The sequence below is a fragment of the Labrenzia sp. ATLA3 genome (assembly GCF_057180185.1).
Genome location: NZ_JBXUKV010000001.1, coordinates 858,027 through 973,369 on the forward strand (window position 1 = coordinate 858,027; position 115,343 = coordinate 973,369).

A 115,343-nucleotide genomic window follows, 5' to 3' on the forward strand; every position below is an offset into this window, starting at 1 on the left:
CACAGCCAAGATGACCATGGTCTTGTCGAGTTCGGCGCCGATCAGGATAGTGTTGCCAGTCAGGTATTCGACGTAATTGCGGGTCACACGCATGTGGTCCATGTCGGAGAACACCGCATAGAAGACCAGCCCCAGCCAACCGGTCACCGCTACAAGGCCCGTGGTCAACACGAAGCGAGGATCGAACCGCAAGGCTCTCAATCCGATAAAGATGAAGACATACATCAAGGTGGGCGTCTTGAGGTAGAACGTCGGGTGCTGGCCATATTGAATATGGAAGGAAAAGATCAGTCCCACCAGAAGCGCCATATCGACGATGATCGATACCAGCAGATACCAGCGCGGTAATTCAAACCTGTAGGACAGCATGAGCCGCAGGACGGTGAACAGGAAATAGGCTGCAAGCGCAATCGGCACGAAGTTGAAGCCAGCGGACCCCTCGGCCCTCGGGGCGATGGCATACAGAACTGAAAAGAACAGCACCAGGCCCAGTTGAACCCAACCGATCAGACGCTCGGAAGACGCTTCACGCGCCTGGATCTCGGACCGTACCCGATCAGGGATACCGGTGTCGGGCGGTCCCCCGCGCAGGACATAACGCAGTGTCTTTGAAATGGAGGTCATATTGCCGCTGATAAGACGTTATTCGTGCGCGGAGTTTCCCCCGGCGGCAAGAAATGCGCAAGCGACCCCGCGGGAAAGTGAGTGGACGTGAGCGCGCCCTGTTACCTGCCCTGCAGTCGTAATTGCTCGATGCTTCGCACAAGGTCGACCTGGCGGCGGACACCGGTCTTGGACAGGGCCGACTTGATCTGGTTGCGAACTGTGAAAACGCTGATCCGTCGCTCCTCGGCGATTTCGGCAGGTGTCCGGCCGTCGGCGAGCTTCAGGACGGTTGCCGCTTCCGCGGGGCTGAGACCGAGTTTCTTCTCAAGATGAGCCTGGAACGTTTCGATGCCAATTTCCGGCCTGACCGCCAGCAGAACCGCAGAGACGGATTTGTTCATGAATGCACCGAAGGGTGAGCTGTCCAAGTCGGCGAGCTGCAAGCCAACCGACCGGCACAACCAACTTCCACCGTTGCCATCCTTTGACTGCCAATTCCGGAACACGTTGAACTCGCCCATGGACTGAAGCTTGACGAAAGCGGCAAACTGTCCCTGATCCTCCGGCGTGCGGAATTGAAGCCGCCGGTCCCAGCCGCTCCCCAAAAAGGATCCCGATGCCAGAAGTTTCTGGGCTTCGGCGCATGCGTAATGGATCTGCATGGCGGTATCGACAACGAAAATTGCTGTCCCCGATCCCAGACGATGCTGTTCTGCGGCCCATTTTTCAAAGGTTAGGCCAGAGATTGTCCGGTTGATTTCGAGTGACTGGCGGATAACCGGGGCAAGATGGCCACATAACTGCAGCCAATCTTCTTCGTATTTGTCGCGGTCCTTCGAACGCATGTTGCCGCCGATCAGAAACATGCGGTCACCGTCCAAAGCCAGCATCGCGCCCCCTCCAGCAACGATATCTTCAAGCGGCAACAGAAGATCGGCGTAGAACTGGGTCTTCCTGAGGGTTTCCGGCGGACACAACTGCTGTGTCGTGATCACGTCTCCCACCCTGCACTCGGCAAACCTGGCGGCAAACGGGTTCTTGTCCGCGTAGTGCTCTTCGTAAAGCGTTAGAATGTGAGGGTCATATCCGGATGTAAAAGTAAGCGGCGTGGCTTTGGTCAGGTCGTCATACCCTATCAATTGCGTGCACACGCGCGTGCCAATGCTGTGGCTCAGCGCGTCGAGAAGCACCTGCCATCGCTCCGGATCCAGTGCCGCCGATACCGCAAGGTTCGACAGCCGTCGCAATTCTTCCGCACTAACAGCCAACTCAACCCCCGGAGCTCCTGCTGTATCACGCCAGCAAATGAAGTCGGCCCGGTCCTGTCACTCTCACAGCGCGCTTAGGGCCACCCCAAGCTGCTGATACGCGTCCCAGTCCCGGCCGCTGCGGTTCCGGGCATATTCAGAATCCGCAGGCAACACTTTAACCTCGATCAAAACCCGAATTTTCTAGCAACGATTTCCGATACTGAAGCTTGCCGCATTTTTATCGCAACAAAACACCACAGCTTTCCCCAGATGCAGAAAACTCACATTTATAGTCCAAATGGACCATGCAAGTAATGCCTACAACCTGTAAACAACTAGTGATCGTATCCGGCAGACACGCGTAACGATATTTCAAGTTACAAAGGTATGTTTTCCGGCTGCAACAAAGGGATTCCCACATCCCTGCGACCGGCGATCGATCTATTTTTTAGCCTTAGTGTTTTTTGGGCGGCTATTTGAGCCGCCCATTTTTTATTATCCGGCAAGCCTCGGCCCGACGGCTACCGCTCAAGGCTTCAGGATCATGCCTTCGCTGGCGACAAGCGTTCCGGGATAGGCATTTTGCGCAGCAAGGCCGATTTCATCGAGCTCATCATCAGATCTGCGTGGATCATGATGGAAGAGGACTGGTGTCTTGACGTTGCCGGCCTTCGCCAGTTCAACGGCTTTCTGCCAGGTGGAGTGCCCCCACCCCTTGAAGGTGGTGTATTCGTCGTCGGTGAACATGGCGTCGTAGATCATCACGTCCGAGTTTCGGACAAAATCCGGGAGAGCAGCATCAATTTCCGGATCGCCATGTTCATGATCCGTGATGATGCAAATCGATTTGCCGTGAAAATCAAAGCGATAACCGCAGGCACCACCGGGGTGGTTGAGGCGGGTGGTGCGGATGACGAGCTCGTCCGTACGCGGAAGCTGGTCCCCTGCGGTAAAGGATTTGAACTCAACCGCCTTCAGGGTCTTGGCTGCAACCGGAAAGATCGGCGGTGACATGATGCGGCTGACAATTTCAACGAGGTTGGTGTCGTCCTGAAAATGCCCGGCCCAGGCGGTGACGTTGAAACTGGGATCGTAGGCCGGCTTGAAAAAGGGAAGACCGCAGATGTGGTCGAGATGAGTATGAGTGAACAGAAGGTCGAAGGTGCGTGTCTTGCAGCTGCAGATTTCCATACCCAGGTTTCGGGCGCCGGAACCGCAGTCGACAAGAACCAGCGCTTCGCCTGCCCGGATCTCAAAACAAGACGTTTCGCCGCCATAGCGGAGTGTGCTCGCCCCCGGGGTCGGGGTGGACCCTCTGACGCCCCAGCAACGAAGCGAAAATTCCTCAGCCACGTGTTACTCCCTAACCGCCGGCAGCGCCTCGACGGGCGTCGGCAAGATCCCGGGTCGTCCGTTCAAGCCGCAGCGCCAGTGTCCGCATCACCTCCAGCGAAATATCCGGAAATTCTTTCAATAGTTTCAAAAAATCATCTTTCGAAACAGTCAGAACATCCATGTCGTTGGCGGCAACCAGTGTCGCGGTTCTTGGTACGTCGCACAGAATAGCGATTTCGCCAACAATTGAATTCTCCGAAACCTGAGCCACTTTTTTTTCGCCTTCAGGCGTTTCAACCAGAACATCGGCAGCGCCGGACAGGATGATGAAGGCACAATCGCCTTCTTCCCCCTGAGAGCACAGACGCTCACCGGAGGGATACTCCGTCCGGTCGCTGATAAAAGCCAGAAGCCGCAACTTGGTCTCGTCGATCCCGCGGAACAACGGCACTTTGCGGAGCGCCTCGACTTCGGTTTCAAGTGTCATCTTCTTCTCCCGCGCCCAATTTTGTTCCGTTCCGTCCTGACTGATTCGTCCGGCCGGTTCCTGCAGAAAGGTTGCCCACCTATTGTCACACCCACCGTCTTATCCTTATTCAGAGAGCCGTCCTTGATCCAGAATGAAGCGCTGATCGAATTCTGCGGCTATGTCAGCGTCGGACGTACCGAACAGGAAGGTTTTTCCGGACAGGATTTGCCTCAAGCCTTTACGAAGCGTCCTGTCCTCTTCCGTCACACCGGTGGCGATATCGTCCAATATGGTGATTTTCGCGTTTTTCAGAAGACCGCGCACCAGAGCGATCTTGCGCCGCTGGCCTGCGGACAGACGGGAACCGGACACGCCGACGTGGTAACCGAAGCCCGCATAAATGATCGCGCGCCGCAAACCGGTCTCCTCGACAATGGTTCGTATGACATCGTCGATCCGCCGCCGGGCATCCCTGCGGTCGACACGCGCGCGGCCGAACAGAAGGTTATCCTCAATGGTCAATGGCGGCAGATAAACGTCCGGTTCGAAAGCGACGAAGTTGTCGCTGTTCTTGACCACCTCGTCCAGGAACGTTTGACGGGCGCTGATGATGTCGCGTTTCAACTCATCCGACATCACACCCAGACGATGCCGGGCCGGGACAAGCTTGAAAGCCAGTCCTGTCAGACGGGAACGGTCGGCGTCGGTCAGGCCTGGACGCGGCTGATCGGACTTGGCAATCCGCACGATGCGCTCGAAATCGGGGATCTCGTCCAGCGTGATGAAGGAATAGGCCCCCAACAGGCCGCTGTCGCCGGAAACGTTGGAAAACAGTTCCAGCATGGTTTCGGCAATCTTGAGACCGATCTGCTGGAGCTTCTTGTCGAAACCGGTGTCGGCCAGGAAGGTCTTGACCTGTTCAAGATCCGGCACCTGATCCATCGTGATTTCCGGATCGGCCGGCACCGCAAAGAACAGGTTGTCCGCAAGGCTGGCGCTGGCATTGAAACGGTCCCGGTGCCACAACTCGACCAGACCGCCGAGGTCCGGTTCATCGGCGATGCGCTCGGCAAGTGCCTTGCGCACGTTCAGGATCTTGTCGGCGAAATCGTCGTCCATGGACGGGTCGAACCGGGACTGCAGACCGAGCCGATAGATGTCCTTGTCGATCTTGACCGTTTCCAGCAGTTCAAGAGCCTTGGTGTCGAGTTCGTCTTCATTGCCGACACCGGCGGCTTCAAAATCATCCCATTCGGCGGCAAGATCGTAGGTGGGATTGCGCGTTTCCTTGGCTTCGGAGAGCCGCCGATTGTAGTTCTTCAAGCTCTCCCCTTCCCGCTGAGGCGGGACGAGCGGACGGTGGCGCAAACCGTAGTATAGATTGTCACGAATGGTGCCTGTCCAGACATGCACCGCCCCGCCGACATAGGCGATCTGGCGCCCAAGCGTGGAATCGGTCAGCTTGTCGAGATCGTGGTTTCCGATGCAGACCTTGCCGGAGACGGGTGCAACAAGCCCGGCGGCAAGCTGCAGCACTTCCGATCTGCCGGACCCGTCCGGCCCGACAATCGCACAGGCACTTCCCGCAGGCACCGTCATCGATATGTCGACGACCTCCTGGCCGGCAGCACCACCGGCGAAATTGACGCTCTCCAGCTTGACGTCGCCGCTCAGGTCCACCGTGTCGTCCGAGGTCAACCGCTCCTGGTCGTAGATATCCAACGGGTCGAAGTTCTCGACGACCGTCTGGTATTTGACGCTGACATCCGCTGTCATCTGATAGAAGGAGAGCAGTTCTTTCCAGGGCCCTGCAAGATCCTTGTAGGCAGCGATCACCGCCAGCAGCGCACCGATGCTGAGATTGCCTTCAATAACCAGATAGCCGCCGATCAGGTAGAAGAAGAACGGCGTGAGCTGGTTCATGAAGTTGTTCAGAAACTTGATCAGGAATTTCCGGTTGAAGATGTCATACCGGATCTTGAAGTTCTCATAGAGCCGGTCGGAAATATCCGCCGAATGCCAGGCGGCCGCGTCGTTGGCGTGGATTTCGGCAACACCTGTGATGCTTTCGCCCACCTTGTCGGCGATGACACGGATGTTGCGCACCCGCTGCCTAGACAGCAGCACCACCTTGCGCTGCAGAAGCGGGATCACATACCCCTGGATGGGATAGGAGCTGATGGCTGCAAGACCCAGAAGCGGGTCCTGCATGAAGATAAACCCGATCTGCACGACCAGCATACCGCCCTGATAGGCAGGCAGCGCGAAGGCTTCACCGATATAGCCGCCAACATCCTCCACTTCCGATGTGATCATCGGAATGATTTCGCCTGAACTGACTTTCCTGAAATGCGGCAGGCGGAAGCGCAGCACCCGCTGGAACAGCTCGAAGCGCAGGCGCCGCAGCATGCGTTCTCCAAGGCGGCCCTTGTAGACGTTGAGGTAGAACTTCAGCCCGTTCGAAACGACGACCAAAGACAGGAACGAAAAACACAGGAGAATAAGATAGGGGACCTGATCGAAATCGATTCCCAGAATCGTCCTGGGGAAATTGTCGCCCTGGACCGCATCGTTGACGATCAGTTTTGGCAGTTCGAGAAGGATATAGACCACCGGATACGTGAGTACGGTGACCATGAGAATGAAGATTTGCTGTCTGGAGCTATATTTCCAAATAAAACCGAAAAGGCTCTTTTCCATAAGCTCATCCAAACAGACAAGGATCAAATATGTGCAAGCAGATCATATTTGGTATATTAGCGATCCGAGTTAGTTGCGCCAGCCGGGATTAACATTTGACACAACTGCATAAGAAGGGTCCGCAGACCGTTCCTTGTCAAAAGTCCCCTGTCAAGAGATAACCGACGTGACAAGGGCCAATCGATTGAGACATAAGCGGTTTAGGCCAGCATTACAAATTTAGGGGCAGTATGAGTTCCAAGACGCCGAAGATCCTGATTTACAGCCACGATTCCTTCGGGTTGGGCCATCTGAGACGCTGCCGGGCAATTGCGCAATCCCTTGTCGGCGACTTCGATACCTTGTCCGTACTGATCCTGTCGGGTTCCCCGATCATAGGCAGTTTCGAGTTTCGATCCCGTGTCGATTTCGTGCGGATTCCGGGCGTGATCAAGCTGCGCAACGGCGAGTACACCCCGCTGTCGCTGCACATCAACATCGACCAGACTCTGGCGATCAGATCCTCGATTATCGAACATACTGCCAAGGTGTTCGATCCGGACATCTTCATCGTCGACAAGGAGCCCCTCGGGCTGCGCGGCGAAGTGCTGCGCACGCTGGAGGCCCTGAAGGATACCGACACGCGACTGGTTCTTGGTCTGCGCGATGTCATGGACGACCCGCAGGTGCTTAAGGAAGAATGGGACCGCAAGAACGTCTATCCGGCCCTGCGCGATCTTTACGACGAGATCTGGATCTACGGACCGGAAGACATCTGCGATCCGCTGGAAGGCATCGACCTGCCGCAATCCGTCCGCGACAAGCTGCGCTACACCGGTTACCTGCGCCGGGAGCTGCCCAAATCGGCGCTCGACAATCCGGCCCCTGCCCCGTTCGATGAAGAACCGTATATCCTCGTGACGCCAGGTGGCGGTGGCGATGGCGTTGAAATGGTCGATTGGGTGATGCGCGCCTATGAAGCCCGGCAGCGCCCGCTGTTCCCGGCCCTCATCGTGCTTGGTCCCTTCATGCCCGCTGCGGCCGCGACCCAGTTCAGCGAAAGGGCGGAGCATCTGCGCGATGTCGAGATCATTCGCTTCACGCCGCAGATCGAACCCTATCTTGCCAAGGCCACGGCGATTGTCGGCATGGGCGGCTACAACACCTTCTGCGAGATCCTGTCCTTCGACAAACCGACGCTCATGGTGCCCCGCGTCATTCCACGCCGGGAGCAGGCAATCCGGGCGGAGCGTGCGGAACAGAGCGGGCTTTTGAAGGTGCTGCCGATCGACCAGTACCCAGATCCGGACCTGATGGCTGCGGCCTTGTCCGAACTGCCTAGCATGGCATCTCCTTCGGCTGCGGGCGTCGACAATCTGCTTGGCGGTCTGGATGTCATATCCAGCCGGGTCGGCGAAATCTTCGAAGAACAGCAGGCCACCAGCAGGAAGCTGGTCAACTTCTGACCGCCCCGTCACCCGCAAACCGAATTCTTTCAAGGGCCGACCGATGTCCCGTATCGCCGTTGTGGTCAAAGGCTATCCCCGCCTGTCCGAAACCTTTATTGCCCAGGAAATGCTTGGTCTGGAGCGGCGGGGAATCGAAATTCTGATTGTCGCCCTGCGCAGGCCTTACGATCCTTATATCCACGACCTGCACCGGCAGATCAGCGCGGAAGTCATGTATCTGCCGGAATATGTGAAAGACGACCCGGCACGTGTTGCCCGTGCCAAACGCTGGGCGGAGAAACAGCCGACTTTCAAGGACGCCAAGGCTCTGTTCGATGCCGATTTCGCGCATCAGCCAAACGCAGACCGACAGCGCCGTTGGGCGCAGGGATGCGTCTTCGCTCATGAATTGCCGGAAGACGTGACCTGGATCTACACCCACTATCTGCATACGCCCTGCTCCGCCTCGCGCTATGCGGCGCATCTTTCAGGGCGGAAATGGTCCTTCTCGGCGCACGCCAAGGACATCTGGACCAGCCCGGACTGGGACCTGAAGACCAAGATCAACGATGCGGCCTGGGGCGTCACCTGTACGGCGGTCAACGCCGAACATCTGAAAGGCCTCGCCGACGAGCCGGACAAGATCGAACTGCTCTATCACGGGCTCGACTTCTCCGGTTTTCCCGAGCCGAAGGCAAAAGGAGCGGCGCGTGACGGCAGCGCGGAGCCCGTGCGCCTGGTTTCCGTCGGTCGCGCCGTCGAGAAGAAGGGCTATGACGACCTTCTGGACGCGCTTGCACAGCTTCCCGCGTCTCTCAACTGGCAGTTCACGCATATTGGCGGCGGTGAGCTTTCCGACATCCTGAAGGCAAAGGCTGATGAGTTGAACCTGTCGGACAGGATCATCTGGCGGGGAGCCCAGCCACGCGAAGAGGTGATTGCGACCTGCCGCGAGGCGGACCTCTTCGTGCTACCGTCCAAGCTTGCCAGATCCGGTGACAGGGATGGCCTGCCCAACGTCTTGATGGAAGCACAGTCCATGGGGATTTGCTGCCTCTCCACCAGGGTTTCTGCAATACCTGAATTGATCCTGGATGGCGAAACCGGTGTGCTGGTTGATCCGGGCGCGCCAGAGGCTCTGGCAGCAGCAATGCAGGACCTGATGACCGCGCCTGAAACACGTCACCGTCTTGGGCTTGCCGCGGCCAAGCGGGTCAGAACGACCTTCTCGACAGACCCGGGTCTTGATCGGCTCGCAGACAAATTCCGCAAGGTCCTTTAGGCCCTACGCTTAGGAAAATCATGAAAATCGCTTTCACTGCCCCGATGAAACCGCTGGATCATCCAGTCCCGTCCGGCGACCGGACCATGGGACGATTGATCGTGAAGGCACTGGAAAGTCTCGGGCATGAGGTGACGATTGCCAGCCGGTTCCGGTCGTGGCGCAAGGACGGCAGCGACAGTATCCAGTCGGAAGTGCGCGAGCAGGCGCTCGCCGAGGCAGAGCGGATAGGCGCCGACTGGGAGCAGTCGGGCTACCGGCCCGATCTTTTCCTGACCTATCATCTTTACCACAAGGCGCCCGACTGGATCGGCCCTGCTCTTGCTGACCGGTTCGACCTTCCCTACGCCATCGTGGAAGCCAGCCGCGCGCCGAAACGGCAACAGGGCGACTGGGCGTCCGGCTTTGCCGCCGCCGATGCGGCCTTGCAGCGCGCCGACGCCGTCGCCGCGCTCCACCATGCGGATGCCGAATGCCTTGCAGAGGTCGTCCCTCATCGCTGTCTTTCGGTGATGCTGCCGTTTCTGGATGCCGACCCCTTTCTGGCCGCCGCGGCCTACGCCAAGCCTCTGGCAGCACCTCCGCTCAACCTGCTGGCTGTCGGCATGATGCGCGAGGGCGACAAGCAGCGCTCCTACGAAGTGCTTGCCGCGGCGCTGGCCGAGCTTTGGGATCTGCCCTGGCAACTGACACTGATTGGCGACGGCCCGGTGCGCGATCAGGTGCTGGGGCTTTTTCCAGCCGAGCGGATCACCTGGCTCGGCGCTCTGTCCAGCGAGGACCTTCCTGCCCAATACGCCCGGCACGACCTCCTCGTCTGGCCGGCGATCCGAGAAGCTTTCGGCCTCGTTCTGCTGGAAGCGCAAGCAGCAGGCGTCGGGGTCATTGCCGGTGACACCTTCGGTGTTCCCGATATTGTCCGCGACGGGGAAACAGGATTGCTGTCGCCTGAGGGGGACGCACATGCCCTCGCCGCCAACCTGCGCCGTGCGATGCAGGAGCCGGCGCTTGTGGACAGGCTGGGCTTGGCCGCGCGCCATCACATCCAGCATTTTCACACCCTTCCGGCAGGCGCTGCCCGGCTGGAAGCCCTTGCGGAAAAGGCCGTGCGGAACCACCTGAGCCGCCGGGAGACGAAAGACGCATGAGCTTCAAGGCCCTCATTCATGTTCAGCATCTGCTCGGGACAGGCCACGTCGTGCGGGCGGCCGCCATCGGCAAGGCGCTGGCCGCCGAAGGCTTGGAGGTTACCCTTGCAAGCGGCAACGCCATACCGCCGACACTCGACACCGGGCCGCTGGAGGTCGTCGAGCTCCCAGCCTGCAAAAGCCCGGATGCCAGCTTCAAGCGCCTTGTGACTTTGGATAATGAAGATATTGACGAGGCTTGGAAAATCGCGCGCGTTAAAGCATCGATTCAAGTTCTCGATGCCGACGACTACGACCTGCTTTTGACCGAGACCTACCCTTTCGGCCGCCGCCAGCTCGACTTCGAGCTGACCCCGCTGATGGAAGCGGCAACGTCCCGCACAAGGGCGCCGCTGATTGCCACGTCCATCCGGGATATTCTGGTGCGCAAGAAGCAGCTCTGGAAGGAGCGCTGGATGGCGGACCAGGCGCTGAAATACTACGACCGGATCCTGATCCATTCCGATCCCGACTTCATCCGCCTTGCCGACAGTTTCCCCTTTGCCGAGGAGGTCGACCATCTGGTTCGCTACACCGGGTATGTGGGCGGCGAGCCCCGGCCTGCCGCTGAAGGCACCGATGGCGAGGACGAGGTGGTCATTTCTTGTGGCGGCGGCGCCGTTGCCGAAAGCCTGCTGTCGGCAGCCCTGGAAGCAAGGCCACTGTCCAGGCGAGCCGAAGACACGCAGTGGCGGGTGCTGATCGGTCACGATATTTCCGACGATGCCTTTGCCATCTACCGGCAAAGCGCCGTCGACGGCGTGATCGTGGAGCGGGCCCGGCGAGACTTCCCGGACCTCCTGAAACGCGCGCGGCTTTCCGTCAGCCAGGCGGGTTACAACACGGTGCTCGACATTCTGCAGGCCGGGGTTCCAGCCGTTTTCGTGCCCTTTGCCCAGATCAACGAAACCGAACAGACGCAACGCGCGGAAGCGCTGGCCGGCCATGGCCGGGCCATTGTCACGCCGGAGGCAGACCTTACGCCGGAGCGGCTTGCTGGCGCCATTGACGATGCCCTTGCCCTTTCCCGCAGCAAGCACACAGTCCGCCTCGGCGGCGCCGAGGAAAGCGCCCGCGTCCTGCTTCAAGACCTGAAGGACCGGATGACATGACCACTGATGCGAAGCGCTTCCGGCAAGAGCTGACCGATCATCTCGACTGGTTCGCCGAACGCGGCCGCAAGGTGCGCTTCTGGTGGCGGGATGACGATGCCGTCGAGCCGACGCCTGCCCTTGAGCGTATGCTGTCGCTCGCCGACAGCCACAACGTCGATCTGGCATTCGCCGTCATTCCGAAGATGGCCACCAGAGCCCTTGCAGAGCGGCTTGCCGGGGAGCCTCATGCGCTGGTCTTGCAGCATGGCTGGCAGCACAAGAATTTCCAACGGAAGGATCTCGGCGAAAAGGCCGCGGAGCTTGGCTCCCGGCGGGACCCGGACGAACTGATGGCCGAGCTCAAGTCAGGCCATGACCGCCTTCAGGAGCTCTTCGGCGAGAAGTTCGTCAAGGCCATGGTGCCGCCCTGGAACCGGATCGACCCGGAAATCTCGCGCCGTCTGCCTGGCCTCGGCCTGCCGGGCCTTTCAACCTTCACCTGGCACAATTTCCCGCGGGCGCATCAGCTCCAGTCGCACATCGACATCCTGAAATGGAAAAAGCAGGTGCGCTTCATCGGCTGGGAAAGCGCGCGCCTTCGTTTCGACCTGCAGCTGACCCGCCGGCGCAACACCGGCACCGAGCCGGTTGGCCTCCTCACGCACCATCTGGTGCATGACGATGGCTGCTTCGAGTTTCTGGACGTTTTCCTGGAGATTGCCGCCCATCATGAAGGTGCGGAATGGCCGGAGGTGAAGAGCCTTTTCGGCGAGAATGGCTCCTGGCCGTTCGGATGAGGCTTGGAGCGTGTCGCCTAAAGCGCGCTCCTGAACGAGGGGCAATCAAGTCATGAGAGACACGCTTTATATTCTCACTCCCGGCTTCGAAGATCCCGCCTATCCCGGCAAGACCTTCTACTGCTGGCATTGCGCGCTGATGGAAGGCGTGCTTGCCTCCTTTCCGGAGCTTGCAGAACGTCTCGATGTTCGCCGCATTGCCTGGCCGAAACCGCGCAGGGAAGTTGCAGATTTGCTGGGGGAAGACAATCAGTCTTTGCCGGTGCTGGTGCTCGCCGAAGGCGGTTTCATCAATGACAAGGATGCGATCCTCGACGCCCTCACCGAGCGGCATGGCTTTCCGCATCCTCACCCCTGACAGGCAGAGACAAGACCTGGCGTTCGTCCTCGTCTATTCCGCCGCTTCCAGCCGCTCCGGCTTCAACACGGCAGAATATTGCTTGCGCAACAGCGCGAGTTTCGGGTCGATATAGGTCTTGCAGAATGGACGCTCCGGACCCTTGGCGTAATAGTTCCGGAACTGCTCATCCGACGGTTTGAACTGGGCAAGCGTCATCACACTGGTGACAAGCGGTTCGTCGAATTCGTGCTGCAGGCCGCGCAGAATGCGCCCGACCTTTACGCCTGTCCCTGCGTCATAGACATAGACCGCGCTGCGGTACTTGCCGCGCATCTTGTGACGCGACATGCTGGAGTGGGTGCGCAGATGGATCTCGATCAGGACCTCCAGCGGCAGCGCGACCGGATCGAAGGTGACAACCACCGCTTCTGACCAGGCGTCTTCAGGCGGATCGGAGCGGATAAAGCCCTGGTCCACGTTCGAAATGCCCGCAATTGCCTGAAAGACGGCCTCGGTGCACCAATGGCATCCACCGCCCAGCCCGATTTTCACCCCGGCCTCCAATGTCATGATCGATGCTCCCAGTGTGACGTCAGGCGTTTCATTTGCAAAACGGCTTGGCGAAGATTCCCCCAGAGGAGATCGTATGCCGTCAATTGACAGAAGACGCACAACAGAAAATTGTGAGGCATGATCAATCGCGCGGCCCTACATCTAACCATGGTGCACATCGTCGTTCCCGCAGGGGACGCGAAGGGATCGCCGTTGGCTGAAAAAGCCTAGCCGGATCACATCGCAACCCTGCTTCGAGGAGCAGGGTTTGCCAGATGCCTGCTCTCTCGATCACATCCAAGAGAGCAACATGAACATATCAGACATTCCTGCGGAGTTTGCTCCGGTTTCCATGGCCAGAAGCTGGCCTGAAGGCCTGGTCATTCGCGCCGAAAGACCGGAAGACGTGGACGGACTGACCGTTCTGCAAGGTCTGCCGAAGTTCCGGCAGGGCACATTGCGCCTGCCCTACCCAAGGCGCAAGGACGTCGAGGCCCGTGTGAGCCAGTCCTCACCGGACAAGGTGTCCCTGGTCGGTTACCTGGGCGAAAAACTGGTCGCCGCCGCCGGCTTTAACCGATTTACCGGCAGGCGCGGACATGCTGCCAGTCTGGGGATGGGGGTGCACGACGATTATTCCGGACGCGGGATCGGACAGGCGATGCTGGGCGAACTGATCGAGATTGCCGATAACTGGATGAACATCCACCGGCTGGAACTGACCGTCTTTGCGGACAACGACGCTGCTGTCCGGCTCTATCAGAAGCTCGGCTTCGAAATTGAAGGCACCTTGAGAGACTTCGCCTTCCGCTCCGGGGCATTTGTCGATGCTTATGCGATGGCGCGCCTGAGGGAGTGAGTAAAAGGCACGCGCTAATCTCTTTCCTTGTCGTCCCGGTTCGCCGCTTAAGCGGCAGGACCGGGACCCAGTATTCGCACATCTCGGCCGAAAACCGCGGTAACCTCAGCAGGTTACTGGATCCCGGCCTTTTCTGGGAGGACAAGTGACGTCTGCTTGAACATGCAGCGAAACTGGTGGTTCGCCCTGCTGGCTCAAGCCGCTTCCCTTTTCTCCGCCGCCTTGGGATTGGCCGCGAAGTCGATGGCTGCCTTCAGGACATCCAGATCGCCGATCTGGTTGGCGAGGATGAGGATCAGCCGGGCATTCATGCAATTGGCGTCCTCATCACTCATATGGCGCTGGCTGGAGACCAGATACTCATAAAAGCCGTCCGGATCGGGCAGATTGCGTGTCAGGTTCAGCTTCGGATTCAGGGGCATGGTTCATGCGCCTCCCATCGCGGTCTTCAAGGCAGCTTCCACCTTGTTGTCGTTGAAATAGCGCCAGCGGGCGGCGACGTGCTGGTCCGGTCGGATCAGATAGACCGTGCCGGGGGCAGCGTCGTAGCGGGCGGCGAGTGTCCCGTCGTTGTCCTGAAGGTCCTTGCCCACGCGCAGGACACGGGCCTTGACGTTGCCAGCTGTTACATCTTCTGCCGCTTCATCGCCAAAGATCAGCAGCGTGAAGCCGTCGCCGATCTGATTGAGGAACCAGGCCGCCTCGCCATTCACCTTCACCGGCGCGTCGGCGCAACAGGTGCCCGGGGTCATGTTTCCGGCGAAGCTGGATTCATCGGCTGTGTTGAGTTGGCTTTCCACATAGGGTGTCGGGGCAGACAGACGTCCGGAATTCACCAGCGGTTTTGCAAAGTCGGTGACTTCCGACAAATCCAGTACCGCATCGCGGAACCTTCGCGAGGCCTCGTTCTTGGGCGTGATGAAGTCGGTGGACCGGGTCGAGTTCAACAGGTTGTCGTCTGCCGCAAAGGCTCTTTCCGTATGGTAGCTGTCGATGAGGCTTTCCGGAGCATCGCCATCCAGCACCAGTTTCAGCTTCCAGCCCAGATTGTCGATGTCCTGAACACCCGTGTTGGCGCCACGTGCACCGAAGGGCGAGACCTGATGGGCAGCATCGCCCGCAAACAGCACCCGTCCATAGCGGAAGTTATCGATCCGCCGGCAGGCGAACTGGTAGACGGAAGCCCATTCCAGCTCGAACTCCTTGTCCTCGCCCAGCATGGCCTGGACGCGCGGAATGATGTTTTCCGGTTTTTTCTCTTCTTCCGGGTCGGCCTCCCAGCCGAGCTGGAAGTCCAGCCGCCAGACGTCGTCGCACTGCTTGTGCAGGAGGGCCGATTGGCCACGATGGAACGGCGGATCAAACCAGAACCAGCGTTCTGTCGGAAAATCGGCCTTCATGATGATGTCGGCAATCAGGAACCGGTCCTGGAAGAACTGACCGGAAAAGCCGGCCCCGACCATCTTGCGCGTATCGGAATTGGCGCCGTCACAGGCAACCACCCACTCGGCTTCCATCTTGAAGACTCCGTCCGGTGTTTCGACGGTCAGAACCGCGTGGTCGTCGTTCTGTTGCAAGTTCAGGAGCTTGTGCTTCCAGCGCAGGTCGATGAGGTTCGATTTCTGCGCCTCTTCCACCATGTATTCCTCCAGATAATATTGTTGGAGGTTGATGAAGGCCGGGATCTTGTGGCCGTCTTCCGGCAGAAGATCGAAGGTGTAGGCAAGATCGTCGCGGAAGAAGACCTTGCCGATCTTCCATTCAATGCCCTTGTCGATCATGCGCGTGGCGCAGCCGAGCCTGTCCCAGATTTCCAGCGGTCGCTTGGCATAACAGACCGCGCGCGAGCCGATGGAAACGGTGTTGTTGTCGTCCAGAACGACCGTGGGGATGCCTCTTTGGGCGAAATCAAGCGCGGCCGTCAGCCCGACCGGCCCAGCGCCGATCACCACCACCTTGTGGCGTTTGACCGTATCGGCCTTTTGTTCCTCTGATTGCCGGTAGTCGTACTGCGGATATTGATAGGTCTGAAACATTGGGCTCTCCTCCCAGATCCGCCAAGGCGGCTTCAATCGAACGGCATTTGCCGCATTGGCGGCATGTGTCCTCCTCACACATCGGCCAACTCTTTGGCATGCAGCCAGTCAGCGTGTTTCGGGGCCCGTTTGGTCGTCGACCACTCCTCGAGCATCTCCCACTTGACCTTGTCCAGGCGCGCCAGAAGCTTGTCTTCCTCCGGGTCCGGGCAAGCCAGTTCCACACGGTGGCCGTTCGGGTCGAAGAAATAGATCGAATGGAAGATCGAGTGATCGGTGACGCCCAGAACGTCGACACCGTTCTTTTCCAGGTGGTCCTTGAAGGCAATCAGCTCGTCCCGGTCCTTCACCTTGAAGGCGATATGCTGCACCCAGCGCGGCGTGTTCGGGTCAAACCCCATTTCCGGCTTGGTCGGCAATTCGAAGAATGCCAGAACATTGTCGTTACCCGCATCCAGGAAGACGTGCATGTAGGGGTCCGGATCGTGGGTGGACGGCACATGATCTTCGGCGATGGCCAGAACAAAATCCATGTTCAGCATCTTGCCGTACCATTCCACGGTTTCCTTGGCGTCCTTGCACCGATAGGCGACGTGATGCATCTGCTCGATCTTCATGGGACCGCTCCTCCAAATTAGTTACATATGTAACCATATTGGAAGCGCGCGCCCGCGCCTTGATCTAAGTCAAATTGGTTACATATGTAACTAATCTTCGGAACCGACCCGTCCGACATCGTCATCCCGGACAAGTGAGACGAGGTCGAATACCGATCCGGGAGGACAGGTGCCGCGTAATTCCAGATAACCACCACGTGTTTGATTTGACAGGTCTCGACCTGCGTTCTCATATGTGACACCCGCGACATCAGGAGCCGTTTATGTCCGCTCACGACCACGATCATTCCCACGATCACGACCATTCCGAACTCAGCGAAGTCGAGCTGCGCGTGCGCGCGCTGGAAACGCTGCTGACGGAAAAGGGCTATATCGATCCTCCTGCTCTGGACGAGTTGATCGAGACCTACGAGACAAAAATCGGCCCGCGAAACGGCGCCCTTGTGGTGGCAAAGGCGTGGACTGACCCGGACTATCGGGAGCGGCTATTGAAAGACGCAACGGCAGCCATAGCCGAGCTTGGTTTCACCGGCCGGCAGGGCGAACACATGGTGGCGGTCGAGAATACCGACGACATTCACAACATGGTCGTCTGCACGCTGTGCTCCTGTTATCCGTGGACCGTCCTGGGTCTGCCGCCGGTCTGGTACAAATCTGCGCCCTACCGCTCCAGAGCCGTACGCGACCCGCGCGGCGTTCTGGCCGAGTTCGAAGTGACGCTGCCCGATGACACCGAGATCCGCGTCTGGGATTCGACGGCCGAAATCCGGTATCTGGTGATCCCGAAACGTCCTGCAGGAACCGATGGCTGGAGCGAAGACCGCCTGGCCGATCTTGTCACCCGCAACAGCATGATCGGAACCGGGCTCGCCCTTGAACCTTCCACCCTGGAGGATGCAGCATGAACGGTGCGCAGGATCTGGGTGGGCAGATGGGCTTCGGCCCCATTGAACTGGAAGAAAACGAGCCGAACTTTCACGCCAAATGGGAAGAACGTGCCTTTGCCATGACATTGGCCATGGGCGCGACCGGATCCTGGACGCTGGATGCCTCGCGCTTTGCCCGCGAATCCTTTCCGCCGGTCACCTATCTCTCTTCCAGCTATTACGAGATCTGGACCCGGGGGTTGGAAAAACTCCTGCTCTCCAACGGCCTTGTAACGGAAGAGGAGCTGAAAGAAGGCCGAAAGCTTGAAGAGCCCAAGTCTGTCAAGCGCGTGCTCTCGGCAGACGACGTGGCCGGAACCCTGTCCAAGGGCGCCCCGGTTGAGCGGGACGTGCACCAGCCTGCCAGGTTCCAGGTCGGTGACAAGGTTCACACACGGCGCATGAACCCCGAACACCACACCCGCCTGCCCCGTTACGCCCGCGATGCCGTCGGCACGATTGAGGTCATTCACGGCGTTCACGTGTTTCCGGACACCAACGCCCATGGCGAAGGCGAACAGCCTGCCTGGCTCTACGGCGTTCTCTTCAAGGGCACGGACATCTGGGGGCGGGATAGCGATCCCAAGCTGACCCTGCGCATTGATCTCTGGGAGCCTTATCTTGACCTTGCCCGCTGAGTTTCTGACTACGCCGCGCCTTCCGCTTGATGAAGACGGTGGCCCCGTGTTCAGCGCCCCCTGGGAAGCGAGGATTTTCGCCATGACGGTGAAGGCGCATCAAGCCGGCGTGTTCACCTGGGGCGAATGGGCCGAGGCACTTGGCGCCGAACTAGCCAAGGACGGCGATGGCAGCGGCGAGACTGAAGGCTATTACGATCGCTGGCTGGCCGCTTTTGAGGCACTGCTTACGGCCAAGAACATTGCGGCCGCCGGACAGCTGGCAGACCTGCGCAGGGCCTGGGACGAGGCAGCCAAAGCGACACCGCATGGCAAGCCCATCGTCCTTCAGAACACCTGAGGCAAAGCATGCGCCTTTTGCTTCCCCCTCCTGTCGTCCTCGGGTTTGGGCTTCTGCTGCTCTATGCAGGTGCCAAACTGTTTCCGGCGCTCAACGTCACCTTTGCAGGACAGGACGCGCTCGCCCTCTTGTTTCTGATTGCCGGACTGGCGATTGGCGGGCATGCCCTTTTTCGCTTCATCCTGGCCAGAACAACCTTCAATCCGACAACACCGGGCAAGGCCAAGGCGCTGGTGAGCGACGGCTTTTACAGGGTGTCGCGCAACCCGATGTATGTCGCCGATGTTCTGCTGTTGCTGGCGTTCGGCGCTTATCTCGGCACAGCCACGATCTTCGCCGTTGTACCGGCTTTCGTCTGGTATCTGACGGAATTCCAGATCAAGCCCGAGGAAGAGCATCTTAAGCGCCTGTTCGGCCACACATACCTTGACTATTGTGCGCGCGTCCGACGCTGGCTTTGAACCTGCGAACCTCTTTCAATTCCCGAGATACAGACCGCTGTTTTCCTTGAAGGCGTCAGCGGCGAAGCGCAGAAACGTGCGCACACGGGCCACATTCTTCAGGTCCGGATGCGTCAGGATCCAGATGTCGAAGTAGCGGCTTGGCTCCACACCCGGCAAGCGGATCAGCTCCGAGTCCGGGTCGCCCACGAAGCACGGCAAACGGCCAATACCCATACCGGCTCGCACCGCCGCATGCATGGTGATCATGTCGTCGGTCACCGTCGCCACCTCACCATTGGGGAAACGCTCGCGCAATTCTCTCGGCACCTTGTTGCCCCACCATTTGAAGGCGATGAACGGCACGGCCTGCGATGTCACCGTTTCAAGCGCAGCGTCCCGGTACCGACGGGCAAAATCTCGCGACACGTAGAAACAGCGGTTCTGGCCGGTGGCGAGACGTCCGAACAGGCTTTCGTCGGGCTTGTCGGTGACACGCACCGCAATATCGGCCTCGCGCCGGTGCAGGCTCAGAATTTCGTTGGCTGCGTTCATGGTCACGTCAATGGCCGGGTGCCGTTCCTTGAAACGAGCGACGATCTCGGCCAGTTGCACCTGGAAAATGAGCTGGGCCGCCGTGACCCGAAGCGGGCCTTCCAATTCGGCATCCTTGTCGGCAATGCGCATGTCCAGCGCAAGCACTTCCATTTCCATCCGGCGGGCGGCCTCAACCGCCTCTTCACCGGCGGTGGTCGGTGTGAACCCTTCGGGAAGACGGTCGAACAGACGTGTTCCGATCTCCTCTTCCAGCGACGACAGCCGCCGCGACACGGTGCTGTGCGTTACACCAAGGCTGCGGGCGGCCTTTGTCAGGCTGCCGGCATTGGCGATGGCGAGCACGAATTTCAGATCATCCCAGCTATACATAGCGGTGCATTTTTGCACAGTTCGATTACAAATTTGAAGAATTTTTCGCATGACCGCTCTGCGATAGCATTTCAGCATCTCAAGCAATGGAGACAATGAGATGTCTGTACAAGCCCTCGCCATGATCACCGTAACCGACCGCGACGCCCTCGGCGCGTACCGGGAGAAAGCCGCAGGCGCCCTCGCCCGTCACGGCGGCAGCGTTATCGCCGCCGATCCGGACCCTCTGGTTCTGGAAGCCGCGATCGATGCGCCGAACATGGTCGCCCTGCTGACCTTCCCAAACGCGGAAGCCGCCAAGGCCTGGCACCGCGACCCCGACCTTGCCCCCGTTCATGCCCTTCGCAACAAAGGTGGCAAATCGACGATTGTCGTGCTTCCGGGCTAACCAACCAGAAGCGGCGAAGCGGTGCCTTATTCGCATCGCTTCGCGACGATTTGAAGCTACCCGGCAACAGCGCAGCAAATACGTGCGAACGGGACGGTTTGCGTGGGCCCCGACGCCTTTTTCCGGAGCACTACCCCACCGTCCTGCGAGCATGGGCGGATGCCATCACTCTTTCCGATCCTACCGGTCTGTCCTTGTTAGCAGATCACTTTGCCGGGTCCGTGTTGGACCAGAGGACGGGACCACCTTCCTTTTCGTATGCCATCCCCTCCGGGAAGGATATCGCCTCCATCTGCAGCCCCCAGGGCGCAAAGAAATAGAGGATTGTCTGGCCCGCTGCCGGACCTTCGGTAACCGGAAGCGGCCCGCCTAGCGTCCTGACGCCATTGGCTCTCAGATACTCGGCGGCTTTGTCGATATCCTCGACATAGATCGCGATGTGATAGCCGCCAATGTCGCTGTTTTTCGGATAGATCGTCTGCTGATCGGGAGAGGTGTAGCTGAACAGTTCAATGTTCGAGCCAAAGCCGCATCTCATCAAGGTGATCTCTTCGATGACGGCGCGCGGATCGACATTCAGCATGTCCTGCATGAAAGTGCCTTTGTCGTCGCGAAACGGACCGAAGGACATGGCTTTCTCGCAGCCCAGAACGTCGCTGAAGAAGGTCACCGCCTGGCCCATGTCCGGCACGGTCAGGCCGATATGATTGACACCCCGCATGCCAGGCACAGGCTCGGCGCGAGCGGCCGTCCCGAATGCAACGACCGCGAACAGCGCCAAGGCTGCGGCTATCCGGGGAGACTGGCTACCTAACTTACATGTCATGACTTTTCCCTTCTTGAAAAATGGCTTCCGATCTTCCTCCCGCCATCGCTTCTTCAACTGTCCTGTCTGCGGACATTGACGGGTCTCTGTTTGCGGGAGAAAGAAGCGTGTGGCGCGCCTCCTGAAGAGCTGCCAAACACGAGGTTCGAGCGCCAGAAAAGGCGACATTCAACGACGGACTTTCCAGAGCCGGCCTGCGATACCCCCTCGCTTTCGCCCCCTCCAAGCAACTTGCAAAGCTTCGACAATATGTCCGCCGAGAGCATTCTGACTGCTCGAAGTAAGGAGACCGATCGACTGGCTCGCAAGCGTTAACCTAGACACCAATACATGCAAATACAAATATTTTATCCAAATCAGTCGACGGCAAATGAGTGACGGATTTGATGCTGCCCGGACCGGCATGAGGCGTGGCGCACGCACCGCGGTGAAGCCTACAAGCGTGATATCCTTGGCCTGAAAAAGGTCTTCAGCCTGCACTCGTGGCTTCCGGAAAAGGCCAATGAGGAAGCCTGCCTCGTTCATTCGCGCCTTATAGAGCTGCTCGCGGGCCGATCAAAGTTATTGCATTTACATATTTTATGCTGAAAATATCTATTGATCCGGGCAGCGTGAACTTTCCATATCATTGCGGAACGTCGCCAGACCAGAAATAGCCTCAGCCGTCATGGCATACTCATGACGCCTAAAAAACGACAGTTCCGCGGGAAGCAACACGGCAGTCTCCAGAAACGCCGGCTTCCGGCATGACGGCCAAAAACAAGAGTCTCGAAAAGAGGACAATTCCACAAATCAATCAGAGGGAATTGCGATGAAAGATCTGGAAAAGGGCATAACCGAAAATGGCACAGGTTATGAAGACGTCGTCTGGAACATTCTCGGCCAAGTCTATTATCCCAAGGCCGTCTGCGAGGCGGCTTTCGCCTTCGAGACGAATTCCGAACCCGGCCAGTTCGTGCCCGTTCACATCCACCCTGATCAGGACGAGTTCATTCTCGTTCAGGAAGGCGAACTGGATCTGAAACTCGACGGGGTATGGACCAAGGCGAAGGCAGGCGATCTCGTGCGCATGCCGCGCGGCATTCCGCACGGCTATTTCAACAAGTCGGACAAACCCTGCCGTGCGCTTTTCTGGGTGTCTCCGATGGGGCAGCTCAAGGATCTGTTCGAAGCACTGCACGATCAGACCGACGTCGCCCGCATCGTCGAACTGTCAGCCCAGCACGCGGTCGATTTCCTGCCTGAAGAAGCCAACGAGTGATCTGACCGGGCCGTCCGCCATCTTTGCGCGCGACGGCCTGCCCGTTGTCATGGCCGAGGCCGGTTCTCCTTGGAGACGGGTCTGCCTTTCCTCCTCAGGATCGGTTCCTTGTAAATGCTGGCTGATTAGCGAACCGGTTTCACCAGCCGCATGCGCCAGGTCACGCCTTTCTTGTCGGAGACGAGACGGTAGTCGTCTAGGACTTCCCACTTGCTGGTATCGTCGGTCGCTTTCCAGAGCTTGTTGATCAGCTTGTTGGCACCTGACTCGGGCTTTTTCGGTGAATACATCGACAGGGCGATGACACCGTTTTCCTTCAGGAACGGGACATAGCGGGCAACGACGGCAGCCGGATCTTCCGCAAAGTGAAGGACCTCGTTGAAGACGATGGCCGAGAAGGTCTCGCCCTCCTGCGCCTCGAATGTGTGCATGTCGCCTGCCCTCAGGCTGGCAATCGCGGGGTCGACATTGGCGATCTGAAGTGAAGCCGGGGAAAGATCCATGCCGACGTAGCGCTTGACGCCCATGGGCTGAAGGCGCTCGTACAGCAGGCCTTCGCCGCAGCCGATGTCGAGAACCTCGTCCATGGAACCGGTCAGGTTCAACCACATGCCGATGATGCCATAGCGACCGCTTTCGGGCAGCGAGCGCAGGAAGGCCCAGCGACCGGCTTCATATTCCTCGTCCCAGCCGGCGGCGGTGGTGGCATTCTTCGACATTGTGACTTCCTAACAGCAAGGCGGGCCAGAACGGCCCGCCGGTTCTTCAGATTTCAGATGCATCACTTATAGGGATCTGCCGCGTCGCGCAAACCGTCACCCAGGAAATTGAACGCCAATACCACGATGATGATCGGCAACACCGGAGCCATCAGCCATGGATAGACGGTGACCACCGAAATGTTCTGCGCCTCGTTCAGAAGAACACCCCAGGAAACGGCAGGCCGGCGCAGGCCGAGGTTCAGGTAGGACAGAGCCGTTTCACCCAGGATCATGGACGGGATCGACAATGTCGCCGACGCAATGATGTGGCTGGTGAAGCCGGGCAACAGGTGCCGCGTGATCACCCGCTTCGGCTTGGCGCCCATCAGAACCGCCGCCTTGGCGTATTCCTCTTCCCGAAGCGACAGCAGCTTGGATCTGACAGCACGCGCCAACCCGGGCCAGTCGAGCAGACCGAGGATGATCGTCAGACCGAAATAGATCCAGACCGGGCTCCAGGTCACCGGCAGCGCTGCAGACAGCGCCATCCACAGCGGAAGTTCGGGAAGCGATCGCAGGATCTCGATGGCACGCTGGATCAGACTGTCGATCCAGCCGCCGAAATAGCCGGCGATGCCGCCGAAGAAGAGCCCGAGAACAATCGAGATGGCAACACCGATCAGACCGACGGTAAGCGACAGCCGAGCTCCATAGATGAGGCCTGACAACTGGTCACGGCCAAGACGGTCCGTACCGAGCAGGAACATCGTCCCACCTTCCGCCGGACAGACAAGGTGAAAGGAGGCGTCCCACAGCCCCCAGAACTTGTACTTAGCGCCGCTGCAGAAGAAGCGGAGCGGCTGGACATCGTTCGGATCGTCCTTGAACACCCATTGCAGGGTTTCCATGTCGATTTCCGATGTCATGCCATAGACGAACGGGCCGACGAGGCTGCCGTCATGGAACAGGTGGATCGGTTGCGGAGGCGCATACAGATGCATGCTGTCGCGGCTGTTGGCACCATAGGGCGCGATTACCTCTGCAAAGGGCACACACAGATAGAACAGGATCAGGACCACGCCCGACCAGACCGCAATCTTGTGGCGCTTGAATTTCCACCACATGATCTTCCACTGGGAAGCCTGGTAGTAGCGCTCCTGTTCGGCGGTCATTTCCTCGGTGACAGCCGGGTTGAAGGGCGTCGGATCGACGTAATGTTCCACCTCGCGCCCGGGCGTTTTCTTCACGTCCATGGTCATGTCGAGGCCCTCCCGCCGAGGCGAATACGCGGATCGAGCACTGCCAACAACAGATCGGAAATCAGCATCCCGATCAGGGTCAGAACGGCAACGAACAGGAGAATGAAACCGGACAGGAACTGATCCTGGGATTGAAGCGCGGCCACCAGAACCGGGCCGACGGTCGGAAGGCTCATCACCACCGAAACGATCACCGATCCGGATACAAGCGAGGGGATCAGATTGCCGATGTCTGCAATGAACGGGTTGATGGCCATGCGCAGGGGATATTTCACAAGAAGCTGGTTTTCCTTGAGGCCCTTGGCCCGGCCCGTGGTGACATATTGCTTGTGCAACTCGTCAAGAAGATTGGCACGCAGGCGGCGGATCATGGCCGCCGTGCCCGACGTCCCGATCACGATGGTGGGCACGATCAGATGGCCCAGCACCGACATCGCCTTGTCGAAACTCCAGGGCTGGTCGATGTATTGAGGATCCATCAGCCCGCCGACGGACAGGCCGAACCAGCGATTGAAAAAGTAGAGCAGAACGAGCGCCAGCAGGAAGTTGGGTGTTGCAAGTCCGAAATAGCCCAGAAAGGTGAAGCCGTAGTCTCCCCAGGAATACTGGCGGGTTGCGGAGAATATGCCGATAGGGAACGACACCACGTAGACGAACAGGATCGTCGCGAAATTCAGAACCACGGTCAGGGGCAACGTCGGCCCGATGACCTGCTCCACGGGTTTGTCGAATTCAAAGGACCAGCCCCAGTTGCCCTGGATAAGACCGTCGAACCCGTGAGGTCCCGGCCAGAGGCCGACCCAGATCAGGTAGCGTTCCATAAAGGGTCTGTCGAGTGAGAACTCCTGGCGCAGAAACTCGAGCTTGGCGACCGACGAACTTTCACCGGAGGATTTGAGGGCAGCAATCTGATTGGAGATATAATCACCGGACGGCAGCTCGATGATGAAGAAAATCAGTAAACTGATCACCAGCAAGGTGGGCACCATCATCAAAATACGTCGGACAATATAATAGAGCACCTAAACTCCCCTCAGCCCCGGCACTTTGCGCAGATCAGGCTCTGACTTCTGCACTCAAGGTCAACTTCGAATTCGATAATATGACGTTTTTCAAACAAGAGTCAGTCCCTCGGAAAACGTCTGGCGGAATACCGGATCAACATCTCCGCTTCCGGTTCGTATGTCTTCCTGACCCGGACGCCATGTCCGGCAGGAGCGTATCCATCCGTCAAACCTGAAATCACCGGTCCGGCTGGTGTCTTCAGCCGGACCGGAAAACAGGCAGAGTTCGGACTTATTCGGCCGCGTAGAATTCATCCATGCGATGGATCCCGAAATGCGCCCCCGGATCCCAACCATAGATACCTTCCAGCGGCACGTTTTCCACTTTCTTGATCACCACCGGCTGACGGACACCGGATACGAGACCGATGTGAATGGTCTCGTCGGCATGGATCTGGAGCATTTCCTCCCAGATGGCGGTGCGCTCTTCCGCCGTTCTGGAATTCAGCCAGGAATTATAGAGCTCCATCAGGCGTTCGGCCGGGGCCCAGTCAGGCTTCTCACCGCCCTTACCCTGCGTTTCGTAATAGTCGCCCCACTTGTGCCAGGAGAACGAATCGCCGTGTACCGGAGCATAGTCATCCGGCGGCATTTCGGACGTCGGAATTCCGTTCTCGAAGCCCCACCAGACAGACATCATCAGATCACCGGTGATCGCCCGCTCGCGCATGTTGTCGCGCTGGCTCGGCTTGGCAAACAGAGCAACGCCGATTTCCTTCCACATTTCCTTGACCAGTTCCAGGGCATCATCCTGCGCTTGATCCTCGCCTGCGGTTTCCACGATAATTTCCAGCGGACGGCCATCGGGCAACAGGCGAATGCCTTCACCGTTGCGTTCGGTCAGGCCGATCTCGTCCAGAAGCGCGCTTGCCTGTTCCGGATCGTATTCCGCCCATTTGGTGGTGAATTCAGCTTCGTAAAGCGGGCTGGACGCCAGAACGGTGTCGTTGCCCGGCGTTCCCAGGCCGAAAAACAGGACACGGTTGATCAGGTTGCGGTCGATCCCGAGCGACAGGGCGTGCCGGAACTTCGTGTTGCGCATCAGCTCTCGCCAGACCGGATCATTCACGGTCAGGTTCGGCAGGATCGAGATTTCCGAACCTTTGGTGTTGGACCAGAGCGCAGTGACGTAGTCATTGTCCTTCTCGCCCCGCTTCAGCACGGTGATGTCGGAAAAGCTGAGATTGCGCGCCTGCAGATTACTCTCGCCCGCCTGAGCCTTCGCCGGGATCAGCTTGCCATCGGCAACGGTCATGATGACCTGGTCGACATAAGGCAGCTGCTGACCGGTGCTGTCGACCCGGTGATAGTAAGGGTTGCGTTCCAGAACGAAGCGCAGATCGCTGTCATCGCGGTTGCGCACCCATGGCTGCAGCGACGGCATGTCGACGTTCTGTGCGTTGTACATGTCGTCTTTTTTGTTGTGCAGCGGCGCCCAGCTTCGCGCCTTGACCTTTTCAGCTTCCTTGGCGATGAAATCCGGGTCTCCGTATTTCTCGTGGAACTGCTTCAGATAATGGGCAGGACGATAGATGAATGGAGGGCGGGCCTTTGCCAGTTCCGGCAGGAACAACGGGTTTGGGCTGTCCCAGGTAAAGCGGACAGTTGTTTCGTCCAGAACCTCGAATTCAGGCGCCTTGCCATCGGCCATCAGGAACGGCGGCAGGCCGGCCGGGGTCAGACTTTTGTTGCTGACAATGTCCTCGAAATAATAGCGGAAGTCCTCGGCGCCAAAGGGGTGACCGTCAGACCATTTATGGCCCTCACGCGTGTGAAGCGTGAAAATGCGGCCATCCTCAACTTCCACATCCGCGAGGATATCGGGCAGCAGATCCAGTTGCTCGTTATAACCGACCAGGCGTGCATAGCCCCAGACGTTGATCAGGCGGACATCCTTGGCCCTGCCAATCAACGTGTCGATCTTGCCACCCGGCTTGCCGACGGAGCGTCCCGTGGCTTCAAGGTCAACGATCAGCGGTTCGGAGGGCACCCGTTCCGCTACGGGCGGAAGAGACGGATCAAGGCCCGGTGTCTCCTTCAGCTCCAGCGCGGCCAATGGCCCTGCTATCAGAGCCGCGGTCAGGAAAAGACCGGCTCTCAAGGAATTCAAAAAGTTCATGCTGCAGTCCCCTCAAGCGCCCCGGCATTCTTCAGGCCAGGTGCGCAGACAAAATGATCCGGTTCCATTTCCACCAGCAATGGCTCCTGGCCATCGGTCAATCGGAAAGGTTCCGGCCATGATTGCGGCTCCGATGCTCTGTTGGCATCTAGAGCGGCAAAATCCAGTGGCGCCGACAGGTCCGGCTCGGGTACGGCCGAAAGCAGCGCCTTCGTGTAAGGATGAAGCGGATTGCCGACCACGTTTCTGGTCTCGCCCATTTCCACAAGGCGTCCCCGGCACATGACAGCGATCCGGTCGGCGACATAATCGACGACAGCCAGGTTATGGCTGACAAAGAGGTAGGTCAGGTTCAGGTCGCGCTTGAGATCCTGAAGCAGGTTCAGGATCTGCGCCTGCACCGAGACGTCCAGCGCCGACGTCGGCTCGTCGCACAGGAGGAACTCCGGGTTCAGCGCCAATGCCCGGGCAATGCCGATGCGCTGGCGCTGACCGCCCGAAAACGAATGCGGATAGCGGCGCAGGAAACGCGGATCGAGGCCAACCAGTTTCATCAGATTGCGCGCCCGTTCGGCCCGCTCCTGCGGCGTGCCGATGCCATGCACTTCCAACGGCTCCATCAGCGTGTCGTTGATGGTCATGCGCGGATTGAGTGACGAGAACGGGTCCTGAAAAATCAACTGCACGCGGCGGCGATAGTCCATCAACTCCGCACCCTTGAGCTTGGAAATATCTTCCAGCCCCTTGCCGCGATTGTAGAGGACACTTCCCCCTTCGATACTGATTGCTCTCAGGATCGCTTTTGCGGCGGTGGTCTTGCCGGACCCGGATTCCCCCACCAGCCCCAGGCATTCGCCCCGGCGGATCGTCAGGTTGATGCTGTCGAGCGCGGTCATTGTCTTGACCTTGCCGCCAAGGAAAGAGCCCTTGCGCAGGGTGAACTGTTTGGTGACGTCCCGCATTTCGACCAGGGGCTCACCGGGCTTGACATCGCAATGCGGTCGATTGGCCGTCAGGTCCTCCGAGCGGACCTCGATCGGCCGGATCGGCACCAGCCGCTCTTCCCGGTCCATCTGGAAACTGGGCACCGCGTTGAGCAGCGCTTTCAGGTAGTCGTGTTTCGGATCGGAAAAGAGCTGTTGCGCAGTCCCCTTTTCCATGATGCGACCATGATAGATCACAGCAATTTCGTCGGCCATGTTGGCGACCACGCCGAAATCATGCGTGATCATCAGGACCGACATGCTCAGCTCTGCCTGAACTTCGCGAATAAGCTTCAGAATTTCGGCCTGAATGGTCACATCGAGCGCGGTGGTCGGCTCGTCCGCTATCAGCAGTGCGGGACGGCAGATCATGGCCATGGCGATCATCGCGCGCTGACGCAAACCACCGGAAAGTTCAAAGGGATAGGTGTCGAGTGCGCGTTCGGGATCGGGGAACTGCACCAGGCTCAGCATGGTCTTGGTCAGTTCGCGCGCTTCGGATCTGGAAACATTGCGGTGAAGAAGCGCCGCCTCGCCGATCTGGTCGCCAATGGTATGCAAAGGCGACAGCGACGTCATCGGTTCCTGAAAGATGATCGCCACCCTGTTGCCGCGCAGGTGACGCATTTGCGGTCCCTTACGCTCCAGCGTGGCAATATCGACGGGAGGCTCGGCACCGGTCGGGTCCGCAAGGATCACTTTTCCGGATGTAATGGATGCAGCCTGGGGCAATAGACCCATGATCGTCTGCGATATGACAGTCTTGCCCGACCCGGATTCGCCCACCAGCGCGACAGTCCGGTTCTCAGGCACGACAAATGAAACATCGTCGACCGCCCGGACCTTACCTTCCGCCGTATTAAAATCTACCGTCAGTCCCTCAATCGAGAGAACATTCACCGCGCATTTCCTTCCAGGCAAGCATTGTCTGACAGAGGCTTACTAAGCCCTCATTGCATTTGAAAGACAACCAAATTCGCCAGTGGATAGCAATGCAGGATTCAGGAAACATGACTGCGATGTTCGTCACAGATCGCAAGAGCAAACCTGTCCTGCCCTTCGATAAACGGGGCTAATCGGAGAATAAACCGCAGTTGCCGGACGCGGCTGAACTTATTTTTCTGCTTTCATCTGAACATCAGCCAGACGAAAGGAACACTTTGTCGGCCACGAATGCGACAGGCGGGAATCACTCGGCAGCGGACACCGGCCGTTCCTCTGGCCTTTGCGCCGACGTCGGTTGCGGAAAAGGATCAAGCCAATAGACTTCCATCTGTCCGCTTCGGCCACGCAGATGGTGCGCGCCGACAGGCCGCTGGTGCGTTTCGCTTGGAAGATGAGCAACAGTGTCCGCACTTGCCAGGATAATCACTTCCGGGCACTCGGGCACTTCCTTGCCAAGCGTCTGCAAGCGTTCGGCCGCATTCACGGTGTCGCCGACAACGGTGTAGTTCCAGCGATCAAGCCCGCCGACATTGCCGACAACAGCCGGTCCGGTATGGATGCCGATGCGCAGCGCCATCGACGGACGACCTTCCGCGACAGCTTTCAGGTTTGCCTCATGAAGTGCGGCCGCGATCCGGCGCGCGGTTCTGACGGCAGCTTCAGCGTGGTCAGGGCGGGCGTCGGGAGCGCCCCAGAAGGCCAGCATGCCATCGCCAAGGAACTTGTCCACCGTGCCACCTTCCCCCTCGACGGCCTCCACCAGAATGGCAAAATGCTCGTTGAGCAGGCTGGCGGTTTCTTCGGCGCTCAAGTGCTCGGAGAGCGCCGTAAAGCCGACGATATCCGTGAACAGAATGGTGAGTTCAGCGCCACGTGCCTGCGCGGCGTTGCCACCTCCCAGCCGCATCAGTTTAATGAACAGCGACCTCGGCACATAGGTGTTCATGGCCTTGAGGCCCTCGACCATGGAATTGAACGCCAGCGCCACCTGGTCAATCTCCGCGACGCGGCTGCGCGGCAGCGGTTCAACCTCGTTGAGCGACAGGCTGCCGATCCGCTGGGACTGAACAGCGAGGTTCCGCAGCGGGCGGGCAACACGCCGCCCCATCCAGAAGGCAATCAGCACAGACACCACCAGTGCGCCGAAGCCGACAAACATGGACCCGGCCAGCCGACGAAGCTCCCGCGAAACAGTCGCGCTCAGGTAATACTGGCCGACTGTCCAGGGTCGGTCACTGAAGCCGTCCAGTTTCGCCTTCATGAGGATATATTCTTCTTGATTGGCTTCGACCATGGAAACGTCGATGCCGAGCTCAGCAGCCTTCTTGAATTCGTCCAGCTTTTGCTCGTTCGCCATGGCCGCCAGCACGGGATCACCAATCGTCTGCCAGGTCCCTGGAAGCTTGTCCTGGATACTGCCGCCGGTCTGCAGCCAGGCCGCATCCGAATGCAGGATCACCTGATCGCCGTCGGCGATGATAAAGACGGTGTTGTCGCTGCCCTCGTCCTGGGCGGAAACGATTTGCGCGAGCTCTTCCATGGACGTTGCCGCCGTCAGCATTCCGGCAAGCTTCCCGTCACGTACCAGCGGCACGGACACATTCGCAAACAGGCCGACCTTGTGCTTGACGAGCTTGCCCCATGTCGGCGGACTGTCCGCACTCAGTTGCGGCATCTGCTGAATGTTCATGCCGGGCGGCGGCGAGTCCGTCTCGATCCGCCACAATTTGCCGTTCGGTGCCCGGTAGATCCCCAGTTTGCTTCCATCCAGCGTCGTCGCCACCAAAGTGGTGATGTCACTATTCGATTTCAGTGCGATCGACAGGTCCTGCAGGGTTCTGTCAGCATCGTCAAAACCGAGCGTGCCGTCGTCGAAATAGGGTTTCAGACCCACAATCGCATTTTCGACAGAAATGAAATGCGTCCGCAGCTGCGTTTCGAGCGCCTGGGTACTCAGGATCGTCTTGTCATTGAGCAGGGAAAACGTGTTGCGGAAATTTGCGGAAACAGACAGGCCAAGAACGAGACCGATGGCAATTGCCACAAACGCACCGAACCCCAGCCCGACGACAGTCGTCAGGGGCAGCATGATGCGCCGTCCGGTGGGCTTCGAATTTTTCATCGGGCGGTGACCCTTGTTGCGAACAGGCAGCTTACCTGCAGGACGGTTTCCGTCAAATTAAGGCAAGCTTTCGGCTATCCACCGCAAAGGCCTGCGACCGCGATGTCTTTCGCCTTTAGCCGGCCAACTGTTTCAGCGCCAGGTCCTGAAGCAGAACGATGGTCTTGGCATCCATGATCTCGCCAGACCGGATCATGCCGAGTGCCTTGTCGAGCGGAACGTGAAGCACCTCGATGTCCTCACCCTCGGTTTCCTTGCCTCCACCAGCAGCAACCTTGTCCTTCAGATGGTATGTGCCTCGGAAAAATGCCACATATTCGGTGACCGAGCCCGGGCTCATGAAAGCATCGAACAGGTGCTCGAGTTCCGAAACCTCGAATCCCGTTTCCTCGATCAGCTCCGCCCGCATCCGGTCTTCGGGATGCGCGCCTTCCAGAAGACCGGCAGGCGCTTCGATCACCATCGGGTCGCGTCCTGCGACCCAGACAGGCAGCCGGAACTGACGCGTCAGCAAAACGCAGTTCCGCTCCGGATCGTAGAGCAGGCAGGTTGCGCCATGGCCCTTGTCATAGACTTCACGCAGTTGCTCCTGCCTGGCGCCGTCCCGGCGCCTGTACTCGATCCGGTGACGGGTCAAGGTGCCCCAGGCATCGGCCAGGACTTCACTTTCGACCACCTTGAGGTAATCCGGAGTGCTCATGTGAGTGCTTTCTTCGTTCAGGATTTCGCGCCGGTGGCGATACCGAGTTCTTTGAGGATTTCGTCCGTATGCTCGCCAAGTGCAGGCGCGGCCCGATCCAGCACCAGCTTGCCATTCCTGAACCGGATGGGGGTGCGAACCGAGGCGACCGAGCCGCCATCGACGCCGGTTGACGGCAATTCGACCTTCATTTCCCTGTGCAGCACCTGCTTGTCGTTGAAGACGTCTTCCACGGAGTTGATCGGTCCGGCCGGAACGCCTTCGACTTCCAGAGCCGCCAACAGGTCGTCGCGGGCTCTGGTCGCCGTTTCCGCCGTCAGGATCGGCACAAGATCCGAGCGAGCGGCAACCCGCGCGGAATTGGTTGCATAGCGCGGGTTGTCGGCAAGTTCAGGCAGACCGAGAACCGCGCAAAGCCGCCTGAACTGGCCATCATTGCCGACTGCGATGATCAGATGACCATCGCTGGCTGGAAAGACCTGATAGGGAACGATGTTGGGATGTGCATTGCCCAGACGCTTCGGCGTTTTGCCCGATACGAAATAGTTGAGGGCCTGGTTTGCCAGCACGCCGACCTGCGCATCGAGCAACGCCATGTCAACCCATTCCCCTTCGCCGGTTTCATCCCGCCGGCGCAGGGCAGCAAGAACACCGACAACGCCGTAAAGACCGGTGAAGATATCCGCGAAGGCCACACCGATCTTCTGCGGGTCGCTCTCAGGCTCCCCGGTCAGATCCATGATGCCGCCCATGCCCTGGATCATGAAGTCGTATCCGGCGCGGTGCGCGTATGGCCCATCCTGACCGAACCCCGTGATCGAGCAATAGATCAGTTTCGGATTGACCTTCGACAGGCTGTCGTAGTCGAGGCCGTATTTGGCGAGCCCGCCAACCTTGAAGTTCTCGATCAGGATGTCGGCATCCGCCACCAGTCGGCGGACGAGCTCCTGTCCTTCCTCGGTCCGGAAATCCACTGCAATCGAGCGTTTGCCGCGGTTGCAGGCGTGGAAATAGGCGGCATCCCTGTCCGTGCCGGTCTCGTCCTTGACGAAAGGTGGTCCCCAGCCGCGGGTGTCGTCACCTTGCGGGCTTTCCACCTTGATGACGTCCGCCCCGAGATCTGCGAGGGTCTGCCCTGTCCAGGGCCCAGCCAGAATGCGGGCCAGTTCGACAACCTTGATACCTTTAAGCGGCGCGGTCATGTGTCTCTTCCTGAAGAATGCCGACGGTCAGGCTTCTGATGTCTTGCGGTAGATATGGTAACGGCCCTGGTGAATGCCGTCCGGTTTCTTCACGGTTTCGTAATTCGGCAGGTCAAGTTCGAGCGCACACAATATTGTGCCGCCAACAGCCATATGCGCATCAATTGCCGGCGCCAGCCAGAAGGCTGTCGCGAGGTCATTGGTCGGATCTGCCGAGCCGATGTCGATGTGGGCGAAAGACGCCTTTGCCCCGATCCGCGGACCGCAGAAAACAAGCGTGTCGCGAATGTTGCCAAGGATCATGTGATCCGCATCCGGAGCGCAGCTCGGATGGCAGTCCATGGCGAAATCGAACACGAAAATTTCCTTGTTGGGATAAATCTCGCGCAAATGGTCATAAGTCCGGCCATTGCCCAACCCCAATTCAAGGACCGGCCCCTCGACCTTGTTGACCTCGTCGACCAGAAATTCGAGCAATATTTTCTGCGATGTCATTCGGCGAATAAAACTGTCCAAACGGCTCATTAAAAAGATCCCTGCAACTTGCGAAGTCCATGACATAGACAATGCCCCGGCTGGCGTCAAAACCTCCAATCGGTATTTAGATGTTATCAATAAGCTTACAAACCGGTGGCCGTTGCGGAAGGTCAAAGAGGACTTTGCGGGAATCCGCGATCATGCTAACGCCTAGAACATCCTCACAACCTCATGAGGGTGCGGTCCAGCCCCGGCCAGAACGTTCCAGGCAGGCTCGGGCAGGCCCTTGCGCCTAACATCAGCAGGAGATTTAGATGCGTTCCGAAACGGCGCCGGCCATACGGCTGGAAGACTACAAACCGCCACTTTATCGCATCGACAAGGTCGCCCTGAATGTTGAGCTGGCGCCCAAGGTGACGTGCGTCACCGCAACTCTTGAGGTCAACAGGCAACCGGGGACAGACGCCGGCGCTCCGCTGGTACTTGATGGTGACGAATTGTCGCTTGTCGGCATCAGCTTGAACGGCGAGACGCTGGACGAAGCCGCCTACACCGCGACCGACGACCGTCTCGAAGTTCTCTCTCCGCCTGCCGACACGTTCGAGTTGACACTCGTAACCGAACTCGATCCGGACGCGAACACCAAATTGATGGGCCTTTACCGCTCCTCTGCGACCTATTGCACCCAATGCGAGGCCGAGGGCTTTCGAAGGATCACCTATTTTCTCGACCGTCCGGACGTTCTTGCTGTCTACACGACTCGTCTGGAAGCCTCGAAGACGGATTGCCCGGTTCTCCTGGCCAATGGCAACCTTGTGGAGACAGGCGACATCGAGGGCACCGGCAGGCACTACGCTGTCTGGCACGACCCGCATCCCAAGCCCGCCTATCTGTTCGCGCTCGTTGCCGGCGATCTCGCGGAAGTTCCGGACAGGTTCACGACCATGTCCGGGAAGGACGTGGCGCTCAATATCTACGTCGAGCACGGCAAGGAAGGCCTGTGCGACTGGGCCATGGATTCCCTCAAGCGATCGATGCGCTGGGACGAAGAAGTGTTCGGCCGTGAATACGATCTGGAGGTGTTCAACATCGTCGCCGTGTCGGACTTCAACATGGGTGCGATGGAAAACAAGGGCCTGAACATCTTCAACGACAAGTACGTTCTGGCCGACCCGGACACGGCAACCGATCAGGACTATGCCAATATCGAAGCCGTTATCGCGCACGAATATTTCCACAACTGGACCGGCAATCGCATCACCTGCCGGGACTGGTTCCAGTTGTGCCTGAAGGAAGGCCTGACGGTGTTCCGCGATCAGGAGTTTTCCTCCGACATGCGCTCACGCCCAGCCAAGCGCATTGCGGATGTACGCCTTCTGAAATCGCATCAGTTTCCGGAGGACGCAGGCCCGCTCGCACACCCTGTGCGTCCGAGAAGCTATCACGAAATCAACAACTTCTACACAGCCACCGTTTATGAAAAGGGCGCCGAAGTCGTCCGCATGCTCCAGACGTTTCTGGGGGAGCAGGCGTTCCGGGCGGGGCTGGATCTCTATTTCGCACGCCACGACGGGCAAGCAACCACGATCGAAGCCTTCCTGACCTGCTTCGAGGAAGCTTCCTCCACTGACCTTGAACAGTTTTCGCTCTGGTACGAGCAGGCCGGAACGCCCGTGGTGTCGGTGGAGACGAAGTATGATCCCGACCGCAAGACGTTCTGCGTTTCGCTGTCACAGGAAATTCCGCCTCTCGCCGGACAGAAGTCCAGCAAACCTGCTGTCATCCCGCTGCGTTTCGGGCTGATCGGGCCCAACGGCGAGGATATGGAGACAGGCCCTGCGGAGGGCGCCACAGTCAGTGGCGATGTGCTTGTCCTCGACAAGGCCCATCAGGACGTGATCTTCAAAAATGTTGCCGCGGCTCCCGTTCTCTCTCTTCTGCGCGGGTTCTCCGCGCCCGTCCGGCTGAACCAGCCTCTCGATTCGAAGGACCTTCTGTTTCTGGCAGCGCAGGACCGAGACCCCTTCAATCGGTGGCAAGCAGTTCAAACGCTGGCGATGCAGGATCTCGTCAGGCTTGCGGGCCTCGTGGGCGATGGCGCGCAAGACGCTCCGTCCGAAGACGTCATCGGTGTCCTTGCATCCGTCCTGGAGGAAACCCAGCTCGACGAAGCCTTGCGCGCACAGGCACTCACCCTGCCAAGCGAGGCGGATATCGCCCAGGAGATGGGCAAGGACGTCAACCCGGATGCCATCCACGCGGCGCGGGAGATGCTGCGGCGGGCTGTCGCCGCCCGCCTCGGCTCCGCACTGCTGCCTTTCATTTCCGCCCCCTCCGCCAACGGAACCTATTCGCCGGATGCCGAGGCCGCCGGAAAACGGGCACTCGCAAACCGCTGCCTGCATTACTATGCAGCCTCCGGTGCGGACGACGCAGCCGATCTTGTCTGGTCCCGGTTCGCCTCTGCCGACAACATGACCGACCGGCTCGCGGCGCTCACGCTACTGGTTCACGATCACATGCCACGGGAAGAGGAAGCGCTTGCGGCCTTTAGGCAGCGGCACGCAGACAGCTCGCTCGCCATTGACAAGTGGTTCATGACCCAGGCCATGGCACCGGGCGACAAGACTCTGGACCGGGTCAAGGCCCTGATGTCCGACCCTTCCTACGATGCCGGCAATCCCAACCGCGTCAGGTCGCTTCTGCAGTCCTTCGCCACTGGCAACCCGACACAGTTTGCCCGTGCGGACGGTGCCGGTTTCGAACTGGTGGCCGAATCAGTTCTGGAAATAGACAAGCGAAACCCGCAAGTGGCATCGAGACTTCTGACGAGCTTCCGCTCGTGGCGCGCACTTGACCCACAAAGAAGTGCCCTGGCCGAATCTGCCCTCCTCAGGGTTTCCGCATGCGAAAATCTGTCGAGAGACAGCCGCGACATTGTCGATAGAACCTTGCAGTAGTCTGCAATACTGAGAAAGGTTAACGAAAGAACCGAAAAACGGGCCGCGCGTTAACCATTTTATTCTTGGTCAGGTCTGGACAAGAACCGACGATTTGATTCAAATGGAAGTGATTCGGGGGTTACCCCGGCGCGGCGGTTTTTGAGGCACACTTCCTATGGCGAGAGCAGTAGCTGGCGACGCATCTTCGCGGCGCGGCGAGAAGGAGTCTGAGCAGGACACAGACGCAGGCACAAGCAAGCTGCCTCTGCGCGCCCTGCTCATTTCCCTTGCGGAGAGCCTGGCGCGCTCCGACAGCCTGATGCGACGCCTCATTCCTGGCCTCGCCATTGTCTTTATCGTTATTCTGGCCCTGTTCCGCACAGGCGATCTTGTAACCGACTACACCCGGACCCAGGAAACCGCGCAGATGACGTTGAGCCTGATGGCAACCGTCGTCGCCAGCGGCCTCATGTCTTCGGAAAGCGACCTGCCCGAAACGGGCTACCGGACAACCCTGAAACGCATCCTTGCCGACAGCATGCCTTCCGGGGCGACCAGCAAGGGCCGTATCTATCTCGTCACCGACCAGTCCGGCACCATCGTGGCGTCCGCCCCTCTCCAGCCTGCTCTCGAAAGCCGTCCGATCAGCGATCTGCTCGGCCCATCGCAGCCTCTCATGGTGTTCGGCGACCGCGCCGGCGTGATGCCTGTGGACACCGACCTGGGCGGAAGCAAGGGCAAGGAAAAGGTTTTGGCCACCGTCCATCATCTTGATGGGCGTCTCGGCATGGTGGCGGTTCTGCAGCCCGAAAATGCAATCTTCCGCCAGTGGCGGGACGACCTGTCTGCAAATGTGACGCTGTTCGTCGGCACGTCTCTGGTTCTGCTGGCCGTCATCTACGGCTTTTTCAGCCAGGCGACCCGTGCGGAAGCAGCTGACGACATGTACGCGGCAACCCGCGCCCGCATCGACACCGCCCTCACCCATGGCCGCTGCGGACTGTTCGACTGGGATCTGTCGCGTGGCAGAATGTTCTGGTCATCCTCGCTCTACGAGTTGCTGGGCCGCGAACCGAAGGACGACATTCTCAGCTTCGCCGATGTCTCCGACATCACCCATCCTGATGACATCGACCTTCTGGGCCTTGCCGAACATCTTCTGGAAAGCGGCGAGACACTGGTCGACGAAACTTTCCGCATGCGCCACGCTGACGGCAGCTGGATCTGGCTGCGTGCCCGCGGCGAGATCCAGTCCGAGCCCGGCCGGGCAGAACCGCATCTCATCGGGATCTGTCTCGACATCACCGAACAGCACGAGCTTGCCGAACAAAGCCGCATGGCCGATCTGCGCCTGCGGGATGCAATCGAGACGATCTCGGAGGCGTTCGTTCTGTGGAATGCGCGCAACGAGCTTGTGATCTGCAATTCCAACTACCAGTCGCTGCACAGCCTGCCGAATGCCGTGATCAAGCAGGGCACGCCCTACAAGGACGTGATGGCGGCCGCCTCCAACGCGGAAGTGGCGCCACAACCGGTCACCTTGCGCCAGCGCGGCGGCGAGCCGGAAGGCTCTTACGAAGCGCAACTGGAAGACGGTCGCTGGCTGCAGATTTCCGAACGGCGCACGAAGGACGGCGGCTTCGTGTCTGTCGGCACGGATATTACTGCGCTGAAGAAAAACGAAGAAAAGCTGGTCGATTCCGAAAAGCGTCTGAAGGCGACCGTGACCGACCTTCAAAAGTCCCGCCAGACGCTTGAAGTGCAGGCCCGCCAGCTTGTTGAAATGGCGGAGAAGTACCAGGAAGAAAAGACCCGTGCGGAAGCTGCCAACAAGGCGAAGTCCGAATTCCTGGCCAATATCTCCCATGAACTGAGAACGCCGCTCAACGCCATCATCGGGTTCTCCGACATCATGACGCAGGAAATGTTCGGCCCGGTCGGCACGGACCGCTATTCGGACTACTGCAAGGACATCTACTCCTCCGGCACCTATCTTCTGAATGTGATCAACGACATTCTCGACATGTCCAAGATTGAAGCCGGCCGCATGACCATCGAGACGGAAACCGTCAATGCGTCGGAATCTGCCGAAGATGCCAGCCGCATCGTCACTGGAGCGGCAACCGAAAAGAACATTACCGTCACCACCGACGTCGTTGAAAACGTCTCGGTTCATGCGGACAAGCGGGCGCTGAAACAGATCCTGCTGAACCTTCTAGCAAATGCGGTGAAGTTCACGCCGGACAATGGCACTGTCACGCTCAAGGCCCGGCCACGTGGCGACAAGCTGCATTTTGAAGTGATCGACACCGGCATCGGCATTTCCGAGCGCGATATCGAACGTCTTGCCCAGCCGTTCGTTCAGGTGGAAAACCAGTTCACCAAGACCCACCAGGGGTCGGGGCTTGGACTTGCCATCGCCCGTTCGCTGGTCGAGTTGCATGGCGGTTCGCTGGTGATCAAGTCGGAAGTCAAGAAAGGCACGACCGTCAGCTTCACGCTGCCGCTTGCCGACAACGAAGCTGCCTGAAAAAGTCGGGCTTTCTCGAAAGTCGCCGGTTTCCTTGCCGCAGCAAGGCAGCAAAGATCACTCCTTGCTGCCCGGCGCCGTCAGTTCGTGCAGGATGTCGCGCGCACGGGTCCAAAGCAATGCGCCCCCCTCTTCAGGAAAGAACCGGTGGCTTGCGTTTGGCAGTCTCTCTGCGAGTGATTGACCGAAATCAGGTGAATGGACCGGGCTGCCATCCTTGCCGCCGTACCAGAGTGTCACCGGGCAGTTGATCCGGCCAAGGTCGATCCCCCAGGGCGTGAGCGCTGCAAGGGTATCAAGAACATATCCCTTCGGCCCCTGCCTGAAGCCCTGATGAAGCGCCTGCCTGTAGGCCGAGGCAAAGGGGTCGATGCCATAGACCGTCTGGTCCTCCGGCGAACTCATCGACAGGACAAGATCATAAAAGCCATCGGGTTCGGCAAAGCCCTCCAGCATCGCAGAAAACCCCACCGGATCTTCCTGTGCGTGCCGGATCATCTGCGTCACCTGTTCCGGCAACCGGTCTGCGAATTCCGGGCGGTAAAGTTCATCCTGACCGGAGACAATCGACAGGGAACTTGCCGTGCCGGATGCCGCAACAGCAAAGGCGAAAGGGGCCCCTTGCGAAAAGGCGACCACCGGGAGCGTGGTTCTGCCCAGGTTGGAAGCAAGGTCGGCAATATCACCTGCAACGCTGGCAAGTGTCTTGCCGGGATCTTCAGAAGATGCGCCGAGCCCCGGCCTGTCCGGTGCGATCAAACGGATATCGAGAGCTTCGAGATGGCCCTGCCCGAAGCCAAACGTGCCGGCCATTCCGGCACCTGTCAGAAACAAAACCGGGTCACCGGTTGGCGGTCCCCATTCGGACCAGGCAAGCACACGGCTGTCGGCAAGCGCGAGGTTGCCGCCGCGGTCCGGGCGACGGACCGCTTCATCAAATGAATAAGTCATGACGTTTCTCAAGAAATGGGAAAGGGTTCGCTCAAGGGAGCGCAAAATGATTTGAAATCGGCCGCCGGCGCGGCCCTTCCCTAGCCCAATGAAAACGGCTTTGCAATCCGCCTCTAACTGCTGACCGTTTCCACCTCTCCGATCAGTCGCACGAACGTATCACGCACCTTCCCCTGAAGTTCTGCCAGTTCCGCTTCCAGCCGACTGAAGGTCGGGCTTCCGGAGGCCTGCACCAGAAGGTCCAGAACACCACGAGGTGCCTCCGCCGGCACGAACTTGCCGGAAAGGGCCAGACGCAGCACCTGGGTCAGGCGGTGGTAAAGCCTGAGGGCTTCCAGCAACAGGCCTGCATCCCCCAAGCTCAAAAAGCCTGCGTCGCGAGCCAGCTCCAGCGCCTGCTCCGTGCTTTGAGCCAGGATTTCCGGATTTTCCTGAGCATGTGCGAGCTGCAGAAACTGGGCTAGAAACTCGATATCGACCAGACCACCGGCCACCTGTTTCAGGTCCCAGACGTCCTTGGTACCTTTTTCCTTCTCGATCCGGGCGCGCATGGTGCGGACATCGTCAGCGAGTTTCGTCAGATCACGCGACTGAACAAGCGTGCCGCTGATGCTGTTGACGATCTTCTGCTTGAACTCCGGCGTCGTGGAGGCAATCACCCGCCCGCGTGTCAGCGCCATATGCTCCCAGGTCCAGGCTTCCTTCTGCTGGTAAGCTATGAAACCGTCGAGATTGGTCGCCAGCGGGCCTGCGTTGCCGGAGGGACGGAGCCGGAAATCAACTTCGTAGAGCGAGCCCTCTGCCGTCGGTGCGCTGATGGCCGTTACCAGTCGCTGGGTCAGGCGCGTATAATATTGGGTGATCGCCAGGGGCCTCTTGCCGTCGGATTGCTTGACGTCCTCCGGAGCTTCATAAAGCAGGATGAGGTCCAGATCGGACGCCGCCGTCATTTCGCGCCCACCCAGCTTGCCCATGGCTAGGACGGCGACATTGCCGCCCGGTACCGTGCCGTGGCTTTCGCCGACATGAACGATCACCTGTTTCAGGATCCGGTCGACCACCACTTCCGCCAGCCGTGCTAGTGCAAACCCCACCCGGTCGGCGGACAGCGTGTCGGAAATCATCCGCAGGCCGATCAAGAACTGCTGTTCCTGGGTAAAGATCCGTGCCCGATCCAGTGCCTCCTCGTAAAAGCGGGCCTGGGAGAGTGTCCTGTCCAGCCCAGCGCGAAACTCCTCGACGCTCGGCATGGCACCGAAGAAGGCGGGATCGAGAACCGCGTCCAGCACATGCACGCGCTTGGAAACCGTCTCGGCCATGCGCGGTGCAGCGCCCATGGTGGTTGCCAGAAGCGTTAGAAGTTGCGGATTGGACCTGAGCAGAGAGAACAGCTGTACGCCTGCCGGCAGCTTGGCCATGAAGCTGTCGAACGCCCGCAGCGCGGCGTCCGCATTGTCCGTTGCTGCCAGCGCGCTGAGGAGCGCCGGATGCATCTCGGTCAACCGCTCGCGTGCCTTGGTCGAGCGGGTGCAGGGATAACGGCCGAAATGCCACGACTTGACGATGGCCGCCGCTTCCGCCGGCTGCTTAAAACCAAGGCTCGCGAGCGTTTCCAACGTGCCGGGGTCATGATCGTCACCAGTGAAAACCAGATTGCCCAGTTCCGACGAGAGCGCCGGCTCATCTTCGAAGAGTTCGGCGTAGTGGTGCTGCACCGTCCGCAAATGATGGAGAAGTGCGTCCTCGAAGTCGGAGAGCTTGTCATAGCCCATCAGCGCGGACACCCTCTTCATGCCCTCCTCATCCTTGGGCAGAAGCTGGGTTTGCTCGTCGTTGAGCATCTGAATGCGATGCTCGACGTTGCGCAGGAACTGGTAGGCAGACGCCATCTCGTCGCGTGTCTTGCCCTTGATCCAGTCGGCATCGACCAGCGCATCCAGCATGTCGAGCGTGCGCCGTCCGCGAAGCGCCGGATTACGGCCTCCGGCGATCAACTGTTGGGTCTGGACGAAGAACTCGACTTCACGGATGCCGCCTCGGCCAAGCTTCACGTTGTGCCCGGCAACCGCAATGGCGCCATGGCCCTTGTGCATATGTATCTGGCGCTTGATCGACTGCACGTCGGCAATTGCCGCGAAGTCCAGATACTTGCGCCAGATGAACGGCACGATTTCATGGAGGAAAGCTTCACCGGCCGGAATGTCGCCTGCGCAGGGCCGCGCCTTGATCAGCGCCGCGCGCTCCCAGTTCTGGCCGAGAGACTCGTAGTAGACCAGCGCGGCAGGAACCGACATGGCAAGCGGCGTTGCTCCCGGGTCGGGGCGCAGGCGCAAATCGGTGCGGAAGACATAACCATCCGCGGTCCGGTCCTGCATGATCTTGACCAGACGGCGCGTCAGCCGGACGAATTCCACCGGAGCTTCCGCCGATCCGGCCATCGGTGCCTTGGCCGGATCGTAAAGAACGATCAGATCGATGTCGGACGAATAGTTCAGCTCATTTGCGCCGTGCTTGCCCATGGCAAGAACGATGAGACCGCTGTCGACTTCCGGCTTTTCCGGATCATGAGGTGTGAACTTGTTCCGGCGCGCAAGATCACCAAGACAGAACCTGATGGCAGCCGTCAGCGCTGCGTCCGCAAATCCGGCCAGGGCACCGGTCACGCGGGTCAGGCCGATTGCGCCGGCAATATCGGCAAGGCCGAGTGTCAACGCAAGATCGTGCTTGAAAAGGCGCAAGGTGCGCATGATGCCGGCTTCGTCCTCCGCCCGCGCTTCGCGGGCGTCCGACAGCAGGTTTTCCAGACGGATTTCCGGCGCTTCCTGCAGCAGGCGAAGAAGGCCCGTGGGATCGGCGAGCATCAGATCGCGCAGATAGGGGGAATTGCCGATAACCCCGAGCAGGAACCCTTCCAGATCCGGCTTTTCCTGCAAAAGGGACTTCAGCGCCTCACCGGACTCAGCATCAGACAGGAGATCTTTCAGGAAGAGGGCTGCATGAGCGGGATCGGGCGCTTTGGGCACTACCGCGATCCGGTCGGCCAGAATACCTGCGCCACCGTCCTGGTTAGTCCCCTTCCCCCGATTGCCCGGCTGTGCCGCCTTGTTCATGCCCGCTCCTGCTGCTGTCCGGTTTCACCGGCTTGAGATCGATCCGGGCACTTAGACCCGGGTCCTCATTCATGAAGCGCAAGTCTCCACCATGCAAGCGGGCAACTGCCTTGACCAGACTCAATCCAAGGCCGGTTCCAGGTTCCGAACGGCTTTCTTCAAGCCGGACGAAACGTTCCTTGACCCTGTCCTGGTCCTTTTCCGGAATGCCGGGGCCATTGTCAGTGACGCTGAGAACCACACGGCCATTCTCTTCGCGGGCCCCGAGGCGAATACGCAAGTCGCCGGTTTCCGGCCGGCCGTATTTCAGCGCATTTTCAATCAGGTTCACCAGCACCTGGCTGATCAGATCGCGGTTGCACTCCGCCATCAGGTCTTCGGGCAGATCTGTTTCAAGCTTGCCGCCTTCGTCTTCCACCAGCGGTTCATAGAGTTCGGCAACTTGCTCGACCAGCTTGTTGACGTCGGCCTGCTCCATGACGGAGGCCGGAGCCATGGATTCAACACGCGCGATGCCCAGCAGCGCGTTGAAGATCCTTAGGAGCTGATCGGATTCCTGAAGCGTTGCTTCCAGGGCGCCGCGATATCCCTCCTCGCCTTTTGCTTCGCGCAAGGCGTTTTCAGTCCGGGTTTGCAGGCGAGTCAGCGGTGTTTTCAAATCATGGGCGATGTTGTCCGTGACATCCTTCATCGACTGCATCAGAACTTCGATCCGGTCGAGCATGGTATTGAGATTGACTGCCAGACGGTCGAATTCGTCGTCGTTTCCGGCCACGGGCAAACGTCCGGAAAGCTCACCCTGCATGATCGTGCGGCTGGTGGCTGAGATCTCGTCGATACGCTTCATCACCCTTCGGCTGACAAACAGCCAGGTGATCGCTGCCATAACCACAACGACGACAAGCCACAGCCGAAAGGCGTTGGCCAGAAGGTTTGCAAACCGGAGCTGCTCGCCCAGGTCTCGCCCAACCAGAAGACGGAAGCCGCCTCGCAGCTCGAAGGTACGCACCATGGCCTGGCGTTCGACGTCTTCCGAATCCTGACCGAGCCGCGTATAGCGAACCCGGCGCAAACCGCCGTCGGCTTCTTCCAGAACGGTGGTAGGCAGGCGGGCGATGTTGCCGACGAGGGCATTGCCCGCGAAGTCGACCAGGAGATAGAGGCTGGCATCGGGATGGCGGGAGCGCGTGTCGATGGTTTCGACCAGGTCCCGCACACCGCCACGCACATAGACATCGGCAAGCGTTTTCAGTTCCGAATCGACGGTCTGAACCACCTGTTCGGACATCAGGTTGTCCGTGTTGTCCGCAATGTAGAACAGCAGCACTCCGGACATCACCGTGAAGACGGCAATATAAAGCAGCGACAGCTTGAAGGCTGTGGTTCTTGTAAACCTAGTGAGCCGCGTCACGGATCGTGTATCCGGCACCCCGGATGGTGTGCAGCAGAGGTGTGTCGAAACCCTTGTCGATCTTGCCTCTCAAACGGGAGATGTGAACATCGATCACGTTGGTCTGCGGATCGAAATGGTACTCCCAGACATTTTCGAGCAGCATCGTACGGGTCACCACCTGACCGGCGTTCTGCATGAGATATTCCAGAAGGCGGAATTCGCGCGGCTGCAAGGGGATTTCCGTTTCACCGCGGCGGCAGGAATGTGCCATGCGGTCAAGTGTCAGGTCACCGACGCTATAAGTGGTTTCAATCTGGCTGGCCGACTTGGGACGCCGGGCCAAAGCTTCGATGCGGGCCAGCAATTCGGTAAAGGCGTAAGGTTTTGGCAGATAGTCGTCGCCGCCGGCCTTGAGACCCTTGACGCGGTCATCGACCTGGCCGAGGGCGGACAGGATCAGCACCGGAGTGTGGTTGCCTTGCTTGCGCAGTTCCTGAATGACAGAAAGGCCATCCATCTTTGGCAGCATACGGTCAACGATGAGGATGTCGTAGTCTCTGTCGTGCGCCATATCCAGACCGGCCGGCCCATCGGCAGCCTGGTCAGCGGTGTGGCCCAGTTCACTCAAACCCTTGACGAGGTAGCTTGCAGCTTCCGGGTCGTCTTCTATGACAAGAATCCTCAACATCCCATCCTTTTAGCTTGAGTTGCCCCTAAAGAAAATGGCTGGCGGCGGCGATGGATGTGAGTATCGCCGCCGCCAGTCAGTCAGGGTCTAGCAGATAAACCCTGGGCAAAGACCGGCCGGTCGGGGTTTGGGGGCAGAGGGCAGGCCGGTCTTGCTTCTCAGGTCCGGTCCGGGGCAGAACCGGTCCCTGATCAGGCGAGGTTCATGGGCAGGGCCACGAACCGGGTCGTGTTGTTGGTTTCAACCCGGAAGAGAACCGCCTTGCGGCCATCCTTTTCCGCCTTGTCCAGTGCCTTCAGGACATCGGACGGGCTGTTGACCTTCATGCCGGCGACTTCCAGGATCACGTCACCGGTGTTGAGGCGTTTTTCGGCAGCCGGGCTGTCCGGATCGATTTCGGCGATAACCACGCCGTCACCTTCCATGCCGGCTTCGGCTTTCGTCATCACAATAAGGCCGAGGTCGTCGAGGCTGGTCTTGCTTTCCTCGGCTTCCGTCTGAAGCGCGGCAACCTGATCCGGTTCCTGCAGGCGACCCAGCGTCACGGTGATGTCTTCTTTCTGACCGTCACGCCAGACCGTGATGTCCACATTGCTGTCCGGCTCGTAAGCCGCAATGATCTTGGACAGTTCGCGCGGGCCTTTCACCTCGGTGCCGTCAACAGCAAGGATGGTGTCGCCCGAGCGCAGTCCAGCCTTCTGAGCCGGGCTGTTTTCCTGCGCTTCCGCGACGATGGCGCCGCGGGCCTCATCGAGGCCAAGGCTTTCCGCAATGTCATCGGTCACGTTCTGGATCTGAACGCCCAGCCAGCCACGAATGACTGTACCGTCGTCCTTCAGCTCCATGATGACATCCTGCGCGGTCGAGGCCGGAATGGCGAAGGCGATACCGACGTTGCCACCGGACGGCGAGAAGATCGCCGCGTTCACACCGATCACTTCACCATGCATGTTGAAGGCCGGGCCGCCGGAGTTGCCGCGGTTGACCGGGGCATCGATCTGGATGAAGTCGTCATAGGGGCCTGCGCCGATGTCACGGCCACGCGCCGAGACGATACCGGCCGTCACGGACCCGCCGAGACCGAACGGGTTGCCGATTGCAACGGTCCATTCACCGACCTGCGGTGCTTCCTTGGCAAAGTCGACATAGGTGAACTTGTCGTCGCTATCGACCTTCAGGAGCGCAAGGTCGGTCCGCTTGTCAGCGCCGATGAGCTTGGCGTTGTATTCCTTGCCATCACGGTCGATGACCGTGAACTCAGTGCCGTTTTCAATCACGTGATGATTGGTCACGAGGTAACCGTCATCGGAGATGAAAAAGCCGGAGCCCTGGGAAATGCCGTACTGGCGCGGCGCGCGGCGCTGGTTATGCTGCTGCTCACCGCCCTTGCCGCCAAATTCGCGGAAAAAGCGCTTGAACGGGTGGCCGTCCGGCAGACCCTTGAAGAAACCTTCGGGGTCGTCGTTGCCACCGTCGAAGTTCATCATGCGCGGCTCTGCGGCCTGTTTGACCTGAACACTGACGACCGCTGGGCTGACAGCACTGACGACGTGGGAAAAGTCCAGCGGAGCCGCGGTATCGACACTAACCGGATCAGCCAGAGCCAGTTGGCCCGGAACGATGGTCTGTGCCGTCAGAAGTCCGGCTGCGCCGAGCGCGACGACGCCTGCGAGCAGCTTGGCGCGGCGGGAGCGCAGGGGAGAAACTGAGCGACTGTTTTGCATGTTGTCTTCCTCTTTCGAGATTCGGTTTGAAGGCCAATTCCTGGAACGCTGGCGGGGAAAGCCCTCAAGGTTCGAAAGTGAAGGTATGTGAACCAGTCTTACAGGCGCCTGTCGGCGGCATTACAGTTTTGTAACGTTGGGAACCAAATCGGAAAATCGCAAACAGCTCATGGCCTGAAGCTGAAATTTTTTTGTCCGTCGCACCATCGGCGGGCAGGAAAAAGGGGTCGGAGGCAAGAAACAGTCGGGCAATCTCACAAGAAGACGGGTCCCGGACCAGAGAATCAGGACACGGGAATCAAGGGGCGGAATTTGCCTCAGCGGGAAAGAAGACCGGGATGTCTCCCGCCCGCCACGGGCGCCATTTCGGCATCACGGATTGAAACCGGGGAGACGTTTCGAAGGCTTCCAGCCAGACCTTCAAGGACGTCCAGTCCTGGCTGTCGAACCAGCTTCGGTCCGAGTTGGCGAACTGACGAACGAACGGCAGAATTGCATAATCGGCAAGCGAGGCCTTGCCGCCAAAAAGCCAGGGCGTCCCGGTCAGACGGCTGTCCAGACGCCAGAGATAGTCCGCTGCTCCCGCTCGCTCCGTTTCCCTGTCCGCATCCGGATATCTCGTATCGTATTTGTAGCGGTCGAGATGGCGCTTGAACGGGCCGTCACAGTCAGCGATCAGCGCCAGTATTTTATCGAGATCGCCCGTCTCAGGCCTGAGCCAGTTTTCCGGATCGGCGCGTTGCAGTGCCCAGAGCATGATGTCCAGGCTTTCGTCGATCACGGTTTCATCGGCCTTCAGGCATGGAACGGTTGCCGAAGGCGAGGTTTCCAGAAACTCGGGTGCCTTGTCCCGTAAAACGATTTCCCGCAGCTCGACCTTTTCGCCGCTCGCGGCAATCGAGAGCCTCGCCCTGATGGCATAGGGACAGCGGCGGAAGGAATAGAGGATCGGCATCGAAGTTGCGCTCATGGGCGTGAAATGACGCATTGGCGTAGTCAGGTCAACACTGCTGATGACACCATGTTGCAATGAGCCGAGCGGTGTTTTTCACACGTTATAAAGAATATTCAGCGAAACTTATGCCGATAGGGTACGGACATGAGTGACTCGCTTCTTAAGCTTGCCAGGGAAAGTTCTTCGGAGAAAAAACACGAGCTTGCCGAGCACGTGACAGGTCTTCTTGTTGCCCGCGCGGACGATACAGGTTCTGACGAGACCCATCTTCTGAACAACATGCTGGAGGGCGTCTACGATGCCCTGGAACTCGACGCCAAGCGCAAGATGGCGGAACGACTTGCGGACGTTCGTGCCATGTCCTCCAATCTTGCCGCCGCCATGGCCAGCGACGAGTTGCCGGTTGCCCAGGCCATTTTGGAACGCTCCACGTCTCTGCGGGAAGAAGACCAGCGTAAAATCGCGGAAACCAAGGACCAGGGCTACCTTCTCGGCCTTGCAAAACGCGATCACGTCAGCAAGGACGTCAGCGATGTTCTGATCAAGCGTGGCAGCAAGGAAGTCAAACAAACGCTGGCAGCCAACCTCGGTGCAGAGATCACCATGCCGGTGTTCGAGAGCCTGGTGAAGGACATGCCCAAGCAGCTTGGCGATCGCATCCGGCACTTGCGCAAGTCAAATGAAGAGTTGCTGGAAGATCTGTTCCGCGACGACGGTGACGTCGCGTCGGGTGTGGAACTGGTGAAGAAACAATCCAAGATCAGCCCGAAAGCCTGGCTGACAGGCATCCGGCTCGGCAAGACGACCCTGAACAAGGCCGTCTACCAGCTAGCCCAGGAACACAACCTTCTGGACGCGGTTGCCCTGCTCTCTTTCTTCTCCGGCCTCGACATGAAATATGTCCACAATCTCATGGTCCGGTTCGACTCCACCGGTATAGCCACGGTCTGCCGCGCCGCAGGCATCGGCGCGATGGAGTTTCAGGCGGTGTGCAAGGAACGCTGCAAGCACCTGAAGTTTCCTGAAAGCACCGGCAGCAAGTGGCTGACAAACTATCACATGCTCGATGACACCGATGCCCGCCGTCTTCTGTCACTGATGAAAATCAAGCTCAAAGCCATCAAGCACGAGCAAGCTGCCTGACTGCGGAAAATCTGTAGGGCCTGCTGTCGAAATTTCTCCAATGGAACAACCTCGGCGCGGTCGATCTCGCCCGTCTCGTGGCAGCCGCCAATAGGAATGGCCGTCTTGAGGCTTCTTCAACCAGCACGGCGTATTACACGTGTTGTCCAGAAACGCCGTTGAAGGGCCTCCCCCCCCCTTCGCCCGCGAGCTTATGACAGCTCCGGCGAGACGTCTTTGGACAGCGCCCTGCCGCTTCGCGATGCCCTGCATATCCTGGTACGCGATAATTTCGATCATGTTCCGGTTTGCCGGGGGACGTGTTCGAAGGATTTATGACCAGGTCTCTTCTGCTTGAAGCTCTGGTTTGGCCGACCACCGACAGGAAGGCGGCCTGACGCGGCACTAATACAAGGACGTGAAAGGAACTGGCCTGAATGAGTCACGACGACGACCTGCCTGGAGATCCTGTCTGCTTTGCCGACATGCTGGTGAGTGGTTATGTCGTTGACCAGGAGACATTTCGCGATGTCAGCCGGTTCCGCAAATCTGAACGCATCCGCCTCTATGAGAAGCGAAAGGGACTGACCAGCACGGAGCGGACAGAAAAGACCGCTGCCTTGATCGACCAGCTTCGCACGGTTCTGGAAGCGACAGACTTTCAGACCATCTCCTTTTATTGGCCGATCCGCGGCGAGCCTGATTTACGCGCCTTGATGGCAGACCTGAGCAAGGTGGGAAAAACCGTTCTTCTGCCGGTCGTTCTGGAAAAACAGGCGCCGCTGGCCTTCCGTCCGTGGCAGCCCGGGTGCGCGATGACACGAGGTGTCTGGAACATTCCCGTTCCCGAAGAAGGCCCGTCGCTGGTGCCTGAGGTCGTGATTGCTCCGCTGGTTGGCGTCGACGCTGGTTTTTATCGGCTCGGCAATGGTGGCGGTTATTACGACCGCACTCTGGCATCCCTGCCGGCCAAACCGCTGACGATCGGCGTCGGATTTGCCTTCTGCCGGCTGCCGTCGATCTTTCCGATGCCCTGGGACGTGCGGATGGACAAGGTTGTCCTCGATACCGGCGAGGAGACGTAGGGAGCGGAGCACCCGGCTTTGTCTCCAACATTGGCTCCTTGAAGCAACCTAACCTTGAGAGATGAGATGGCTTGCCAAATAAAGTATGTGACGGGAACCAGACATCTGCAGTTGAAGCGCACAGCATACATTGTCAGTAATACGGACGACCTCAGAGATTTATCGTTTTTTTATCCTGTGCTTTAGACAGTTGTAAACTGTCTGTGGGTTAGGTGTACTGTCAGAAAAACGGACAGCTTAAAGATGCTCAACGACCTTCTCAATCTCGCTCAGGAAAGCACTCCGGAAAAACGCCACCAACTGGTGGAACACGTTACGGACCTTTTTGTACGCGGTGCGAACAGTTACCAAACCGAAGAAATCGCCCTGTTCAACACGGTGCTGGAAAGCATGCTTCCCACAATGGAGCCTGAACAGAAGAAGGCCATTTCCGAACAACTGGCGCCGATAGACGACACTTCCCACAAGGTGGCCTATGAGCTTGCCCGGGAAGAGATCGACATTGCGCGGCCGATGCTTACGTCCTCCAATGCGCTCAAGGCCGAGGATATTCTCCGGCTGGCCAAGACCATGGGTCAGGGCCACCTTTTGGCAATCTCCAAACGTGAGCACCTTGAAGCCAATGTTACCGATGTCCTGCTGGAACGCGGCGAAAGCCCGGTCAAGCAATCGGTCGCAGCCAACTCCGGCGCGGAATTTTCCGAATGGGGCTCCCGCTTGCTGATCAAGCTGGCGGAGCAGGATGAGAAAATCCGCAACGCGATGATGGAACGGACGGACATCACCGAGTCCGATTACGACAAACTGATCAATCAGATGCCGGAAGCCCAGCAGGCAAAGATCCGCAAGCTGCGCGAGGAAAACGAGACCCTGATCCAGGATCTCTTCCACAAGGCCAGCAAGGTTGTTGCCAGTTCGAAGCTCGAACGCAAGGCAACCCGCATCAACGCCAAGGTTACGTTGAAGGAAATCCGGGCCGGGCAACGCACACTCAGCAAGGCCATCACCCAGCTTTCGCTGTCGAACAACCTGTTCGACATCTGCTTCCTGCTGGCGGAAATGGCAGGTCTGGAGCAGAAATACGTCACCAATGTCATGGTGCGCTACGATTCCACCGGCGTCGCGGTTCTGTGCCGTGCCATGGGCGTGGAAAACGCGGATTACGCAGCGCTGTGCAAGGCTCGGGCGATGCACAACAAGCAGACGCAGTCGACCGCGGAAAACTGGGCCAACGACTATCAGTCGCTGTCAGATCGTGACGCGCGCCGGCTTCTGTCCTTCATGAAAATCCGCTTGCAGACCCTGGAAGGCCAGGCGGCCTGAAGCCGCCTCCCCGCTTCCCGCAAGTTCCCGTCAGATCACGCTTGCGATGTGCCTGACGGTACTTCCCGCGTCACCACCGCAGCGCCTGCTTCCAGGGTGCGATGGACCGGGCACTTGTCGGCGATTTCCAGCATCCGCGCCCGCGTTGCTTCGTCCAGGTTTCCTTCCAGCGTGATCAAACGCTCGAAACGGTCAATCTTGCCGTCTCGCGACTTCACGCTTTCAGAACACTCTTCGCAATCGGCCGCATGCACCTTGCCGTGCAGAACGCGCGTGCCGATCCGGTCGATGTCGAGCCCCTTGCGCTCGGCGTACATGCGCAATGTCATCACAGTGCAGGCGCCAAGCGCGGCGGACAGATATCCATAGGGCGAAGGGCCGCTGTCGAAGCCGCCGACGTCCTTGGGTTCGTCGGCAATCATCCGGTGCTCGCCACTGGTCACCATGACCTGAAACTTGCCCTGCCCGGTCTCCACTACCTCAACGCCATCTTTCACCTCGTCGTCGGCGGTGTTCTCAACGGGATCGAGATAGCGTCCAGCCCAGCCGGCAATCACCCGGGCAGCATACGCAGCGTCCTCGCTTTTCGACAGAAGGTGATCTGCCGTATCGAGGGAGACGAAGCTTTTGGGATGCTTTGCGGCGACGAAAATACTGGTGGCGTTGTCGATGCCGACAACCTCGTCAAGCGGGGCATGCATCACAAGAAGCGCCTTGCCGAGACTGGCGACCTTGTCCTGAACGGACTGGGCTTCCAGATCTTCCAGAAACTCCTTGCGGATGGTGAAGTTGCGCCCTTCGAGACAGACTTCGCCCTGCCCCTGCTGGCGGATCGTGTCTTCCTCACCCTTGAAGCTATGGATGACGTGATCCGCATCGGAGGGAGCTCCAATGGTCACGACGGCCCGCACTTCGGGAATGTCGGCGGCTACGGACAGAACCGCGGCTCCCCCGAGCGAATGGCCGATCAGCAACTGGGGGGCCTGATAGTTCCGGCGCAGGTAGTCCGCTGCCCGTTTCAGGTCTTCGACATTGGAGGAAAAGCCGGTCGAGGCGAAATCTCCGCCGCTGCCGCCAAGACCCGTGAAATCGAACCGGAGCACGGCGACGCCTTCTTGCGAAAGAGCGCTGGCAATATGGCGGGCGGCGGCAATGTCTTTCGAGCAGGTGAAGCAGTGCGCGAACAGCGCAAACGCCCTGATGTTGCCTGCCGGCAGGTCCAGCCGGGCGGCCAGACTTGCCTCGTGGGCTCCGTCGAATTCCAGTTTCAGCGGGTGCTGTCCCATTGTCCTGCCTCCATGTGGTCGCTCGACCTCAGGTAGTCACACCTTGCAGCGATACAAGACACGCCTTTGTGTGAACCGAGTGACCGCGTTCCGTAAACGGGCTGCACAACGACAATCAGGACAGCGCCGAAACGTCAGTCAGTATTGTCCAGCAAGGCCTGCAGGCGCCGTTCTTCTTCGGCGGTGAGCCTCGGCGCGGAAGGATCGGTTGCTGCGGAGCGGTTACGTGCGCGCTTGCGCAGGGCTGCGCCAATCGCGATCAGGCCTGCGATCAAGGCAACGGGACCGGCTGCCCAAAGCACGATGGTGTGCCAGGCAAAGCGGGGTTTCAGGAGCACGAATTCGCCATAGCGGGAGACGAGATAGTCAACCACCTGCTCGTCGCTGTCACCGGCGACCAGCCGCTCGCGCACCAGAATGCGCAGATCCTTGGCCAGAGGCGCGTCGCTGTCGTCAATGGACTGGTTCTGGCAAACCATGCAGCGCAGTTCCGCTGACAAGGCCCGGGCCCGGTGTTCCAGAACCGGATCGTCCAGTACTTCGTCCGGAGCAACGGCAAAAGCAGGTGCGGCAAGAAGACTGAAGCCAAGCAGCATGGCAAGGAGAAGGCGCTGTATCATCCGTTTACTCCGCCGCCGCCACGCTCTGCGGACGCTTGCGGGCCGGTTTGGGCGCCCCCACACGCAGCCGCCGGTCGGCGATGGAGAAGACCGCACCGAGCGACATGATTACACAGCCGATCCAGATCAGGGTGATCAGCGGCTTGTAATAGACGCGAACGTCGACGGCACCATCGCCGCGCCCTTCGCCCAGCGACAGATAGACCTGCGAAAAGCCTGTCGTATAGATGCCGGCTTCCGTCGTCGGCATTTGCCGGGCGGTGTAGATGCGCTTCGACGGGTCAAGTTCAGCCACCACGGCTCCGCCCCGGCGGATGGAGAAGTGACCGACTTCTTCAGTGTAGTTTGGTCCACGGCGCGGCGCGGCACCTTCGAATGTCATCTGGTATCCGGCAAGTTCCACGGTGTCGCCCGGGCGCATCGTGAGAACCCGCTCATCCTGAAAAGCGGAGGCGGTTACAATGCCAAGAACGGTCAGGCCGATGCCGAAATGGGCGATGGCCGTGCCCCAGGCAGATCCCGGTAGACCGACGAGACGTGAAAAACCGCGCTTGAAGCCGATTTCGAAGAATTTGACGCGCGTCACGATTTCGGACATCGCACCGGCCATGACCCAGACCGCCAGTCCCACGCCAAGCGGCGCCAGCACCTTTTCCATGCCCCAGGCCCAGTAAGTGACGAGCGTCAGCAAAAGCGCCAGGCCGAAGGCCGCGTAAAGCCGCTGGCAGGCCGCGCCGAGATCCGCCCGTTTCCACGACAGGACCGGGCCGAAGGGAATGGCCATAAGCAACGGCACCATCAAGGGACCGAAAGTCAGATTGAAGAAGGGCGCGCCGACCGAGATCTTCTCGCCGGTGACGGCATCCAGCACCAGCGGATAAAGCGTGCCCACAAAGACAGCCGCACAGGCAGCCGTGAGGAACAGGTTGTTCAACACCAGCCCGCCTTCGCGGCTGATGGGCGCAAACAGGCCGCCCTGCTTCAGCATCGACGCACGCCAGGCGAAGAGGCTCAGCGATCCGCCGATGAAGACGCACAGAAGCGCGAGAATGAAGACACCGCGGGCCGGATCGGTGGCAAAGGCATGAACCGAAGTCAGAACACCGGAACGCACAAGGAAGGTCCCGAGAAGCGACAGCGAGAAGGTGAAGATCGCCAGCAGGACTGTCCAGACCTTGAGAGCCTCGCGCTTTTCCATGACGATTGCTGAGTGCAGCAGCGCGGTACCCGCCAGCCACGGCATGAAGCTGGCGTTTTCGACCGGATCCCAGAACCACCAGCCACCCCAGCCGAGTTCGTAGTAGGCCCAGTAAGACCCCATGGCGATGCCAAGCGTGAGGAAGCACCAGGCAAGCAGCGTCCACGGCCGCACCCATCGTGCCCAGGCGGCATCGATCCGCCCAAGGATCAGCGCCGCAACGGCAAAGGAGAAGGTGATCGAGAAACCGACATAACCGACGTACAACAGAGGTGGATGAATGGCGAGACCGATGTCCTGAAGGATCGGGTTGAGGTCAGCCCCTTCCAGCGGCGGGTTCAAAATCCGCGTGAACGGATTGGACGTTGCCAGCAGGAACAGGATGAAACCGGCGGAAACCCAAGCCTGCACGGAAAGCGTTACCGCCCTCAGATCGGCAGGCAGGTTGCCCCCGAAAATACCAACCAGCGCGCCGAAGAAAACCAGTATCAGCACCCACAGAAGCATGGAGCCTTCATGGTTGCCCCATACGCCGGTGAACTTGTAGAGCAGCGGCTTCGCTGAATGGCTGTTTTCGACGACGTTCAGCACCGAAAAGTCGGAACTGAGATAGGCCCCCGTCAGCACCATGAAGGAGAGCAACACCAGAACGAAGAGCATCACCGAAACGGGCGGCGCCACCGACATCAGGCGGTCATCCTTCTGGAGCGCGCCCCAAATCGGCAGAACGGACTGAACAAGTGTCAGAGCGAAGGCCAACACAAGTGCGTAATGTCCGAATTCGACGATCATGTCCGTTCCTCTTCCTCACCGGCCGTGCGAACAATCAGTTCGTGTTGCCTTCTTCGCCTTGCCAGTGCCCCTGCGCCTTCAGCGCTTCGGCCACTTCCTTGGGAATGTAGTTCTCGTCATGCTTGGCCAGCACGCTGTCCGCAACGAAGACGCCATCCGACCCGACCACACCCTCGGTTACGACGCCCTGCCCTTCCCGGAACAGGTCCGGCAGGATGCCCTTGTAGGTGACGGCAACCGTGTTGGCCGTATCGGTCACGCGAAAGCGCACATGTGCATTGTCGGAGCGCACCACTGACCCTTCCTCGACCAGACCACCGAGCCTGATGCGCTGACCGGGTGCCACACCGTTCTGGGTGATTTCAGTCGGGCTCTGGAAAAATACGATCTCGCTTCTGAGCGCGATCAATATCAGCGTCAGCGCGACAGCCAGCACCGCGCCTGCCGATCCGATAAGGGTCAATCGTCTTTGTTTGCGTGTCATCAGCCAAGCGTCCGATTTTCATTTTCCCGGCGCAACTGCACCGGCCGCAGCAGATTCGCCACTCAACCGTCAGATAGACCAAGCTTGCTTGCAGCGTCCTTGATCATGGACAAGTCCTCGGGCTTGTCAGCATAGGCCGACAACGCCGCCGTGAGGGCCTGTTCCGCATCCTGTTTCTTTCCAAGGACCATATAGGCACGAATCAGCCGGTTCCACTCCTCTGCCGATCCACCTTCCGTCGAAAGGCGTTCGGCAAGGCCGGCAACCATGTTCGAGATCATGGCCTGACGGTCTTCCGCCGCCATTTCACTGGCCGCGGCGACTTCTTCCTGCGAAGGGCCACGCAAGGTGTCGCTTCCCGGCGCCTCACCGGTGAGCCTCGCCATTTCCTGGCGAGCGGCGCCGACCCAGGCCGCATTTTCGTCAGCCCCCTGAAGAAGAGCCTGCCAGGCGGCAATGGCCTCTTCCTTTCGGCCTTCCTGACCCAGCGCAAGCGCGAGGAAGAAACGAGGCTTCACCGCTGAGGGTTCAAGCGCGACAGCCTGCTCGAAAGCGGCGCGGGCTTCGGCGGTCACAAGCCCCTGATTTGCAATCGTCTGGGCTTCGCCCATGTCGGTCAGCCAGGCCTGCCGCGGCCCGAGAATGCGAATCGCATTGGAATAGGCCTTCGCGGAAGCCTTGGGCTGGCCAAGGGACATATAGACCGGAGCAATCACGGCCCATCCTTGTCCGTCTTCCGGATTTTCCGTCAAATGGCGCTCCACGCGGGCGACCAGCAGGTCCACGGATTGTTCTTCAGCCGGCGCATTGAGACGGCTGAGCAACGGCTGGTCAGGAAGACCGGGAGAGCCAAGAAGGATATAAAGTCCGAAAGCCAGGACCGGCAGAGCCAGCAAGGCCAGACCTTGGGCCAGCTTCAGGCGGCCAGTCCGTGGACCGCCTTGTTTCGTTGCATCGCCCCTGTCATGCGCGGCCAGCAACCGGCGCGCAATTTCCGTTCGCGCGGCCTCGGCTGCTTCGGCATCGATCAGGCCCCGTTCGAGTTCCTTATCGATCGCGGCCAGTTGCTCACGGTAAACAGCCTCATCCGCACGCGCGGGCGCGGCCTCCTGGCCTCGCCGAGAGCGCGACAGGGGAACGAGTACGGACAATGTCGCAGCCCCGGTCAACAGGGCAATCAGGATCCAGAACACCATGGCGCACTATAGACAATTCAATGGGGGCAAAAGCAAGGTGGCTGAACTGTGACCGGCGGTCGCGGTGCCCACGTTTTCGTGGGTAAAAGCAGGTTCCAACAAACTTGGCCGAAAATGTCATTCCGGCGCGAGGAAGAACGGGCTTGAAGGAAACCGTCAGTGGCGCCCGAGAGCGCTGGCAACCAATTTGCGCTCCGGACTGGGACCGGTATTCGCGCTGGCCGCATTCACGCTGGCCTTTGCGTAGGCAGACTGCCGGCTGCGGCGCAGCTGAGAGGCATAATCGTCGCCAAAATAGATCTCCGACAGCATGATGGCGACGTCGGCCGCGGCCGCCTGTGCCTCCAGTGCCGGCCCCTTGGCCTTGCCAAGATCGGTGATCAACGACCGGGTCAGGATTTCAAGCGTCTGCTCGACCGCCTGGCGGGTGCGCTTGCCAATCTCGTTGACCGCAAAGGTCTCGGACGCGTTGCGCACCATTTCAACGACACGCAGCGTGCGCACGGCATCATCAATCGCTGCCTGATCGATCTGCAGCTTGCCGTCCTTGTCGATTTTAGGCACCTGCAGAGCCCGGCGCACATTGCCATGAGCGCTGTTCAATTCGCGGGTGACGACACTGGAAATGCTGCGTTTGGTTTCCGCAAGACGCTTGTGCCACCTGCCGGTGACCGTCAGATCCATGTCGCGCTCAACACCGCGCACCAGCGTGTGGTACTCCGACAGAGCCTGCGAAAAGGCAACCGGATCCGGATTGTTGTTGCGATGTTCCAGCGCCAGGATCTGCAGACGTTCGGCCTCGCTCATGACAACATCCACGAAAGGCGCGAACTGTGACTGGGAAATTGCCTTGGGATCGGTGTCGCCCGCAAGGCGCCCAGCAAAAGCGCACAGGGCCGACGGCATATCGGAGCGGTCCACAAGGGCGGCAGCGATCACGGAGACGTGGTCGGGAAACCGCGCGGAGCACTTGTCGACCAGACGCAGAACATCGGTGTCCTGCTTCAGCCTGTGTTCGTTGATGCGATCCGGTATGTTCTGGAGGAAGGGAACGAGCCAGCGTTCCGCCGCGAAAATCTTCTGGATGTCGCGAAGTTCCGCAATGCCGCGATCACCGCCCAGCTCGACGGCCATGCGGCGCTTGTCTTTGTCCGATATCTCCGCACGATGGAGCATGTCTCCGATGGCATCCACGGCACGTGAACGCAGCGCCTGAACGAGAGCGTCCACCCGCTCGCCGCTGACAGAGGCATTGCCGGCCTGTTCCAGAACGAGGCGGATATCGGCAGCCATCACGTCGCGGCTGAGCCAGTTCCAGACACGGTCCAAAATGCCGCGCTGAATGCGGCCCTCTTGCCGGGCCGGCAGCATCTCGTTGATCAGAAAATCGTCGAGCGGCATGAAGAACATGCGCTGTATCTGGCCGCGCCGCTGCGCACCGCCGGGCATTCCCGGCGCCGTCGACTGCGGTTTACGGATCAGGGCAACGGCTGCGGCAAGAACAAGCTGGATGTGCGGATCGGGTTGTTTCTGACCCTTGGCACGTTCCAAATTCCGGACCAAAGCCTCAACCGCCTTAGGGCTCAGACTGCTCAGGTAGGTTTTGATTTTGCTTTCAAGCTGGTCTGAATAAGCCATTCACAGCGTCAACATCGCAATCTGTTTCACGGCGAGTTTAACGACAGAGACTTAAGCAAGTGTTTAGAAAAACTGCAGGAAATTTCAAGACCCCGGGCTTTCGCGCCAGCACGGCGCAGCCTCATTCAAACCTGTTTCATGAGCCGGCAGGATCAGCCGATCACCTGCCAGTTGCCTTGATCGGTTTCACAAGCCGTACCGCGCGCCTGCAATGTCCGGCCCTGAAGGACCATTTCGTGGGTGAATTCCCGGCAGCTCGTTTCATTGACGAAATAGACCGGTCCGGGGCGGACCTGTCCGCTGCGACCGGTGCGATCATTCTGCCAGGCAACCGAAACACCGAGCCCGCGAGCGCGCAGTGCCCGGTTCTGGGCATCTTCCGCCGCCCTGCGGTCCGACGGCTCAAGCGCGTCGCCGAACTCGTTGTTCACGAGCACGGATATGGCCGTATTCGCCTCAGAGCCTGCCACATTCGCGTTCGGGTCACCGAAAAAGGTTCCCCAAGCGTTGCTGTCTTTCGATCCGGATGTCATGGAGCAACCCGCCAGAACCAAGGCAAGACCAAGACACGAGGCACCGCGCAGACGCATACTTGAAAGCTCCAAGTTCCGAGGATTTCAACCGGGAGCAGCTGAAATCCGAGTGCTGACCATTTTCATAGGCTAGCGCAAACCGAATGCGCTAGAAGGCGTGAAACCGGCTGGAACCGGCGGATGAATCAGTGATATTTTCAATTTGTGGCCGAACTTGGCCACAAACATGTCTTTATTGCCGAGATTTGCATCACATCCTATCACAGTCCCGCAAGGGCAGCGCCACCGATCCTTCGACAAATCCCCTATTCCTTGCTGAGTGCAGGCAGAACAAGGCGTGCCTTCAACCCTCCGAGCGAGGAACTGTCAAGGGTGAAGGAGCCGCCGTAAAGGGCGGCAAGGTCGGCCACGATCGACAGCCCCAGACCCGTTCCGGGCACCGTCTCATCCAGTCGCCGTCCGCGTTTGACAGCTTCGGCCCGCTGTTCCGGCGTCAATCCGGGACCATCATCCTCGACAGTTATCGTGAACATGTCCCGGTTGGTGGCAGGGTCGTTCAACGGTGCCACCTGCACCTGCACCCTGGAACCAGCCCATTTGCAGGCATTGTCGATCAGGTTACCGCTCATCTCTTCCAGGTCCTGGCTTTCACCGCGAAAACGGAGTGCCTCTGTCTGCGTGAAACCGACCTCGACTCCCTTTTCCTGATAGATCTTGCCCATGGCCCGGATCAGACGGGCAAGAACCGGCTCGGTCTCGCAGGAAACCCCGATGACCCGCCGCTGGGCCGCCATGCGTGCCCGCTCCAGGTGATGCTGGATCTGCGTGGACATGACCGATGCCTGTTCCGACACCTTTTGTGCCAAGGGGCCTCCGGCCGCCCTCGCCTCGTTGGAAATGACCGACAGCGGCGTCTTCAGCCCGTGGGCAAGGTTACCCACGTGCGTGCGGGCCCGCTCGACGATTTCCTTGTTCGACACGATGAGCGCGTTGAGTTCCACAGCCAGCGGTGCGATCTCACGCGGCAAGGCCTCATCAATGCGGTCGGCCTCGCCCTGCCGCACGGCCGAAAGCGACGCGCGCAAGCGTGCAAGTGGCCGCAAGCCAAACTTCACCTGAAGGAAGATCGCAAGAATGAGCCCGAGCCAGACAATGCACAGGGTGATGGCGACAAGCCGGGCGAATTCGTAGATATCCGCCCAGAACCCGGCAGTTGCAGCGGCGACGGCAATCACGTAGCTCGTGTCGCCAACCGAAATCCTTCGCTGCAAGACACGGATTTCATCACCTGTGGGACCAATGATGAAGCCTGCGTTGGCTTCGTCCTGGCCGATAGGCGGCGTATTCAGGGGATCGCCGACGAGCGACTCCGATGCATAGAGGATTGACGGGCTGTCCGCACGGCGGACGGTCCAGTACCACCCGGACAATGGCAGGGAGAACCGCGGATCGCCATGATAGGCCGGCGCGGCCAGGGTCGTGGTGTCCTGGTCGGCATTGGTTGCCAGCATTTCGGCAATCAACGCCTTGATGTGAACCTCGAGCTGCGCATCGAATGCGCGCTCGCTCGCTCTTTCGTACAGGCTCACCAGAAACACACCGGCAATGGCAAGTGCGATGGTGGACCAGATAGCAGCCACAATCACGAGGCGGGCAGCAAGCGATCGTTGTGGCTTGTTCAATGGCTGGCCGTTCCCGCTGGCCGCGGTCTCAGGAGTCACTCGCCGCTCCCAGGCGGTATCCGAGCCCACGGATGGTTTCGATCATGTCCGAGCCGATTTTCTTGCGCAACCGGCCGACGAAGACTTCCACCGTATTGGAATCGCGGTCGAAATCCTGATCGTAGAGATGTTCCGTCAGCTCGGTCCGGGAAATGACCTTGCCCTGGTGGTGCAACAGATACGACAGCAGCCGGAATTCATGCGAGGTCAGCTTGACCGCACTGCCGTCCACCGTGACACGGCCGGACCTCAGATCCAGCCGGACCGCGCCGCAGGTCAGTTCGTTGGAGGCATGCCCGGCGGCCCGGCGCACAAGCGCACGAACGCGGGCAAGCACTTCTTCCATGTGGAAAGGCTTTGCGACATAGTCATCCGCGCCGGCGTCGATGCCGGCCACCTTGTCCGACCAACGGTCGCGCGCGGTCAGAATAAGAACCGGCATGGCCCGCCCGTCGCGGCGCCAGTTTTCCAGAACGGACAGGCCATCGAGGGACGGCAGACCGAGGTCAAGGACAACGGCATCATACGGCTCCGTATCGCCGAGAAAATGACCGTCCTCGCCATCCGTCGCACTGTCGACCACGTAACCGGCCTCTTCCAGGGCAGTCACAAGCTGGCGGTTCAAATCGGTATCGTCTTCGACAACAAGAATGCGCATGAAATTCAACTTTACGAATGATGGAGCCGTAACCAGATCAGCCGGCCCAAAGTCGGCAGAATGATGTCGCTTCTACCAATCACCTGCTGGCATTGACTGTGACTGTTGTCACTTTGCCGCCCTTCAGGACCGATAACCGGTAAACGTATCCTCCGCCCTGCTGGCAGAGCTGCGCCTTGACGATCTCACCACCCGCCTGCCCTGCAACCGCCCCAAGCGGGGCGGCCTTGCCGCTGGCCACGGCATCGCGGGCCTGCGACTGGGACAGACAGGCCGCCTGCACCGGCGCGATGACGGCGAAGGTCACTATCAAAAAGGCAAATATCTGTTTCACGGTTCCGATTCCGGTCTGCTCAGGAATTCATGCGCAAGGTGTAATCAATTTAACCTGAACGCAAGCTGAACCGGTCGTTTGGAGATCTTCAGCATTCCTTGTTCATGCAGACATCTTTCCGGCAACTTGTCAGCCCACCGCAATATCGTCGGACTGCAGGTCGTCGTACCGGCCCTTGAACTGTTCGAACACCTGCAGTGTCCGCCGGGCGATACCGGTCCAGCCGAACACACGGCGGGCGAAGCGGGCGCCTTCGACACACAGGGTTTCCCGCATCCAGCTATATTGCATCGGCATGTTCAGCATTGCCGCGAATTCTTCCGGTCGTTTGGGATCGGCAACCAGGGCATGTCGGCCGAATTCGATCTGCTCGAATAAACCGCCATGAATGGTTACGACCGTTGGTGTGCCGCAAGCCATCGCCTCCACGGCAGTCATGCCAAAGGGCTCGTAACGGGACGGCAGAGCAAAAATGCCTGGACCACGGTAGAAATCGGCCAGATCTTCATCCTCGACATAGCCGCGCCAGCTGATTGCATCGGCAACCCCAAGGGAAGCGGCAATCTCCTTCCATTGTGCGAGCAGTGCCTTGTCGCTGTCGGAATTCGCACCGGCAGCCAACACCAGCCGCGCGTCGGGCTGCAGCTTCAGAAGGCTCGGCAAGGCTTCGATGATCAGGTCATAGCCCTTGTTCTCGGCGGCGCGGCCGACAACGTAGATGTCCGTTTCCTTGAAATCGTGTTTCCGGCGCGCCTCCGCGACCACATCCGGCGTCGCTGGCGTGAAGCGGCCTTCATCGATGCCCGGTGGGATCATGGTGATGTGCTCACGCGGCAGCTGGTATTGCTCCACGATCAGATCGGTCTGCTGTTCGGTGGTGGCAATGATGTGATCGCAGTTGCGGTACAGAACGAATTCCTTCTGGATCCGCTCCTTGAACCGGTAACCGGTCATCTCTTCCTCGCCAGCGCCGACCATGTCGTGCTGTTTCCACCAGCCGAGTGAATGCGGCGTGTGAATGTGCGGGATCTGCAGTTCCTCGGCAATCTTCTGGCCCGACACGCCTGCGTCCCAGTAATGGGAGTTGATCACGTCGTAATTCAGTTTGCGATGGCGGATCATCGCCAGCGCATTGGTGACGAAGTCACCGTACCAGTCGTGCATGTCTTCCTTGCGGATGAAATCGGATCCTCCGAAAGGAACGCGCACGACACGCAGGTTATCGTTGATGATATCCTCGGCCGGCTGGTCTTCGAACTGGCGCGTCATCACGTCGACCCGGTAGCCGAGCCGCGCGAAACGCTTTGCCAATTCCAGTACGAAGACCACCTGGCCGCCGGTATCCGGTTTGCCCAGTTCCGGTGATCCGGCGACGTAACCGTGCAGCGAGATCATCAGAAGGGAACCGATATTGTGCTTGTTCATGTGTTGTTACCTTGTTCGTGTGCTTTGCTCTCCAGCGTCCCAAGCGTTCTTTTGCTCTTTTTGCTCATCGGCCCGCCCGCGTCACATCAGGCAACGGCCTTTTGAAGACCGGGTCAGACTGACCGCTGTGGCAGCAGACCCATCTCCGTCAACCCTTCCAGCACACCGGCAGCGTGGTGGCCGGATGCGATATAGGTCTTGTCACGCGGCAGGGCCGCAAGCAGCTCCTCCCGGGCATTACCGACTGCGATGGCCTTGCCTGCTGCTTCGAACAGCGCAAGATCATTGCCGGAATCGCCAGCGGCAATCGTACGTTCCATCGGAATGCCGAGATAGCTTGCGAGATGTCGCATGGCAGCGTCCTTGCCCGCGCCGGGGGCGAGAATATCCAGGTCACTGGTTCCTGAATAAATATGCCTGAAGGGGATACCCTCTTTCCGAAGTTCGGCAAGAATTGCGTCCACGCCGTCCTTTCCCGCGACGGCAAAGCTCGCCTTGCCGTCCGTCTGGAACGCGTCGTCGTGTGCAGCATACCCCAATTTCCGCACGATTGCGCGAACCTCTCCGTCAGGCCAGTCGGCAAAACGGTTTTGCCAACTTTCCAGAAACAAACGGCCAAGACGAATTTCGGTTCCCAAACCGGTGATGATTGCATCCGGTTCGAAGCCCTCTGGAAAATATTCGGAAAGGGTCCGGTCGACGCTGGCGGCCGGGCGGCTGGAGTTGAGAGCCAGCTTCAGATGTGGCCCGGCCTGTTTCAGCTGATGCCAAAGCCGTTCCAGATCCGCCTGGTTGCCGGTCAGCGTGTCGTCAATGTCACTCACCAGAAGCCAGGTGTCGGTCGTGCCCGTCTCAGCGGTCACCGGATCTCCCCTTCCTGGTCGGGCGCTCTATGCGTGACGGAATAAACGGGTTCGATCGTGTGCTCCGACACCGGGCGGCTCAGTGTTTCGACAACAAGGTCCTTCAGACAGACCGCCGCGCTTTCCGTGTAAAAACCGATGCCGCCTTCTATGAAACTGTCGTCGACAAGGGACAGCACCACATGACCGTCGATGGAAAACTCGAAGTAGAGGCCGTGCGCCACGACCTCGATCTGCCAGGGACCATGATCGCTGCCGCGGAAATGCGCTTCCTGGAGCGGTTCATAGCGGAAAGCGTGTTCGAATTCCGGGGTCGGATTTGCGCCCCACGCCCGCATCTGGGCGATGCCGTTGACGAGATCCAGCGAAAGATAATAGCCGTCGCCCTCGTCGTTCATCCGCAGCACAAGCCCGGTCTTGCCCAGGCCCTCCAGCATCAGCTGCGCCTTCAGGCGGAAGTCTTCGTGCTTGCCGGGCAGAATGAACGCCTCATAGCCGCTTGCGCAGGACAGATGCAGCCCGTCCGGCCGATCAACGGCCGACGCGTGCGGATTGGAATAGAGGACCTTGCACTGATAGGACGCCGTCACGACCTGACACTGCGTCACCAGATTGTTGAAGTCGGAATTCGATTTCAGCTTCAGCCGGCCGGCACTGTCGGTCACCAGTTCCTTGGGTGGCGGCAGCAACTTCTTCACGAGCTCGCGCCCGTAGACGTATTCCGTCTTGGAAAAGAAATTGAACAGCAACAAACGGTCAGGCGTGCGGCAGATCCGGCCCGCATAATTGCCTGTCGGCAGGATCACGTTGTCGAAAAAGTTCTGATAGGGACCATCGATCGTCTCGGCATACCAGTAATGGATCTTGGTATCTTCGCGGATCGAGCCCATCAGATAATAGCGGCCGTCGAGCTGGAATAGGTTCGGCACCTCGACGTCGTCATATAGTCCGGGCCTATAGAGCGGCGCCTCGAAGGAGAATTTGTCTGCCTTCGTCTCCCGCGCAAGTCCGACGCAGCCGCGCCGGATGACGGGTCCCTCTTTCACTCTGGCAGAGGCCAGCAACAGGCGCTCACCCGTTTCTTCGTCCATATAGAAAAAGGGATCGCGAAAGCTGACCCACTGCCGACCTTCGTCAACGGAGCTTTCATATAGCGGGCCAGGAACCTCCAGCGGGTAGTTGCCGTGGTTGCAGCGCTGCCAGTTGAACAGATCCTTGGACCGCGCCAGCCCGACCCGCTGCACCCGGCCATATTCCGCACGGGCAAGGCCCGTATAGAACATGCGCCATTCGCCCTTTCGGTCCGGATCGGGCGTCACATGCATTGTCCAAAGCATGTCATCGTCCCATTCCCCCGGCTCACCGACGAAAAGCGCGTTCTTGACGCGCCGCCATGTCATGCCGTCCGTGCTGACAGCGTGTGCGATGAAGTCGTGATTGGGCAGCACCAGATGGAACAGATGATAGACGCCGTCGTGATAAACGACATCGACGTCGCCAATGTCCGACCGCAAAAACCCATGGGATGCATACATGCCCTAACCCTGCCCAGATATTTCAGCAAATTCAAGAGACTAAGCCAAAAAACTTGCACTGCAACATAGAACATCACGACAAGACGCCTGGTCATGCGGGCTTGGCGTGTCGCGGCCGTCTTCCGCAAGACACTTTGAATTGTTCTGGCAGAACCAGCAGGATAGCGGCCTTTCGGCTGATCTGGCGTGACCGCCGCACTGCCGGGAAACTGAACGCCGCGCGGATGCACGGCCAATTTATTTGCGTTCCATTCGAGCCAGGATCCAGTAAAATGCCCTCATGACTGGCCGCTGTTCGCACTTGCAGATTGATCATCGCCGCCTCGGAATGAGCGCGTTGCGCAATGTCTTGCGGCGGACTTGCAGTGTGGTTTGCCTCGCACCTTTGATACTGGCCCCTGCCCCGGCGGCGGCCTGCTCCCTGTCGCTTGTCCTGGCCATGGACGGATCGGCCAGTGTCGACGCCCGCGAACACGCGTTGCAGCTTAACGGCCTGGCGGATGCCTTGAGCGATCCCGATGTGGTGCAGGCAATAGAGGCTGTCGGCGGTATCTGGGTCGCCAGTTTCGAATGGAGCGGCCGGTACCAGCAACAGCTCCAGCTCGGGTGGAGCTATCTATCCGATGCGCAAAGCGCCGAGAATGCGGCAGAGATCCTGCGCCATGCGCCGAGAGGCTACACGGAGTTTCCGACAGCGCTCGGTTACGCGCTCGGCCATGCCTCCACCTTGATGCGGAAAGCACCTGTCTCTTGCGGGCGAAAGGTCGTCGATGTTGCCGGTGATGGCATCAACAATGAGGGTTTCGGCCCCGGCAGTGCCTACAGAGCCTTCGACTTCAAGGAAATCACCGTCAACGGCCTTGTGATTTCGGGCGCAGACGAAACACCGGTGCGCTACTACCGAACCCAGGTCATCAAGGGGCCCGGCGCTTTTGTCGAGGTGGCCGCCAGTTACGACGACTACGCGCAGGCGATGAAGCGCAAGCTGCTGCGGGAAATCTTCGGCAGCGGCTACGCTTCCCTGCGTTGACCGCTGCGCTGCCCGCGCGGCGCTCGCGTCAGCCCTCAAAGAGCTTCACCGATTTCCGGTTGAGAAAACGGGCCTTCCGCGCAGTCGTTACCCTGACGATTTACCTTGGCGGTCTTGTTCCATGCCCCGGTAGAAATCCTTCAGCGTCTTGCCAGGCTCCGGCTTGAACCGGTCTCCCATCTCACGCATTTCTGAAATCCGGTCCAGCCGGAACATGCGGAAGTCCTGTCGCAATTCGCACCAGGCAACAAGTGTCCAGACTTTTCCCCAGAACCACAGTCCGAGGGGGCGTATCGCCCGGTTTGTCGGTTTGCCCTCACTGTCGCTATAGGCAATGGACAGTCGCTTGCGGCCATCGGCAGCCGCTTCCAGAAAGTCGATGTGCGCGCGGATCTGCGGTGTCATTTCCGGTGCGAAGGCGTGGATCTCGACCTCATTCTGGCGCACCCGCATCTTGTCGGGCAGAACCGCATCGATCTTGATCATTGCCTCTTCGGCGGCCCGTGCCATGGCCGCGCCGCCCCAGGCGCGGATCAGACGCGCACCGGCCAACAGAGCGACAATTTCGTCCCGCGTGAACATCAGGGGTGGCAATTCATAGCCATCGCGCATGATGTAACCGACACCGGCAGCGCCTTCGATCGGCACGCCGGAGGCTTGAAGGTCAGCTACATCGCGATAGATGGTGCGTTCGGATACTTCCAGCCATTCGGACAGTTGACGCGCCCGCACGAGCCGGCCACCGCGCAGATATTGCACGATCTGGAACAGACGATCGGCGCGCCTCATGATGCTGGCTCCCTTGGCAGCCAGCATCCTGTTTGGGGTGCGTCAGCGTGCGAACAAGCCAATGGAATTGCCGTCCGGGTCGATGCCGTAGGCAAACCGACCTGCCGGGATCGCCGCCGGATCGGAGATGATCTGTCCACCATTGGCGGCAAACCGCTCCATCGTTTCTTCCAGGGTGTCGGGGCAAGCAAGATGAATGGTCGGGCCGGTTCCGCTCTGCGCGGGTTTTCCCGGATAAAGGTGCCCCGCAATCCCGCCCTGCTCTTTCGTTGGAAAGATTGCAATCTCATTGGGTCCCATGTCGGCGACACGTCTAAGCTCCGTCTTGAAAACGTCATTGTAAAAGCTGACCGCCTTGTCCAGATCGGAGACGGGAATCTCCATCCAGACGGTGAAGTGATCGGGTGCAAAAGTCATGGAAACTCTCCTCAAGCGCTGTGATGAGGATCACCTTATCAAACCCCTCCTGACAGCATTCTGTCAGGAGAAACCACCAAACATATCGCACGCAAATACAGCTAAACACCCGCAAATTTTGTCTGCAGACGAGATCCTCAAACAGGGTCTGATGACAATTTCCCGGCAAGAGGAGCGCGCAGATTGACCGGGCGGGCTGGAATGCAGACGCCTCCCCCACGCCCCTCCCCTTTGTCCCGGCGCATCTTTCGGTTGGCGCCAAGGCGTATGCCCTTCTGACCACCTGGCATACTGACACGCTGACCGGGGTTGCCATCCTGTCCGCCAGATCAGGCGTTGGATGATTGCCAGGCCTTGTTTCTTCAACCTGCTCCGGCAAACGGAGCGAACGCCGTCGGTTGGTTGGGGTAAATAGACATCCCTAAAAGCGATAAGAAACGGGATAACCCGATGGTTAAGCACCGTTAATTCTAACAATTGACTCGTTCTTAATCCCGCCCGTGCATTTTGAGCGGAATAATAACCGGCAATGAAATGGCACGTCACAGGACCTCCCCCACCACCCGCGCAATATTATCAGGCAGTCTAGCAGGCCTCGTGACCCTTGCCGCCATGTCGTTAATTGCCTGGGCTGGTGTCGCCTATGACGGTCAGCGGGATCTGGAAAAGCAGACAGCCGATCTTTTGGCCATATGGCTGTCCAATATCGACCAGGGCAACAAGCTCTATGCGACACTGGAAACGCTTCCGGAAGCCGATTGCAGCGATGCGCACCTGAAGGCGCTGAACACGCTCGTCTTCAAGGACAATCAGATCACCAACATCTGGTTCTTTCCCGATGGGGATACGAAGGCTGCCTGTTCCTCCAGTTTCGGACGGTTTGAGCCCGCTCACGACTTCGGCCCGCCCGAAAAGGCCCAGCTTTTTCGCGATGGCCGCCAGACCTGGTTCAGGGTGCCCTTCGAAAGGGCCCGCGATGTCGGCAAGATTACGGTGATCAAGAAGGGCCGCTACGGGGTCTCCTTCTATCAGACCGGCAACCTGGCAACGGCGTCCGACGATCTTTTCTACGTGTCCGCCAAGCAGGATCCCTACACCATTCTGTTTCACGCCACAGGAAACGCCGGCCTTTTAGAGCGATACCGGCACACCTATGGCCCGGTATTCGGGCGGATCTATGCGCAAGCCTGCGGTGAAGGAGATGTCAGGCTGTGCTACCTGACCGTGATCCCACCCAGCCGCGTGATCCTGCAAAACATCGGTTTGCTCGCGATTTTCGCCGCTTTCGGCGTTATGACCAGTGTGCTCGTTTTTCTGAAGGTGAAACGGATCGTGAGCGACCGGCACAGCCCAGCCGGACGGATCCGCCATGCGGTTCTCAACGGCGGCAAGGGTTTCGAACCACACTACCAGCCGATCCTAAACCTCGGCACGATGAAGTGCGACGGTTGTGAGGTTCTGGCACGGTTCGAGGATGCGCAAGGCAAACTTTTCCCCGACGAGTTCGTGAACATCATCCAGCAGCAGAACCTGACCTGGGAGTTTACGGAGATCATCATAACGAAGGCGCTGCGCGACCTGAAACCCTTGCTTGCCGGGCGGCCTGGCTTCAAGGTTTCTGTCAACTTTTTCCAGTCGGACCTCGAAGATGACCAGATCCAGACCGTCCTTCGGTCACCCGTTTTCGCCATGGCAGCCGAAGCCGGCCTTTCTCTGTGCTGCGAGATTCTTGAGACTGGGATCAGGTCCGGGACAAGCAGCGTCAAGTCGCTTGAGTATCTGCGCAGTATCGGCTGCCTGATCGCAATCGACGATTTCGGCACGGGCTATTCAAACCTCGCACAGATCAAGGCTCTCAACCCGGACCTTCTGAAGATAGACAAGATGTTTGTCGATGATCTCGGCAGCACCACCGATTGCGCTCGAGGCGCTTTCGTTCAGGCGATTCTGAGTATTTCGACGGCACACGGCATGAAGGTCTGTGCGGAGGGTGTCGAAACCTTCGAACAGCTTGCCTCCCTCAGAAACCGCAATGTGGACTATGCGCAAGGGTACTTCTTTGCCAAACCGATGCCCATTCGCGACTTCTCCCTTTATCTTCTTGAACAGACGTTGAAAGAAACGACGCTGTCAACTGGCCACCAGGCAACCATCACACCCGTCACCGGTTGAGCCTGTCCCCCCCGGAATGTGGACCCATGAGGCCCGCTCCACAGGCTTACAGCCGCGTGCCCGTTCGAAAAACGGCGCCGTCCCCCGCACGCTCTTTCAATTTGAAGCCGGATTGATCTGTCTCAAGGTGATTGGAACGGGTTGGCGGCACCTTGTGCATCTTACAAGGAGGAAAGAATGAGCCACGTGCCACACGAACTACATGAAGAATTTCCGGAAGCCGCGGAAACGCTGCATGCGTTGAAGACCAACGATGCCCATTTTGCCCGGCTGGCGGACGAATATCACGCGGTCAATCGTGAAGTGCATCGCATCGAGACGGATGTTGAGCCTACTTCGGACGAAGTGCTGGAAGACCTGAAAAAGAAGAGACTTAATCTGAAAGACCAGATTGCTGCCATCCTGGCTGCAGCCTCTAACACCGTGTCCTGAGCCCCTCCTTTTCAGGCCGGTGTTAAAGCCCGCGCCGTCCCCGTCCGACGGCGCGGGCCACCACCTAAAGCTCTCCAGAACAAAGTCCTTGCCCTCCAGGAGCCCAGTGGAGTGTATTTTTGTCGCGGCAATCCTTCCGCCGGAAAGCGCAGCATAACTTCAAAGAATTGAAAAAAGAAGGCGCCGCAGCTTTTCATCAAAGCCCGGCGCCAGTCTGGGGAGGAACGACCCTCATCGTTCACCCCCGATGTGGGTCTTCACGTAAACAGTTGCAAGGCAAGCCTTTGTGACGCTTGCGTGATCCGGAACCAGCGTTCCCCGACATGCTGCCTTTCACCCAAAACATCATCCATAAGCAGCGCAATGCCCCGACGGGATACTCGAAAACAATCGACATCTTCGCCTGTGCTAAAGGGCAATGCGGCTATTGGCGCATTGTGCGGCAGAAGTCTCGAAAGAGCGCATCCAGGACGTTCGACGCGATGCCCTGGAATTGAAACTCTGGGCGGGAAGTGTGAATTCGCGGCGTTTTGAACAAACGGCAGGAACATGCCAAGAACGGAACTCAGCTTTTTCCTTTCGGAGGGCAAATGTCTTGGAAGGACCGATTGAAAACTGCCAACAGCAGAAATATAGGCGAAACGCACTTTCTAGAAGCCAACTGAGTCGAGAACGATGAAAAACAAGGGATCAAGTGGAATAGCATGCCCTAACCCTTGGCTAGATCTTCAGTCTAGCGCACCGCCGGTAGCTAGGTTAGCTTTGTTTTTTCGGCCCCGCTGTTGTTAATGCGGGAGCAAATCAAGACAGCTCGTCTCGCCAAGTGTCGATAGATAGTTAATCGCCTCGGCTATCGCGGAGGTCGTCGCCGGCGAGCGGATAGCGAGACCATTGACGAATATCGCGCGTAATGCCGCCGTTTGAGTCCTGAAAGCCAATTGATCGATGTGCTGATTCTTGATCAGCGATGCTACCACTTGAGCAACACGATCTGGGAACTCAGGCGAAACCTTGGCGAGCCCATCGATCACGCTATAGGAATCACCCGGCGCAAAACCAGCTTCTGACATAGCTAAGATCTGATCCATCAGCCACTCGGAGTTTATGCCGTTGCGATAGAAGAACTGCCCAATTGCGCTCAGTTCTTGCCGAAAACGGTCCGGGTCGGTAGAGCCTTTTGCATCAGCTAGACGCCGATCCCAATACAAGTGGGCTCGCAATCGTCGTTCCTCGGGGATTTCCTCATCCGGCAGTTCGAGTTGGCTACCAAGAAACCACACGGCGTGCTGGCGTACGTGAGCCGGCGCAGAGTCCCAGAAGAGCTCAAACACATCGTCCGGAAAAGCTTCCAAGATGTATAAGATTACGAGGTACTCAGCGAGCCGTTCCTCGACGTACATTAGGTCATCGCCAGCCTCAACTACGCCGAGGCGGCCGATCTCGGTCACGTAACAATCGCGCATAGACTGCGCTAGATCGAGGTTCGGGCCGCTATCCTTTGTGAGATGCGCATACCAGGTGGCGTCGCGCAACATTCGGTCGTCGCTTGGAAATAACGTTGACACGTGACCGTGAAGCCAAGGCTTAGCAAAAAAGTCGAGCCAGTTTATGTATCTTCCGATGATGGCGCGGGGAATCCGTCCATCCGAACTCTTGTCGGCCAACTCGAGCTCAAAGATTGCCTGAATTTCGGGGAGCTTATCGAGAGCGTTGCGTGGAGTGGTTCCCACCTCGCTCATGGGATCTTTGCTCAGCCAAAAAATCAGCATAACGCAAAGCTCAATAGCGGCACCTCGCCAAGTCGACTGGGCGCCGAAATACGGAAAGCTCCTATAGTCCTCCTCGAAACTCTCTGTATCAGGTCGCCGCGGAGCAGAACGATAGAGTGCAAGAACTAGATCCTGAACGAGTTTCGCGTTGTCGAACGGTATTCCATCGCGGCCCCTCCGTAGCCCGTCAGCAAGTACCCCGACAGCCGCCTTCCGTGCCCATGACCAATCCGGATCATCGCCCTCGATGCCGCTCGAACTCGCCTTCCACGTCGGATTTGCGACCGTTTCGATCAGCGACAAGATTCCGGCCCAGTCGACCTCGCGGTTGTTTCTGACCGCGTTTGACAATCCCTCCAGAACACGACGCACATAGATAGGCGCGAGCTGAGTGAATAGGAACGCGCCAGCCGAAAATCTTGCTGGATTGCTTGCCGCTGCATCACATAGTTCCTGCCCGATGGCAGTGATCGTTTCCCGTATTTCGCCGGTGGACGGTTGCCACGTTTCAAGAAATTCTATGATCTTTTCTAGAGGACGCGTTGCGAAATCCGATCCTTCCAGCGGACTCTTGTCGGGCTCTTGCATCAACCGAAACCGAGCATCTGGATCGCCCCGCGCCTCTATCGTGTCGCGCCGTTCGGCAGGAAGAATGTCTCGCCAATCCCATAAGATATTCTGTATAAAGGAGGCGTCATATTCTCGCTCCTCGTCGGCATTCGGTGGCCGGTTCTTGTTTTGATGGAATCGCTTCTTCCATTGGTCGCGATACAGGTCTGGCAAGGAATCGACGTCGGCGAGGATCTGGGTCTGCCGCTCGGCCGGCAAAGACGGAAACCATGCTCGAGCAAGTTCACCGTATTCAGCGCGGCACCACGTCTCGCCGAGCAGATGACGATTAGTCAAGCTCTCCTCGGCAAGGTCAGGTACCTCGCTAGGCTTCAACGCAAGGACGTGAAGAGCAATCCGAGCAAATATTTTGGAAGGATGAGAACGGATACTCGACACTACTTCGCGCATCGATGAGGAGTCAGTCGCAATTGAAATTTTCGACGCTCGAACAATTTCTCCGACAAGCGCGTCCGTCACGCTGTGCTTGGTACCCTGCTCGGAGATCGTTCTGGAGAGATGGTAGGAATAATCATGCGGTGGATACTCGCATACCCATGGCCCAATGCGCACCGCTTGATCCAGGAGTTCACACAGCAATCCTACAGCGTCTGCCTTGCATACCGGCGCCAAGGCTTTGATCGCCGTGGGTAGAAAATGTTCATACATGTGACGGCCGAAGATTGTGCTGAGTTCGCCATTGTTCGGGAAAACCTTGAATAGCGCTCGCGTCATTCGGAGAGCGGCTTCTTGCTCCCCTTCCTTTGCAAATCCCTTGATCAGATCGTGCGGCCCTTGCGCAATGAGGAATTGCGTCTCAGGCGTCAGCCAACCCTCCGCAATATCAACGAGCTGCGCAGCCTCGCTTGGTGGCAACGCAGATAAGATCTCCATCCCGATCTGTTTGACATCGGGATGTGTCGAGCTGGCAATATTGCGAAGGCTGTCCACGACTAGAGAGCGCGCGCTCGCGTCGACCGACTTGGCCATGCGCTGCAAGTATTGGCCAGCGGGCCACTGACGAAGTTGCAAACCATCACCGCCCACTTCGTCGGCAACAGAGAGTGGTGCGAGCAATAGATTGCGCTCGACCAGATGTGGCAGCCAGTCAGGTGTTTCCAGGCGACTGAAGAAATGCCCAAGCAACGGCAGAGCCCCAGGGATTTCCTTCGAGAACGCTGTAACCGCGTTGCTCCGATCTTGCGTTGCAACCAACTGATCGATTCGGTGAATGAATGCGGCGTACTTTCCTTGGAGTGCGATCATCAAACCGCGTATCACCGTATCGAACGGGACCTGCCACTCAGCACGGAAGGCGTCATCGACCACGAACGATTGATGAAGCGCACGTCCACCATGGGCTTCTCTATGTGCCTGAGAGATTGATTTCCAGGCTCGCGCGACGTCTCCATCTGGCGCAAGTCCAAGACGTACCACAATCTTTTCGATCTCTTGCTTGTGGGTCAGCGACGGCTGCAACTGCCTGCTGACGCGCTGAACTTCATCGTCGCCGTATCCCAGTTCTCTCAGGCTAACTGTCGCCTTCTCAATCCTTTCGATATCGTTTTGCGAGGGCAAAATGGCCACGTCCATCGGGACCTTAAGCGTTTGCCTGACAATCGACTCCAATTCTCGCAACGCATGCGCGGCAACGGGACTCGACACGCGAAGCGGAAATGTCCCGGCTGCCAAGTGGCAGAAATCCACATATCGATCAGCAATACGTTTGCCAAGTAACCGTCGGATCAGCGCGGCTGTATTATGCTGTTCTGGCGAAAGATTGAATGTATTGGTAATCTCATCCATCATTGCAATGTCTATAGCCTTTGCGACAGCGAATGGCGACGAAGTTCTACTTGTCGCCAAACAAGGTGGCGATGCCCTTGACGCCCACTGGAGGTCCATACATGCGAAAGATTTTATACGTTATCACAGCGTGAATTCGGATCGCAGATGCAGCGCATGGTAGCAATGACGGCCGCGCCACCGCGTGACGGCTTGGAGCCTGTAGCCGACGGACTATTAGATTTCCTCGTCAGGATAAGGCAAATCACCAACAAAGGCGTTGATGTAGTCAGGTTCAGGCGTAACCAAAAAGCGAACAGCCAGAACAAGGGTTCGGTTTTCCAGCAGGGCTTTGACAACGCGGTGCATGCCATCCATTAATCGACCATCCGCACAGAGCAAGATTGGATGGGCCAAGTCGGTTTTATCGACCAACGCCATATGGGCAGCAAGCGACCGAGGCGTTGGAGGATTTCCCGGATCATCATACCACCAGTTTTCGTCAATCTCGGAAATCTCGTTTATCGAGACTGGCAATACCTCCATGGTCTTTGAAAGGCGTATTAAGCGGTGAATGTCCCAAGTAAACAGGTCTCGTTCGACCTTTCGGGAATGATACTGTTTTCTCAAGCTTTGAAATCCCATCCGTTCTTTCGAGCATCGCAGCTACATGCTTGCAGTAGGCCAAGCCAAATGGCCACTCAATTCGAAGTGCGGACGTCTGGTGACCCCGCATCTTCGCAAATGCAATGAATGGCGGCTTCGGCGAACTGCACCGCACCAGCGCATTAGCGAGTGAAAGACCGCAATGGGCCGTTTGCGTCGACCAGGCACCAGCCAAGGTCAGGATCGATGTGCCGTTTCTGCGGCAAGTCCGCTTCGCGACCAAAGCTATCAAGACTCTGCTAGGCCGCGAACGTCTGCTTTTCTGAAGTTGAGACAGATAACTTGACTTCAAAACTGTATATCGCGATATTGCGATATATGGATATTGACAAAGCGCTGTCAGCGCTCAACAACCCGGTTCGTCGCCAGATACTTGCCTGGCTCAAGGATCGGTCCAACTTTCCACCAGCCCTGCCGGAACACGCTGATCTAAGCGGTGTCTGTGTTGGTTACATTCAAGAGAGGGCGAACCTCTCGCAATCGACCGTTTCTACCTATATGCGTCTGCTCAAAGATGCTGGCCTGGTCACTTCAGAACGGCATGGGCAATGGACCTTTTATAGCCGGGACGAAGACGCAATCGCGGCGGTGCTGAGTGTTTTGGCAAAGGAGTTATAGAGATGAACGTCAGCGAACCTCTGGTCCTGCCAAATGGTGTCACACTGAAAAATCGCATCGTGAAATCCGCGATGTCGGAAGCCCTTGCGGACGAATACAACAATCCGACTCAAGCCCAGATTGACCTCTTTGCCCAATGGAGCGCAGGTGGTGCCGCGCTGTTGATCACCGGGAACACACCTGTTGATCGGATGCACCTCGAACATGCAGGAAATTTCGTGCTGGACCCCGGTTCAGACATGGAACGCGTTTCAGCCCTTGCCGCAGCGGGCAAGAGCGGTGGTGCCAAAATCCTTGCTCAGCTTGCTCATGCCGGACGGCAAACACCCGAGGCGATAAATGCCCAGCCGACATCCATATCGGACGTCCAGCTGGATTTACCCGGCTATGGCAGGCCGACCCCGGCAAGCAAGGCCGAATTTGATGAGATCATCGCGAAATTCGTGCGGTCTGCCAGGATTGCACAGGAGGCAGGATTTGATGGTGTCGAGATCCATGCTGCACACGGATACCTTCTGAGTTCTGCACTGTCGCCTCGGATAAACACCCGTACCGACCGTTGGGGCGGTCCATTGGAAAACAGGGCACGGTTGGCAATCGAGGTCGTCAAGGCGGTTCGACAAGCGGTTGATCCAGGCTTCATTGTCGCCGTCAAACTGAACTCATCCGATTTCCAGAAAGGTGGTTTCGACCATGCCGAGGCTGTTCAAGTGGCGGTCATGCTGGAAGCAGAGGGGGTAGATTTCATCGAGATCTCGGGCGGCAATTTTGAAGAGCCGACGGCATACCAGCATGCTTCGAAAAGCGGATCGACCCAGATCCGCGAGGCCTATTTTCTGGACTACGCCGCTAAGATCAAAGCTGCCTTGACTATTCCCCTGATGGTCACCGGCGGCTTTCGATCCTCCAGTGTCATGAACGACGCCATTTCCAGCGGCAAGACCGACCTGATCGGGATAGGGCGTCCCTTTATTGCCGATCCGGGGTTCGCTGCCAAATTGCTCAACGGTGAGATTGAGAAAGCACCCGCAGTTGAACAGGATTTCCCGCCCGCTGACACACTGCCGCGCGGTGCGGTTCTCAATTGGTTTTGCACACAGATCGCGCTTGCCGGACAGACAGGGGCACCGGACCTCGCAATGCCTCTTGTGGACGGGCACGAGAGCTACTTGAACCAAATCAAACTGGCCACCGATCGGCTGCTCGAAGCAAGACGCAATTGATTTCCGTCTCAAGGAAGGCTCTCTGAAGTTGAATCGATAGCGGTCACTCCATCAGAGTCGATGGAAGACAGTTTCATCCTCTCGTTGGGCTTTGATCTATCGGTCGATGGATCCCGGCCTTTCGCTTTGGGTGTGGGTGTTCAATGCCTGGGTCTGATCACGGGTGCCGGCTTGCCCGCACCCGACATCGCTTGACCCGCACGCGGGGCTGTTCTTTTGTGGAGCGAGTTCACTTAGGATCAGACCATGACCCTTGTTCGCCTCTGCCTGCTTCTGCCCGTTTTCTTCTCGTCCGCGGCATTCGCCGCCGATCATTGCATTGATGTCCAGGCCAAACGCGGCTGGCAGCAATTGTCGCTGCCTGGCGGCCAGATCACAGGTGTGCGCTATTCCGGCGGCTGGAGCGTCATTGCCGGGATGTACAAGGCGGTCGGGCCACGCGGTTACTCCGGTGAAGACGCCCGCAAGCTCGGCCCCCTTTACGGCTATAAATTCGACCAGGCCTACGCTTTCGGCGAAATGCTGGTGCGTGACCAGGCTGGCCGCATCGTGCCTTTCGCGGAATTTGCCGCGCTTGCCGTCAACACACGTGACCCGTCCGGGGTCTATGCCTTCCGCATCAACGACAAGGACATTGCCTTGCCGGACAATGCCGGCGCGATCCGCGTGTGCATTTCCATGCGCTGAACCGCGCATATCCAAGCGCTTTCCCATCCCTGTCCCGAATGGACCCCGCTCTCATGACCCAGAAAACCATTCTCATCACCGGTGCGGCCCGCGGCATTGGCCTTGCAACGGCAAAGCTGATGCTCGCACGCGGCTGGCAGGTTGCCATGCTGGACCGGGATGCGGACGAACTCGCGATTGCCTCCAAGGGGCTGGAGGGGGCCGTTCCGTTGGTTTGCGACGTCTCCATCACCGAGCAGGTCGAGGCGACGATCCCCAATCTCCTGCAACAGTTCGGCCGACTGGATGCCGTGGTGAACAATGCTGGTGTTGCGGAATTCGGCCCCATAGAAGAGACCGATTTTGCCATGTGGCGCCGAGTGATGGAAACCAATCTGGATGGTGTGTTTCTGGTCTCGCAGGCAGTCATACCCGCTCTGAAGGAAACCCGTGGCGCGATCGTGAACATTGCCTCGATCTCCGGCCTTCGTGCCTCCACGCTGCGTGTCGCCTACGGCACGTCCAAAGCTGCGGTCATCCAACTGACGAAGCAACAGGCGGCGGAACTTGGCGAATTCGGCATTCGCGCGAATTGCGTCTGCCCGGGGCCGGTGCGGACCAAACTGGCCATGGCGGTGCACAGCCAGGAGATCATCGACGCCTATCACGATGCCATTCCGCTTAATCGCTACGGGTCGGAATCAGAGATCGGCGAGGTTATCGCGTTCCTGTGTTCGGAGCAGGCCAGCTATGTCACCGGTCAGGTGATCGCCTCCGATGGCGGTTTTGAAAGCACGGGGGTCGGCCTGCCGGCGCTTCGCAAGTAAGCCTCAGTCGATTTTCAGGAAGACACAGCGCCGCACCACTGGGCGGTTTGCGGCCTTGTGGGCGCAATCCTTTTTCCGGACAGCCCCTTCGGGCCGGTACTTGTCCATGACGGCATCCAGACTGTCGTTGGTGATAGCGGCATGGGCCCTTTGCAGGCAGGGCAGCAGAATAGACTTGTTCGCGCGTTGCCGGGCACCGCTGGGATGTTTGCCCGGTTCCGGATTGACCGGTTTGAAACACTCGATGAAGACCGCTTCCTCGATCCCGAGGTCCGCTGCAATCCGGTCAGTCGGGCGGTTCGGGTCGTTGTCCGCAAGAGCAGGACCTGCCAGGAACAGCGTGGCAAGGACAATGATGACGCGCATCTTGTAAACTCCTGAATCTCAACCGACTTCCGAAGACGGACTTCCGGTTCATGCACCACCTTAGACGGTCCGAAATTTCAGGATGTGATAGTCGTCACATTTTTTTCGAAAAGGGCTTTTTTCTCAAGACTGGGCGTCGGCCGGCGCCCGAAACCCATTTTTCAGCGGTCGGGCAGAAAATGCGCAGCGACCTGGCGCTGGTGTGGCCGGGCGCGATGTTCGAACAGATAAATCCCCTGCCAGGTTCCAAGTGCCATCCGCCCTGCAGAGACAGGAATGGAAAGCGAAACCGGCATGATCGCGGCCTTGATGTGGGCGGGCATATCGTCCGGCCCTTCCAGCGTGTGGACCAGATACTTCATGGAAGGATGATCGGCGGGCGGAATGAGCCGCTCGAAAAACGCCTTCAGGTCCTTCTGCACATCCGGATCCGCATTTTCCTGGATCAGCAACGAACAGGACGTGTGGCGAACGAACAGGGTGAGCAAACCGTCGTTAGCCCCTGTTTCGGCAAGCCAGCCAACCACTGAAGGAGTGAATTCGTAAAGCCCCTGCCCGCGCGTGCCGAGTTCGAATCTGGTTTGCATTGTGTACTCCAACGACCGTGTTGCGCCCTTGCTCTGGCTGAGGCGACCCACGTTAAGGTTGCAATTGTGGGTCAGGACAGCCATTTGAGGGAGGCCTGCCGACATCCTGCCTGACTATCCCCTCCGAGGCCCTGATGCCAAGTCCCCGAAAGAAGATCCTGATTGCCTCCCTCGGCACGCGAGGTGACGTTCAGCCCTATGTTGCCCTTGCCAAAGAGCTGACAAGGCTCGGGGCCGATGTCGTGGTGACGACGGGAGAAGGCTTCGATGACATGATCACGGCCGTCGGTGCCCGCTCACAACGTGTCCCGCTGAATTATCAGACCCTTTTGCGAGGGGAAGACACACAGGCTGCGCTTTTCACCTTGAAGGGGAAAATCCGCGCAGCGCGCCAGAGCATGGATCTGCAAAAGGAGGCCGCGCGCCGCCTCTGGGATATCGGAACGGACGAGCGGCCCGACCTCATTCTCTTCAACCTGAAGGCAACGGTTCTCACGCTGGTGGCGCGACATCTGAACGTGCCTGCCCTGCCGACGGCGCTTCAGCCTGTTTCCGCCGCAACAGGCGCCTTCCCCCTGCCCCTTTTCGGCCTGCCCGATCTTGGGCCTTTCCTCAATCGTCAAAGCTATGGTGTGGGACGTCTCCTGATGCGGCTCGGCATCGCGCCGCTAGCGAAGGCTGTCGAAGGGCACGCAGGGCTGGAAGCCGCACAAGCCCCAAACAGCGATCTGATGGACGGCGATCTGATGGATGGTCATATGCCCGGTGGCGGGGCGCCTCTTTCCCTCCAGGCTTTTTCCCGTGCCCTTGTACCAACGCCCCCGGACTGGCCGGCAAACACCTGGGCCTGCGGCTATTGGCTGACGGAACCCGATCCAGGGTATGTGCCGCCGGAAGACCTGGCCGCGTTTCTGGAAAGCGGCCCTGCGCCGATTTATCTGGGCTTCGGCTCCATGCCCAGCAGGAACCCCGGAAAACTGACTGAAACCGTGCTCGCCGCTCTGGAACAAACCGGCCACCGCGCCATTCTGGCCACCGGCTGGGGAGGATTGTCCGGGAAGGATCTGCCGCCAGCAGTGTCAAAGCGCATCTTCCTGCTGGAGAAAGCGCCCCATAGCTGGCTTTTCCCACGCTGTGCGGCAGTCGTTCACCACGGTGGTGCCGGCACCACTCACGAAGCCCTGCGCTGGGGCAAACCTTCGCTTGTCTGTCCAGTTTTCGGCGACCAGCCTTTCTGGGGCAACCGGGTTCACAGGGCCGGAGCCGGGCCTGCTCCAATCCGGCAGAAATCGCTCACACCCTCGAAACTTGCCCGGGCCCTGATGCAGCTTGAAGACCCTGTCTACCGTGTCGGGGCGAAACGGGTGGCCGACATGATGGCAGGCGAGCCGGGAGCACAGGGCACGGCCAAGCAGTTGCTGACGATGATCGGCGCCGACAAAGCCTGACACCCCGGCCCGGCCTCAACGGTGCGTCCAGCACCGCTTTACCCGTTTGAAAATGCCGTTTCGGACCGGAAGGCCGTTGCAAGAAACCGCGCCATGCAGGCGACCCGCTCAACCGACCGAAGATCGGGATGGGTCAAAACCCAGAGCTCGTTTGCCGGTACCTCGGTGGCAATGGCAAGCTTCCTCAAAGCGTCTCGCGCCACATCCATTGGAAGCAGGCAAAGCCCCAGCCCCTTGCGCGCCAGGGCGGCCATGGTCATCAGATCATCACTGCGAACAACGACCCTGTCACGCAACGATCTGTCCATCTGCAGAAAGCCGGGCCGCTGCGACAGCAATCCGCTTGCGCCAATCAGATCATGGGAGGAAAGATCGGCGGCACTCGCCGGCACGCCCTTGCGATCCAGATAGGTTTGACTGGCGAAGTAGGCCCAGGGGATATCGGCGACCTTGCGTCCGATCAGGTGTTCGGACGGAGATGTTGTGACACGCAGGGCGATCTCGGCTGCCCTGCTGGACATGTTCATCTCCTCGTTCGAGGTCAGTAGCTCAACCGTGATGTCGGGAAACCGGGCTTTGAAGTCCAGAAGATATCCAGGCAGAAAGTGGAGCGCGAAACTCGCCGGGGCCGTCAGCCGAATGCGCCCTTTCAATGCCAGGTCCGCGCCCGAAATCCGCCGGTCGATGTCTTCCATCGCGACGACGACGGACTGCGCCAGATCCAGAATTTCAGTTCCCGCCTCGGTGGGATCGTAACGGCCCTTCACCTTTTCGAACAATCTGGACCCTAGCTGGTCTTCCAGCGCGCGGATGTGCCGGAACGCCGTTGCGTGGCTGATAGCGAGCTTTTCCGCAGCCTTTGCGAGGCTGCCGGTCTCGGAAACCGCATGAAACGTCCGAAGGTAGTTCCAGTCCATCAAGATCTTTCAAATTTGAAAATCCATGGCTCATTTCTGCCTATTCCAATCATTTTTGCAAACATCTAAATCGATCGTGCCGGCACCGCACATCACTTTTCAGGAGCAAGACATGATCGGATACACATCCTTGGGAACAAATGACCTGAAGCGGTCAGCAGCGTTCTATGACGCTCTGCTGGCCGAACTGGGCGGGCAACGGCTGATGGAGTTTGATGACTTCATCGTCTGGTCCGGTCAGCCGGCTGGTGCCGCCTTTTCCGTGCACCTTCCCTATGACGGCAAACAGGCGACCGTTGGCAATGGTGTCATGATCGCGCTGTCGGCCAGCAGCCGCGCGCAGGTTGACGCGGTCTACCGCAAGGCCATTGAGCTGGGCGCTGCAGATGAAGGCAAACCCGGCCAACGCGCCGACAACGGCTTTTATGCCGCCTATTTTCGGGATCCGGACGGCAACAAACTGAACGTTCACCACATGGTCTGATTTCGCCCCCTGGAGCGGTCAACGGCGTTGATCGCTCTTTCCTTTTTGGCTGCAGCCTGACACAACTAGTCAGCCCGTCGAAAAGGAGTCACCGGTCCGTGTTTCCCGCCCGTTATACCGTTTTCATTCTCTGCATCGCCCTTGCGCTCGTTGGACTTGTCCTGACGTTAGCCCTGAGCGGCTACTTCGTCTGGCCATTTCTGATTTTCGCCGTCCTGTCGGCAATCGGTTATTACGACGTTCGCCAGACGCGTCATGCGATCTTGCGCAACTACCCGGTGGCCGGTCATTTCCGCTTTCTGTTCGAGTCGATCCGCCCCGAACTGCGCCAGTATTTCTTTGAAAGCAACCAGGATGGCCGCCCCTTCTCACGCGAGCGGCGCTCCATGGTTTACGACCGGGCGAAAGACATCGAGGATGTTCTGCCGTTCGGGACGGAACTCAACGTTTACGACACGTCCCATGCCTGGGTGAACCATTCGATCTGTCCCAAGCCGCACAACCGAGAAGACATGCGGGTGACCATCGGCGGACCGGACTGCAAGCATCCCTATTCCGCATCCCTCTACAACATTTCGGCCATGAGTTTCGGCTCGCTTTCCGGCAATGCCATCCTGGCACTGAACAAGGGGGCCAAGGCGGGCAACTTCTATCACGACACCGGTGAAGGCAGCGTTTCGCGCTATCACCGGCAGGGCGGCGGCGATCTGGTGTGGGAGCTTGGCAGCGGCTATTTCGGTTGCCGCACGGATGATGGCAACTTCGATGCCGACAAATTCGCCAAGCAGGCCGCAGATCCGCAGATCAAGATGATCGAAATCAAGATGAGCCAGGGCGCCAAGCCGGGTCATGGCGGCCTTTTGCCGGGGCCGAAGGTGACGGAAGAAATCGCCGAAGCGCGAGGAGTTCCGGTCGGTACGGACTGTGTTTCGCCCGCCGCCCATTCCGCCTTTTCAACTCCGATCGAACTGCTTCACTTCATTGCCAAGCTGCGGGACCTTTCCGGCGGCAAACCGGTTGGCTTCAAGCTGTGCATCGGCCATCGGTGGGAGTTTATGGCCATCGTCAAGGCCATGCTGAAAACCGGCATCAAACCCGACTTCATCGTGGTTGACGGCGCCGAAGGCGGCACAGGCGCAGCGCCGCTGGAATTTGCCAATCATCTGGGCACTCCGCTGCGCCAGGGGCTCACGTTCGTCCACAACTGTCTGGTCGGCACGGGCCTGCGCGAGGATATCCGCATTGGGGCCAGCGGCAAATTGATCAGCGCATTCGACATTGCCGCCGCCCTGTCACTTGGGGCCGACTGGGTCAACTCCGCTCGCGGCTTCATGTTCGCCGTCGGCTGCATCCAGTCCCAGAACTGCCATACCAACCGCTGCCCGACCGGTGTCGCCACACAGGACCCCAAGCGCCAGAAAGCCCTGGTGGTTCCCGACAAGGCACAGCGTGTCACGAACTTCCATAACAACACGCTCAAGTCGCTGCGGGATTTCTCCGCTGCTGCAGGGCTCAGCCATCCGAACGAATTCAAGCCGGAGCATGTCTACCTGCACGAGGGTCTTCGCGAAATCATGCCGGCCAGCGTCGCCCTCAACTGGCTGAAGAAGGGCGCGCTTCTGGAGCAATCGCACAATATTCCGGGCTTTTCGACCTATTGGGAAATGGCGGAAGCGGAAAGTTTTAGTGCGGTCAAGTCGGTTGAAGCCGCAAAGTCCGGACACCACGCCTGACGGCGCAGGACATCCGTTCGCCTTCTGCTCAAGGAAAGGTTCCGGGCACGGCGGCGGCACGGACGAACGACGGGCGCATACACGCCACTCGCATGATTTCAAGCGCAGAATCGCACCCCATGGCTAGGGCGGAACGTCAGGCGAGTTGACCTGCCAGCCCACCCACGAAGTCCCCCGCTTCATGGGAGCGAATAACCGCATGGCGGACGAGGTCGTCAAAATGGCTGGCAAAAAGCTGGACATGCCGTGTGTTGGAAAAGGCAAGGTAGCGCTGCCCCAGATAGAGCGCCGCCCACTTCTGACCGAAGACGGTAAAAGGTGCAGAGAAACGGTCCGTGGCGCCGAAGAGATGAAGGCGCAGCGAGGGATAAAGCTCACTCAAGGTGCGGCCCATGACCTCCAGTTGCTCGCGGCGCTGATCGACCGGCAAGCCCTGCCACATCCCCTCCCCACGCGCGAAGCCCTCCAAGGCCTCTTTTGACAGGGCGATCTCCATGTCCGACTCGGCCCGGCTGAGAAGCGCTCTCTGGTCCCGGGTGCCGGTAATGGCCTGATCGGCGGTGCGCAGTGTCTCACCCGAGTATTCAAAGGCCAGAACCGCTTCGGTCTTCAGCACATCCGGCAGGTTTGCGGGCACATGCCGGATTTTCGCCCCGACCGCGTCGCGGTACCAGGCAAGCAGGTGTTCATCAACAGGATGCCGGTCGGTCTCGGCCACCTGCACTGCCTGATCCAGGATTTCGGCCGCAGCTCCGCGGTGGGTGGACAAGCCAAGCAGCCAGTCGGAGGAAACGCTGAGCGCAGTCGCAATGGCTGCCAGCGCCTGTCCGTTGGGCAGGCGCGGCGCATCTTCCGACAGCAGCTGGGATACGGTTGACCGGTCGAGGCCCGCCCCGCGTGCCAGGTCCGACCGGTTCATATCGCGGCTGCGGAGTGCATCCGACAGGCGTTCGCGAAAAAGTTCGGCGCGGTCTCTCTTGTCCATGAGAGGAGTATTGTCAGCCGGGTTTCGGAAAATCAACAAAGCACGCACAATTTCTCAAAGCCGGCGCTTTGGTTCTGGCAGGCAGCGACAGCCCCCGGACGTCCGACCCGACAAACAAGTGAGAAACACTCAGGGAAGACCGGTCGTTTGCCCTATTCCGCAGCGCTCAAGGCAAGGAACCCGCCTGATTGCCGTTCCCACAGCGCGGCATAGAGCCCTCCGGATGCGAGCAGTTCCCGGTGCGTGCCTTCTTCGGCAACCCGGCCCTCGTGCATCACGACCAGCCGGTCCATGGCGGCGATGGTCGACAGCCGGTGAGCCACGGCCAGTGTCGTGCGCCCTTCCATCATGCGGGTAAGGTTCTGCTGAATGGCAAGTTCGGCTTCGCTGTCGAGAGCAGAGGTTGCCTCGTCGAGGATCAGGATCGGCGCATTCTTCAGCAGCACCCTGGCGATGGTGATGCGTTGACGCTGCCCGCCGGAAAGCTTGACCCCCCGATCTCCCACATGGGCATCAAGCCCCGTTCGGCCCTTGCTGTCCTTTTGTTCCTCGATGAAATCGAGTGCTTCGGCAGCCCGGGCAATTGCCTGGACCTCCTCGTCGGAGGCTTCGGGTCGGCCATAGCGGATGTTGTCGCGGATCGACCGGTTCAGGAGGGAAATATCCTGTGTAACGACGCCGATCCGGCTGCGGAGAGACGCCTGCGTGACATCGCGCACATCCTGACCGTCAATCAGGATCGCCCCTTCTGTTACGTCCCGCAATCGCATCAGCAAGGACACCGCCGTCGACTTGCCTGCCCCTGACAGACCGACAAGACCGACACGCTCTCCCGGTTTGATGGTCAGGTTAAATCTGTCGAGAACGGGCTTCCGGTCGCTCTGGTAGGCGAAGGACACGTTGTCGAAGCGGATCTCCCCGGCGTTGACGTTGAGATCACGGGCATCCGGACGGTCGACGATGGCCGGCCGGCTCGTCATGATCGGCATGGCGTCGCGGATCGTGCCGAGCGTGCTCGTGATCGACTGGCCGATGCCGATGAAACTGCTTGAGGCGTGAGACAGCGAGCGCGTGACGGTGAGCGCGGCGACAAAGTCGCCAATCGAGACCCATCCACCCACCATGCCCCAGAAACCGATGACCACCACGGCCAGGATCAAAAGCACGTTGAGGAAGTAGACGCCGCTGTCGGTCAGAATATAGGACCGGTTCTCGCTGTGCCTGGTATCGATTGTCTCGCCAATGACCTTGCGGATGGCGCCGGCTTCAGAATCCTCCGCAGCGAACAGCTTGACCATGGCGATGTTCGAATAAACGTCGGTCATCGCCCCGGTGGCCCTGGAGTTTGCCGCCGCCACCTTGGCAGAGCGCTGGAGATACGCCGGGATTGCCAGCCAGGCGACGAGGATATTCGCGCAGATCCAGAAAAGCACCGGAATGGCCAGAGGCCAGGCCATCGCCAGCAGCAGCAGGAATGAGCCGCCGAACTGGATGACCAGGAACGGAATCGTTTCGATGGCCAGCATCATCTGCCGGTGAACCGACATGGTGACCTGGGCAATGCGGGAGGCGACCTGACCGGCGAACGTGTCTTCGAAAAAAGCCAGGTCCTGAGCTTCCACAGCCTTGTGCGCCTGCCAGCGCATCGCTGCCGGCAGAAGAATGCGCACTGTCTGCAAGGCGAAGGTCTGCCGCAGAAGAAAGGCAAGCGGATCAATGATCACGAAGAGCAGGAAGAAACCGGCCAGGATCGTCACATTGTCCTTCAGAAAGGCCTGCGCACCGGCCTCCGTCACCCCGTCGACAACAAAGGCGATTGCCCAAATGCCGGCAAGGCCGAGACCGGAGGATATCATTGCCAGACAGCAGACGATCACCAGCTGCGAACGGAACATCTTGGCAAAATGCCAGACAAGCGTCAGCGGTCCGTCGTCCGGTAGCGGCGTGACGGGCAGTTCCAGCGGTTTGATGTGGGTTTCGAACGGATGAAAATACCGGTCGATGAGCCGCGCGAGCAGCGGCTTGGCGATTGACACGCACTATACTCCTTGAGCAGGACCGGAGCCGGATCAGGCCGCGGGCTCGATCCTGTAAACACATCGTCGGCTACCGGAGAGCTGATGCTCCGTTCTCTCGACCGACACACCGGGTCCAAGTACATCCTTGAAAAGATTGAGCTCCGACCGGCAAAAGCCCTGACAGGCCGTTGCCGCGGCGCAAATCGAACAATGATTTTCGATGAGCAGATACCCCGCCCCCTCCGGCACAAGGTCGGCCATGTATCCTTCGCGGTTGCGCAGATCGGCAAGCACTTCCAGCTTGCCGCGCAGATCCGGCGCCTTGCCGACCGCTTCCGAATAGGTTTTCCGGCTTTGCGCTTCGCGGTGGGCGATCAGTTTGTCGACACCTTCGGCGCCGAAGATATCATTGAGGCCGTTGATAAGTCCGAGCACCAGATTGGAATGATTGTCCGGAAACTGCTTGTGCCCGTCCGGTGTCAGGTCCCAGACCCGCTTGGGCCGGCCGACAGAGCCTTTCAGGTCCTCAAAATCCACCAGTCCATCCTGCAGCAAACCATCCAGATGCTGGCGGGCAGCCACGGACGTCACTTTCAATCCCCTGGCAAGGTCTGCCGCAGTCTGCGGGCCGGAGGATTTCAAGGCGTTCAAGAGCCGGGTTCGAGTACGATCTGCCATGGATGACTATATAGCGTAGTTTCGAGATAAAAAAATAGTCTGCTTATCTTATTCCCGAAGCCCGTCGCTCGAGGCGTCGCGTAATGGCTGACGTCCGCCCGCCTTGACACAGGGTTGTTGTGATCGCCCTGCAATAGCTTCTCCGGACCAGCAGACTTTGGCGCCTCCTCGCCGGATTCGTTTGTTTCCCTGGCTCCCGCCCCCAAAAATTCCGTTAGGCACCCACCATTCATCCGGGGTCCTTTTCTCGGCAATTTTAGCCATGTGAAATTTTTCGCTGCGGACGATGACAAACGGCTCAACAGGAACCGTTCGGTAATAAACTCCATGTATCTGAGTGCGAATACATGGAGCTGTCGGAAAGTCACATTGATTTCCGAAAAAATTGGATACATGATCCAGCGGGAACACTTTGATAAATTAAAAATCTTTTTGACCCTGGCACCATCAGCGAAACGCAAGACGACTACGGTCAACATCAGAGCGATGAACAAAAACATTTTCGATCTGACTTTGATCTTTGAATATTAGCACTACAAAACCGCAGGTTACCTGTCGAATTATCAAACGCTTTAGCAGTCAAAAAAGACCTAAAGTCACGAAAGCTGATGAAATAACTATTCTTTATCCCATTTCGATTAGAAGAATATCAATGGAGAAAATGATGGAAAAAATCCGGACTTTTCTAAGATGGATGATGATCGATCCAAGCCATCCGGAAATAGCGCAGGCTCAGTACAATGAGCTCAAGACCCAGATTCCATCGCTCTATGCTCTCCTCATGGTCAATGCGGTTGCGGTTGCCTATACCCACTACGACGTTGCGCCGACCTATCTGACAGTCGGAATTCTTGCGCTGATCCTGCTCATCACCACGCTGCGCCTGGCGACATGGCTACGCGCCCGAAACATTGAGCTCGCTCCGCAAGAGGCCATCCGCAAGATCCGGCAAACTGTCATTCTCGGCAGTGTGTTGTCAGTCATCTATATTTCATGGTCGCTCAGCCTGGACGGCTACGGCGGGCCCATGGAGCGCGGACATGTTGCGCTTTTTATCGCCATCACTGTCATCGGCTGCATCTTCTGCCTGATGCATCTGCCGCAGGCGGCCCTGATGGTCATGGTCATCGTGACCGTCCCGTATCTGGTGTATTATCTTGGTCAGAAAGAGGATGTTTACACCGCCATAGGGCTCAACATCTTCCTGGTCTGCCTCGTTGTTCTGCAGGTCCTACTGAACGGATACAGGGGGTTTTGCAAACTGATCGTGTCGCAGTCGGAGCTGGCCGCCAAGCAAAGAGAAACCGAGCTTCTCAATGCGGAGAACTCCAAACTCGCCCAGACCGACGCCCTTACCGACCTTCCCAACCGTCGCCACTTCTTCACCAGGCTTGAAAGCCTGATCGATGAGGTGAACGGCACGGACAGGAAGTTTGCCGTTGGTGTTGTCGACCTCGACCGGTTCAAGCCCATCAACGACACCTATGGCCACCAGTTGGGCGATCAGTTGCTGATGGAAGTCGGCCTGCGTCTGAAAAACCTTGGAATACCGGGCCTCGAGGTCTGCCGCCTTGGCGGTGATGAATTCGGTTTTCTCTATCTCGGTGACCTCAATGAGGCGGCACGCACGGGACAATCCATCTGCGAGCGGATCAGCCGCCCCTACCGGATCGGCGAACTGCAAGTGTCCGTTGGCGCGTCCTGCGGCATCGCATTTTATCCGGATGCCGGAACGTCCGCCCATGTGTTGTTCGACCGGTCCGACTATGCCCTTTACAATTCAAAGACCAGCGTGCGTGGCCGAACCACCGTCTACTCGGCGGAACACGAAGCCCGTATCCGCTCGGAACGGGCGATTGAAGCTGCCCTGCAGAGCGCCGATCTTGCCAGCGAATTCCAGGTCTATTTCCAGCCTGTGATCCAGTTGCCGGATCGCTTCGTTGTCGGCTTTGAGGCGCTTGCGCGGTGGGACAGCCCGCAATTGGGCAGGATTGCCCCGGACAAGTTCATCCCTATCGCCGAGCGCGCCGGCCTGATCCATCGTCTGACCCTGTCGCTGTTCGAAAAGGCGGTCGACCAGATCAAGAGCCTGCCCGGTGCGCTCTCCCTGTCGTTCAACCTTTCCGCACACGATGTCACGTCGTCGGAAACCGTGGCTGCGCTTCTCGAGATCATACGCCGCGCGGGTGTAAGTCCCCGGCAAATCACGTTTGAAATTACCGAGACATCCGTGATCGGCAGCTACGAAGCGGCCGAGACCTGTCTGCAGCTTCTTCGAAAGGCCGGCGTCAAACTGGCGCTGGATGATTTCGGCACAGGCTATTCCAGCCTTGGCTACCTTCACCGGTTGCCCATCGACTGCGTCAAGATCGACCGCAGCTTCGTTTCCGGCATCAAGGACCCGATCGCAAGCGGTGTCATCACATCAATCGTCAATCTGTGCCGGTCGATGAAGATGTCCTGCGTGGTGGAAGGTGTTGAGGAGAGCCATCAACTGGAGTTGCTGGAGGCCATGCGTTGCAGGCTGGTGCAAGGATTTCATTTCAGCGCCCCCCTGCCCTTCGAAGACATTCTGACAAGCACCAGGGAAAACGGAACGGTCGCAGGCCTTCCCTTGTCCGGAACAACTTCCGCCAACAGCATTCAGTTTTTCCGCGCCTGACGCCCCCCGCAACAGACTTGCGGCGCAACAGACTGTTTCAAGACTTTGGCTACGCTTTCCCGGTCCTCCCACCCGATTCAAGGAAACCCTTCATGACTGGCGGCACGAAGCGTCAGAAAGACATGCGCAAGGCACTGCGGGTTCTCTTGCCGCGTATTCCCTTTTCGGATGCGGAAGCCATCCTAGAAGGAGCGCTGGCCGGGCATCTGCGTCACCTGCCTCCTTCCATTGCCCTGTGGCAGGCCACCACCAGCCATGTCCGCCACGCGCTGACCGACTACGAGACGCTGCTGGACGAGGGCTATGATCGCGACGCTGCCCGGTTCTTCGTTCTGGACGACATGAACGATGTGCTCAGTTCCTGGGGCTGTGCGAAACGGCTTGATGCTGACGATCCGTCCTTGTCCGAGGACTGACACCGCGGGAGCACGGCGCACCTAGTACAGGTCTACGCGTCACACACGTCCCGAGAACCATTTGCCCACGACCCGCCCCTCTGCGCCTGCCGCTTTTCAGAAAGCTGGCAGGACTACGGATACCAGGCTCAGGAGATCAGGGCCGCCGAGCGATCAGGTCGATCTCGACCAGAGCATCGACGGCAAGGCCCGACACACCGACACAGGTCCGGCCAGGCAATTTGCCGGGTTCGAAAAACGATCGGTAAGTGTCGTTCATCGCCTGATAGTCGCGCTTGAATTCGGTCAGATAGACACGGATAAAGGTCGTATTTTCAAGACCTAGCCCGAGGCCGCTCAAGACGAGCTTCAGGTTTTCCATCACCCGCACGGTCTGCGCCTCGATGCCCTCCGGCAACGGGGCGTCCGGGTCGTCTGGCAGGGTTGGCATCTGGCCCGTTACAAACACCCAGCCGTCAATTTCAACAGCATGGGAAAAAGGGGCAACCGGCTGCGGTGCCTGGTCAATCATGTGATGGATCGGAAGCATGGAGGCTCCTGTTGGAAGGATATGACAGAGCATCACCCAGGGTGTGAACACATAAATGAAGGTGAAATGGTTTGAGGCGGACAGGTCTTCGTCAAGGCGCGCAAGCGCAGGAAATGTGGCTCATTTTCAAGCTTTCGCAACGCTGAGGCGGACCAATCCGGCCAAATCAGAAGGACATGAAAACGGCTTCACCGCGTGTCGTCAGCCTGCTTGACCGGGCATAAATCCCGCTCCACGCACGCTTCCTGACGCGGCTCACCATGTCTCATGCCATTTCGTCTTCATTTATGAGTCCACACCCTAGAGAAATTAGCACCACCCGGGAAACAGGTTTCGCTTGCGGCCTGCTTCGAAAATCAGATGCGCTCGTAAATCCACTGTTCGGGAACATGGGCGGTGACCGTCTCACCAGCCGTAACCTTGCCCGGAATTTCGACATAGCCAACAAGGCCTCGCAGGCGCTTTGCCTTTTGCGGAAATAACAGATCCAGCCCTTCTCCGCCCGGATTGGCTTCGGCTATCGCAGCGCCCGCGAAACGACAGGGTCTGTTTTCACCGTCCACACGAATAACCGCGCCGCCCTCGAAGACCAGCCGGGTGCGCGGCGGCACCATTGTAAGGTTGGGGATGCCGGACAAGATGATGTTGCCGCCGATCCATTCGCCCTTCATTTCCGGCAGGCCCATGCGGGTGGCAATCAAGGAAAGTTCCTCGGTGGACAGGATCGAAATCTGGCGTTCGTTGCACATCTCGGTGCCGCGCGGATAATAGGGTTCGCGGCCACCGGATTTGCGGGTGTATCCACTGTGCCGGTCTCCCGAAATACCTTCAAACGTCAGCTCCAGCGCGTCTGTCGCCGACGTTCTGAAGTCTTCCGCAGAGGTTGTCTGCAAGACACTCTCCACCTTGCCGTCGGTCCTGAATGCCGGCGTGATCCGAAAGTCATCGGCAAGAAGCTTGAGCTGGTCTGTCATGAAGGTCTCCTGTCGCTGTCGAGAGCCAATGCTAGGGCGTGGACACCTTCCTGACCAACGAAACTCCTTGATGTTTTCATAAACGCGGCGGATGGATCCGCAGCGCCCGGAATTTGAGCTGGGCACATCATTTTTCAGGCAGAACCGGAGAAGAACGTCTCCTTGCGCAATCCGTCGAGGCACCTCACGACCTTCCGGGCATGATAGAGCATCGCAACCCAGCTGGTTTCAAGCGCGAGATTGCCAGTTGCGCCTTCGGGTATCGCTGCCATCCAGTCGTCCTCCAGACCCGGAACGGTCTGCCTCGAACGTCCGTCAAGGACGGCCGAAAACTCGTCTTCCAGGCGTTTGTCCATGCGGGCGACAAGTGCATCTATTCCGGACTGGCCCGGAGTTTCCCCCTTTTCCCGCATGACGTCCGAGCGAGCTTCGCGGTAAAGCACCACATATTGGGCCAGGACGATCACCAGCACGTTGAGGTCGCTGGCGGAGCGCGTAAACGACGACCACGGCGCCTGCTCGATCCGATAGGATTTGGCGGTGGCGATCAGCGTGCTGGCCGCCGTTCGAAGCCGGGCAAGGTCCTGAAGGTCCGTCTCGGCCCGGCCGCCTTCTGCCCTCAGGCAACTCCGGCAGGCGTTGAGGTAATCGGACGCAAGCCCTGTAAAACTTGCACCGGTGCGGTTGGGAAACAGCAACCATGCCGCTGCAAGACCGACACCTGCGCCGATCATCGTGTCGTAGAGACGTGACCAGAGTTCAACGATGGGCAGATGTTCCAGCGTCTGCAGCCCCATGACCACCAGAAAACTGATGATGCCGGATGCAATTGCGTAATTGCGGTCGAGGAAAACGATGACGCCGGGTATGGCAAGAACGACAAGCGCTAGCCGGACGGACGGAAACTCCGACAGGGCCGGATCGACCAGCATGGCCAGAACAACGCCGCCCGCCGTCCCGCCGATCCGCTGTGCGGTTCGAAGCAGCGTCGCCCCGAGGCTGTTCGATAGCACGATGATGATGGTAAGCGTGACCCAATAGGCGTGATTGAGATTGAACGCGAGCCCCAGGGAAAAACCTATTCCGGCCGCGGCACCCGCCTGAAGCGACAGGCGCCAGGAAAGCTTCTGCCACCAGCCGTCCGTGTGGCCCTTTTCACTTCCACCGGAGCTCAGGCGAACCGGCTTGTCTCTTGCCGCCAGGAGCCACAAACGCTTGAAAGCCTGGGCGATGCGCAATTCCTGAAACCGGTCCTGTGTGGCCGCACCCGAAGCGGCCTGCAGCCAGCTCTCGGCAGGTTTGCCCTCCCCGTTGTCTTCTTCCCCCGCACCCGCCTCACCGGTTTCAAGGCGATGGACCAGTCGGTCGACAGTGCGGCGAAAGCCGGCATCCTGCGCAAGTTGGTTGCGTGCGTCCTGTGACAGCTGGGCGCGCGCATCCGCCACGACCTCCAGGGCAAGTTCCACCATGATTGCCGCTTCCGGCGACATGCCCGGCAGCTCGCCTTCCGGCGTGAGCAGATCGGCGCATGCCTGAAGTTCCACACGCAGCTTTGCCAGATCCCTTATTCGGATGGCCGTGCCACCGGCAGGTCCGGCAGACCTGCCCGACAGTTGCCTGAGGTAGGTCGCCATCGCCTGACGGTTGGCAGCTTCCACCCTCAGGTAGGTTCGATAGGTCGAGGGCCGCCAGGGCCCTGTGCGGATCACGAGCGCCGTCACCGTTCCAAGCACTGCCATGGCCGGCAGCCAGAGGCCCGGCGATCCTCCAAGGTTGCCGAGGACCACGAACAGCCAGCTGATCGCCATGCTTCGTCCGACGCGCTGCCAGAAGGGGCTGAGCCCCTGCAGCGCAAAGCCCAGCATGATCACGGCAATCCAGAGAACCTGCAGAACGGTCGAGCCGCTTTTTCCCGATATCTCAGCGGCAACAGCCCCGAGTGTAAACAGGAGCGTCAGCAGGCCCCCAAGCTTCGCGATACCGAGGACCTCGGCCCTTCGGGTGGAAACCGGCGTGAACAGCAGGCAATGCCCGCCGGCAGCAGCTGCCAGAACGGCCAGCTTGAAGGCCGATTGACCAGGCACGAAGCTTGCCACGGCATTTGCCAGAAAGACCGCCGCGAGGACGGTCAGCATGAGGTGAACGCCGCGCATCAGCCGCAGGCCACCCGGATCGGTGCGCAGGAGACTTGTCTTTATGTCCGAAGCGGCTTGAAGCATTGGTTTGACTTGAACCCGGCTCTTCAGGGCAGACACCCTGACATTCTGAATACACGTCTCTTATGCGGATTGCAGTGCCCCGTGTCCATGCGCTTTGACCGCCGGGGCAGACCTACCAACGGCGGTCAGTTGGACGACTTGTCTTCTTCAAGCACGAATTCGGCAAAGACCGGCCAGTGATCGGAGCCGTTGAAGTGTCCAGGTTCGCAGGTCTTCACTTTGATCCCGTTCCTGACGAAGAAGTGGTCGAGTTCAAGACCGAGGCCCGGTACAGGGGCAAGCCATGTCGGGGTCCAACGGTTGCCGCAGACCGCCTTGCGCACCCCAGCGGTTTCCTGAAACTGCCTCAACAGCGGCGCCCAGGAGGTTGCGTTCATGTCGCCGGCGACCAGAACCGGTCCAGTTGTGCGCGATACTTCGGTTGCGAGCTTTCGAAGAATGTCCGCCTGGGCGCGATAGAACCGCGGGATGAGCGGTGGCAGCGTATGAACCGCAAAGACGCTCAGGCAGGGCTCTGCCTGCGCAATGCAGTAGACCGCTTTCGTGATCGCGTATGGGTTCCCTTCCACGGGGATCAGTTCGACGTCACGCGGCGCCTTGCGCGAAAGGATAACTGCGGCAGGACGTCCGAAAACGGCCTGACCGGGCGTGCCTGCCACATGACGCATGCCCTGAAAACGATCAAGCAACCTGTTGTCGGCAGGCACCGGCAGCTCCGTGAGGATCATGAGATCAAAGCTGCGGGCTCTGTTCTCCTCAACAAGATTGTCGAGCGCTGCGGCGCTGCCGAAGAGATTTGCGGTGGCGACGCTGATGACCGGTTCCGCCGCTTCGGACGATGCAGCAAAGCGCCCGTCGTCGAAGATATCCATGCGCAGGAGAGCGACCAGCGACAGACAGACGGCCAACGCCGCCCTGTTCCAGTTCCGGAAAATCGCAAACCCGGCGGCAAACAAAAGGCCGGCAAGAACGTATTGGGCCTGAAAATGAGCCAGCAGATCAAGCGGCCAGCCGACTGCCGCCAGAAACGAGGCAAGAACGGCGATGGCGAAAGCCGTAAACAGAAAGACGATCGTTCTGTGGACCATGCCTTGTGCCGCCCGCTGGACATCAATCGCCCGGTGACTGGTTTATAGCACCGGGCAAAAAAGATGCCGGCCCGTTGCCGGGACCGGCACATTCGGGAAACAGGGGGAAAGCCCCCTGCTTCAGCTTTCAGGCCGCTCGCTCAGCGTGTGAGCGGCTTGTACTTGATCCGGCGCGGGTCGGCGGCATGTGCACCAAGGCGGCGGACCTTGTCCTTTTCGTAGTCTTCGAAGTTGCCTTCGAACCATTCCACATGGCTGTCGCCTTCAAAGGCGAGCATGTGCGTGGCCAGACGGTCGAGGAACATACGATCGTGGCTGATGATAACGGCGCAGCCGGCGTAGTTTTCCAGCGCGTCTTCGAGAGCTGCCAGCGTCTCGGTATCGAGGTCGTTGGTCGGCTCATCGAGCAGCAGCACGTTGGCGCCCTTCTTCAGGACCTTCGCCAGATGCACGCGGTTACGCTGACCGCCGGAAAGATCGCCGACCTTGGCCTGCTGGGCAGCCCCCTTGAAGTTGAAGGACGAGCAATAGGCGCGGGAGTTGATTTCCTTGTCATCGAGATAGATGACTTCGGCGCCGCCGGAAATCTCTTCCCAGACCGTGTTGTTCGGGTTGAGCGCATCGCGGGACTGGTCGACGTAACCAAGTTGCACGCTGTCGCCGACGACGACCTTGCCCTTGTCCGGCGTTTCCTGGCCGGTCAGCATCTTGAACAGCGTTGTCTTACCGGCGCCGTTCGGGCCGATCACGCCGACAATGCCACCGCGCGGCAGCTTGAACGACAGGTTGTCGATCAACAGACGGTCTTCAAAGCCCTTGGAAACATTGTCCACCTCGATGACGTTGGCGCCGAGGCGTTCGCCCACCGGAATGAGGATCTGCTCGATGGACGGCTGACGCTCTTCCTGGGCGGTCAAGAGGTCTTCAAAGGCCCGGATACGGGCTTTCGACTTGGTCTGACGGCCTTTCGGGCTCATGCCCATCCACTCGCGTTCGCGCGAAATCGCCTTGGAGCGGGCCATGTTCTCGCGGCCTTCCTGCTCCATACGCTTGGTCTTCTTTTCCAGATAGACCGAGTAGTTGCCTTCGTAAGGGATGCCCTGACCACGGTCGAGCTCGAGAATCCAGCCCGTGACATTGTCGAGGAAGTAGCGATCGTGGGTGATGATCAGGACGGAGCCCTTGAACTCGCGCAGGTGCCGTTCCAGCCAGTGAACCGTTTCGGCGTCCAGGTGGTTGGTCGGCTCATCCAACAGCAGCAGGTCCGGCTCGGACAGCAGCAGCTTGCAGAGTGCGACGCGGCGGCGCTCACCACCGGAGAGATTTTCGACGTCTGCATCTGACGGCGGGCAGCGTAGGGCTTCCATCGCCATTTCCACCTGGCTTTCCAGGTTCCACAGATCCTGTGCGTCGATCTCGTCCTGAAGCTGTGCGGCTTCCTCGGCGGTTTCGTCCGAGTAGTCCATCATCAGCTCGTTGTAGCGGTCGAGCTTGGCCTGCTTGTGGGCAACGCCCTCCATGACGTTTTCCATCACGGTCTTGGAGCTGTCGAGCTGCGGTTCCTGCGGCAGATAACCGACCTTCGCTCCTTCGGCCGCCCAGGCCTCACCGGTATACTCCTTGTCGATACCGGCCATGATCTTGAGCAGGGTCGACTTACCGGCACCGTTCGGGCCCAGGATACCGATCTTGGCGTCTGGGTAGAACGAGAGATGGATGTTGTCGAGGACCTTTTTGTCGTTGTAGGCCTTGGACAGGCCATGCATGTGATAAATGAACTGGCGCGCCATGGGGCTCCGCTTCTCCGCTTTCAAAATCTGATGGGATTCTCAGGAATTCTGCGGCGTCTTTTAGGGGAAATGACGCCCGGGGGCAATGGGGGGATTAAACCGGGAGCGGTCCATGAGCTTGTATCGCCCTCTGTCATTGACTGCGCAATCCCGATTACTCCTCCTCCTGCGCCAACTTCCTCCCGCCTTCACCTGCGGATAAGGCACCTTTTCTTTGGGCAAGTTACAAACCGCTGGCGATACCTAAAGTCTCCAGGAAGCAAACTACGCCCATTGCATCAGGCTCTGGCGGCAAATTCCGGAACTACGTGCAAGTCCTGGGCGCTGCCCGCACGGTCATTCCGGACAAGTGCAGCGACGCTGCACGCCGATCCGGAACCCAGCGCATCAGCGTGAGCAAAGCGAACTCGCGATCCTGCTCAAATTTGCCGCGCTTAGCGCGAAATATTTCTGGTTTCCGGATCTGCGCTCGACATTGTCTCGCTTGTCCGGAATGACAGTGCTAGGCGCCGTTTCTCCGGAAGGGTGGACCATACACGCCTCAAGTGTAACCGAACTTGCGTACCAACTCCGCCCAATTGGATCTTTTCTCGCTCTGCCGAAGTCCTTAAGGTCACCGCACCTTTCTTCTTCATCCCACCGGACCCGCCATGACCTCCATCGATATTCTGATGCCCCGCCCGATGCTGCCGATTGTTCAGGAGCAGCTGGATGCCGCCTTTACGGTTCACCGGCTTTACGAGGCTGATGATCCGGAGGCGATGCTGGCGGACATCGGAGAGAAAATTCGTGGGGTTGCGATGGCGTTCGGGCCGGTGAATGCCGAGTTTCTTGCGAAAGTTCCGAATGCGGAAATCGTTTCCAGCTTTGGTGTCGGCTATGACCACATCAACACGGACGATTGCCTGGCGGCAAATGTGATGGTCACCCATACGCCTGACGTCCTGACCGAAGAGGTTGCCGATACGGCGCTTGGGCTGATGATCATGACGATCCGCGAATTCGGCCAGGCCGAGCAATGGCTGCGGCAGGGCAATTGGGAAAGCAAGGGCCCCTACAAGCTGACGGGGGCAACGATGCAGGGACGCACGCTCGGCATCTTCGGCCTCGGACGCATCGGCAAGGCGATCGCCAAGCGTGCCGAAGCCTTCGGCATGACGATCCATTACCACGGCCGCCACAAGCAGGACGACATCTCCTACCCCTACCACGCGACACCGAAGGAGCTGGCGGCTGCCTGCGACACGCTGATGGTGGTGGCTCCGGGCGGCGAGGAAACCAAACATGCCGTCAGTGCGGAGGTGCTGGAAGCACTCGGGCCAGATGGCATCGTCATCAATATCGGCCGGGGAACGGTCATCGACGAGGAAGCACTGATCGCAGCCCTTGAAAACGGCACAATCTACGGCGCCGGTCTCGACGTATTCGAGAAGGAGCCGCATGTGCCGGATGCCCTTCTGAAACTGCCAAGGGTCACGGTGCTGCCGCATGTCGGCTCCGCCTCGCAGGCAACCCGCAATGCCATGGGCCAGCGTGTGGTCGACAACCTGAAAAGCTGGTTCGAAACGGGCAAGGCCGTCTCGCCGGTGCCGGAAATGCGTTCAGCCTGAGCGAACGCTGCGGCGACTTTTCGAAAGGCTCCACTCGGGCCAAGACACCAAGCAGACCTAAACGCCGCGGCTTCCAAAGTACGCGGCCTTTTTTGTGCCCAAGGTCTTAACGGGCAGGCAGTTCTTCGATTGTGAGCCTGAAAGAACGCTGCAACCTGCAGTGAGCCGTAGTCCGCCGTGCCTACCTGACCAAAACTGCCTTAGCGTCAAACTCGAAAATCGAAAAAAGTCATATGAAACAATGACTTTTAAGGAATTAAATCGCTTTAATTAAAACTGTTTTAACCAACGTCAGAGCACCGTCCCCGGGAGGGAGGAAACAATCGGGGCTACTTTTAAAATGTCTGTACTACTTAGAATATCGTTAGGATTTGGCGCTGTCGCCATTGTCCTCCTCGGGTTGGGCGCCTGGTCCATCTTCAGCCTGAAGAATGTCAGCGTCGCTGTTGCCGGTCTGGACGACATGAATGGCGATGCCTTGATCGCAGCCGAATTGAACGCTGATGTTGCGACAATTCTCGCCGGGACCGGAGACTACCTGCGCACGCGAAAGCCCGAGGCTCTCGAACAGGTCACTCGCTATCTTGAAAAAACAGAGACTGGCCTCCGCAATGCAGAAGCTGAGATCCACAATCCGGCTCGCGTCGAGTTTCTGAAGCAAATTGAAGCGAATACGGCAACCTTCAAATCTGTTCTCGAAAAAGTTGCCGTTCTCTATGGCGAACGAGATGAGCTTGTAAAAGACAAGCTGAGCGTCATTGGTCCACAAGCGATCAAAAACCTTGAAAAGCTGGGGGCATCGGCAGCAGCGGATGGCAACTACCAGACGGCGTTTCTTGCAGCCAGGGTTCAGGAAAGTTTTCTGCGTGCCCGGATCGATATGCTCAAGTTCCTCGACACCAATGCTGTTGTCGAAATTGATCGCCTCCAAAATGAGTTCGAATCCGTCTCCGGCGAGCTTCTGTCTCTGGAACGCAACATCGAAAGTCCTGCCCGGATGCAGCTTCTGGCTGAGACGACTCCATTGATGAACGAGTATCAGACCTATGCGCTGCGTGTTCGCGACATCATTCTTGAACGAAACCAGTTGCGAAACGATGTCCTGCTGACCGCCGGTGCGAACGCCTCGGAAAACGCGCGCCTGATGAAAGATAGCGCCAGCGCAGACGCCACGGCTCTTGGTCTGGCGACAATTGACAGCGCTGACTCGGCGGTTGTTCACGTCGCCATTGTCGCCGCCGTGGCCCTGTTGCTCGCAATCGCGTTTGCGACACTCATTTCTAGAGCCATCGTCAAGCCGCTGCTGCGCCTCGTCGCAGACGCAAGGGAACTGGCTGCCGGAAACACGGACATTGCGTTTGAAGAAGCGAAACGTTCGGATGAAATCGGGAAAGTGGCCCAATCCATCGCCGGCTTCCTTGATGGCGTTCTGGACCGTCAACGCCTGGAGGCAGAGCAGAAGACGGAACAGGAAGCGCGCGAGCTGCGGACTGCCAGGGTGGCCACGGCTGTCGAAACTTTCGACAAGGAAGTCTCCGGCATGCTGAATTCCATTTCGGAGGCCTCGGGGAACCTGCAGGTGACCGCCAACCAGATGACCGCAACCGCACAGGACACCGCGTATCAGGCAAACACTGTGGCGAGCGCATCGGAACAGGCCAGTGTGAACGTTCAGACAGTTGCCGCTGCAACGGAAGAGCTTTCAGCCACCATTGGCGAGGTGAGCGGACAGGTTGTCCATTCTGCCAACATCGCTAGCGAGGCGGAAGCCCAGGCCCAAAAGACCAATCAGCAGATTGCCGGTCTGGCAACCGTCGCGGAAGATATTGGCGAAGTCATTGCCTTGATTTCAACAATTGCCGAGCAGACCAACCTTCTCGCCCTGAACGCCACCATAGAGGCTGCCCGGGCCGGTGAAGCCGGCAAGGGTTTTGCGGTGGTTGCGGCCGAAGTGAAAGAGCTTGCAAGCCAGACCGGCAAGGCGACCGAGGAAATTTCCGCCAAGATCTCGGCAATCCAAAGCGAGACGCGTGAAGCCGTCAGTGGCATTCAGGGCATTGCGAAAATCATCGCTGAACTGAACTCCGTTGCCTCCTCCATCGCATCCGCAGTGGAGGAACAATCGACAGCGACCTCGGAAATCTCCCTCAGCGTCGATCAGGCCGCGCAAGGCACCAACGAGGTCAGCCGCAGCATCGTTGTCGTGTCCAAGGGCGCCAGCGAAACGGATGCCGCTGCAGGAAGCGTTGTCGAGGCTGCCGAGCTTCTCATGGGACAGTCCACGACCATGCGTCAGGTGGTCGAACACTTCCTCAACGAGGTCAACGCCGCCTGATAACTGCGCGTTTGTTCATATGAAAAATGCCTGCCCCGGTCCGAACCTTCGGACCGGGGCAGTTGCTTTTCGGAACTGCCTTCCAATGACCATGTTCGGCTGTGCCATGTTCTGGACCAGTCAATTCGCAGCGGGACCGAGAAGCCTGCCTTTCACAAGCAAAACCGACAGATGGTAGCCCTTGCTGTGCATGTCGAAATAGCCATTCGTCACCTCAAAGAAATAGTGCATCCCGGGCATGGCTTCCGTTGAAGTCCAGAAGGTCGCGCCTTCGCCGAAGTCGGACGCGGTGATATTGGGAAAGGCGACGGTGTCGATCTTCGGACCTTCGCAGGTCTCGGCGTAAAGCGTTTCCAGTTCCGGCCCTGTCGGTACGCGCCAGCCGCCCCCTTCCCGCTCGGCGTAGGCAAGCGCCTCGTCTAGCGTGAGCCCGCGCGGTTCTCCGCTACACGTATTCGCTTCCGCGTCCCAGCTCATGCCGATCGCACATCTTTTCCAGGTCAGACCACGTGCCCCGTCCGTCGCCTCATGCCCCTTGAGGCCGAAACCGGAACCGGTGGCTTCAATGCAGGTGGCATGGGCCGTGATGGGCAGGAAAAGCGAAAATATGAGGGTGAATATTGTGCTGAATTTCATGCGGTTCTCTATGACTGACTTGCTGTGATTGGAAGCCGGTAGGCAATGGGAAGGCTCGCAGCGCGTTCCTTCGCGATATCGGCAAAAGCCCTGTTGTGGTCTTCATTCAGGTGCGGGAAGCATCCGGCCAGACTTCACCGTCTCAATCCGATCCGCCGGCCGGACACCTGAACGGCGTGAACGTGCTGCCCATGTTTGCGCTGACGGTCATCATCGTCAGGATGTCGGCAAAGGCGAACTCGGCGGGTGTTTTCGGGCAAACGGCTTTCCCGGCGAAACAGCCACCGGCGATGAAGGCATCGTGCTCGGCAACAAAGCCTGGCCGCATCTGCGAACGGCTGACATTTTCGAACGCCACCCGAACGACCTCCTGGTAGTAGGCGCATCGTCTGGCACGCTTTTGTTCGCGCGTCTCCGCTGCAAAGGCCAGCGAAGACATGACTGCGACTGCGACGAAGGCGAGCAGCAGGGAAGACAAGGGTCCTGGAATGGACAAAGTAGCCTCCGCCGGTAACGGGCTGGACGTTTCCAGAAGCGAGGGTGTCCGGGTGGATTTCGACGTCCACCCGAACGAGCACACTCAATCGTGGAGACTGTCGGCGAGCGCAGCGGCGATATCGGCTATCGCCCTGTTGCGGTTATCGAAGGAGGCAGCGGTCTGGGTGATATAGACCGCGATCACCACGGGCTTCCTGTCATCGGGCCAGATGACGCCGATGTTGTTGCGAGAGCCGTTCCCCCCTGCCCCGGTCTTGTCCGCCACCAGCCATTCTTCCGGCAGGCCGGCGCGCAGGGTCGCCTTGCCAACCTGGTTGTCCAGCAGCCAATCCGTCAATCGAGTTCTGGCCGTGGGTGACAGAGCATCGCCCAGCACCAGTTTGTGCAAGGTCGCGACAGCAGCGGCCGGGGTGGTGGTGTCACGGTCATCGCCCGGTTGGCCCTCATTGAGGGTCGGTTCCGCCCGTTCCAACCGGGTAATGGTGTCGCCAATGCTGCGCAGATACTCCGTCAAACCTTGTGGACCGCCGACTGCTTCAAGAACCAGATTGGCGGCTGCGTTGTCGCTGATCGTAATAGCCGCGTCGCACAGTTCCAGATAGGTCATGCCACCGGAGCCGATCTTTTTCTCGGTAACCGGCGAATAGGTGACCAGGTCTTCCTTGCGGATCTTCACGCGGTGTTCCGGCTGAAGATCTCCCTGCTCGCCCTTTTCCAGAAGCGCGGCGCACAGAAAGGCCTTGAAGGTGCTGTTCAGCGGAAATCGCTCGTCTGCCCGGTGGGTCCAGGTCTTGCCGGTTTCCGTGTCCAGCACGGCGACCCCGATCCGGGCCGACAGACGATTTTCCGCATCCGCGACGGTTTTTTCAAGGGGTGCGGGATCGAACCCGCCGGCCTGCGCAGATCCGGCTATGGCCGGAACCCCGGCGAAAAAGGCAAGAGAAAGCGTCAACGCGTTGCGGCGTATCCAGGGGGTCATCTTCAACTCCAATGATGAATACAAATGGCCCGACCCGGTGTGGCGTGTTGCCCCCCGCACCATTCGTCTTCGGGACACCGCAACAGTGCCGCTGCCTCAGATATAACGCAAATGATGAATACTGGGGTTAGACATGAATAAAACTTGGCCATACTGGAATCCGGATGGACGTCTCCAAACTGCCGCTTAATGCCCTGAGGGCCTTTGAAGCCTCTGCCCGGCTGTGCAGCTTCACACGGGCTGGACTGGAATTGCGGGTGTCGCAAACCGCCGTCAGTCATCAGGTAAAGACCCTGGAGGATGTGTTGCAGGTGTCCCTGTTCGAGCGCCTGCCGCGCGGTGTTGCCCTGACCGACGAGGGCCTGGCCCTTTTGCCTGTGCTGACCGATGCTTTCCGGCGGATGAGCGAAGCGCTCAGCCGGTTCGAGGACGGCAACTACCGGGAGGTGCTGACCGTCGGTGCGGTTGCGACCTTCGCAACCGGCTGGCTGTTGCCGCGTCTAGCCGGCTTTGCCAAGGCCCACCCGCAGATTGATCTGCGGCTGAAGACCAACAACAACCGTGCGGACATTCTGGCGGACGGCCTCGACTGTTTCCTGCGCTTCGGCGACGGCGCCTGGCATGCCACCAATGCGGAAAAGCTGATGGACGCCCCGCTTTCTCCGATCTGCTCCCCTGAAGCGGCGATGCGGTTGCGGGAACCGGAAGACCTTGTGAACGAGCCCCTGCTGAGATCCTATCGGATCGACGAATGGGCCATGTGGTTTCAGGCGGCACAGCTTCCCCCGCCTCGGGCACGCGGCTGGATGTTCGACAGTTCGCTGGCCATGGTCGAAGCCGTTGCGCAGGGAGCGGGTGTCGCCCTGGTGCCAACTTCGATGTTCAGCCGCCAACTTTTGTCCGGCGCCATCGTGCAACCGTTCGAAACGAGTGTGCTGACGGGAAGCTACTGGTTGACGTGGCTGAAGTCGCGCGAAGAGACAAGCGCCATGCGCAAGTTCCGCGCGTGGATGCAGGAGACGGTTGCCGGGTGACGGAGGCCTGACGTCGTCGTTACGGCTTTCGCCCTTTCACCATTTCGCGTTTGCCGGCGAACCCTTCTGCCTTCTCGATTTCAAAGCCTGCAGCCTGAAGATTGCGGCGAACCCAGCCGGCAGCCGTGTAGGTTGCCAGCGTTCCGCCGGAGGTCGTCAGATCCGCTGCGGCTTTCAGAAGATCGGCCTCCCAAAGCTCCGGATTGCGTGCAGGGCTGAAACCATCGAGATACCAGGCATCGACGGGCGGTATCATCGGCTCCGCACCTCCTGCCGGTTCGCCCGTCGTTTCGCAGCGCAGTTCATCGATCAACTTCCGCGCATCGCCGATGCCGATCCGCAAGGTGGCTCCGGCTATTTTCAGACTGTTCCAGCCTGGTTCCGGAGACCATGCCTTCAGCAGGTCGTCAGCCAGCGGCTGCAGCTCCGGAAAGGCCGATAGAGCGCGGGCCAGTTGCTCGCCAGTCATCGGGAACAGCTCGAACGTGACGAAGGTCAGTTCCGGCCGGTCGGGCCTTTCTTGCCACGCCGCAAGGGTGGTGAGGAAATTGAGGCCGGTGCCGAAACCGAACTCGGCAATGGTGAACCGCTCGCAGACGTCGAACCGCTCCGGCAGGCCGTTGCCACGCAAGAAGACATGACGGGTTTCGGCAAGCCCCCCTGCCTTGGAGAAATACGTGTCGTTGAAGCCTTCGGCCCGGGGCACGTCACCCTGCAGCCATTCCAGATCCGGTGCCTTGATGGACATGATCTTGAGCTTTCCTTCCAGGCGACCTCATCAGCCTTTGCCATTTGCAACGCGTTCTCATAAGAGAGCCGAACGGATCAATCAATCTCAAAGGACCCCGCCCATGGCAGCGACCGACGCCGAACCTTTCGATGTTGCCATCGCCGGTGCCGGCATTTTCGGACTGGCAATTGCGCGGGCGGCCATCGAGGCCGGCTTGAAGGTGGTGGTTCTGGAGAAAAGCCATGTCGGCGCCGGGTCCAGCGGAGGTGTGCTGGGTGCCTTGATGCCGCATATGCCGGCACGCTGGAACCCCAAGAAGGAATTCCAGTTCCAGGCACTGCTCTGTCTGGAAGAGCGAATTCGAACGCTGGAAAACCAGACCGGCCTCTCCTGCGGCTATCGCCGCTGCGGCCGCATTTTGCCGCTGACGACAACCGACAAGCTGGAACATCATCTGGAACGTGCGGAAGAAAGCCGTCTGCGCTGGCGGCCGCAGGAAACCGGATTTTCGTATGAGGTTGAACCTGCCGGAAGCCGGTCAGACTGGCTTGATGCCAGTTCAGCCCCTTTCGGCATCGTTTATGAAACCCTTGCCGCGCGAATCTCGCCTCGGGCCTACCTTGCCAGCCTTGCCAGCTTAGTCCGTCAGAACGGCAGCTTGCGGGAAGGTGTTGAAGTCACCGGTTATGACGATGCAACGCAAACCGTTGTGCTCGCCGACGGGCAGACCTCCATTCAGATTCGGCAATTCGTTGTTTCGGGTGGATTTGCGGCCTTCGACCTGATCGAGACGCTGACAGGAGAGCGGATCGGGCGGGGAGAGAAAGGCCAGGCCCTGCTTCTGGAGGGCAAGGGACTGGAGGACCGGCCTGCGATTTACTGTGACGGGCTTTATGTCGTACCGCACGATGACGGCACCGTGGCGATCGGCAGCACATCCGACCGGGAATTTGAAGACGCACGGCCCTCACCGGCGCGGTCAGCCGAGCTGTTGCAACGTGCCACCGCCTTCTGCCCGCAACTGCAGGGACGTCAGGTGCTGTCGGATTGGGCCGGCATCCGGCCGCGCAACAACAGGCGCGACCCGCTTGCAGGAAAGCTGCCCGGTTTCGAAACCGCCTTCGCGGCAACCGGGGGCTTCAAGATATCTTTCGGCATTGCTCATCTCATCGCGGACGCTCTGGTGGCCGACATGACCGGCCGTGAACCAGCAGTGCCCTTGCCGGACACATTCCGCCCCGCGCACCACTTTGGCAGCGGCAGGCTGGACGCCGACAGCTGAAGCAGCGCACGCACGCATGGTCCCGGCTGCGGCAGAAGCAAGTCCATTGCAGAAATGAGATGTAATACAGGCCGGGTCAGACATGACATGACCGCAATCTTGTAGCGGCCTGGCTCTTTCAGGAGCAGCTGACGTCGGCAGGCTATATGGCGGCAACCACCGCATATAGGCCATAGAGGCTAAGCAGAATCGTCCCCCAGAAGAGGAGATTTTTTGCCACCAGAAATGGCAAACTCACAGACCTGTCCCGACGAGCTGCAATATCAGCCTGTTTCCGCCTCTTCATACCAGAGGACTCAACTTCAGTAACGGCTGCGGCGGCTCTCGCCATTTCGGCAATCCTTGAACAACTAAAACAATGGCTAACGGGAAACCTCTTACCGTAGCCACACACTGCACTGCTTAAGTCGTCATTGGTTAAAATCCGTTTAAGAATACCATGAATGTTTTATTAATTTACAGCACAATGAAATTATTGATATGCACGAATTGTGGTCCGGCCCAGCGCAGATCGTGCGCTCCCGCCTTGCCGGTCCGGTTTGATCCGACAGGAGGAATTTCCGTAGCATGAGCCTTGAAAGCGTCCGCAATCACCTTGCCAGTGCCGCCCCTGAACTTGAAGTCATCGTTACGGAAGACAGCAGTGCCACGGTCGACCTTGCCGCCAAGGCGCATGGAGTCGAGCCCGGTCAGATTGCCAAGACGTTGTCGTTTCAGCTCAAGGACAGGATCTTTCTTGTGGTTGCCCGCGGTGATGCCCGGCTGGACAACAAGAAGGCAAAGGCGGCCTTTGGCGGCAAAGTGAAGATGCTCGGCCTCGACGAGGTGGAAACCCTTACTGGACACCCGGTCGGCGGCGTCTGCCCGTTCGGCCTCGCCCAGCCGCTGCCCGTCTACTGCGATATCTCGCTGAAGGAATACGATGTGGTCATTCCGGCGGCCGGCGCTACCAACGCCGCCGTGCGGATCGCACCGGACCAGATGGCCGAAATCACCGGTGCCGAATGGGTGGACGTGTGCCAGCCGCCGGCAACCACCTGATCCCTCCGACAATGGCCGAATGACCGGCGGTCAGCCCGGTTTTCATCGATCCTGCGAAAGATATCGGCCCCACAACCCACCAAGAACCATCAGCTGTACAAAAGGTCGCTCCCTGTGTTTGCGGTCACAGGGAAAGGAGTTGCTCTTCGCCTAGATCCGGCGCCGACCGACGCCTTCATGGTGTCGCGTCTCACCCTGACCATTGGCTCGAGAGCCCTCACGAGGTAGTAACCGCATGATCCACAGGATCACCGAAAGTGAATTTAAAGCCGCATTGAATGCAGATCGATCTTTTGCAATCTACGCTAGGAAGACAGGAAAATACGCGAACCATCTCGCGAGTGAGGCCTGGAAAGCCGAGGGTATTCTGCCATCGACTTACGCGAGCGCCGAGGAAAAGCAGAAACGACTCCGGAAGATCGTCCAGCATACGTCTACCCGAATAGCGACGGAACAAGTCAAGCTGAGCCGAGCCCGCCGCCAGACAATGGCTATCTTTGGCAGGGCGATGAACCGCTGTCTGGAACGGGAGATGGCCCAGCCACACAACCAGATGCCGCCGGCAAGCTATCACGCCAGCGCCAACATGGCAGATGCAGTGAAGGCAGCCAAATGGGTGGCAAATGTCTCTGGATCCATGGACCTTCAACATTGCCCAATCACCGAGCAGGACATTGAAACGGCCATCAGGCACATCGCGGCCAATCGTCAGATGTTCACGGCCGCAACTTTGACTTACATCCGCAAGAAAACCTATTACGGACCGAGTCCTTCCATGGCGTCCCGGGTGGCGGCAAAGCTGAAACACCTTCGGGCGCGCCTCCGTCGGGGTTCACCAAGATTCAATCCGGCAGACTTAGACAACATGGTTCTGAGAACGGAGGCATACGTAACCTTCCCGAATTCCGCCGTTCGTTGGGCCGAACCGGAGCATGCCTTTCCCGGAACGATTTCGGGTCAGTATTTTCTCTACAATTTCGTTTTCCCGCAGGCACAGACCCTGCTTTCCCAGGTGCCCGCGGCACGCGCTCCCGGGCAGCGTGGTCCGTCGGTATTGAATCTGGCGTGTTTCGTTTTGGGTGCCTTCATCGCCACCCATCCGTTCAAGGATGGCAATGGCCGAACCGCGCGCGTGCTCTACGCAGGGACCCTGCTTGCCCATGGGCACCCCTTCGTGGCGCCGGCATTCGCCTTTGAACAACGCCTTCACGGCCTTCGGTCGACGCTGGACGCCGCAGATTTCCACCCCACCGATCACTTTGATTTTCTGGATAACTTCGAAGCGTCTTTGATGCGCTCCTGAAGGTCTCAGATCCTGTAATACTTACGGTACCACGTCACGAACCTGGCAACGCCATCCTGCACCGTCGTCTTCGGACGGTAGCCTGTCAGGCTTTGCAGCAGATCCGCATTGGCCCAGGTGGCTGGTACGTCACCGGCCTGGATCGGCATGAGGTTGCGTTCGGCGGTTCTACCGGTGGCCGCTTCAATGGCTTCGATGAACTCGGTCAACTGGACGCAGGTGGAATTGCCGATATTGACCACACGCCAGGGGGCGACAGGCGACAGGCTGTCGCCCTCCGGTACAGTTTCTCCCTCGGATGGGCGAACCGGAACGGCATCCATCAACAGCCGGATGCCTTCGACAAGATCTTCCACATATGTGAAGTCCCTTCTCATGTCGCCGTAGTTATAGACGTCGATGGGCTTGCCTTCGAGGATGGCCTTGGTGAACTTGAACAGAGCCATGTCCGGCCGGCCCCAAGGACCGTAGACGGTGAAGAAACGGAACATGGTCACTGGCAGGTGATAGAGATGGGCATAGGAATGCGCCATCGATTCTGTTGCCTTCTTGGTCGCCGCATAGAACGACATCTGGTGGTCGGCCTTGTCGGTCTCCGTATAGGGCATTTCGGTGTTGGCCCCGTAGGCGGACGATGTGGACGCCAGCAGCATGTGTTCAGGCGGAAAGGCTCTTGCCGCCTCGAGCAGTTCGAAGGTGCCGCAAATGTTGCTTTCCAGGTAGGAACGCGGCGCCTCGATGGAGTAGCGGACACCTGCCTGCGCTGCCAGATGAATGACAAAATCCGGCCGCTCGGTGCGAAACAGGGACATCAACAGGTCCGGCGCCTCAACCCGGTCGTTTATCGGCTTGAAATGCTCGTTCTGCATCAGCATCTGCTGCCGGCGTTCCTTCAGGCGGACATCGTAATAATCCGTCATGGCATCGAGGCCGATCACCCGAAAGCCATCCTTGAGAAGTCGGGTGCACAGGAAATAGCCGATAAACCCGGCAGAGCCGGTCACCAGAACGGTTTTCATGATTTAGCCAAAGCCTTTCGATCAAAAATTCATTTTGCAAGAACGTGACAGTCGGGGTGTGCCCCCATAAATGAAGACGACATGTGGTGAAGCCATTCTCATGTCCTTCGGATTTGACCGGATCGGTCCTCCTCAAACCATAGCATCTTCATTTACGGGTCCACACCCTCGTCACCCAAGGTATTAAAAGGCTTCGCGAGAACCGGCAATGGTGAAGTCTGCCGGAACCGCCTCGGAGACCGGGCACAGCGGCACGCACCACCTTGCATCTTCCTTATCGCAAAGGCATTGCGGCTGCGTGACTCATGCCCAGCCGGCCTGAGGGAGTGCGGGCTTATCAGCGAGATCCACGCTCACCTTGCCGGGTATCCGCAATCAGCGTCTGGAAAAGAAAAACCACCCGCGCCGTTGTCGCGCGGATGGTTCTTTTCAGTCCTGTGCGGCATTTCACCGTGCCGCGCTCCCATCCGGAGCCTTGTCAGATCCCCTCGCCGTCGGAGCCAAAGCTGTTCAGGTAGCCGTGCTCACGCAGATATTCGATGATCTCTTCGGCGACCTCTTCCGGGTCCCGGCCGACATTGCGGATATGAAGTTCCGGGTTTTCCGGCGCTTCGTAGGGGCTGTCGATGCCAGTGAAGTTCTTGATCTCGCCTCGGTCTGCCTTGGCATAAAGGCCCTTCGGATCGCGCTTGCGGCATTCCTCGATGGGCGTGTCGACAAAGACCTCGATGAACTCACCGTCTTCCAGAAGATCACGCGCCATCTTACGTTCCGAGCGGAACGGCGAGATGAACGACACCAGCGTGATAAGGCCCGCGTCAGCAAAGAGCTTGGCGACTTCGCCCACACGGCGGATGTTTTCCACCCGGTCGGCATCGGTGAAGCCCAGGTCCTTGTTGAGACCATGGCGCACGTTGTCGCCGTCGAGCGTGTAGGTGTGGCGCCCGTCAATGTGCAGTTTCTTTTCCACTATCGAGGCGATGGTGGATTTGCCGGAACCGGACAGCCCCGTGAACCACAGAATTGCCGGCTTCTGACCGAGCTTTTCGGAACGGGCCGCCTTGTCGACATCGAGCGCCTGCCAATGAATGTTGCTTGCCCGGCGCAGTGCGAACCAGACCATGCCTGCACCGACCGTCGAGTTGCTCATCCGGTCGATCAGGATGAAAGAGCCGGTCGTGTGGTTGGCTTCATAGGGATCGAAAGGCACCGCCGAGGACAGCGAGAAATTGCAGAACGCGATTTCGTTCAGCGTCAGCGTCTTGCCGGCCACATGCTCGAAGGTGTTGACGTTGATCTTGTGTTTGATCTCCGAGACTGTCGCAGTCACCGTGCGGGTGCCGATCTTCAGAAGATAGGACCTTCCCGGCAGCAGCGGCTCGTCGGACATCCAGATGACATGGGCGGCAAACTGATCGGCCACCTCCGGACGATGTGCGGTGGAGGTCAAAAGGTCCCCGCGGGAGATGTCGATTTCATCTTCCAGCGCAATGGTGATTGCCTCGCCGGCCCGGGCCGAGCTGACTTCGCCATTTGCACCGATGATCGACTTCACCCTGGATTGCTTTGCGGGGCCGGCAACCACCAATTCGTCGCCAATCGCAACCTGGCCGCTGGCGACAGTGCCGGAATAGCCGCGGAAATCGAGGTTGGGCCGGTTGACCCACTGCACCGGAAAGCGGAACGGCGCTTCCAGCACGTGTTCGCCCACCTGCACGGTTTCCAGATGTTCCAGAAGCGTCGGGCCGGAATACCAGTCCATCTTGTCGCTGCGGCCGGTGACATTGTCGCCATAGCGCGCCGACATCGGGATGGCCTGCAGGGTTTCGAAGTCGAAGCCGTTGGCAAAGACTTCGAATTCCTTGCGGATTTCCTCAAAGCGTTCCTGGGAAAAGCCGACAAGGTCGATCTTGTTGATGGCCAGCACGACGTGGCGGATGCCCAGCAGCGACGCAATGAAGGCATGGCGGCGGGTCTGGATCATCAGACCGTTGCGCGCATCAACCAGCAGCACGGCAAGATCGGCCGTGGAAGCGCCGGTGGCCATGTTGCGGGTGTATTGCTCGTGGCCCGGGGTGTCGGCAACGATGAACTTGCGCTTTTCGGTCGCAAAGAACCGGTAGGCGACATCAATGGTGATGCCCTGCTCCCGCTCCGCCTCTAGGCCGTCGACCAGCAACGCCAGGTCGATGTCCTCGCCCACGGTGCCGTGCTTTCTGGAATCGCGCTCCAGCGCGGCCAGCTGGTCTTCGAAGATCAGCTTGGTGTCATAGAGCAGACGGCCAATCAGCGTCGACTTGCCGTCGTCGACGGACCCGCAGGTCAGGAAACGAAGCTGGTCCTTGCTTTCCTGGGCCAGGATATAGTCTGTGACGGCTGTCTCTGCAGCTTCCTCAATGTTTTCGATTGTCATCTTAGAAATATCCTTCCCGCTTTTTCTTCTCCATTGACGCGCTTTCATCCTTGTCGATGAGGCGGCCCTGGCGCTCGGATGTGCGGGCAATCAGCATTTCGCGAACAATGGCAGGCAACGTGTCGGCGTCCGATTCAATGGCGCCGGTCAGCGGGTAACAGCCGAGCGTGCGGAAGCGGACCAACTTTTCCTCGATCACTTCGCCAGGCTGCAGTTTCATGCGGTCGTCATCGACCATGATCAGCATGCCGTCGCGGTTTACCACCGGTCGTTTGGCGGCAAAATAGAGCGGCACCATCGGGATGTTTTCCGTCAGGATATACTGCCAGATATCCAGCTCGGTCCAATTGGACAGCGGAAACGCGCGGATGCTTTCACCCTTTGCCACACGGGCGTTGTAAAGGCTCCACAGTTCGGGCCGCTGGTTCTTCGGATCCCAGCCGTGATTGGCATTGCGGAAGGAGAAGACGCGCTCCTTGGCACGGGACTTTTCCTCGTCCCGGCGCGCACCGCCGAAAGCCGCATCGAAGCCGTATTTGTTCAGCGCCTGTTTCAGCGCTTCGGTCTTCATGATGTGCGTATGAACCGACGAGCCGTGTTCGAACGGGCTGATGTTCTTTTCCAGCCCTTCCGGGTTGGTATAGACCAAGAGATCCATGCCGAGGCGCTTCGCGGTTTCATCGCGGAAGGCGATCATGTCGCGGAACTTCCAGGTCGTATCCACGTGCAGCAGCGGAAACGGCGGCTTGGACGGATAGAAAGCCTTCATCGCCAGATGCAGCATGACGCCGGAATCCTTGCCGATGGAATAGAGCATCACCGGATTGGAGAATTCCGCCGCGACCTCGCGGATGATGTGGATGCTTTCCGCTTCAAGGCGCTTCAGATTGCTGAGGCGCTCGGGTGTGAGCCCGTGAGATTGCATGTTCATGTTCGCTTTTCCGTTTGGCCGGCGAACCGACCGTATCAAAAATCGGACACGGGCTTCTTGCCCGCGCAATTTGCCAGTCGTCAGGCGGCCGGGGCCACGTCGCGCAAGAGGCTTCTGCAGCCCGTCGCCAGAAAATATGGATTTCTCAAATCGTCCTTGCCGGCGTTTTCCGGTACGCGGTAGACAAAGTCTTCGCCGGACTCCGCCAGAACAACGGCCCCGCCTGCGGCGCGCACGATGGCGTCGCCCGCGGCAATGTCCCATTGCATCGTCGGCGCCATCCGGGGATAGAAGTCGGCCCGGCCGGCGGCAACCCAGCACAACTTCAGCGACGAGCCGACATTGAGCTGCTCCGCGACGGTCAGCCGTGCGATCAGGGCAGAGGTTTCTTCCGAAAGATGAGACCGGCTGGCGAGCACGCTGATGCCATCCACCGGCGGCGTACGAACGGATATGGGTGTGATGTCGGTGATCTCGCCGTCCCGGATGGTGCCTTTGAAAGCCTTGGTGGCACGGCCACCGCCCTCCTGGATGTCCCCGCCCCAGTAAATTTCGTCAAGGGCCGGAGCGGAGACCACACCGAAGACCGGTCTGCCGTTTTCGATGAGAGCGATGTTGACGGTGAACTCACCGTTCTTTTTCAGAAATTCCTTTGTGCCATCGAGCGGATCCACGAGGAAATAGCGCGCGCCCGCCGCCGGCAGATTGCCGGCTTCAACGGCTTCTTCGGCCACAACCGGAATATCGGGAAACTTTTCCGCAAGACCCGCGAGAATGATTTCCTCGGCCGCAGCGTCGGCCTTGGTCACCGGAGATCCGTCAACCTTGTTCTCGACCTCGAACGGTTCTGCGTAGATTTTGAGGATTTCCTCTCCGGCACTCAGTGCCAGCCGGTTCAAGAAAAATATCTGCTCTTCAGTCATAAATGCCTCAATTTGCGCCGGGAAAAATTGCCCCCCGCGCTGTTCGCTCGCGTGGCTGTCCCGTAAATAGAAAAGGAGAGTGTATCAATTCAAGGAATGGTGTTCCACGTTTTAGGCTGAATAGAAAATGCTGCGTTTTCTCTGACCGCCGCATGGGAGCTTTTGTTTCCCCTCACAAGACCCGAATCCCGGTGCGGACAGGGCCCCGAAATACGTGGATTCACCGATTAGCAATGGCTTTGAGCCTAAACTTGCCGCAAATGGGGTCTAATGTACCCTTGGAATCAATGAGAATGCGAGAGATCCATGTCGGACGCCGCCAAACCCTTCGCCCCCCATCCGGCGGATGAGAGTGCAAGCGATCACCTGCCGCGCGAGCGGCGGGCGCGCGTCTTCAAGAAAGGCAAGATGGTCTTTCAGAACGGGCTTCGCTCGATTCCCTGTGTGGTGCGCAATATCTCCGACGGCGGGGCCTTGCTGGAGTTCGAGCAGGCCTACATGCTGCCCAAGGAATTCGATCTGCACATCGACCTGGAAGATTATGAAGTCACCTGCGAGCGGCGATGGGAAGAAGGCCTGCGGTGCGGCGTGCAGTTCATCGGTGAGAAACGGCCCGTTGCGGCGCAGCGCGCACAAGTCCTGCAAAGCTCCGAAGAGGCTTTGAGAAACGAACTCGACAATCGGCGCGACAGCCCGGACAACTTTTTCCAGCGCCGCCACATGGGCGAACCGCATCC

At 59.0% G+C, this 115,343-nt stretch carries 99 protein-coding genes (2 of these 99 cut by a window edge); 37 read left to right on the top strand and 62 right to left on the bottom strand.

The features are described from left to right. The 5 genes from AC2A6O_RS03900 to AC2A6O_RS03920 form a co-directional block, all read right to left on the bottom strand. On the bottom strand, positions 1 to 624 hold the 5' portion of the coding sequence (locus AC2A6O_RS03900) for an adenylate/guanylate cyclase domain-containing protein (RefSeq protein ID WP_498925808.1). It extends 732 nt beyond the left edge of the window; the window shows 624 of its 1,356 coding nt (coding positions 1-624); its start codon is at positions 622 to 624; its stop codon lies beyond the left edge, outside the window. A gap of 101 nt (positions 625 to 725) precedes the next feature. After that, positions 726 to 1,874 carry a helix-turn-helix transcriptional regulator gene (locus tag AC2A6O_RS03905; protein ID WP_498925810.1) on the bottom strand — a complete coding sequence of 383 codons (1,149 nt, stop codon included), beginning with the start codon at positions 1,872 to 1,874 and terminating at the stop codon, positions 726 to 728. A 510-nt stretch (positions 1,875 to 2,384) separates the two neighbouring features. Next, positions 2,385 to 3,209 (bottom strand): MBL fold metallo-hydrolase, encoded by an 825-nt coding sequence (locus tag AC2A6O_RS03910; RefSeq protein WP_498925812.1) that lies wholly within the window; start codon positions 3,207 to 3,209, stop codon positions 2,385 to 2,387. 10 nt (positions 3,210 to 3,219) lie between these two features. After that, positions 3,220 to 3,678, bottom strand: a complete 459-nt coding sequence (locus tag AC2A6O_RS03915; protein ID WP_148584515.1) for a cyclic nucleotide-binding domain-containing protein — start codon at positions 3,676 to 3,678, stop codon at positions 3,220 to 3,222. A gap of 105 nt (positions 3,679 to 3,783) precedes the next feature. After that, entirely contained in the window at positions 3,784 to 6,297 is a 2,514-nt protein-coding gene (locus AC2A6O_RS03920) for an ATP-binding cassette domain-containing protein (RefSeq protein ID WP_209001109.1), read from the bottom strand. 293 nt (positions 6,298 to 6,590) lie between these two features. Between AC2A6O_RS03920 and AC2A6O_RS03925 the strand changes: the two genes are divergently transcribed. Genes AC2A6O_RS03925 through AC2A6O_RS03950 form a run of 6 tightly spaced genes read left to right on the top strand, consistent with a single transcriptional unit; the run spans position 6,591 to position 12,505 of the window. Continuing rightward, a complete protein-coding gene (locus AC2A6O_RS03925) occupies positions 6,591 to 7,805 on the top strand; it encodes a glycosyltransferase family protein (protein ID WP_498925813.1) in 1,215 nt (404 codons plus the stop codon). A gap of 43 nt (positions 7,806 to 7,848) precedes the next feature. Beyond that, positions 7,849 to 9,069 carry a glycosyltransferase family 4 protein gene (locus AC2A6O_RS03930; protein ID WP_498925814.1) on the top strand — a complete coding sequence of 407 codons (1,221 nt, stop codon included), beginning with the start codon at positions 7,849 to 7,851 and terminating at the stop codon, positions 9,067 to 9,069. Between the two features lie 20 nt (positions 9,070 to 9,089). Next, positions 9,090 to 10,217 (top strand): glycosyltransferase family 4 protein, encoded by a 1,128-nt coding sequence (locus AC2A6O_RS03935; protein WP_498925815.1) that lies wholly within the window; start codon positions 9,090 to 9,092, stop codon positions 10,215 to 10,217. Further along, a complete protein-coding gene (locus AC2A6O_RS03940; RefSeq protein ID WP_498925816.1) occupies positions 10,214 to 11,368 on the top strand; it encodes a glycosyltransferase family protein in 1,155 nt (384 codons plus the stop codon). The genes AC2A6O_RS03935 and AC2A6O_RS03940 overlap by 4 nt, the downstream gene beginning before the upstream one ends. Continuing rightward, complete coding sequence (locus AC2A6O_RS03945; protein WP_148584521.1) at positions 11,365 to 12,147, top strand: polysaccharide deacetylase family protein; 783 nt, start codon at positions 11,365 to 11,367, stop codon at positions 12,145 to 12,147. Before AC2A6O_RS03940 ends, AC2A6O_RS03945 begins: the two co-directional genes overlap by 4 nt. A 52-nt stretch (positions 12,148 to 12,199) precedes the next feature. After that, positions 12,200 to 12,505 (top strand): DUF3088 domain-containing protein, encoded by a 306-nt coding sequence (locus tag AC2A6O_RS03950; RefSeq protein ID WP_498925817.1) that lies wholly within the window; start codon positions 12,200 to 12,202, stop codon positions 12,503 to 12,505. Between the two features lie 33 nt (positions 12,506 to 12,538). Here AC2A6O_RS03950 and AC2A6O_RS03955 read toward each other — a convergent pair whose 3' ends face one another. Beyond that, a complete protein-coding gene (locus tag AC2A6O_RS03955) occupies positions 12,539 to 13,057 on the bottom strand; it encodes a peptide-methionine (S)-S-oxide reductase (RefSeq protein ID WP_148584523.1) in 519 nt (172 codons plus the stop codon). 292 nt (positions 13,058 to 13,349) lie between these two features. Here AC2A6O_RS03955 and AC2A6O_RS03960 point away from each other — a divergent pair, with 292 nt between their 5' ends. Beyond that, positions 13,350 to 13,898, top strand: a complete 549-nt coding sequence (locus AC2A6O_RS03960; RefSeq protein ID WP_498925818.1) for a GNAT family N-acetyltransferase — start codon at positions 13,350 to 13,352, stop codon at positions 13,896 to 13,898. 194 nt (positions 13,899 to 14,092) lie between these two features. Here AC2A6O_RS03960 and AC2A6O_RS03965 read toward each other — a convergent pair whose 3' ends face one another. From AC2A6O_RS03965 to AC2A6O_RS03975, 3 genes are all read right to left on the bottom strand, one after another. Then, positions 14,093 to 14,320 carry a DUF2783 domain-containing protein gene (locus AC2A6O_RS03965; protein ID WP_498925819.1) on the bottom strand — a complete coding sequence of 76 codons (228 nt, stop codon included), beginning with the start codon at positions 14,318 to 14,320 and terminating at the stop codon, positions 14,093 to 14,095. A gap of 3 nt (positions 14,321 to 14,323) precedes the next feature. Beyond that, entirely contained in the window at positions 14,324 to 15,934 is a 1,611-nt protein-coding gene (locus tag AC2A6O_RS03970; protein WP_498925820.1) for an FAD-dependent oxidoreductase, read from the bottom strand. Positions 15,935 to 16,008: 74 nt separating this feature from the next. Beyond that, the gene (locus AC2A6O_RS03975; protein WP_498925821.1) at positions 16,009 to 16,551 is read right to left on the bottom strand and encodes a VOC family protein; all 543 of its coding nucleotides are present in this window, start codon (positions 16,549 to 16,551) and stop codon (positions 16,009 to 16,011) included. 263 nt (positions 16,552 to 16,814) lie between these two features. Here AC2A6O_RS03975 and nthA point away from each other — a divergent pair, with 263 nt between their 5' ends. Genes nthA through AC2A6O_RS03995 form a run of 4 tightly spaced genes read left to right on the top strand, consistent with a single transcriptional unit; the run spans position 16,815 to position 18,916 of the window. Next, the gene (gene nthA / locus AC2A6O_RS03980) at positions 16,815 to 17,456 is read left to right on the top strand and encodes a nitrile hydratase subunit alpha (RefSeq protein ID WP_498925822.1); all 642 of its coding nucleotides are present in this window, start codon (positions 16,815 to 16,817) and stop codon (positions 17,454 to 17,456) included. Beyond that, on the top strand, positions 17,453 to 18,115 hold the full coding sequence (gene nthB, locus AC2A6O_RS03985; RefSeq protein WP_498925823.1) for a nitrile hydratase subunit beta: 663 nt from the start codon (positions 17,453 to 17,455) through the stop codon (positions 18,113 to 18,115). The genes nthA and nthB overlap by 4 nt, the downstream gene beginning before the upstream one ends. Then, on the top strand, positions 18,099 to 18,455 hold the full coding sequence (locus AC2A6O_RS03990; protein ID WP_498925824.1) for a nitrile hydratase accessory protein: 357 nt from the start codon (positions 18,099 to 18,101) through the stop codon (positions 18,453 to 18,455). The genes nthB and AC2A6O_RS03990 overlap by 17 nt, the downstream gene beginning before the upstream one ends. 8 nt (positions 18,456 to 18,463) lie before the next feature. After that, a complete protein-coding gene (locus tag AC2A6O_RS03995; RefSeq protein WP_498925825.1) occupies positions 18,464 to 18,916 on the top strand; it encodes a methyltransferase family protein in 453 nt (150 codons plus the stop codon). 15 nt (positions 18,917 to 18,931) lie between these two features. On the opposite strand, the gene AC2A6O_RS04000 is transcribed toward AC2A6O_RS03995, so the two are convergent. Further along, on the bottom strand, positions 18,932 to 19,822 hold the full coding sequence (locus AC2A6O_RS04000; protein ID WP_498925826.1) for a LysR family transcriptional regulator: 891 nt from the start codon (positions 19,820 to 19,822) through the stop codon (positions 18,932 to 18,934). Positions 19,823 to 19,922: 100 nt separating this feature from the next. On the opposite strand from AC2A6O_RS04000, the gene AC2A6O_RS04005 reads away from it, so the two are divergent. Then, complete coding sequence (locus AC2A6O_RS04005; protein ID WP_498925827.1) at positions 19,923 to 20,210, top strand: DUF1330 domain-containing protein; 288 nt, start codon at positions 19,923 to 19,925, stop codon at positions 20,208 to 20,210. Between the two features lie 205 nt (positions 20,211 to 20,415). Here AC2A6O_RS04005 and AC2A6O_RS04010 read toward each other — a convergent pair whose 3' ends face one another. After that, positions 20,416 to 21,036 (bottom strand): VOC family protein, encoded by a 621-nt coding sequence (locus AC2A6O_RS04010; RefSeq protein WP_498925828.1) that lies wholly within the window; start codon positions 21,034 to 21,036, stop codon positions 20,416 to 20,418. An 811-nt stretch (positions 21,037 to 21,847) separates the two neighbouring features. Here AC2A6O_RS04010 and AC2A6O_RS04015 point away from each other — a divergent pair. Further along, positions 21,848 to 22,297 carry a cupin domain-containing protein gene (locus tag AC2A6O_RS04015; RefSeq protein WP_148584533.1) on the top strand — a complete coding sequence of 150 codons (450 nt, stop codon included), beginning with the start codon at positions 21,848 to 21,850 and terminating at the stop codon, positions 22,295 to 22,297. Positions 22,298 to 22,422: 125 nt separating this feature from the next. Here AC2A6O_RS04015 and AC2A6O_RS04020 read toward each other — a convergent pair whose 3' ends face one another. The 9 genes from AC2A6O_RS04020 to AC2A6O_RS04060 form a co-directional block, all read right to left on the bottom strand. Next, positions 22,423 to 23,016 (bottom strand): class I SAM-dependent methyltransferase, encoded by a 594-nt coding sequence (locus tag AC2A6O_RS04020; protein WP_498925829.1) that lies wholly within the window; start codon positions 23,014 to 23,016, stop codon positions 22,423 to 22,425. 62 nt (positions 23,017 to 23,078) lie between these two features. Continuing rightward, positions 23,079 to 24,257 (bottom strand): ABC transporter permease, encoded by a 1,179-nt coding sequence (locus AC2A6O_RS04025; RefSeq protein WP_148584535.1) that lies wholly within the window; start codon positions 24,255 to 24,257, stop codon positions 23,079 to 23,081. After that, positions 24,254 to 25,279 (bottom strand): ABC transporter permease, encoded by a 1,026-nt coding sequence (locus tag AC2A6O_RS04030; RefSeq protein WP_148584536.1) that lies wholly within the window; start codon positions 25,277 to 25,279, stop codon positions 24,254 to 24,256. The genes AC2A6O_RS04025 and AC2A6O_RS04030 overlap by 4 nt, the downstream gene beginning before the upstream one ends. 274 nt (positions 25,280 to 25,553) lie before the next feature. Beyond that, positions 25,554 to 27,440 (bottom strand): ABC transporter substrate-binding protein, encoded by a 1,887-nt coding sequence (locus AC2A6O_RS04035; RefSeq protein WP_498925830.1) that lies wholly within the window; start codon positions 27,438 to 27,440, stop codon positions 25,554 to 25,556. Continuing rightward, positions 27,437 to 29,323 (bottom strand): ABC transporter ATP-binding protein, encoded by a 1,887-nt coding sequence (locus tag AC2A6O_RS04040; RefSeq protein ID WP_148584537.1) that lies wholly within the window; start codon positions 29,321 to 29,323, stop codon positions 27,437 to 27,439. Before AC2A6O_RS04040 ends, AC2A6O_RS04035 begins: the two co-directional genes overlap by 4 nt. Positions 29,324 to 29,612: 289 nt before the next feature. After that, entirely contained in the window at positions 29,613 to 31,490 is a 1,878-nt protein-coding gene (locus tag AC2A6O_RS04045) for an adenylate/guanylate cyclase domain-containing protein (protein ID WP_498925831.1), read from the bottom strand. A gap of 115 nt (positions 31,491 to 31,605) precedes the next feature. After that, a complete protein-coding gene (locus tag AC2A6O_RS04050; protein WP_148584538.1) occupies positions 31,606 to 32,190 on the bottom strand; it encodes an NUDIX domain-containing protein in 585 nt (194 codons plus the stop codon). Between the two features lie 17 nt (positions 32,191 to 32,207). Then, a complete protein-coding gene (locus tag AC2A6O_RS04055; RefSeq protein WP_498925832.1) occupies positions 32,208 to 33,392 on the bottom strand; it encodes a CaiB/BaiF CoA transferase family protein in 1,185 nt (394 codons plus the stop codon). Between the two features lie 27 nt (positions 33,393 to 33,419). Beyond that, on the bottom strand, positions 33,420 to 33,887 hold the full coding sequence (locus AC2A6O_RS04060) for a class I SAM-dependent methyltransferase (protein WP_498925833.1): 468 nt from the start codon (positions 33,885 to 33,887) through the stop codon (positions 33,420 to 33,422). 296 nt (positions 33,888 to 34,183) lie between these two features. Here AC2A6O_RS04060 and pepN point away from each other — a divergent pair, with 296 nt between their 5' ends. Together pepN and AC2A6O_RS04070 are read left to right on the top strand one after the other, a co-directional pair. Continuing rightward, complete coding sequence (pepN, locus tag AC2A6O_RS04065; RefSeq protein WP_498925834.1) at positions 34,184 to 36,829, top strand: aminopeptidase N; 2,646 nt, start codon at positions 34,184 to 34,186, stop codon at positions 36,827 to 36,829. 157 nt (positions 36,830 to 36,986) lie between these two features. Beyond that, the gene (locus AC2A6O_RS04070) at positions 36,987 to 39,341 is read left to right on the top strand and encodes a PAS domain-containing sensor histidine kinase (RefSeq protein ID WP_148584542.1); all 2,355 of its coding nucleotides are present in this window, start codon (positions 36,987 to 36,989) and stop codon (positions 39,339 to 39,341) included. Positions 39,342 to 39,398: 57 nt separating this feature from the next. On the opposite strand, the gene AC2A6O_RS04075 is transcribed toward AC2A6O_RS04070, so the two are convergent. The 6 genes from AC2A6O_RS04075 to AC2A6O_RS04100 form a co-directional block, all read right to left on the bottom strand. Then, a complete protein-coding gene (locus tag AC2A6O_RS04075; RefSeq protein ID WP_498925835.1) occupies positions 39,399 to 40,292 on the bottom strand; it encodes an alpha/beta fold hydrolase in 894 nt (297 codons plus the stop codon). Between the two features lie 113 nt (positions 40,293 to 40,405). Then, the gene (locus AC2A6O_RS04080; protein WP_498925836.1) at positions 40,406 to 43,402 is read right to left on the bottom strand and encodes a bifunctional [glutamine synthetase] adenylyltransferase/[glutamine synthetase]-adenylyl-L-tyrosine phosphorylase; all 2,997 of its coding nucleotides are present in this window, start codon (positions 43,400 to 43,402) and stop codon (positions 40,406 to 40,408) included. After that, positions 43,359 to 44,813 carry a sensor histidine kinase gene (locus AC2A6O_RS04085; RefSeq protein ID WP_148584545.1) on the bottom strand — a complete coding sequence of 485 codons (1,455 nt, stop codon included), beginning with the start codon at positions 44,811 to 44,813 and terminating at the stop codon, positions 43,359 to 43,361. Before AC2A6O_RS04085 ends, AC2A6O_RS04080 begins: the two co-directional genes overlap by 44 nt. Then, complete coding sequence (locus tag AC2A6O_RS04090; RefSeq protein ID WP_148584546.1) at positions 44,797 to 45,483, bottom strand: response regulator transcription factor; 687 nt, start codon at positions 45,481 to 45,483, stop codon at positions 44,797 to 44,799. The genes AC2A6O_RS04085 and AC2A6O_RS04090 overlap by 17 nt, the downstream gene beginning before the upstream one ends. Before the next feature lie 191 nt (positions 45,484 to 45,674). Continuing rightward, positions 45,675 to 47,207: a Do family serine endopeptidase gene (locus AC2A6O_RS04095; protein ID WP_162855030.1), complete on the bottom strand. Its 1,533-nt coding sequence runs from the start codon at positions 47,205 to 47,207 to the stop codon at positions 45,675 to 45,677. 298 nt (positions 47,208 to 47,505) lie between these two features. Then, the gene (locus AC2A6O_RS04100; protein ID WP_498925837.1) at positions 47,506 to 48,177 is read right to left on the bottom strand and encodes a glutathione S-transferase; all 672 of its coding nucleotides are present in this window, start codon (positions 48,175 to 48,177) and stop codon (positions 47,506 to 47,508) included. A 129-nt stretch (positions 48,178 to 48,306) separates the two neighbouring features. Here AC2A6O_RS04100 and AC2A6O_RS04105 point away from each other — a divergent pair, with 129 nt between their 5' ends. The 3 genes from AC2A6O_RS04105 to AC2A6O_RS04115 all read left to right on the top strand — a co-directional run bounded on the left by AC2A6O_RS04105 (position 48,307) and on the right by AC2A6O_RS04115 (position 51,692). After that, positions 48,307 to 49,305, top strand: coding sequence for a DUF2336 domain-containing protein (locus tag AC2A6O_RS04105; protein WP_148584547.1), 999 nt, complete (start codon positions 48,307 to 48,309; stop codon positions 49,303 to 49,305). A 416-nt stretch (positions 49,306 to 49,721) separates the two neighbouring features. Beyond that, on the top strand, positions 49,722 to 50,369 hold the full coding sequence (locus AC2A6O_RS04110; protein WP_498925838.1) for a 5-formyltetrahydrofolate cyclo-ligase: 648 nt from the start codon (positions 49,722 to 49,724) through the stop codon (positions 50,367 to 50,369). 243 nt (positions 50,370 to 50,612) lie between these two features. Beyond that, on the top strand, positions 50,613 to 51,692 hold the full coding sequence (locus AC2A6O_RS04115; RefSeq protein ID WP_148584549.1) for a DUF2336 domain-containing protein: 1,080 nt from the start codon (positions 50,613 to 50,615) through the stop codon (positions 51,690 to 51,692). 35 nt (positions 51,693 to 51,727) lie between these two features. On the opposite strand, the gene AC2A6O_RS04120 is transcribed toward AC2A6O_RS04115, so the two are convergent. The 13 genes from AC2A6O_RS04120 to AC2A6O_RS04180 all read right to left on the bottom strand — a co-directional run bounded on the left by AC2A6O_RS04120 (position 51,728) and on the right by AC2A6O_RS04180 (position 65,975). Continuing rightward, entirely contained in the window at positions 51,728 to 52,978 is a 1,251-nt protein-coding gene (locus AC2A6O_RS04120; protein ID WP_498925839.1) for a bifunctional alpha/beta hydrolase/OsmC family protein, read from the bottom strand. A 134-nt stretch (positions 52,979 to 53,112) separates the two neighbouring features. Next, positions 53,113 to 53,598 carry a cytochrome c-type biogenesis protein gene (locus AC2A6O_RS04125; RefSeq protein ID WP_498925840.1) on the bottom strand — a complete coding sequence of 162 codons (486 nt, stop codon included), beginning with the start codon at positions 53,596 to 53,598 and terminating at the stop codon, positions 53,113 to 53,115. Between the two features lie 4 nt (positions 53,599 to 53,602). After that, the gene (locus tag AC2A6O_RS04130; protein WP_498925841.1) at positions 53,603 to 55,588 is read right to left on the bottom strand and encodes a heme lyase CcmF/NrfE family subunit; all 1,986 of its coding nucleotides are present in this window, start codon (positions 55,586 to 55,588) and stop codon (positions 53,603 to 53,605) included. 34 nt (positions 55,589 to 55,622) lie between these two features. Then, the gene (gene ccmE / locus AC2A6O_RS04135; protein WP_498925842.1) at positions 55,623 to 56,072 is read right to left on the bottom strand and encodes a cytochrome c maturation protein CcmE; all 450 of its coding nucleotides are present in this window, start codon (positions 56,070 to 56,072) and stop codon (positions 55,623 to 55,625) included. A 62-nt stretch (positions 56,073 to 56,134) separates the two neighbouring features. Next, positions 56,135 to 57,268, bottom strand: coding sequence for a c-type cytochrome biogenesis protein CcmI (gene ccmI, locus AC2A6O_RS04140; protein WP_498925843.1), 1,134 nt, complete (start codon positions 57,266 to 57,268; stop codon positions 56,135 to 56,137). A gap of 156 nt (positions 57,269 to 57,424) precedes the next feature. Further along, positions 57,425 to 58,819, bottom strand: a complete 1,395-nt coding sequence (locus AC2A6O_RS04145) for a hypothetical protein (RefSeq protein WP_209001112.1) — start codon at positions 58,817 to 58,819, stop codon at positions 57,425 to 57,427. 239 nt (positions 58,820 to 59,058) lie between these two features. After that, positions 59,059 to 59,496, bottom strand: a complete 438-nt coding sequence (locus AC2A6O_RS04150; RefSeq protein ID WP_148584556.1) for an RT0821/Lpp0805 family surface protein — start codon at positions 59,494 to 59,496, stop codon at positions 59,059 to 59,061. Between the two features lie 248 nt (positions 59,497 to 59,744). Further along, complete coding sequence (locus AC2A6O_RS04155; protein WP_498925920.1) at positions 59,745 to 61,085, bottom strand: ATP-binding protein; 1,341 nt, start codon at positions 61,083 to 61,085, stop codon at positions 59,745 to 59,747. 64 nt (positions 61,086 to 61,149) lie between these two features. Continuing rightward, complete coding sequence (locus AC2A6O_RS04160; protein WP_498925844.1) at positions 61,150 to 61,818, bottom strand: response regulator; 669 nt, start codon at positions 61,816 to 61,818, stop codon at positions 61,150 to 61,152. Positions 61,819 to 61,897: 79 nt separating this feature from the next. Beyond that, positions 61,898 to 62,152 (bottom strand): PepSY domain-containing protein, encoded by a 255-nt coding sequence (locus tag AC2A6O_RS04165; protein ID WP_209001113.1) that lies wholly within the window; start codon positions 62,150 to 62,152, stop codon positions 61,898 to 61,900. A 129-nt stretch (positions 62,153 to 62,281) separates the two neighbouring features. Continuing rightward, a complete protein-coding gene (locus AC2A6O_RS04170; protein WP_148584558.1) occupies positions 62,282 to 63,577 on the bottom strand; it encodes a glycosyltransferase in 1,296 nt (431 codons plus the stop codon). A 113-nt stretch (positions 63,578 to 63,690) separates the two neighbouring features. Continuing rightward, a complete protein-coding gene (locus AC2A6O_RS04175; protein WP_498925845.1) occupies positions 63,691 to 64,440 on the bottom strand; it encodes an HAD-IIB family hydrolase in 750 nt (249 codons plus the stop codon). Beyond that, positions 64,437 to 65,975 carry a glycosyl hydrolase gene (locus tag AC2A6O_RS04180; RefSeq protein ID WP_498925846.1) on the bottom strand — a complete coding sequence of 513 codons (1,539 nt, stop codon included), beginning with the start codon at positions 65,973 to 65,975 and terminating at the stop codon, positions 64,437 to 64,439. Before AC2A6O_RS04180 ends, AC2A6O_RS04175 begins: the two co-directional genes overlap by 4 nt. A 367-nt stretch (positions 65,976 to 66,342) precedes the next feature. On the opposite strand from AC2A6O_RS04180, the gene AC2A6O_RS04185 reads away from it, so the two are divergent. Continuing rightward, positions 66,343 to 67,005, top strand: coding sequence for a DUF1194 domain-containing protein (locus tag AC2A6O_RS04185; RefSeq protein WP_498925847.1), 663 nt, complete (start codon positions 66,343 to 66,345; stop codon positions 67,003 to 67,005). An 87-nt stretch (positions 67,006 to 67,092) separates the two neighbouring features. Here the strand turns inward: AC2A6O_RS04185 and AC2A6O_RS04190 are convergent, their stop codons facing one another. Beyond that, positions 67,093 to 67,794, bottom strand: coding sequence for a helix-turn-helix transcriptional regulator (locus tag AC2A6O_RS04190; protein WP_498925848.1), 702 nt, complete (start codon positions 67,792 to 67,794; stop codon positions 67,093 to 67,095). 42 nt (positions 67,795 to 67,836) lie between these two features. Then, positions 67,837 to 68,211: a VOC family protein gene (locus tag AC2A6O_RS04195; RefSeq protein WP_498925849.1), complete on the bottom strand. Its 375-nt coding sequence runs from the start codon at positions 68,209 to 68,211 to the stop codon at positions 67,837 to 67,839. Between the two features lie 597 nt (positions 68,212 to 68,808). On the opposite strand from AC2A6O_RS04195, the gene AC2A6O_RS04200 reads away from it, so the two are divergent. Further along, positions 68,809 to 70,383: an EAL domain-containing protein gene (locus AC2A6O_RS04200; RefSeq protein WP_498925850.1), complete on the top strand. Its 1,575-nt coding sequence runs from the start codon at positions 68,809 to 68,811 to the stop codon at positions 70,381 to 70,383. Positions 70,384 to 70,560: 177 nt separating this feature from the next. Then, positions 70,561 to 70,815: an HP1242/YdcH family protein gene (locus AC2A6O_RS04205; protein WP_498925851.1), complete on the top strand. Its 255-nt coding sequence runs from the start codon at positions 70,561 to 70,563 to the stop codon at positions 70,813 to 70,815. 785 nt (positions 70,816 to 71,600) lie between these two features. Here the strand turns inward: AC2A6O_RS04205 and AC2A6O_RS04210 are convergent. Further along, a complete protein-coding gene (locus AC2A6O_RS04210; RefSeq protein ID WP_498925852.1) occupies positions 71,601 to 75,002 on the bottom strand; it encodes a hypothetical protein in 3,402 nt (1,133 codons plus the stop codon). Between the two features lie 213 nt (positions 75,003 to 75,215). Then, positions 75,216 to 75,623 (bottom strand): hypothetical protein, encoded by a 408-nt coding sequence (locus AC2A6O_RS04215; RefSeq protein WP_498925853.1) that lies wholly within the window; start codon positions 75,621 to 75,623, stop codon positions 75,216 to 75,218. Between the two features lie 339 nt (positions 75,624 to 75,962). Here AC2A6O_RS04215 and AC2A6O_RS04220 point away from each other — a divergent pair, with 339 nt between their 5' ends. The 4 genes from AC2A6O_RS04220 (at position 75,963) to AC2A6O_RS04235 (ending at position 78,978) form a co-directional block, all read left to right on the top strand. Continuing rightward, positions 75,963 to 76,262 (top strand): ArsR/SmtB family transcription factor, encoded by a 300-nt coding sequence (locus tag AC2A6O_RS04220; protein WP_148585580.1) that lies wholly within the window; start codon positions 75,963 to 75,965, stop codon positions 76,260 to 76,262. 2 nt (positions 76,263 to 76,264) lie between these two features. Beyond that, the gene (locus AC2A6O_RS04225) at positions 76,265 to 77,485 is read left to right on the top strand and encodes an NADH:flavin oxidoreductase/NADH oxidase family protein (protein WP_498925854.1); all 1,221 of its coding nucleotides are present in this window, start codon (positions 76,265 to 76,267) and stop codon (positions 77,483 to 77,485) included. Positions 77,486 to 77,731: 246 nt separating this feature from the next. Next, a complete protein-coding gene (locus AC2A6O_RS04230; RefSeq protein ID WP_498925855.1) occupies positions 77,732 to 78,172 on the top strand; it encodes a hypothetical protein in 441 nt (146 codons plus the stop codon). Positions 78,173 to 78,225: 53 nt separating this feature from the next. Next, positions 78,226 to 78,978 carry an SDR family NAD(P)-dependent oxidoreductase gene (locus AC2A6O_RS04235; protein WP_498925856.1) on the top strand — a complete coding sequence of 251 codons (753 nt, stop codon included), beginning with the start codon at positions 78,226 to 78,228 and terminating at the stop codon, positions 78,976 to 78,978. A 3-nt stretch (positions 78,979 to 78,981) separates the two neighbouring features. Here AC2A6O_RS04235 and AC2A6O_RS04240 read toward each other — a convergent pair whose 3' ends face one another. Both AC2A6O_RS04240 and AC2A6O_RS04245 read right to left on the bottom strand, forming a co-directional pair. Continuing rightward, complete coding sequence (locus AC2A6O_RS04240) at positions 78,982 to 79,344, bottom strand: hypothetical protein (RefSeq protein WP_498925857.1); 363 nt, start codon at positions 79,342 to 79,344, stop codon at positions 78,982 to 78,984. Positions 79,345 to 79,505: 161 nt separating this feature from the next. Next, complete coding sequence (locus AC2A6O_RS04245; protein WP_498925858.1) at positions 79,506 to 79,931, bottom strand: secondary thiamine-phosphate synthase enzyme YjbQ; 426 nt, start codon at positions 79,929 to 79,931, stop codon at positions 79,506 to 79,508. Positions 79,932 to 80,065: 134 nt separating this feature from the next. Here AC2A6O_RS04245 and AC2A6O_RS04250 point away from each other — a divergent pair, with 134 nt between their 5' ends. Then, positions 80,066 to 81,379 (top strand): glycosyltransferase, encoded by a 1,314-nt coding sequence (locus AC2A6O_RS04250; RefSeq protein ID WP_498925859.1) that lies wholly within the window; start codon positions 80,066 to 80,068, stop codon positions 81,377 to 81,379. Between the two features lie 38 nt (positions 81,380 to 81,417). Here the strand turns inward: AC2A6O_RS04250 and AC2A6O_RS04255 are convergent, their stop codons facing one another. Next, positions 81,418 to 82,296, bottom strand: a complete 879-nt coding sequence (locus AC2A6O_RS04255) for a LysR family transcriptional regulator (RefSeq protein WP_498925860.1) — start codon at positions 82,294 to 82,296, stop codon at positions 81,418 to 81,420. A 112-nt stretch (positions 82,297 to 82,408) separates the two neighbouring features. On the opposite strand from AC2A6O_RS04255, the gene AC2A6O_RS04260 reads away from it, so the two are divergent. Both AC2A6O_RS04260 and AC2A6O_RS04265 read left to right on the top strand, forming a co-directional pair. After that, entirely contained in the window at positions 82,409 to 82,780 is a 372-nt protein-coding gene (locus AC2A6O_RS04260) for a VOC family protein (protein WP_498925861.1), read from the top strand. A gap of 98 nt (positions 82,781 to 82,878) precedes the next feature. Continuing rightward, the gene (locus tag AC2A6O_RS04265; protein WP_498925862.1) at positions 82,879 to 84,513 is read left to right on the top strand and encodes an FMN-binding glutamate synthase family protein; all 1,635 of its coding nucleotides are present in this window, start codon (positions 82,879 to 82,881) and stop codon (positions 84,511 to 84,513) included. A gap of 136 nt (positions 84,514 to 84,649) precedes the next feature. Here the strand turns inward: AC2A6O_RS04265 and AC2A6O_RS04270 are convergent, their stop codons facing one another. The 3 genes from AC2A6O_RS04270 to AC2A6O_RS04280 form a co-directional block, all read right to left on the bottom strand. Beyond that, positions 84,650 to 85,498, bottom strand: coding sequence for a helix-turn-helix domain-containing protein (locus tag AC2A6O_RS04270; protein ID WP_148584576.1), 849 nt, complete (start codon positions 85,496 to 85,498; stop codon positions 84,650 to 84,652). Positions 85,499 to 85,650: 152 nt separating this feature from the next. Beyond that, entirely contained in the window at positions 85,651 to 87,534 is a 1,884-nt protein-coding gene (locus AC2A6O_RS04275; protein ID WP_498925863.1) for an ABC transporter ATP-binding protein, read from the bottom strand. Between the two features lie 33 nt (positions 87,535 to 87,567). Continuing rightward, the gene (locus AC2A6O_RS04280) at positions 87,568 to 88,194 is read right to left on the bottom strand and encodes a helix-turn-helix transcriptional regulator (RefSeq protein ID WP_498925864.1); all 627 of its coding nucleotides are present in this window, start codon (positions 88,192 to 88,194) and stop codon (positions 87,568 to 87,570) included. A gap of 664 nt (positions 88,195 to 88,858) precedes the next feature. Here AC2A6O_RS04280 and AC2A6O_RS04285 point away from each other — a divergent pair. After that, on the top strand, positions 88,859 to 90,856 hold the full coding sequence (locus AC2A6O_RS04285; protein WP_498925865.1) for a putative bifunctional diguanylate cyclase/phosphodiesterase: 1,998 nt from the start codon (positions 88,859 to 88,861) through the stop codon (positions 90,854 to 90,856). 92 nt (positions 90,857 to 90,948) lie between these two features. After that, positions 90,949 to 91,272, top strand: coding sequence for a DUF2293 domain-containing protein (locus tag AC2A6O_RS04290; RefSeq protein ID WP_498925866.1), 324 nt, complete (start codon positions 90,949 to 90,951; stop codon positions 91,270 to 91,272). A gap of 136 nt (positions 91,273 to 91,408) precedes the next feature. Here the strand turns inward: AC2A6O_RS04290 and AC2A6O_RS04295 are convergent, their stop codons facing one another. The 5 genes from AC2A6O_RS04295 to ettA all read right to left on the bottom strand — a co-directional run bounded on the left by AC2A6O_RS04295 (position 91,409) and on the right by ettA (position 97,872). Further along, positions 91,409 to 91,801, bottom strand: coding sequence for a RidA family protein (locus AC2A6O_RS04295; RefSeq protein WP_148584581.1), 393 nt, complete (start codon positions 91,799 to 91,801; stop codon positions 91,409 to 91,411). A gap of 356 nt (positions 91,802 to 92,157) precedes the next feature. Then, complete coding sequence (locus tag AC2A6O_RS04300) at positions 92,158 to 92,775, bottom strand: MOSC domain-containing protein (protein WP_498925867.1); 618 nt, start codon at positions 92,773 to 92,775, stop codon at positions 92,158 to 92,160. A gap of 134 nt (positions 92,776 to 92,909) precedes the next feature. Next, entirely contained in the window at positions 92,910 to 94,994 is a 2,085-nt protein-coding gene (locus AC2A6O_RS04305; protein WP_498925868.1) for an FUSC family protein, read from the bottom strand. 125 nt (positions 94,995 to 95,119) lie between these two features. Continuing rightward, entirely contained in the window at positions 95,120 to 96,082 is a 963-nt protein-coding gene (locus tag AC2A6O_RS04310; protein WP_498925869.1) for an endonuclease/exonuclease/phosphatase family protein, read from the bottom strand. Positions 96,083 to 96,222: 140 nt separating this feature from the next. Continuing rightward, positions 96,223 to 97,872: an energy-dependent translational throttle protein EttA gene (ettA, locus tag AC2A6O_RS04315; protein ID WP_148584585.1), complete on the bottom strand. Its 1,650-nt coding sequence runs from the start codon at positions 97,870 to 97,872 to the stop codon at positions 96,223 to 96,225. Positions 97,873 to 98,522: 650 nt separating this feature from the next. Here ettA and AC2A6O_RS04320 point away from each other — a divergent pair. Together AC2A6O_RS04320 and AC2A6O_RS04325 are read left to right on the top strand one after the other, a co-directional pair. Continuing rightward, on the top strand, positions 98,523 to 99,482 hold the full coding sequence (locus AC2A6O_RS04320; protein ID WP_498925870.1) for a 2-hydroxyacid dehydrogenase: 960 nt from the start codon (positions 98,523 to 98,525) through the stop codon (positions 99,480 to 99,482). A gap of 340 nt (positions 99,483 to 99,822) precedes the next feature. Then, complete coding sequence (locus tag AC2A6O_RS04325) at positions 99,823 to 101,817, top strand: methyl-accepting chemotaxis protein (RefSeq protein WP_498925871.1); 1,995 nt, start codon at positions 99,823 to 99,825, stop codon at positions 101,815 to 101,817. Between the two features lie 120 nt (positions 101,818 to 101,937). On the opposite strand, the gene AC2A6O_RS04330 is transcribed toward AC2A6O_RS04325, so the two are convergent. The 3 genes from AC2A6O_RS04330 to bla all read right to left on the bottom strand — a co-directional run bounded on the left by AC2A6O_RS04330 (position 101,938) and on the right by bla (position 103,930). Continuing rightward, entirely contained in the window at positions 101,938 to 102,453 is a 516-nt protein-coding gene (locus AC2A6O_RS04330) for an Lcl C-terminal domain-containing protein (protein ID WP_498925872.1), read from the bottom strand. A 142-nt stretch (positions 102,454 to 102,595) separates the two neighbouring features. Then, positions 102,596 to 102,949, bottom strand: coding sequence for a hypothetical protein (locus AC2A6O_RS04335; protein WP_498925873.1), 354 nt, complete (start codon positions 102,947 to 102,949; stop codon positions 102,596 to 102,598). Positions 102,950 to 103,033: 84 nt separating this feature from the next. Continuing rightward, complete coding sequence (bla, locus tag AC2A6O_RS04340; RefSeq protein ID WP_498925874.1) at positions 103,034 to 103,930, bottom strand: class A beta-lactamase; 897 nt, start codon at positions 103,928 to 103,930, stop codon at positions 103,034 to 103,036. Between the two features lie 164 nt (positions 103,931 to 104,094). On the opposite strand from bla, the gene AC2A6O_RS04345 reads away from it, so the two are divergent. Continuing rightward, positions 104,095 to 104,964 carry a LysR family transcriptional regulator gene (locus AC2A6O_RS04345; protein WP_498925875.1) on the top strand — a complete coding sequence of 290 codons (870 nt, stop codon included), beginning with the start codon at positions 104,095 to 104,097 and terminating at the stop codon, positions 104,962 to 104,964. A 19-nt stretch (positions 104,965 to 104,983) separates the two neighbouring features. Here AC2A6O_RS04345 and mnmC2 read toward each other — a convergent pair whose 3' ends face one another. Beyond that, positions 104,984 to 105,712 (bottom strand): tRNA (5-methylaminomethyl-2-thiouridine)(34)-methyltransferase MnmC2, encoded by a 729-nt coding sequence (mnmC2, locus tag AC2A6O_RS04350; RefSeq protein WP_498925876.1) that lies wholly within the window; start codon positions 105,710 to 105,712, stop codon positions 104,984 to 104,986. Positions 105,713 to 105,815: 103 nt separating this feature from the next. On the opposite strand from mnmC2, the gene AC2A6O_RS04355 reads away from it, so the two are divergent. The 3 genes from AC2A6O_RS04355 (at position 105,816) to AC2A6O_RS04365 (ending at position 109,320) form a co-directional block, all read left to right on the top strand. After that, on the top strand, positions 105,816 to 106,976 hold the full coding sequence (locus tag AC2A6O_RS04355) for an NAD(P)/FAD-dependent oxidoreductase (RefSeq protein ID WP_498925877.1): 1,161 nt from the start codon (positions 105,816 to 105,818) through the stop codon (positions 106,974 to 106,976). Between the two features lie 567 nt (positions 106,977 to 107,543). Next, complete coding sequence (locus tag AC2A6O_RS04360) at positions 107,544 to 108,017, top strand: YbaK/EbsC family protein (RefSeq protein ID WP_148584594.1); 474 nt, start codon at positions 107,544 to 107,546, stop codon at positions 108,015 to 108,017. A 235-nt stretch (positions 108,018 to 108,252) separates the two neighbouring features. After that, positions 108,253 to 109,320: a Fic family protein gene (locus AC2A6O_RS04365; protein ID WP_498925878.1), complete on the top strand. Its 1,068-nt coding sequence runs from the start codon at positions 108,253 to 108,255 to the stop codon at positions 109,318 to 109,320. A gap of 5 nt (positions 109,321 to 109,325) precedes the next feature. Here AC2A6O_RS04365 and AC2A6O_RS04370 read toward each other — a convergent pair whose 3' ends face one another. The 4 genes from AC2A6O_RS04370 to cysQ all read right to left on the bottom strand — a co-directional run bounded on the left by AC2A6O_RS04370 (position 109,326) and on the right by cysQ (position 114,606). Further along, entirely contained in the window at positions 109,326 to 110,339 is a 1,014-nt protein-coding gene (locus tag AC2A6O_RS04370; protein WP_498925879.1) for an NAD-dependent epimerase/dehydratase family protein, read from the bottom strand. Positions 110,340 to 110,817: 478 nt separating this feature from the next. Continuing rightward, positions 110,818 to 112,752, bottom strand: a complete 1,935-nt coding sequence (gene cysN, locus AC2A6O_RS04375; RefSeq protein ID WP_498925880.1) for a sulfate adenylyltransferase subunit CysN — start codon at positions 112,750 to 112,752, stop codon at positions 110,818 to 110,820. 1 nt (position 112,753) lies between these two features. After that, positions 112,754 to 113,683 (bottom strand): sulfate adenylyltransferase subunit CysD, encoded by a 930-nt coding sequence (gene cysD / locus AC2A6O_RS04380; RefSeq protein WP_148584597.1) that lies wholly within the window; start codon positions 113,681 to 113,683, stop codon positions 112,754 to 112,756. 80 nt (positions 113,684 to 113,763) lie between these two features. Beyond that, positions 113,764 to 114,606, bottom strand: a complete 843-nt coding sequence (cysQ, locus tag AC2A6O_RS04385; protein WP_498925881.1) for a 3'(2'),5'-bisphosphate nucleotidase CysQ — start codon at positions 114,604 to 114,606, stop codon at positions 113,764 to 113,766. 306 nt (positions 114,607 to 114,912) lie between these two features. On the opposite strand from cysQ, the gene AC2A6O_RS04390 reads away from it, so the two are divergent. Next, positions 114,913 to 115,343, top strand: partial view of a PilZ domain-containing protein gene (locus tag AC2A6O_RS04390; RefSeq protein WP_498925882.1) — the 5' portion only. Its footprint extends 76 nt past the window's final position; the window shows 431 of its 507 coding nt (coding positions 1-431); it begins with the start codon at positions 114,913 to 114,915; its stop codon lies off the right edge, out of view.

Bases quoted from the DNA above. Each gene is read 5' to 3' on its own strand.
- AC2A6O_RS03915 (WP_148584515.1), bottom strand. From the start codon at position 3,678: ATGACACTTGAAACCGAAGTCGAGGCGCTCCGCAAAGTGCCGTTGTTC.
- AC2A6O_RS03920 (WP_209001109.1), bottom strand. From the start codon at position 6,297: ATGGTCACCGTACTCACGTATCCGGTGGTCTATATCCTTCTCGAACTG.
- AC2A6O_RS03925 (WP_498925813.1), top strand. From the start codon at position 6,591: ATGAGTTCCAAGACGCCGAAGATCCTGATTTACAGCCACGATTCCTTC.
- AC2A6O_RS03930 (WP_498925814.1), top strand. From the start codon at position 7,849: ATGTCCCGTATCGCCGTTGTGGTCAAAGGCTATCCCCGCCTGTCCGAA.
- AC2A6O_RS03935 (WP_498925815.1), top strand. From the start codon at position 9,090: ATGAAAATCGCTTTCACTGCCCCGATGAAACCGCTGGATCATCCAGTC.
- AC2A6O_RS03940 (WP_498925816.1), top strand. From the start codon at position 10,214: ATGAGCTTCAAGGCCCTCATTCATGTTCAGCATCTGCTCGGGACAGGC.
- AC2A6O_RS03945 (WP_148584521.1), top strand. From the start codon at position 11,365: ATGACCACTGATGCGAAGCGCTTCCGGCAAGAGCTGACCGATCATCTC.
- AC2A6O_RS03950 (WP_498925817.1), top strand. From the start codon at position 12,200: ATGAGAGACACGCTTTATATTCTCACTCCCGGCTTCGAAGATCCCGCC.
- AC2A6O_RS03955 (WP_148584523.1), bottom strand. From the start codon at position 13,057: ATGACATTGGAGGCCGGGGTGAAAATCGGGCTGGGCGGTGGATGCCAT.
- AC2A6O_RS03960 (WP_498925818.1), top strand. From the start codon at position 13,350: ATGAACATATCAGACATTCCTGCGGAGTTTGCTCCGGTTTCCATGGCC.
- AC2A6O_RS03965 (WP_498925819.1), bottom strand. From the start codon at position 14,320: ATGCCCCTGAATCCGAAGCTGAACCTGACACGCAATCTGCCCGATCCG.
- AC2A6O_RS03970 (WP_498925820.1), bottom strand. From the start codon at position 15,934: ATGTTTCAGACCTATCAATATCCGCAGTACGACTACCGGCAATCAGAG.
- AC2A6O_RS03975 (WP_498925821.1), bottom strand. From the start codon at position 16,551: ATGAAGATCGAGCAGATGCATCACGTCGCCTATCGGTGCAAGGACGCC.
- nthA (WP_498925822.1), top strand. From the start codon at position 16,815: ATGTCCGCTCACGACCACGATCATTCCCACGATCACGACCATTCCGAA.
- nthB (WP_498925823.1), top strand. From the start codon at position 17,453: ATGAACGGTGCGCAGGATCTGGGTGGGCAGATGGGCTTCGGCCCCATT.
- AC2A6O_RS03995 (WP_498925825.1), top strand. From the start codon at position 18,464: ATGCGCCTTTTGCTTCCCCCTCCTGTCGTCCTCGGGTTTGGGCTTCTG.
- AC2A6O_RS04000 (WP_498925826.1), bottom strand. From the start codon at position 19,822: ATGTATAGCTGGGATGATCTGAAATTCGTGCTCGCCATCGCCAATGCC.
- AC2A6O_RS04005 (WP_498925827.1), top strand. From the start codon at position 19,923: ATGTCTGTACAAGCCCTCGCCATGATCACCGTAACCGACCGCGACGCC.
- AC2A6O_RS04010 (WP_498925828.1), bottom strand. From the start codon at position 21,036: ATGACATGTAAGTTAGGTAGCCAGTCTCCCCGGATAGCCGCAGCCTTG.
- AC2A6O_RS04015 (WP_148584533.1), top strand. From the start codon at position 21,848: ATGAAAGATCTGGAAAAGGGCATAACCGAAAATGGCACAGGTTATGAA.
- AC2A6O_RS04020 (WP_498925829.1), bottom strand. From the start codon at position 23,016: ATGTCGAAGAATGCCACCACCGCCGCCGGCTGGGACGAGGAATATGAA.
- AC2A6O_RS04025 (WP_148584535.1), bottom strand. From the start codon at position 24,257: ATGACCATGGACGTGAAGAAAACGCCCGGGCGCGAGGTGGAACATTAC.
- AC2A6O_RS04035 (WP_498925830.1), bottom strand. From the start codon at position 27,440: ATGAACTTTTTGAATTCCTTGAGAGCCGGTCTTTTCCTGACCGCGGCT.
- AC2A6O_RS04045 (WP_498925831.1), bottom strand. From the start codon at position 31,490: ATGAAAAATTCGAAGCCCACCGGACGGCGCATCATGCTGCCCCTGACG.
- AC2A6O_RS04050 (WP_148584538.1), bottom strand. From the start codon at position 32,190: ATGAGCACTCCGGATTACCTCAAGGTGGTCGAAAGTGAAGTCCTGGCC.
- AC2A6O_RS04055 (WP_498925832.1), bottom strand. From the start codon at position 33,392: ATGACCGCGCCGCTTAAAGGTATCAAGGTTGTCGAACTGGCCCGCATT.
- AC2A6O_RS04060 (WP_498925833.1), bottom strand. From the start codon at position 33,887: ATGACATCGCAGAAAATATTGCTCGAATTTCTGGTCGACGAGGTCAAC.
- pepN (WP_498925834.1), top strand. From the start codon at position 34,184: ATGCGTTCCGAAACGGCGCCGGCCATACGGCTGGAAGACTACAAACCG.
- AC2A6O_RS04070 (WP_148584542.1), top strand. From the start codon at position 36,987: ATGGCGAGAGCAGTAGCTGGCGACGCATCTTCGCGGCGCGGCGAGAAG.
- AC2A6O_RS04075 (WP_498925835.1), bottom strand. From the start codon at position 40,292: ATGACTTATTCATTTGATGAAGCGGTCCGTCGCCCGGACCGCGGCGGC.
- AC2A6O_RS04080 (WP_498925836.1), bottom strand. From the start codon at position 43,402: ATGAACAAGGCGGCACAGCCGGGCAATCGGGGGAAGGGGACTAACCAG.
- AC2A6O_RS04090 (WP_148584546.1), bottom strand. From the start codon at position 45,483: ATGTTGAGGATTCTTGTCATAGAAGACGACCCGGAAGCTGCAAGCTAC.
- AC2A6O_RS04095 (WP_162855030.1), bottom strand. From the start codon at position 47,207: ATGCAAAACAGTCGCTCAGTTTCTCCCCTGCGCTCCCGCCGCGCCAAG.
- AC2A6O_RS04100 (WP_498925837.1), bottom strand. From the start codon at position 48,177: ATGAGCGCAACTTCGATGCCGATCCTCTATTCCTTCCGCCGCTGTCCC.
- AC2A6O_RS04105 (WP_148584547.1), top strand. From the start codon at position 48,307: ATGAGTGACTCGCTTCTTAAGCTTGCCAGGGAAAGTTCTTCGGAGAAA.
- AC2A6O_RS04110 (WP_498925838.1), top strand. From the start codon at position 49,722: ATGAGTCACGACGACGACCTGCCTGGAGATCCTGTCTGCTTTGCCGAC.
- AC2A6O_RS04115 (WP_148584549.1), top strand. From the start codon at position 50,613: ATGCTCAACGACCTTCTCAATCTCGCTCAGGAAAGCACTCCGGAAAAA.
- AC2A6O_RS04120 (WP_498925839.1), bottom strand. From the start codon at position 52,978: ATGGGACAGCACCCGCTGAAACTGGAATTCGACGGAGCCCACGAGGCA.
- AC2A6O_RS04125 (WP_498925840.1), bottom strand. From the start codon at position 53,598: ATGATACAGCGCCTTCTCCTTGCCATGCTGCTTGGCTTCAGTCTTCTT.
- AC2A6O_RS04130 (WP_498925841.1), bottom strand. From the start codon at position 55,588: ATGATCGTCGAATTCGGACATTACGCACTTGTGTTGGCCTTCGCTCTG.
- ccmE (WP_498925842.1), bottom strand. From the start codon at position 56,072: ATGACACGCAAACAAAGACGATTGACCCTTATCGGATCGGCAGGCGCG.
- ccmI (WP_498925843.1), bottom strand. From the start codon at position 57,268: ATGGTGTTCTGGATCCTGATTGCCCTGTTGACCGGGGCTGCGACATTG.
- AC2A6O_RS04150 (WP_148584556.1), bottom strand. From the start codon at position 59,496: ATGCGTCTGCGCGGTGCCTCGTGTCTTGGTCTTGCCTTGGTTCTGGCG.
- AC2A6O_RS04160 (WP_498925844.1), bottom strand. From the start codon at position 61,818: ATGCGCATTCTTGTTGTCGAAGACGATACCGATTTGAACCGCCAGCTT.
- AC2A6O_RS04170 (WP_148584558.1), bottom strand. From the start codon at position 63,577: ATGAACAAGCACAATATCGGTTCCCTTCTGATGATCTCGCTGCACGGT.
- AC2A6O_RS04180 (WP_498925846.1), bottom strand. From the start codon at position 65,975: ATGTATGCATCCCATGGGTTTTTGCGGTCGGACATTGGCGACGTCGAT.
- AC2A6O_RS04190 (WP_498925848.1), bottom strand. From the start codon at position 67,794: ATGAGGCGCGCCGATCGTCTGTTCCAGATCGTGCAATATCTGCGCGGT.
- AC2A6O_RS04195 (WP_498925849.1), bottom strand. From the start codon at position 68,211: ATGACTTTTGCACCCGATCACTTCACCGTCTGGATGGAGATTCCCGTC.
- AC2A6O_RS04205 (WP_498925851.1), top strand. From the start codon at position 70,561: ATGAGCCACGTGCCACACGAACTACATGAAGAATTTCCGGAAGCCGCG.
- AC2A6O_RS04210 (WP_498925852.1), bottom strand. From the start codon at position 75,002: ATGATGGATGAGATTACCAATACATTCAATCTTTCGCCAGAACAGCAT.
- AC2A6O_RS04215 (WP_498925853.1), bottom strand. From the start codon at position 75,623: ATGGGATTTCAAAGCTTGAGAAAACAGTATCATTCCCGAAAGGTCGAA.
- AC2A6O_RS04220 (WP_148585580.1), top strand. From the start codon at position 75,963: ATGGATATTGACAAAGCGCTGTCAGCGCTCAACAACCCGGTTCGTCGC.
- AC2A6O_RS04225 (WP_498925854.1), top strand. From the start codon at position 76,265: ATGAACGTCAGCGAACCTCTGGTCCTGCCAAATGGTGTCACACTGAAA.
- AC2A6O_RS04230 (WP_498925855.1), top strand. From the start codon at position 77,732: ATGACCCTTGTTCGCCTCTGCCTGCTTCTGCCCGTTTTCTTCTCGTCC.
- AC2A6O_RS04235 (WP_498925856.1), top strand. From the start codon at position 78,226: ATGACCCAGAAAACCATTCTCATCACCGGTGCGGCCCGCGGCATTGGC.
- AC2A6O_RS04240 (WP_498925857.1), bottom strand. From the start codon at position 79,344: ATGCGCGTCATCATTGTCCTTGCCACGCTGTTCCTGGCAGGTCCTGCT.
- AC2A6O_RS04245 (WP_498925858.1), bottom strand. From the start codon at position 79,931: ATGCAAACCAGATTCGAACTCGGCACGCGCGGGCAGGGGCTTTACGAA.
- AC2A6O_RS04250 (WP_498925859.1), top strand. From the start codon at position 80,066: ATGCCAAGTCCCCGAAAGAAGATCCTGATTGCCTCCCTCGGCACGCGA.
- AC2A6O_RS04255 (WP_498925860.1), bottom strand. From the start codon at position 82,296: ATGGACTGGAACTACCTTCGGACGTTTCATGCGGTTTCCGAGACCGGC.
- AC2A6O_RS04260 (WP_498925861.1), top strand. From the start codon at position 82,409: ATGATCGGATACACATCCTTGGGAACAAATGACCTGAAGCGGTCAGCA.
- AC2A6O_RS04270 (WP_148584576.1), bottom strand. From the start codon at position 85,498: ATGGACAAGAGAGACCGCGCCGAACTTTTTCGCGAACGCCTGTCGGAT.
- AC2A6O_RS04280 (WP_498925864.1), bottom strand. From the start codon at position 88,194: ATGGCAGATCGTACTCGAACCCGGCTCTTGAACGCCTTGAAATCCTCC.
- AC2A6O_RS04285 (WP_498925865.1), top strand. From the start codon at position 88,859: ATGGAAAAAATCCGGACTTTTCTAAGATGGATGATGATCGATCCAAGC.
- AC2A6O_RS04290 (WP_498925866.1), top strand. From the start codon at position 90,949: ATGACTGGCGGCACGAAGCGTCAGAAAGACATGCGCAAGGCACTGCGG.
- AC2A6O_RS04295 (WP_148584581.1), bottom strand. From the start codon at position 91,801: ATGCTTCCGATCCATCACATGATTGACCAGGCACCGCAGCCGGTTGCC.
- AC2A6O_RS04300 (WP_498925867.1), bottom strand. From the start codon at position 92,775: ATGACAGACCAGCTCAAGCTTCTTGCCGATGACTTTCGGATCACGCCG.
- AC2A6O_RS04305 (WP_498925868.1), bottom strand. From the start codon at position 94,994: ATGCTTCAAGCCGCTTCGGACATAAAGACAAGTCTCCTGCGCACCGAT.
- AC2A6O_RS04310 (WP_498925869.1), bottom strand. From the start codon at position 96,082: ATGGTCCACAGAACGATCGTCTTTCTGTTTACGGCTTTCGCCATCGCC.
- ettA (WP_148584585.1), bottom strand. From the start codon at position 97,872: ATGGCGCGCCAGTTCATTTATCACATGCATGGCCTGTCCAAGGCCTAC.
- AC2A6O_RS04320 (WP_498925870.1), top strand. From the start codon at position 98,523: ATGACCTCCATCGATATTCTGATGCCCCGCCCGATGCTGCCGATTGTT.
- AC2A6O_RS04325 (WP_498925871.1), top strand. From the start codon at position 99,823: ATGTCTGTACTACTTAGAATATCGTTAGGATTTGGCGCTGTCGCCATT.
- AC2A6O_RS04330 (WP_498925872.1), bottom strand. From the start codon at position 102,453: ATGAAATTCAGCACAATATTCACCCTCATATTTTCGCTTTTCCTGCCC.
- bla (WP_498925874.1), bottom strand. From the start codon at position 103,930: ATGACCCCCTGGATACGCCGCAACGCGTTGACGCTTTCTCTTGCCTTT.
- AC2A6O_RS04345 (WP_498925875.1), top strand. From the start codon at position 104,095: ATGGACGTCTCCAAACTGCCGCTTAATGCCCTGAGGGCCTTTGAAGCC.
- mnmC2 (WP_498925876.1), bottom strand. From the start codon at position 105,712: ATGTCCATCAAGGCACCGGATCTGGAATGGCTGCAGGGTGACGTGCCC.
- AC2A6O_RS04355 (WP_498925877.1), top strand. From the start codon at position 105,816: ATGGCAGCGACCGACGCCGAACCTTTCGATGTTGCCATCGCCGGTGCC.
- AC2A6O_RS04360 (WP_148584594.1), top strand. From the start codon at position 107,544: ATGAGCCTTGAAAGCGTCCGCAATCACCTTGCCAGTGCCGCCCCTGAA.
- AC2A6O_RS04365 (WP_498925878.1), top strand. From the start codon at position 108,253: ATGATCCACAGGATCACCGAAAGTGAATTTAAAGCCGCATTGAATGCA.
- AC2A6O_RS04370 (WP_498925879.1), bottom strand. From the start codon at position 110,339: ATGAAAACCGTTCTGGTGACCGGCTCTGCCGGGTTTATCGGCTATTTC.
- cysN (WP_498925880.1), bottom strand. From the start codon at position 112,752: ATGACAATCGAAAACATTGAGGAAGCTGCAGAGACAGCCGTCACAGAC.
- cysD (WP_148584597.1), bottom strand. From the start codon at position 113,683: ATGAACATGCAATCTCACGGGCTCACACCCGAGCGCCTCAGCAATCTG.
- cysQ (WP_498925881.1), bottom strand. From the start codon at position 114,606: ATGACTGAAGAGCAGATATTTTTCTTGAACCGGCTGGCACTGAGTGCC.